At 68.7% G+C, this 109,809-nt stretch carries 114 protein-coding genes, 4 tRNA genes and 1 pseudogene (2 of these 119 cut by a window edge); 80 read left to right on the top strand and 39 right to left on the bottom strand.

Features of this window, described 5'->3' with window-relative positions:
- Both B9P64_RS01465 and B9P64_RS01460 read left to right on the top strand, forming a co-directional pair.
- On the top strand, window positions 1–903 hold the 3' portion of the coding sequence (locus B9P64_RS01465; RefSeq protein WP_085314487.1) for a mechanosensitive ion channel family protein. 435 nt of this gene lie to the left of the window's left edge; 903 of the gene's 1,338 nt are visible here — the last part of the coding sequence; its start codon lies beyond the left edge, outside the window; it ends in the stop codon at window positions 901–903.
- Window positions 904–995: 92 nt separating this feature from the next.
- The gene (locus B9P64_RS01460) at window positions 996–2,180 is read left to right on the top strand and encodes a DesA family fatty acid desaturase (protein ID WP_085314486.1); all 1,185 of its coding nucleotides are present in this window, start codon (window positions 996–998) and stop codon (window positions 2,178–2,180) included.
- Window positions 2,181–2,355: 175 nt separating this feature from the next.
- Here B9P64_RS01460 and B9P64_RS24875 read toward each other — a convergent pair whose 3' ends face one another.
- Window positions 2,356–2,811 carry a hypothetical protein gene (locus B9P64_RS24875; protein ID WP_176256681.1) on the bottom strand — a complete coding sequence of 152 codons (456 nt, stop codon included), beginning with the start codon at window positions 2,809–2,811 and terminating at the stop codon, window positions 2,356–2,358.
- Here B9P64_RS24875 and B9P64_RS01455 point away from each other — a divergent pair.
- Entirely contained in the window at window positions 2,780–5,212 is a 2,433-nt protein-coding gene (locus B9P64_RS01455; RefSeq protein WP_176256680.1) for a TonB-dependent receptor, read from the top strand. The genes B9P64_RS24875 and B9P64_RS01455 overlap by 32 nt on opposite strands.
- A gap of 99 nt (window positions 5,213–5,311) precedes the next feature.
- Here the strand turns inward: B9P64_RS01455 and rpmG are convergent, their stop codons facing one another.
- The 3 genes from rpmG to radC form a co-directional block, all read right to left on the bottom strand.
- Window positions 5,312–5,467 (bottom strand): 50S ribosomal protein L33, encoded by a 156-nt coding sequence (gene rpmG, locus B9P64_RS01450; protein ID WP_085314484.1) that lies wholly within the window; start codon window positions 5,465–5,467, stop codon window positions 5,312–5,314.
- Window positions 5,468–5,499: 32 nt separating this feature from the next.
- Window positions 5,500–5,733 carry a 50S ribosomal protein L28 gene (rpmB, locus tag B9P64_RS01445; RefSeq protein WP_085314483.1) on the bottom strand — a complete coding sequence of 78 codons (234 nt, stop codon included), beginning with the start codon at window positions 5,731–5,733 and terminating at the stop codon, window positions 5,500–5,502.
- A 175-nt stretch (window positions 5,734–5,908) separates the two neighbouring features.
- Window positions 5,909–6,586 (bottom strand): RadC family protein, encoded by a 678-nt coding sequence (radC, locus tag B9P64_RS01440; RefSeq protein ID WP_085314482.1) that lies wholly within the window; start codon window positions 6,584–6,586, stop codon window positions 5,909–5,911.
- Window positions 6,587–6,662: 76 nt separating this feature from the next.
- On the opposite strand from radC, the gene B9P64_RS27195 reads away from it, so the two are divergent.
- From B9P64_RS27195 to B9P64_RS01430, 3 genes are all read left to right on the top strand, one after another.
- On the top strand, window positions 6,663–7,118 hold the full coding sequence (locus B9P64_RS27195; protein ID WP_235839856.1) for an FKBP-type peptidyl-prolyl cis-trans isomerase: 456 nt from the start codon (window positions 6,663–6,665) through the stop codon (window positions 7,116–7,118).
- A 2-nt stretch (window positions 7,119–7,120) separates the two neighbouring features.
- A complete protein-coding gene (gene ispH, locus B9P64_RS01435) occupies window positions 7,121–8,071 on the top strand; it encodes a 4-hydroxy-3-methylbut-2-enyl diphosphate reductase (protein WP_235839855.1) in 951 nt (316 codons plus the stop codon).
- 29 nt (window positions 8,072–8,100) lie between these two features.
- A tRNA-Thr gene (locus tag B9P64_RS01430) sits at window positions 8,101–8,176 on the top strand.
- A gap of 96 nt (window positions 8,177–8,272) precedes the next feature.
- On the opposite strand, the gene B9P64_RS01425 is transcribed toward B9P64_RS01430, so the two are convergent.
- From B9P64_RS01425 to B9P64_RS01395, 7 genes are all read right to left on the bottom strand, one after another.
- Entirely contained in the window at window positions 8,273–8,737 is a 465-nt protein-coding gene (locus B9P64_RS01425; RefSeq protein WP_085314480.1) for a c-type cytochrome, read from the bottom strand.
- Window positions 8,737–9,192 (bottom strand): c-type cytochrome, encoded by a 456-nt coding sequence (locus tag B9P64_RS01420; protein ID WP_085314479.1) that lies wholly within the window; start codon window positions 9,190–9,192, stop codon window positions 8,737–8,739. The genes B9P64_RS01425 and B9P64_RS01420 overlap by 1 nt, the downstream gene beginning before the upstream one ends.
- A complete protein-coding gene (locus B9P64_RS01415; protein WP_085314579.1) occupies window positions 9,189–9,725 on the bottom strand; it encodes a methylamine dehydrogenase light chain in 537 nt (178 codons plus the stop codon). The genes B9P64_RS01420 and B9P64_RS01415 overlap by 4 nt, the downstream gene beginning before the upstream one ends.
- 8 nt (window positions 9,726–9,733) lie before the next feature.
- Window positions 9,734–10,339, bottom strand: a complete 606-nt coding sequence (gene mauD, locus B9P64_RS01410; RefSeq protein WP_085314478.1) for a methylamine dehydrogenase accessory protein MauD — start codon at window positions 10,337–10,339, stop codon at window positions 9,734–9,736.
- 15 nt (window positions 10,340–10,354) lie between these two features.
- Entirely contained in the window at window positions 10,355–10,906 is a 552-nt protein-coding gene (locus B9P64_RS01405; protein ID WP_085314477.1) for a MauE/DoxX family redox-associated membrane protein, read from the bottom strand.
- On the bottom strand, window positions 10,903–12,057 hold the full coding sequence (locus tag B9P64_RS01400) for an amine dehydrogenase large subunit (protein ID WP_085314476.1): 1,155 nt from the start codon (window positions 12,055–12,057) through the stop codon (window positions 10,903–10,905). Before B9P64_RS01400 ends, B9P64_RS01405 begins: the two co-directional genes overlap by 4 nt.
- Window positions 12,058–12,448: 391 nt before the next feature.
- Complete coding sequence (locus B9P64_RS01395) at window positions 12,449–13,480, bottom strand: helix-turn-helix domain-containing protein (protein WP_085314475.1); 1,032 nt, start codon at window positions 13,478–13,480, stop codon at window positions 12,449–12,451.
- A gap of 228 nt (window positions 13,481–13,708) precedes the next feature.
- Between B9P64_RS01395 and B9P64_RS01390 the strand changes: the two genes are divergently transcribed.
- Complete coding sequence (locus B9P64_RS01390) at window positions 13,709–14,011, top strand: antibiotic biosynthesis monooxygenase family protein (RefSeq protein WP_085314474.1); 303 nt, start codon at window positions 13,709–13,711, stop codon at window positions 14,009–14,011.
- Here B9P64_RS01390 and B9P64_RS01385 read toward each other — a convergent pair.
- Complete coding sequence (locus B9P64_RS01385) at window positions 13,966–14,952, bottom strand: NAD-dependent epimerase/dehydratase family protein (protein WP_085314473.1); 987 nt, start codon at window positions 14,950–14,952, stop codon at window positions 13,966–13,968. The genes B9P64_RS01390 and B9P64_RS01385 overlap by 46 nt on opposite strands.
- Before the next feature lie 12 nt (window positions 14,953–14,964).
- On the opposite strand from B9P64_RS01385, the gene B9P64_RS01380 reads away from it, so the two are divergent.
- On the top strand, window positions 14,965–16,014 hold the full coding sequence (locus B9P64_RS01380; protein ID WP_085314472.1) for a CDP-6-deoxy-delta-3,4-glucoseen reductase: 1,050 nt from the start codon (window positions 14,965–14,967) through the stop codon (window positions 16,012–16,014).
- 10 nt (window positions 16,015–16,024) lie between these two features.
- On the opposite strand, the gene B9P64_RS01375 is transcribed toward B9P64_RS01380, so the two are convergent.
- The 4 genes from B9P64_RS01375 to B9P64_RS01360 are packed head-to-tail and all read right to left on the bottom strand — an operon-like array spanning window position 16,025 to window position 19,623.
- A complete protein-coding gene (locus tag B9P64_RS01375) occupies window positions 16,025–16,762 on the bottom strand; it encodes an ABC transporter ATP-binding protein (protein WP_085314471.1) in 738 nt (245 codons plus the stop codon).
- Entirely contained in the window at window positions 16,759–17,529 is a 771-nt protein-coding gene (locus tag B9P64_RS01370; protein ID WP_085314470.1) for an ABC transporter ATP-binding protein, read from the bottom strand. The genes B9P64_RS01375 and B9P64_RS01370 overlap by 4 nt, the downstream gene beginning before the upstream one ends.
- On the bottom strand, window positions 17,526–18,683 hold the full coding sequence (locus B9P64_RS01365; protein ID WP_085314469.1) for an ABC transporter permease subunit: 1,158 nt from the start codon (window positions 18,681–18,683) through the stop codon (window positions 17,526–17,528). Before B9P64_RS01365 ends, B9P64_RS01370 begins: the two co-directional genes overlap by 4 nt.
- 10 nt (window positions 18,684–18,693) lie before the next feature.
- The gene (locus tag B9P64_RS01360; RefSeq protein WP_085314468.1) at window positions 18,694–19,623 is read right to left on the bottom strand and encodes a branched-chain amino acid ABC transporter permease; all 930 of its coding nucleotides are present in this window, start codon (window positions 19,621–19,623) and stop codon (window positions 18,694–18,696) included.
- Window positions 19,624–19,820: 197 nt separating this feature from the next.
- Here B9P64_RS01360 and B9P64_RS01355 point away from each other — a divergent pair, with 197 nt between their 5' ends.
- A complete protein-coding gene (locus B9P64_RS01355; RefSeq protein WP_085314578.1) occupies window positions 19,821–21,086 on the top strand; it encodes a D-amino acid dehydrogenase in 1,266 nt (421 codons plus the stop codon).
- An 84-nt stretch (window positions 21,087–21,170) separates the two neighbouring features.
- On the opposite strand, the gene B9P64_RS01350 is transcribed toward B9P64_RS01355, so the two are convergent.
- Entirely contained in the window at window positions 21,171–22,436 is a 1,266-nt protein-coding gene (locus B9P64_RS01350) for an EAL and HDOD domain-containing protein (RefSeq protein ID WP_139826080.1), read from the bottom strand.
- Window positions 22,437–22,636: 200 nt separating this feature from the next.
- On the opposite strand from B9P64_RS01350, the gene B9P64_RS01345 reads away from it, so the two are divergent.
- On the top strand, window positions 22,637–22,873 hold the full coding sequence (locus B9P64_RS01345; protein WP_085314466.1) for a hypothetical protein: 237 nt from the start codon (window positions 22,637–22,639) through the stop codon (window positions 22,871–22,873).
- A gap of 75 nt (window positions 22,874–22,948) precedes the next feature.
- Window positions 22,949–23,767: a prolipoprotein diacylglyceryl transferase gene (gene lgt, locus B9P64_RS01340; protein WP_085314465.1), complete on the top strand. Its 819-nt coding sequence runs from the start codon at window positions 22,949–22,951 to the stop codon at window positions 23,765–23,767.
- Between the two features lie 22 nt (window positions 23,768–23,789).
- Here lgt and fur read toward each other — a convergent pair whose 3' ends face one another.
- Window positions 23,790–24,218: a ferric iron uptake transcriptional regulator gene (gene fur, locus B9P64_RS01335; protein ID WP_085314464.1), complete on the bottom strand. Its 429-nt coding sequence runs from the start codon at window positions 24,216–24,218 to the stop codon at window positions 23,790–23,792.
- Window positions 24,219–24,319: 101 nt separating this feature from the next.
- Between fur and B9P64_RS01330 the strand changes: the two genes are divergently transcribed.
- The 21 genes from B9P64_RS01330 (at window position 24,320) to recX (ending at window position 38,614) form a co-directional block, all read left to right on the top strand.
- The gene (locus B9P64_RS01330) at window positions 24,320–24,754 is read left to right on the top strand and encodes an outer membrane protein assembly factor BamE (RefSeq protein WP_085314463.1); all 435 of its coding nucleotides are present in this window, start codon (window positions 24,320–24,322) and stop codon (window positions 24,752–24,754) included.
- Window positions 24,755–24,770: 16 nt separating this feature from the next.
- Window positions 24,771–25,583: a 4-hydroxy-tetrahydrodipicolinate reductase gene (dapB, locus tag B9P64_RS01325; RefSeq protein WP_085314462.1), complete on the top strand. Its 813-nt coding sequence runs from the start codon at window positions 24,771–24,773 to the stop codon at window positions 25,581–25,583.
- Window positions 25,584–25,593: 10 nt separating this feature from the next.
- A complete protein-coding gene (locus B9P64_RS01320) occupies window positions 25,594–26,262 on the top strand; it encodes a MotA/TolQ/ExbB proton channel family protein (protein ID WP_235839854.1) in 669 nt (222 codons plus the stop codon).
- Between the two features lie 4 nt (window positions 26,263–26,266).
- Window positions 26,267–26,698 carry an ExbD/TolR family protein gene (locus B9P64_RS01315; protein WP_085314460.1) on the top strand — a complete coding sequence of 144 codons (432 nt, stop codon included), beginning with the start codon at window positions 26,267–26,269 and terminating at the stop codon, window positions 26,696–26,698.
- Window positions 26,699–26,752: 54 nt separating this feature from the next.
- A tRNA-Ala gene (locus B9P64_RS01310) sits at window positions 26,753–26,828 on the top strand.
- A gap of 675 nt (window positions 26,829–27,503) precedes the next feature.
- Window positions 27,504–28,184, top strand: coding sequence for a hypothetical protein (locus B9P64_RS01305; RefSeq protein WP_139826079.1), 681 nt, complete (start codon window positions 27,504–27,506; stop codon window positions 28,182–28,184).
- Window positions 28,185–28,188: 4 nt separating this feature from the next.
- Window positions 28,189–28,749 carry a GTP-binding protein gene (locus B9P64_RS01300; protein ID WP_085314458.1) on the top strand — a complete coding sequence of 187 codons (561 nt, stop codon included), beginning with the start codon at window positions 28,189–28,191 and terminating at the stop codon, window positions 28,747–28,749.
- Window positions 28,746–30,104, top strand: a complete 1,359-nt coding sequence (locus B9P64_RS01295) for a phosphatase domain-containing putative toxin (RefSeq protein WP_085314457.1) — start codon at window positions 28,746–28,748, stop codon at window positions 30,102–30,104. Before B9P64_RS01300 ends, B9P64_RS01295 begins: the two co-directional genes overlap by 4 nt.
- A 42-nt stretch (window positions 30,105–30,146) precedes the next feature.
- Window positions 30,147–30,557, top strand: coding sequence for a hypothetical protein (locus B9P64_RS01290; protein ID WP_085314456.1), 411 nt, complete (start codon window positions 30,147–30,149; stop codon window positions 30,555–30,557).
- Between the two features lie 152 nt (window positions 30,558–30,709).
- Complete coding sequence (locus B9P64_RS01285) at window positions 30,710–31,036, top strand: roadblock/LC7 domain-containing protein (RefSeq protein ID WP_217808631.1); 327 nt, start codon at window positions 30,710–30,712, stop codon at window positions 31,034–31,036.
- Window positions 31,037–31,173: 137 nt separating this feature from the next.
- Window positions 31,174–31,350: a DUF1328 domain-containing protein gene (locus tag B9P64_RS01280; RefSeq protein WP_085314455.1), complete on the top strand. Its 177-nt coding sequence runs from the start codon at window positions 31,174–31,176 to the stop codon at window positions 31,348–31,350.
- 28 nt (window positions 31,351–31,378) lie between these two features.
- Window positions 31,379–31,867, top strand: a complete 489-nt coding sequence (locus tag B9P64_RS01275) for a pyridoxamine 5'-phosphate oxidase family protein (protein WP_085314454.1) — start codon at window positions 31,379–31,381, stop codon at window positions 31,865–31,867.
- Entirely contained in the window at window positions 31,867–32,733 is an 867-nt protein-coding gene (locus B9P64_RS01270) for a YihY/virulence factor BrkB family protein (RefSeq protein WP_085314453.1), read from the top strand. The genes B9P64_RS01275 and B9P64_RS01270 overlap by 1 nt, the downstream gene beginning before the upstream one ends.
- Before the next feature lie 78 nt (window positions 32,734–32,811).
- The gene (gene ribBA, locus B9P64_RS01265) at window positions 32,812–33,957 is read left to right on the top strand and encodes a bifunctional 3,4-dihydroxy-2-butanone-4-phosphate synthase/GTP cyclohydrolase II (protein ID WP_085314452.1); all 1,146 of its coding nucleotides are present in this window, start codon (window positions 32,812–32,814) and stop codon (window positions 33,955–33,957) included.
- Entirely contained in the window at window positions 33,954–34,460 is a 507-nt protein-coding gene (gene ribH, locus B9P64_RS01260) for a 6,7-dimethyl-8-ribityllumazine synthase (protein WP_085314451.1), read from the top strand. The genes ribBA and ribH overlap by 4 nt, the downstream gene beginning before the upstream one ends.
- Window positions 34,450–34,953: a transcription antitermination factor NusB gene (nusB, locus tag B9P64_RS01255; RefSeq protein WP_085314450.1), complete on the top strand. Its 504-nt coding sequence runs from the start codon at window positions 34,450–34,452 to the stop codon at window positions 34,951–34,953. The genes ribH and nusB overlap by 11 nt, the downstream gene beginning before the upstream one ends.
- A 26-nt stretch (window positions 34,954–34,979) precedes the next feature.
- Complete coding sequence (gene thiL / locus B9P64_RS01250) at window positions 34,980–35,945, top strand: thiamine-phosphate kinase (RefSeq protein ID WP_085314449.1); 966 nt, start codon at window positions 34,980–34,982, stop codon at window positions 35,943–35,945.
- A gap of 1 nt (window position 35,946) precedes the next feature.
- On the top strand, window positions 35,947–36,468 hold the full coding sequence (locus tag B9P64_RS01245; protein WP_235839853.1) for a phosphatidylglycerophosphatase A family protein: 522 nt from the start codon (window positions 35,947–35,949) through the stop codon (window positions 36,466–36,468).
- A 7-nt stretch (window positions 36,469–36,475) separates the two neighbouring features.
- Window positions 36,476–36,976, top strand: a complete 501-nt coding sequence (locus tag B9P64_RS01240) for a CinA family protein (RefSeq protein ID WP_085314447.1) — start codon at window positions 36,476–36,478, stop codon at window positions 36,974–36,976.
- 126 nt (window positions 36,977–37,102) lie between these two features.
- A complete protein-coding gene (recA, locus tag B9P64_RS01235; protein ID WP_085314446.1) occupies window positions 37,103–38,146 on the top strand; it encodes a recombinase RecA in 1,044 nt (347 codons plus the stop codon).
- Between the two features lie 3 nt (window positions 38,147–38,149).
- The gene (gene recX, locus B9P64_RS01230) at window positions 38,150–38,614 is read left to right on the top strand and encodes a recombination regulator RecX (protein ID WP_085314445.1); all 465 of its coding nucleotides are present in this window, start codon (window positions 38,150–38,152) and stop codon (window positions 38,612–38,614) included.
- Window positions 38,615–38,947: 333 nt separating this feature from the next.
- Here the strand turns inward: recX and B9P64_RS23435 are convergent, their stop codons facing one another.
- Complete coding sequence (locus tag B9P64_RS23435; protein WP_139826078.1) at window positions 38,948–39,163, bottom strand: hypothetical protein; 216 nt, start codon at window positions 39,161–39,163, stop codon at window positions 38,948–38,950.
- A gap of 53 nt (window positions 39,164–39,216) precedes the next feature.
- On the opposite strand from B9P64_RS23435, the gene sucC reads away from it, so the two are divergent.
- The 8 genes from sucC to B9P64_RS23430 all read left to right on the top strand — a co-directional run bounded on the left by sucC (window position 39,217) and on the right by B9P64_RS23430 (window position 47,238).
- Window positions 39,217–40,386, top strand: coding sequence for an ADP-forming succinate--CoA ligase subunit beta (sucC, locus tag B9P64_RS01225; RefSeq protein ID WP_085314444.1), 1,170 nt, complete (start codon window positions 39,217–39,219; stop codon window positions 40,384–40,386).
- Between the two features lie 14 nt (window positions 40,387–40,400).
- Entirely contained in the window at window positions 40,401–41,294 is an 894-nt protein-coding gene (sucD, locus tag B9P64_RS01220; RefSeq protein ID WP_085314443.1) for a succinate--CoA ligase subunit alpha, read from the top strand.
- A gap of 93 nt (window positions 41,295–41,387) precedes the next feature.
- Window positions 41,388–42,104, top strand: a complete 717-nt coding sequence (locus tag B9P64_RS01215; protein WP_085314442.1) for a TerC family protein — start codon at window positions 41,388–41,390, stop codon at window positions 42,102–42,104.
- A gap of 74 nt (window positions 42,105–42,178) precedes the next feature.
- The gene (locus B9P64_RS01210) at window positions 42,179–43,015 is read left to right on the top strand and encodes a Stp1/IreP family PP2C-type Ser/Thr phosphatase (protein WP_085314441.1); all 837 of its coding nucleotides are present in this window, start codon (window positions 42,179–42,181) and stop codon (window positions 43,013–43,015) included.
- 67 nt (window positions 43,016–43,082) lie between these two features.
- Window positions 43,083–43,817 carry an FHA domain-containing protein gene (locus tag B9P64_RS01205; protein ID WP_085314440.1) on the top strand — a complete coding sequence of 245 codons (735 nt, stop codon included), beginning with the start codon at window positions 43,083–43,085 and terminating at the stop codon, window positions 43,815–43,817.
- A 16-nt stretch (window positions 43,818–43,833) separates the two neighbouring features.
- Window positions 43,834–44,601: a 3',5'-cyclic-nucleotide phosphodiesterase gene (locus B9P64_RS01200; RefSeq protein ID WP_085314439.1), complete on the top strand. Its 768-nt coding sequence runs from the start codon at window positions 43,834–43,836 to the stop codon at window positions 44,599–44,601.
- A gap of 249 nt (window positions 44,602–44,850) precedes the next feature.
- On the top strand, window positions 44,851–45,285 hold the full coding sequence (locus B9P64_RS01195) for a pilin (protein WP_085314438.1): 435 nt from the start codon (window positions 44,851–44,853) through the stop codon (window positions 45,283–45,285).
- Between the two features lie 63 nt (window positions 45,286–45,348).
- Window positions 45,349–47,238, top strand: a complete 1,890-nt coding sequence (locus tag B9P64_RS23430) for a tetratricopeptide repeat protein (RefSeq protein WP_139826077.1) — start codon at window positions 45,349–45,351, stop codon at window positions 47,236–47,238.
- A 15-nt stretch (window positions 47,239–47,253) separates the two neighbouring features.
- On the opposite strand, the gene moaC is transcribed toward B9P64_RS23430, so the two are convergent.
- Entirely contained in the window at window positions 47,254–47,751 is a 498-nt protein-coding gene (gene moaC, locus B9P64_RS01190; protein WP_085314437.1) for a cyclic pyranopterin monophosphate synthase MoaC, read from the bottom strand.
- Window positions 47,752–47,836: 85 nt separating this feature from the next.
- Between moaC and B9P64_RS01185 the strand changes: the two genes are divergently transcribed.
- Both B9P64_RS01185 and B9P64_RS01180 read left to right on the top strand, forming a co-directional pair.
- Window positions 47,837–49,570 (top strand): M48 family metalloprotease, encoded by a 1,734-nt coding sequence (locus B9P64_RS01185; protein WP_085314436.1) that lies wholly within the window; start codon window positions 47,837–47,839, stop codon window positions 49,568–49,570.
- A gap of 189 nt (window positions 49,571–49,759) precedes the next feature.
- Window positions 49,760–50,989, top strand: coding sequence for a patatin-like phospholipase family protein (locus B9P64_RS01180; protein WP_085314435.1), 1,230 nt, complete (start codon window positions 49,760–49,762; stop codon window positions 50,987–50,989).
- Window positions 50,990–51,016: 27 nt separating this feature from the next.
- On the opposite strand, the gene B9P64_RS01175 is transcribed toward B9P64_RS01180, so the two are convergent.
- Complete coding sequence (locus B9P64_RS01175; RefSeq protein WP_139826075.1) at window positions 51,017–51,775, bottom strand: 16S rRNA (uracil(1498)-N(3))-methyltransferase; 759 nt, start codon at window positions 51,773–51,775, stop codon at window positions 51,017–51,019.
- 167 nt (window positions 51,776–51,942) lie between these two features.
- Between B9P64_RS01175 and B9P64_RS01170 the strand changes: the two genes are divergently transcribed.
- The 6 genes from B9P64_RS01170 (at window position 51,943) to B9P64_RS01145 (ending at window position 59,671) form a co-directional block, all read left to right on the top strand.
- Window positions 51,943–53,073 carry a M35 family metallo-endopeptidase gene (locus B9P64_RS01170; protein WP_085314434.1) on the top strand — a complete coding sequence of 377 codons (1,131 nt, stop codon included), beginning with the start codon at window positions 51,943–51,945 and terminating at the stop codon, window positions 53,071–53,073.
- Between the two features lie 10 nt (window positions 53,074–53,083).
- A complete protein-coding gene (locus B9P64_RS01165) occupies window positions 53,084–53,584 on the top strand; it encodes a hypothetical protein (RefSeq protein ID WP_139826074.1) in 501 nt (166 codons plus the stop codon).
- Between the two features lie 271 nt (window positions 53,585–53,855).
- The gene (gene tkt / locus B9P64_RS01160; RefSeq protein WP_085314432.1) at window positions 53,856–55,880 is read left to right on the top strand and encodes a transketolase; all 2,025 of its coding nucleotides are present in this window, start codon (window positions 53,856–53,858) and stop codon (window positions 55,878–55,880) included.
- A 124-nt stretch (window positions 55,881–56,004) separates the two neighbouring features.
- On the top strand, window positions 56,005–57,015 hold the full coding sequence (gap, locus tag B9P64_RS01155; protein WP_085314431.1) for a type I glyceraldehyde-3-phosphate dehydrogenase: 1,011 nt from the start codon (window positions 56,005–56,007) through the stop codon (window positions 57,013–57,015).
- 214 nt (window positions 57,016–57,229) lie between these two features.
- On the top strand, window positions 57,230–57,595 hold the full coding sequence (locus B9P64_RS23425; RefSeq protein ID WP_139826073.1) for a hypothetical protein: 366 nt from the start codon (window positions 57,230–57,232) through the stop codon (window positions 57,593–57,595).
- A 54-nt stretch (window positions 57,596–57,649) separates the two neighbouring features.
- Window positions 57,650–59,671, top strand: a complete 2,022-nt coding sequence (locus B9P64_RS01145; RefSeq protein ID WP_085314429.1) for a S8 family serine peptidase — start codon at window positions 57,650–57,652, stop codon at window positions 59,669–59,671.
- Between the two features lie 44 nt (window positions 59,672–59,715).
- Here B9P64_RS01145 and rrtA read toward each other — a convergent pair whose 3' ends face one another.
- The gene (gene rrtA / locus B9P64_RS01140) at window positions 59,716–60,387 is read right to left on the bottom strand and encodes a rhombosortase (RefSeq protein ID WP_085314428.1); all 672 of its coding nucleotides are present in this window, start codon (window positions 60,385–60,387) and stop codon (window positions 59,716–59,718) included.
- Between the two features lie 177 nt (window positions 60,388–60,564).
- Here rrtA and B9P64_RS01135 point away from each other — a divergent pair, with 177 nt between their 5' ends.
- The 7 genes from B9P64_RS01135 (at window position 60,565) to B9P64_RS01105 (ending at window position 67,829) form a co-directional block, all read left to right on the top strand.
- Window positions 60,565–61,746, top strand: a complete 1,182-nt coding sequence (locus tag B9P64_RS01135) for a phosphoglycerate kinase (RefSeq protein ID WP_085314427.1) — start codon at window positions 60,565–60,567, stop codon at window positions 61,744–61,746.
- Between the two features lie 206 nt (window positions 61,747–61,952).
- The gene (gene fba, locus B9P64_RS01130) at window positions 61,953–63,017 is read left to right on the top strand and encodes a class II fructose-bisphosphate aldolase (protein ID WP_085314426.1); all 1,065 of its coding nucleotides are present in this window, start codon (window positions 61,953–61,955) and stop codon (window positions 63,015–63,017) included.
- Between the two features lie 241 nt (window positions 63,018–63,258).
- A complete protein-coding gene (locus B9P64_RS01125; RefSeq protein ID WP_085314425.1) occupies window positions 63,259–64,155 on the top strand; it encodes a phosphoribosylaminoimidazolesuccinocarboxamide synthase in 897 nt (298 codons plus the stop codon).
- 54 nt (window positions 64,156–64,209) lie between these two features.
- On the top strand, window positions 64,210–64,989 hold the full coding sequence (gene tam, locus B9P64_RS01120) for a trans-aconitate 2-methyltransferase (RefSeq protein ID WP_085314424.1): 780 nt from the start codon (window positions 64,210–64,212) through the stop codon (window positions 64,987–64,989).
- Between the two features lie 8 nt (window positions 64,990–64,997).
- Entirely contained in the window at window positions 64,998–65,510 is a 513-nt protein-coding gene (purE, locus tag B9P64_RS01115) for a 5-(carboxyamino)imidazole ribonucleotide mutase (RefSeq protein ID WP_085314423.1), read from the top strand.
- 67 nt (window positions 65,511–65,577) lie between these two features.
- On the top strand, window positions 65,578–66,768 hold the full coding sequence (locus tag B9P64_RS01110) for a 5-(carboxyamino)imidazole ribonucleotide synthase (RefSeq protein WP_085314574.1): 1,191 nt from the start codon (window positions 65,578–65,580) through the stop codon (window positions 66,766–66,768).
- Between the two features lie 11 nt (window positions 66,769–66,779).
- Window positions 66,780–67,829: an L-threonylcarbamoyladenylate synthase gene (locus tag B9P64_RS01105; protein ID WP_176256679.1), complete on the top strand. Its 1,050-nt coding sequence runs from the start codon at window positions 66,780–66,782 to the stop codon at window positions 67,827–67,829.
- On the opposite strand, the gene B9P64_RS01100 is transcribed toward B9P64_RS01105, so the two are convergent.
- Together B9P64_RS01100 and B9P64_RS01095 are read right to left on the bottom strand one after the other, a co-directional pair.
- The gene (locus B9P64_RS01100; RefSeq protein ID WP_085314422.1) at window positions 67,816–68,076 is read right to left on the bottom strand and encodes a SemiSWEET transporter; all 261 of its coding nucleotides are present in this window, start codon (window positions 68,074–68,076) and stop codon (window positions 67,816–67,818) included. The genes B9P64_RS01105 and B9P64_RS01100 overlap by 14 nt on opposite strands.
- Before the next feature lie 3 nt (window positions 68,077–68,079).
- Window positions 68,080–68,514, bottom strand: coding sequence for a MarR family winged helix-turn-helix transcriptional regulator (locus B9P64_RS01095; RefSeq protein WP_085314421.1), 435 nt, complete (start codon window positions 68,512–68,514; stop codon window positions 68,080–68,082).
- Between the two features lie 144 nt (window positions 68,515–68,658).
- Here B9P64_RS01095 and msrA point away from each other — a divergent pair, with 144 nt between their 5' ends.
- Entirely contained in the window at window positions 68,659–69,204 is a 546-nt protein-coding gene (gene msrA, locus B9P64_RS01090) for a peptide-methionine (S)-S-oxide reductase MsrA (protein ID WP_085314420.1), read from the top strand.
- Window positions 69,205–69,222: 18 nt separating this feature from the next.
- On the opposite strand, the gene pdxH is transcribed toward msrA, so the two are convergent.
- Complete coding sequence (pdxH, locus tag B9P64_RS01085) at window positions 69,223–69,867, bottom strand: pyridoxamine 5'-phosphate oxidase (RefSeq protein WP_085314419.1); 645 nt, start codon at window positions 69,865–69,867, stop codon at window positions 69,223–69,225.
- Between the two features lie 262 nt (window positions 69,868–70,129).
- Here pdxH and B9P64_RS01075 point away from each other — a divergent pair, with 262 nt between their 5' ends.
- Genes B9P64_RS01075 through B9P64_RS01065 form a run of 3 tightly spaced genes read left to right on the top strand, consistent with a single transcriptional unit; the run spans window position 70,130 to window position 72,171 of the window.
- Window positions 70,130–70,729: a LemA family protein gene (locus tag B9P64_RS01075; RefSeq protein WP_085314417.1), complete on the top strand. Its 600-nt coding sequence runs from the start codon at window positions 70,130–70,132 to the stop codon at window positions 70,727–70,729.
- A gap of 10 nt (window positions 70,730–70,739) precedes the next feature.
- Window positions 70,740–71,669, top strand: a complete 930-nt coding sequence (locus tag B9P64_RS01070; RefSeq protein WP_085314416.1) for a TPM domain-containing protein — start codon at window positions 70,740–70,742, stop codon at window positions 71,667–71,669.
- Window position 71,670: 1 nt separating this feature from the next.
- A complete protein-coding gene (locus B9P64_RS01065; protein ID WP_085314415.1) occupies window positions 71,671–72,171 on the top strand; it encodes a TPM domain-containing protein in 501 nt (166 codons plus the stop codon).
- A 46-nt stretch (window positions 72,172–72,217) separates the two neighbouring features.
- Here B9P64_RS01065 and B9P64_RS01060 read toward each other — a convergent pair whose 3' ends face one another.
- Both B9P64_RS01060 and B9P64_RS01055 read right to left on the bottom strand, forming a co-directional pair.
- Window positions 72,218–74,287: a 3-hydroxybutyrate oligomer hydrolase family protein gene (locus B9P64_RS01060; protein WP_139826071.1), complete on the bottom strand. Its 2,070-nt coding sequence runs from the start codon at window positions 74,285–74,287 to the stop codon at window positions 72,218–72,220.
- A 187-nt stretch (window positions 74,288–74,474) separates the two neighbouring features.
- Window positions 74,475–75,308: a gamma-glutamylcyclotransferase gene (locus tag B9P64_RS01055; RefSeq protein ID WP_235839851.1), complete on the bottom strand. Its 834-nt coding sequence runs from the start codon at window positions 75,306–75,308 to the stop codon at window positions 74,475–74,477.
- Window positions 75,309–75,476: 168 nt separating this feature from the next.
- Between B9P64_RS01055 and B9P64_RS01050 the strand changes: the two genes are divergently transcribed.
- Window positions 75,477–76,277 carry a tRNA threonylcarbamoyladenosine dehydratase gene (locus B9P64_RS01050; RefSeq protein WP_235839850.1) on the top strand — a complete coding sequence of 267 codons (801 nt, stop codon included), beginning with the start codon at window positions 75,477–75,479 and terminating at the stop codon, window positions 76,275–76,277.
- Window positions 76,278–76,313: 36 nt separating this feature from the next.
- Here B9P64_RS01050 and B9P64_RS01045 read toward each other — a convergent pair whose 3' ends face one another.
- Complete coding sequence (locus B9P64_RS01045) at window positions 76,314–77,174, bottom strand: thioredoxin family protein (RefSeq protein ID WP_085314411.1); 861 nt, start codon at window positions 77,172–77,174, stop codon at window positions 76,314–76,316.
- A gap of 369 nt (window positions 77,175–77,543) precedes the next feature.
- Between B9P64_RS01045 and ppa the strand changes: the two genes are divergently transcribed.
- A complete protein-coding gene (gene ppa / locus B9P64_RS01040; protein WP_085314410.1) occupies window positions 77,544–78,071 on the top strand; it encodes an inorganic diphosphatase in 528 nt (175 codons plus the stop codon).
- A 51-nt stretch (window positions 78,072–78,122) separates the two neighbouring features.
- Here ppa and B9P64_RS01035 read toward each other — a convergent pair whose 3' ends face one another.
- The 3 genes from B9P64_RS01035 to B9P64_RS01025 form a co-directional block, all read right to left on the bottom strand.
- On the bottom strand, window positions 78,123–78,575 hold the full coding sequence (locus tag B9P64_RS01035; RefSeq protein ID WP_235839849.1) for a TssQ family T6SS-associated lipoprotein: 453 nt from the start codon (window positions 78,573–78,575) through the stop codon (window positions 78,123–78,125).
- A gap of 2 nt (window positions 78,576–78,577) precedes the next feature.
- Window positions 78,578–80,239: a serine/threonine-protein kinase gene (locus B9P64_RS01030; RefSeq protein ID WP_085314409.1), complete on the bottom strand. Its 1,662-nt coding sequence runs from the start codon at window positions 80,237–80,239 to the stop codon at window positions 78,578–78,580.
- Window positions 80,240–80,305: 66 nt separating this feature from the next.
- Window positions 80,306–81,496: a GNAT family N-acetyltransferase gene (locus tag B9P64_RS01025; protein ID WP_085314408.1), complete on the bottom strand. Its 1,191-nt coding sequence runs from the start codon at window positions 81,494–81,496 to the stop codon at window positions 80,306–80,308.
- Window positions 81,497–81,592: 96 nt separating this feature from the next.
- On the opposite strand from B9P64_RS01025, the gene B9P64_RS01020 reads away from it, so the two are divergent.
- Entirely contained in the window at window positions 81,593–82,864 is a 1,272-nt protein-coding gene (locus tag B9P64_RS01020; protein WP_085314407.1) for an NAD(+) synthetase, read from the top strand.
- A 102-nt stretch (window positions 82,865–82,966) separates the two neighbouring features.
- Complete coding sequence (locus B9P64_RS01015) at window positions 82,967–83,305, top strand: P-II family nitrogen regulator (RefSeq protein ID WP_085314406.1); 339 nt, start codon at window positions 82,967–82,969, stop codon at window positions 83,303–83,305.
- A 15-nt stretch (window positions 83,306–83,320) separates the two neighbouring features.
- Here the strand turns inward: B9P64_RS01015 and B9P64_RS01010 are convergent, their stop codons facing one another.
- Both B9P64_RS01010 and trxB read right to left on the bottom strand, forming a co-directional pair.
- A complete protein-coding gene (locus B9P64_RS01010) occupies window positions 83,321–83,968 on the bottom strand; it encodes a Smr/MutS family protein (protein WP_085314405.1) in 648 nt (215 codons plus the stop codon).
- Window positions 83,969–83,988: 20 nt separating this feature from the next.
- Entirely contained in the window at window positions 83,989–84,951 is a 963-nt protein-coding gene (gene trxB, locus B9P64_RS01005; protein ID WP_085314404.1) for a thioredoxin-disulfide reductase, read from the bottom strand.
- Window positions 84,952–85,125: 174 nt separating this feature from the next.
- Here trxB and B9P64_RS01000 point away from each other — a divergent pair, with 174 nt between their 5' ends.
- The 9 genes from B9P64_RS01000 (at window position 85,126) to B9P64_RS00960 (ending at window position 94,558) form a co-directional block, all read left to right on the top strand.
- Window positions 85,126–85,788: a Crp/Fnr family transcriptional regulator gene (locus B9P64_RS01000; RefSeq protein ID WP_085314403.1), complete on the top strand. Its 663-nt coding sequence runs from the start codon at window positions 85,126–85,128 to the stop codon at window positions 85,786–85,788.
- Between the two features lie 153 nt (window positions 85,789–85,941).
- The gene (locus B9P64_RS00995; protein WP_139826070.1) at window positions 85,942–88,410 is read left to right on the top strand and encodes a DNA translocase FtsK; all 2,469 of its coding nucleotides are present in this window, start codon (window positions 85,942–85,944) and stop codon (window positions 88,408–88,410) included.
- A gap of 47 nt (window positions 88,411–88,457) precedes the next feature.
- A complete protein-coding gene (gene lolA, locus B9P64_RS00990; RefSeq protein ID WP_085314573.1) occupies window positions 88,458–89,126 on the top strand; it encodes an outer membrane lipoprotein chaperone LolA in 669 nt (222 codons plus the stop codon).
- Window positions 89,127–89,190: 64 nt separating this feature from the next.
- Window positions 89,191–89,784, top strand: coding sequence for a hypothetical protein (locus B9P64_RS00985; RefSeq protein WP_085314401.1), 594 nt, complete (start codon window positions 89,191–89,193; stop codon window positions 89,782–89,784).
- Between the two features lie 14 nt (window positions 89,785–89,798).
- The gene (locus B9P64_RS00980; RefSeq protein WP_085314400.1) at window positions 89,799–90,443 is read left to right on the top strand and encodes an MBL fold metallo-hydrolase; all 645 of its coding nucleotides are present in this window, start codon (window positions 89,799–89,801) and stop codon (window positions 90,441–90,443) included.
- A 328-nt stretch (window positions 90,444–90,771) separates the two neighbouring features.
- On the top strand, window positions 90,772–92,232 hold the full coding sequence (locus B9P64_RS00975) for a replication-associated recombination protein A (RefSeq protein WP_084544817.1): 1,461 nt from the start codon (window positions 90,772–90,774) through the stop codon (window positions 92,230–92,232).
- Between the two features lie 105 nt (window positions 92,233–92,337).
- Window positions 92,338–93,024 carry a fumarylacetoacetate hydrolase family protein gene (locus B9P64_RS00970; protein WP_085314399.1) on the top strand — a complete coding sequence of 229 codons (687 nt, stop codon included), beginning with the start codon at window positions 92,338–92,340 and terminating at the stop codon, window positions 93,022–93,024.
- Between the two features lie 98 nt (window positions 93,025–93,122).
- On the top strand, window positions 93,123–94,418 hold the full coding sequence (serS, locus tag B9P64_RS00965) for a serine--tRNA ligase (protein ID WP_085314398.1): 1,296 nt from the start codon (window positions 93,123–93,125) through the stop codon (window positions 94,416–94,418).
- Between the two features lie 49 nt (window positions 94,419–94,467).
- Window positions 94,468–94,558, top strand: a tRNA-Ser gene (locus tag B9P64_RS00960).
- Window positions 94,559–94,769: 211 nt separating this feature from the next.
- Here B9P64_RS00960 and B9P64_RS00955 read toward each other — a convergent pair.
- Window positions 94,770–95,159: a hypothetical protein gene (locus tag B9P64_RS00955; protein ID WP_235839848.1), complete on the bottom strand. Its 390-nt coding sequence runs from the start codon at window positions 95,157–95,159 to the stop codon at window positions 94,770–94,772.
- A gap of 510 nt (window positions 95,160–95,669) precedes the next feature.
- Here B9P64_RS00955 and B9P64_RS00950 point away from each other — a divergent pair.
- From B9P64_RS00950 to B9P64_RS00920, 7 genes are all read left to right on the top strand, one after another.
- Window positions 95,670–97,430 (top strand): methanol/ethanol family PQQ-dependent dehydrogenase, encoded by a 1,761-nt coding sequence (locus B9P64_RS00950; RefSeq protein WP_456236551.1) that lies wholly within the window; start codon window positions 95,670–95,672, stop codon window positions 97,428–97,430.
- Between the two features lie 94 nt (window positions 97,431–97,524).
- Window positions 97,525–97,935 (top strand): c-type cytochrome, encoded by a 411-nt coding sequence (locus B9P64_RS00945; RefSeq protein WP_085314395.1) that lies wholly within the window; start codon window positions 97,525–97,527, stop codon window positions 97,933–97,935.
- Entirely contained in the window at window positions 97,932–98,840 is a 909-nt protein-coding gene (locus B9P64_RS00940) for a quinoprotein dehydrogenase-associated putative ABC transporter substrate-binding protein (RefSeq protein WP_085314394.1), read from the top strand. Before B9P64_RS00945 ends, B9P64_RS00940 begins: the two co-directional genes overlap by 4 nt.
- Window positions 98,840–99,517, top strand: coding sequence for a hypothetical protein (locus B9P64_RS00935; RefSeq protein WP_139826069.1), 678 nt, complete (start codon window positions 98,840–98,842; stop codon window positions 99,515–99,517). The genes B9P64_RS00940 and B9P64_RS00935 overlap by 1 nt, the downstream gene beginning before the upstream one ends.
- 79 nt (window positions 99,518–99,596) lie before the next feature.
- Window positions 99,597–100,460 carry a quinoprotein relay system zinc metallohydrolase 2 gene (locus tag B9P64_RS00930; RefSeq protein WP_235839847.1) on the top strand — a complete coding sequence of 288 codons (864 nt, stop codon included), beginning with the start codon at window positions 99,597–99,599 and terminating at the stop codon, window positions 100,458–100,460.
- A gap of 12 nt (window positions 100,461–100,472) precedes the next feature.
- Window positions 100,473–101,315: a quinoprotein dehydrogenase-associated SoxYZ-like carrier gene (locus tag B9P64_RS00925; RefSeq protein WP_085314391.1), complete on the top strand. Its 843-nt coding sequence runs from the start codon at window positions 100,473–100,475 to the stop codon at window positions 101,313–101,315.
- Entirely contained in the window at window positions 101,312–102,352 is a 1,041-nt protein-coding gene (locus B9P64_RS00920) for an MBL fold metallo-hydrolase (protein WP_176256678.1), read from the top strand. Before B9P64_RS00925 ends, B9P64_RS00920 begins: the two co-directional genes overlap by 4 nt.
- 66 nt (window positions 102,353–102,418) lie before the next feature.
- Here B9P64_RS00920 and B9P64_RS00915 read toward each other — a convergent pair.
- The 5 genes and pseudogenes from B9P64_RS00915 to B9P64_RS27180 all read right to left on the bottom strand — a co-directional run bounded on the left by B9P64_RS00915 (window position 102,419) and on the right by B9P64_RS27180 (window position 108,916).
- Window positions 102,419–102,495: transfer RNA gene (locus tag B9P64_RS00915), tRNA-Met, on the bottom strand.
- Between the two features lie 388 nt (window positions 102,496–102,883).
- Window positions 102,884–104,044: pseudogene (locus B9P64_RS27185) on the bottom strand (THUMP domain-containing class I SAM-dependent RNA methyltransferase); the annotation flags it as partial.
- A 1,438-nt stretch (window positions 104,045–105,482) separates the two neighbouring features.
- The gene (locus B9P64_RS00905; protein WP_085314390.1) at window positions 105,483–105,923 is read right to left on the bottom strand and encodes a CopD family protein; all 441 of its coding nucleotides are present in this window, start codon (window positions 105,921–105,923) and stop codon (window positions 105,483–105,485) included.
- 42 nt (window positions 105,924–105,965) lie between these two features.
- Window positions 105,966–107,552 (bottom strand): phospholipid carrier-dependent glycosyltransferase, encoded by a 1,587-nt coding sequence (locus B9P64_RS25960; protein WP_085314389.1) that lies wholly within the window; start codon window positions 107,550–107,552, stop codon window positions 105,966–105,968.
- 80 nt (window positions 107,553–107,632) lie between these two features.
- Window positions 107,633–108,916, bottom strand: coding sequence for a glutamate-5-semialdehyde dehydrogenase (locus B9P64_RS27180; RefSeq protein ID WP_085314388.1), 1,284 nt, complete (start codon window positions 108,914–108,916; stop codon window positions 107,633–107,635).
- Window positions 108,917–109,081: 165 nt separating this feature from the next.
- Between B9P64_RS27180 and B9P64_RS00890 the strand changes: the two genes are divergently transcribed.
- Window positions 109,082–109,809: the 5' portion of a bifunctional aminoglycoside phosphotransferase/ATP-binding protein gene (locus B9P64_RS00890; RefSeq protein ID WP_085314387.1), read on the top strand. Its footprint extends 778 nt past the window's final position; 728 of the gene's 1,506 nt are visible here — the first part of the coding sequence; its start codon is at window positions 109,082–109,084; its stop codon lies off the right edge, out of view.

Genomic DNA, 109,809 nt, shown 5'->3' with positions numbered 1-109,809 from the left:
ATCCTCGGCCTGCTGCCGCTGGTCACCGGCGCGCTCGATGGCGTGGTGCTGCCGCTCGGCAAGCACAGCCTGTCGCTGCTCGATCTGCTGAGTGGCCTCGCCACCATCGTCGTCACGCTGGTCGTCGCGCTCTGGATCGGCTCGCTGCTCGAAGCCCGGCTGATGAGCGCCGAGGCGCTCGACAGCTCGCTGCGGGTGGTGTCGGCGCGGCTGCTCAAGTCGCTGCTGGTGGTCGCGGCGGTGCTGATCGGCACCTCGGCGGTGGGCGTGGATCTGACCGCGCTGTCGGTGTTCGGCGGCGCGCTCGGCGTGGGGCTGGGCCTGGGCCTGCAGAAGATCGCGAGCAATTACGTCTCGGGCTTTGTCGTGCTGTTCGAGCGCAGCCTGCGGCTCGGCGATCTGGTCACGGTCGACCGGTACACCGGCGTGGTCAGCCACATCCGCACCCGCTACACCGTCATCCGCGCGCTCGACGGCACGGAATCGATCCTGCCCAATGAAATGCTGGTGGCAAATGCCGTCGTCAACCAGACCTATACCGATCCGAAGGTGCGGCTCGCCACGCGGGTGCAGGTCGCCTATGCCACCGACATCGAGCGCGCGCTCGCGGTGCTGGCGGCCTGTGCCGTGCATGCCCGCATCGCTACCGATCCAGCGCCGTCGGCGCTGCTCGTGTCCTTCGATGCCGACGGCATGACGCTCGAACTCGGCTTCTGGATCACCGATCCCGACAAGGGCCGGATGGGCGTCGTGTCCGACGTCAACCGCGCCATCCTCGCCGCCTTCCGCCGCGAAGGCATCGAGATTCCCTTCCCGCAGCGCGAGGTCCGGCTGCTGGGCGCGGCATCAGGCTCACCCGACATGCAACCGGCATCGCCCGGATTGCCGCGCGCGGAAGCTTGATTTCGTCCGGAACGCAATCGCGCTCCGGCGTCTAAAATGTGAAATCCGCGTGAAATGCGCGGGCCTTTTCTTTCCCCTGGAGGAAATCGATCTTGTTCGATTCCGTACTCGACTTCATCGCCAACGGCCTGCTCGACTGGTCCGGCTGGCAGATCACCGCCTTCACGCTGATCGCGACGCACATCACCATCGCCGGCGTCACCATCTATCTGCACCGCAGCCAGGCGCATCGCGCGCTCGACCTGCATCCCATCGTCAGCCATTTCTTCCGCTTCTGGCTCTGGATGACCACCGGCATGGTCACGCGCGAATGGGTCGCCATCCACCGCAAGCACCACGCGCGCTGCGAGACGCCCGAGGATCCGCATTCGCCGCAGACGCGCGGCATCGACACCGTGCTGCTCACCGGCGCCGAGCTGTATCGCGCCGAAGCCAAGAACCAGGAAACCATCGAGAAATTCAGTCACGGCACGCCGAACGACTGGATCGAGAACAACGTGTACCGCCGCTACAGCGCCGGTGGCGTGTCGATCATGCTCATCCTCGACGTGCTGATGTTCGGCGGCGCCGGCCTCACGGTCTGGGCGGTGCAGATGCTGTGGATTCCGATCACGGCGGCCGGGATCATCAACGGCATCGGCCACTACTGGGGCTACCGCAATTTCTCGGCGCCCGATGCGTCGACCAACATCTTCCCGATCGGGATCATCATCGGCGGCGAGGAGCTGCACAACAACCACCACACCTACGCGTCGAGCGCGCGGCTGTCGAACAAGTGGTACGAGTTCGACATCGGCTGGATGTACATCAAGCTGATGTCCTACGTCGGCCTCGCCACCATCCGCCGCGTCGCGCCCAAGCCCAAGTTCGTGGCGCCGCGCGCCCACATCGATCTCGAATCGCTGAATGCGGTGGTCAACAACCGCTATGAAGTGCTCGCCACCTATGCCAAGTCGCTGCGCGCGGCGCTGGCGCAGGAAAAGGACCGTCTGGCCGGCGTGCAGTCGGTCAACCTGTCCAAGCTCAAGCGCTGGGTGCAGATGGATGCCGCCAAGCTCGACGCCAGCGAGCGCGAAAAGCTCGGCGAGGCGCTGGCGCACAGCAAGTCGCTCGCGACGCTCTACGAGATGCGCCAGGAGCTGGCCAAGCTCTGGGAGCGCTCCAACCGCACGACCGAACAGCTGGTCGCCGACTTGCAGGCCTGGTGCGCCAAGGCTGAGGTTTCGGGCGTGAAGGCGCTCGAAGACTTCGCGGTCAAGCTGCGGACCTACGCCTGATCGTTCCCGTCCGCCGGGCCTTGCGGCCCGAATCAGAAAAGCCGGCTCGATGCCGGCTTTTTTATTGCCATTGACCGGATCGTCAATTGAGCAATGAATGTCTCCAATAGCGGGTTGATATTGTCGGCGGTCAGCAATTCATGACCCCGACAATGTTTCCGATATTTCCGGTTGATTAATGGTTTGGCATCTGTATTGCGATGGATGGTCTTTTCGATCGTCCATTGGCAAGAGGATGCAAGATGAAAAGTGAGTCAGGATTCAATTCCGCGGCGGCATATCGTCGATTGCTGCTGCGACGGCGACCGATAGCCGTACTGATATCGGCAGCCCTTGCTGCAATTGCAGCGGGTTCGCCGTCCGCAGCCAGTGCCGCCGACGATGCGGCGACCGTCGAGCAATTGCGCAATGAAAATGCGCGGCTGCGCTCCGAGATCGAAAGGCTGCGCGGCGGTGCTGGCAATGCGGCGGTGCCGGCGGCGGCTGCTGAAAATCCAGCGCCGGCACCGGTAGCCGAATCGGCCAGTCTCGCGCCGGTGGTAATCAATGCCCGGCCGCCGATCGAAAAGCTCAAGGAAGTGCCGAAGTCGATTTCGGTGGTGACGGGGGCCGAACTCGAAAAGACCGACACCACCGGTTTCCGCAACATCCTGTCCCGGATCGGCAACACGGCGGCCACCTACACCAATCCGCAGGCCGGCAGCCTGATGATTCGCGGCCTTGGCTGGGCCAGCGGCGCCGGCCCGCTCGATCCGAGCGTCGGCGTCAACGTGGATGGCGTGAGCTATGGCGTGAGCGGACTGGCGGCCTCGATTGCGTTTGCCGATCTCGACAGCGTCGAGGTCTTCCGCGGACCGCAGGGCACGCAGGGTGGCAAGGGTGGGTCGGTCGGCGAAATCGTGATCCGCACTCGCGAACCGAGTTTCCGGCCCGAAAGCAGCGTGTCGATCACCTATGGCCAACTCAATACGCTCAATTCGCGCGCGACGATCGGCGGAGGAATCGTCGAGGACTTGCTGGCCTGGCGTGGCACGGTATTGCGCGAGCAGGCCGATGGCCCCTATCGCAATGCCAACGATCCGAACTGGAGCTACAAGAACACCGACCGGACCTACGGCCGTGCGCAATTCCTGCTCACGCCGGGCAATGGCGTGAAAGCCCTGCTGTCGCTCGACTATTCGCCCAAGAGCAAGGAGTTCTCGGACAATTACGTCAATTTCAACCGGCCAACGCCGACTTATTACGATTCGCGTACCTCGAATGGCAGCCCGATCCGGGTCGATCAGGCCGGCGAGCCGATCGGCAAATTGTCGCGGCGCTGGTTTGCGCAGGAGGCAAGCTATGGCCCGAACGATTACACCGCCAATCAGATCAATCGTTTGAGCCAGAATCCGAACAATTACGGTTCGCGCGGCGTGAGCGCAAAGATCGACTGGTCGCTGGGCGAGCAGCGGCTGACCTCGATTTCAGCCTATCGCAGCTTTTATTTCGATTCGGGTGGCGGTCCGATTTCCGTGTTCGACATCGATCGTTCGCCGTCGACCGGGCATGTCGAATACCAGCAGTACAGCCAGGAATTGCGCCTGGCGTCGGCGGACGATGCGCAGCTCGGCTATCAGACCGGCCTGTATTTCTTCCGCGGTTCGATGCCGGAGCGCTGGACGACCGCGCGCTTCGGCTCCGATGCCGGCGCCTATTACGCAACGCCCGCGCAGTACACCCGGCTCGATGCCGACAGCGCCGGGCGCGGGCTCCTGCTCAATTCGCTCGACCGCCTGTTCACCAAGACCCGCGATTCGCTCGACAACCGCAGTTACGCCTGGTACGGCAACCTGCGCTGGCGCGCGAGCGATGCGCTCGGCTTTGCGGGTGGGCTGAGACTGACCCAGGAGTCGCGCAGCACCGAGTCGAGCCGCTTCATCGTCGATCAAGGCTATGGCGCCGGACTGAATCCGGTGGCGATCAACAACGTGGCGCTCGGCGGCTTCAACAGCGATGCGGCGACCGGCACGCTGGCAAGCGGCAACAGCGCGGCCCAGATCGCGCTTGCCGATTCGGTCGCGCAGAAATACTTCGGCGTGCAGACCTATGCCGGCCTCACCGGCGACCAGCAGCGGCAGGTGGCTGCCGCCAAGGCGATCCGGCGCGCGCGCATCGGCTCGGTCTACGGCTCGGTCGAGGCGCAGGGCTTTCGCCAGCTGTTGCCGACCGCGAATTTCAGCACCAGCTATCGCATCGACGACGACCTCACCACCTACGCGAGCTGGCAGCACGGCGAGAAGGCCGGCATCTCGCAGATCGTCGGCGCGACCGCGGGCGGCGGGACCTCGGTCCCGGTCAAGGCGGAACGCAGCAATGCCTTCGAGGTCGGCCTCAAGTCGTCGCTGCTCGAACACACGCTGGCGCTCAATGCCGGGCTCTATCTGCACAACGTGCGCGACTACATCCAGCCGCTCTATTTCTACGATGCAGCCCAGACCGCGGCCAACAACGACGGCCGGCTCGCCTATGCCTCCGGCCTCGGCAACGTGCCCAAGGTGCAGGCGCGCGGCCTCGAACTCGATGCGAGCTACGACGGCTTCAGCAACTTCGACATCCGGCTCGCGGGCGCCTACAACGACGCGCGCTACAAGGACTTCCGCTTCCTCGCCAAGCCGGCGGAACTCGGCGGCACCTCGACGCCCTATTACGACGCCACCGGCAAGACGCTGCCCGGCTCGGCCAAGCTCGCGTTCAACCTGTTCGTGGGCTATTCGCAGCTGCTGACCGGCGATGTGCGCGGTCATGCCGACCTCAACTACCGCTACACCACCAGCTACAACAACGATCCTTCGCTGTCGCGCTATGCGGTGGTCGGTGCCAACGGGCTGGTGGATCTGGCCCTGGGGCTCGGTCATCGCGACAAGTCGTTCGACGCGACGCTGCTGGTGCGCAACCTGCTCAACAGCGACACCGGCTTTTACAGCAACTGGAACACCTTCTATCCGAGCAATCCGCGCTGGGTCGGCATCAACCTGACGGCACGGCAATAAGGGCGGCAGCACGGGGCCGGCCATCGGTCGGCGCCCGTCTGCCACCGCAGAAACGACAAAGCCCGCTCGAGGCGGGCTTTGCTTGCGGAGCGACCAGGATCACTTGATCTTGGTTTCCTTGTAGATGACGTGCTTGCGAACGACGGGATCGAACTTCTTGATCGCCATCTTCTCGGGCATCGTCTTCTTGTTCTTGGTGGTCGTATAGAAATGACCGGTACCGGCGGTCGATTCCAGCTTGATCTTGTCGCGCATGGTGCGGGTTCCCTTTCAGCGAGCGGCGAGGCTCAGATTTCGCCCTTGGCGCGCAGTTCGGCGAGGACGACATCGATGCCGTTCTTGTCGATCGTGCGCAGCGCGTTGGTCGTCAGACGCAGGCGAACCCAGCGGTTTTCGCTCTCGACCCAGAACCGGCGGTATTGCAGGTTGGGCAGGAAGCGACGCTTCGTCTTGTTGTTGGCGTGGGAAACATTGTTTCCCACCATCGGCTTCTTGCCGGTTACTTGGCAAACGCGGGCCATGTGAGCACTCCCGGCGGGTATCGAACCGCAACCCCCACATGCCTGGAGGCCCCGGGATCGCCTGCGCAAGCGGCATAGCCAGCACGCAGAGAACCCACCTAATGATGGTGAATCGGAAAAGCCCGCGATTATATGCGGTGACGGCACGCTCAACAAGCCGCGCGCAAATCGACGGCTAGAGCCAGCCACGCTCGGCGAACGACAGCGCCTGATGGCCCGCGATGATGAAGTGATCGAGCGTGCGCACATCGACCAGCGCGAGCGCATCGCGCAGCGTGCGGGTGAGCGAATGGTCGGCGCCGCTCGGCTCGGGCGCGCCCGATGGATGGTTGTGCGCAAACACCACCGCCGACGCATTGCAGGCCAGCGCGCGCTTGACCACTTCGCGCGGATAGACGGCGGTCTGCGCCAGCGTGCCGCGAAACAGCTCCTCGGCCGAGATGAGCCGGTTCTGCGTGTCGAGGAACAGCGCCATGAACACTTCGTATTCGAGGCCGGAGAGCTTGAGCCGCAGCAGATCGCGCACGGCCTGCGGCGAGGTGAGCCCGGTCGTGGTCTGGCGCAACTCCGATTCGATGGTGCGCCGGGCCATTTCCAGCACCGCCTGGAGCTGGGCGTACTTGGCGTCGCCCATGCCGGGGATGGCCGAGAAGTCGGCGCGTGCGGCGTTGAACAGCCGGCCGAGCGAGCCGAAGCGCTGGATGCAGTCGCGCGCCAGATCGACGGCGCTCTTGCCGCGCACGCCGACGCGCAGGAACACGGCGAGCAATTCGGCGTCCGAAAGAGCGCCGGCGCCTTGCGCGAGCAGGCGTTCGCGCGGGCGTTCGGCTTCGGGCCAGTCGGTGATCGCCATGCGGGTGCCTTGGTCAAGGAAGAGGGCGCCCGGGGGCGATTGCTAAAATCTGAGCATTGGGCTTACAGGACCGGTTATGAAAAATGTCGTCTCGGACGGGGCTTACCTCACGCTGCACTACCGTCTTTCATGGGCGGAGGGCGAGCAGGCGGGGCAATCGATCGTGAGCACCTTCGAGCAATCGCCGGCCACGCTGCAACTGGGCGGTGGCCAGCTGTCGCCGGGGCTGGAGGCGCGGCTGATCGGGCTGGAAGAAGGCGCCGACGTGCGCATCGACCTCGCGCCCGAAGAAGCCTTCGGCCCGCGCAACCGCGATCTGGTGATGCCGATTTCCATCGCCACCTTCCGCGACAAGATCGATCCGGCCGGCAGCTTTGCGGTCGGCGACATGGTCCCGGTGCCGGGCCCGAACGGCGCGCGGGTGCAGGGCGTGCTGACCGCGCTCACCGACGAGGCGGCGACCATCGACTTCAACCATCCGCTCGCGGGCCGGGCGCTGGCCTTCGAAGTCAAGATCATCGGGGTGATGTGAGCATGATCGAGGAACTGGTCCTGGCCCAGCCGCGCGGCTTTTGCGCCGGCGTCGACCGCGCGATCGAGATCGTCGAGCGCGCGATCGAGCGCTTCGGCGCACCGATCTATGTGCGTCACGAGATCGTGCACAACCGCTACGTGGTCGAGGATTTGCGCGCGCGCGGCGCGGTGTTCATCGACGAGCTGGCCGAGGCGCCGGCCGGCGCGACGGTGGTGTTCTCGGCGCACGGCGTGTCGCGCGCGGTGCGCGACGAGGCCGCGTCGCTCGGCCTGCGCATCTTCGACGCCACCTGCCCGCTCGTGACCAAGGTGCATTACGAGGTGGCCCGGCTGCGCGAGGAAGGCCGCGAGATCGTGATGATCGGCCACGCCGGCCACCCCGAAGTGGAAGGCACGATGGGGCAGGTGGATGGCGGCATGTACCTGGTCGAGTCGGTCGAGGATGTGCGGTCGCTCGTCGTGCGCGATCCGGCGCAGCTCGCCTGCGTGACCCAGACCACGCTGTCGGTCGACGACACGACGCATGTGCTGGCGGCGCTGCGCGAGCGCTTTCCGGCCATCGTCACGCCGCGCAAGGCCGACATCTGCTACGCCACGCAGAACCGGCAGGACGCGGTCAAGTTCATGGCGCCGCAGGTCGATGTGGTGATCGTGGTCGGGAGCGCGACCAGCTCCAATTCCAACCGCCTGCGTGAGCTGGCCGAGAAGGGCGGGCTGCCGGCCTACATGGTCGACAACCCGGCCGATGTCGATCCGGCGTGGATCGTCGGCAAGCGCCGCGTGGGGCTCACGGCCGGCGCGTCGGCGCCCGAGGTGCTGGTCAAGCAGATCGTCGACCGCCTGCGCGAACTGGGCGCCGGCAAGATCCGCGAACTCGACGGCGTGCAGGAAAACGTCACCTTCCGCCTGCCGAGCGAGCTTGCCGAGGCCGACCCGCTGGCAAATTCGTGAACTGCTGCTAGAATCGCGGGCTCACTGATGCCGGTGTAGCTCAGTCGGTAGAGCAGCGCATTCGTAATGCGAAGGTCACCAGTTCGATTCCGGTCACCGGCACCACTCGATTCAAGGCAAAAGGCCCCGTTCACAAAACGGGGCCTTTTGCTTTTGCGGCTTCTGCGCATGCGTCTTGCAACCGGCGCACGGCCCCAGCGTCTAGGGCCAGGGATAGGGCGCCACTTCCACGCCCGCGGCGCGGTACTTCTCGACCAGCCCGCGCCGGAACGCCACCACATCGGCGACCGGCTCCGCCATGCGCTGCGACACCTCCGCCGCATCGAAGCGCGCGATGCCCGCCGGCGCCTTGGCCCAGCGCGCGGCAATGTAATTGAGCACTGCGGCAATCTCCTGCGCCGACAGGCTCGACGACACCACGCCCGGCACATGCAGCAGATAGGTCCGCCCCTGCGCGTCGCGGTAGAACGGATCGACCAGGCCGGGGAAGGGCGGGATGCCGCTTTCCGGCGCGCCATGGCCTTCGATGCCGTGGCAGCCGGCACAGCGCAGCAGATAGTTGGCGCCGGGCGACAGCTCGCCCGCGAGCGCGGCCGACGGCAGCAGCGCCGGCCCCGCCAGCCCCGCCAGCAGCGCCATCGCGACACGCAGCGACGACCGCTTCATCACTCCCCCTTGCGCAGCGCGCGCAGCCTGGCGTGGGTCAGCGGGCTCTTGCGCGCGGCCTCGATCGCTTCCGGCGTCACCGTCTGCGTCAGGCCGTTGAGCGTGCCGAGCACCCAGCTCGCGATCTCGGCCGCTTCGGCGGCGGCCAGTTGCGTCTGCGCCGGCATGACCAGCCCGCGATAGACCTGCCCGTTCGCCTCGATCGTCCCGCTCAGGCCCGCCGCCAGCACATTGGCGAGGTAATCCGGCGCGCGTTCGCCGAGCGCCTGCCAGTGCGCCGGATTGCGCAGCGGCGGCGCCAGCCCCTCGATGCCAACGCCGCCCGCACCATGGCAGGCCGCGCACACATTGGCGAAGGACTCCGCGCCACCGGCAAACGCGGCCGGCGCGCCCGCCAGCAGCGCGATGCCGGTACCGAGCGCCGCCAGCCCGCGCCGCCAGCCCTGCCGCCTCATTCCGCCATCCCCACCAGCACGGCGACCGTGCAGTGATAGCCCTTGTTGGCATTGGCCATGCACCAGTTGATGTCGTTGTGCAGGCCCATGCGATAGCCCGGGCGCTCGCGCTCGGAGGTGAGGCATTCGGTGCTGTGGGCCATCGGCTTGCCGCAGCAGTCGTTGTACGAGACGAGGTAATCCTTGCCGTCGTTGGGATTGCGGCAGGTGCCGACCCAGGACACCTTCGACGCCTCGCTGCCCGGCGGGCAGCTGGTGAGGCTGCCGCCGGCGCTGTTGCACAGCACGCCGTCGAGCGCGCAATAGCGCCAGTACGAACAGGCGTACTGGTCGTTCTTGTCGCCGCCGGTCGCGGCCCAGGCATTGCCGGGCGCGCGGTCGAAGGGCAGCACCGGCACCAGCGCCGTGCCCGCGAGCGCGAGGCCGGTCCTGGACAGCAGGCTGCGGCGGCCGACGCTGGTGGCGGTCTTGCGGGCGCGCTTTTCGGTCGCGCGGTCGATGACGGAAAGCAGGGAATCGATCAGCTTGTTCATGAAGCGGCTCACAACGATTGGGAATGGGCGAGTTGGCGACCGTTGAAATCCTGGACCGAGGCGAATCCGGTTTCGACGGCGTTGAACAGGCTTTCGAGCTGTTCGCGGGTATTGACGAGGCCCTTGGCGCGCACGACGCCGGTGCTGTCGATCAGCACGGCAAACGGCAGACGGGCCACCTTGTAAGTGACGCCCAATTGCTCCGACAGCACATAAGGCAGGCCGCTCAATTGCGCATCTGCGATGAATTGGCGGTGGCGCGATTCATCGCCATCGCTGGCCAGCGCGATGTCGAGCCATTGGCGCTCATCCTGCTGAATTGCCTTGATGGCCGGAATCAGCTTCTTGCAGACCGGGCAGCTCGGTGAAAGAAAGAACACCAGCCGGCTCTTTGCCGCTGCCGAGCCGATCTGCACCTGGCCGCCGGTAAGGCTGGGCAGATTGAACACCGGCGCCAATTCGCCGATCTTGGGGCCGCTGTCGTTCACCATTGCGCCCACCGGCGAAATGCGCTCGAAAAGAATGCCGATCTGCCGGGCCAGCGCGAAGATGATGAACATCATCGCGATCACCGCCAGTGCCAATACGGCCACGATGAAATAGAGAAGTGTCATGGGCAAGCGCCCCTTTCAATGCGGTAAATCGGTCGCGCCAGTGGGCGGCGCGAGCTTTTGCCAATTGGCGAGGGAATAGGCGGCCAGTTCATAGACCAGCCAGCACAGAAAGCCGCCGGCAATCGCCAGCGCGGTTTCGGTGGTGGAAAAGGCGCCGGGCGCGCGCTGCGCGAGCACGGCCCCGAGACCGGCGAGTGCCGCATTGCGCATGACCAGCCACCACGACACGGCCTGGCGGGCACCGCCGCAGCCGCAGTCGATGTGGCGCCGTCCGCGCGCGACATTCACGCCCATCGCGAGTCCGTAGCCGAGCAGCAGCGCCGCCGCCGCCGCCGCGCCGGCGGCCGACGTGCCGGGCACGACCAGCGCGCCAACCGTGAGCGCCTCGGCGCCCGCCGCCAGCGCCGCCGCCGGCCGCGCCAGCGCCACCGGCAGCACGCGGTAATCGGCCACGTAGCCGGCGAAGCGGTCGAACTCCAGCGTCTTGTGCCAGGCGGCGCGCGTGAACAGCAGCAGCAGAAAGACCGTGCCGGCCAGCGCCGCGAGATCGCCGAAGGCCGCGTTCACTTGGCGGCGCCGGCCGCATGGCCGAGCTGGATGTAGTCGCCGATCTTCTCCAGCTTGTGCGTGGGCTTGGCGGCGTAGCGCGCGCTCGGGTCGATCTCGTAGCGCGTCAGGTCGGCGGTTTCGCTCACGCCGATCAGCACCGGCGCCTTGTCGGCGCTGACGAAGATCGCCGACAGCTTCTCGACCGCCGAGCGGTATTGCACCGTCCGGCTCTTGAGGTCGAGCGCCCAGACCTCGCTGGCCGGGTCCTTGTGCGAGCCCTCGTGGCCCTCGGGATGCATGCCGACGAACAGCACGTTGTTGGCCGCGTTGTACGCGCTGATCTGGTAGCCGCCCGGGCGCCAGTCGCCGGGGATGCCGGCGGCAAAGTCGTATTTCTCCTTCACCTTGGGCTGGGCGCCGGAGTTGTCGATGCGGAACAGCTTGCCGGTGAAGGAGACGAACAGCAGCTCCTTGCCCGCGCGCTCGGCATGCATGAATACGGCGTCGGTATCGGTATCGAAGAACTTCTCGCTGCGCACCGGCGCCGCATGGCTGCCGTCGGCGCCGACGCGGAAGCTGGCGAGCGTGCCGTCGCCGCACAGGGTCGAAAAGCCGAGCCCCTCGGGCAGGGCATAGACGCCCCAGCAGCCGGGCGTCGGCACTTCGCCGATCTGCTTGCCGGCGGCCAGATCGACCACGCTCACCGAGCTGGCCGGCGTCGCGTTCTGGATCAGCGCGTATTTCTCGTCGGCCGAAAGCGCGAGCAGCGAGCTATAGGCCAGGCTTTGCGCCAATTTCTCCGAAATCGGAATCTCGCGGCGAATCGTCAGCGTCTTGACATCGTGCTCCTGCAATACCGCTTCGAGCGGGCCATGCACGATGCGCTTGGGAAAGATCGACACGGTCCAGACCGTGCCGCCATCTTTCGAGACGAGGAAATTGCCGATCAGGCCCAGGCTCATCAGACCCTTGTTGGTCAGATCCTCGGTCGAGAACACATTCACCCGGCTGGCACCGCTCCAGTTCTGATCGAGAACGAATGCATTCGGGCCGGGCTTGATTTCCTTTTCGACGGAAAGCGTTTCGGGAACGAATTCATCGGCGGCGAACAGCGCATTCGCGCACATCATGCCGATGGCCGCCGCAATCGCGGTCAGGACGGTTTTCATTGGGAATCTCCAGGCTTCGATGCTTTGCCCGGCGCGCGGCCGGACGAATTGGCGAATCTTTCGCGCTGGAAATGGTGCCGATGCCGGCAGGGGGAGTAAAGAATTCCGCGGGTTTTCGATTTGCACGCGCTTGGTGCGGAAAACCGGCAATTCTTCCGCCGAAAGGCCGATTCTTGATGGCCGATTGGCAAGCCGCACCGCGCGGGGGCCGGGCAATGCGCTCGGGCAGAAAACTCTTCCCCGCTGTGGTGCGAAACGGGTCGGCTTTTCGGGTGAGATCAGGCCGATTCTTGATAGTGGCTGGCACGCCCGGCGCTGGCCCGATGCGGGCGGCGCAAAGTGGCTCTTTCAACTTGCGCGAATGTGCTTTCGCGCAGTGCCAATCCTGCGGTCAGCCCAGCAGCAGCTGGTCGGCGAGCGCGCCGGCGGTGCGTGGATCGAGCGGCCGCAGCCGCGCATGGCCGGGCGTGCGCGCCGTCACCGACGGCAGCTCGCCGAACATCGCCTTGTAGTACTGCGAAAAGATGCCGAGGTGCCAGAAGCCCCAGGCATGCGCCGCCGTCGAGACCGCGACGCCGTCCTCGACCAGCATGCGGCGCACCTCATGCAGCCGCAGCTGGCGGATGTAGGCGACCGGGCTGATGTCGAGCACATGCACGAAGGCGTGGTGCAGACCGCGCCGGCTCATGCCGAGCTGCTCGCACAGGTCGGTGACGGTGGGTGCGCTGCCGCGCCGGTCGAGGATGAATTCGCGCGCGCGGTCGACGATGGCGCGATGCACATGCTGGCGGTCGCGCAGCAGGCGGTTGTCGTGCTGGGCCTCGCCGAGCGCGAGCACGCAGGCATCGAGCACGTCGTCGGCCAGCTGGCGCAGCGCGGCCGGGTGTTGCAGCAGCGCCGGCGTGCTGGCGCTGGCGCGGATGGCGCTGCCGAGCGTGCGGCGAAAGCGCGTGCCGGTCAGGCTCGTGAGGCCGCGCAGCGGCGCGTCGTCGAGCAGCGGCGCAATGTCGCGGCCGAGCACGATGCGCGCATGGCGCAGCAGCGCGTCGGTATCGAGGCTGGCGACGACGATGTCGGAGTCGTGCGGCGCGCGATAGCGGATGAATTCATTGGCCGGCAGCACCCAGAGGCTGTGCTCCTCCATCGGCCGGCCCTGCAGAAAGCCGCCGCGCCCCGACAGCGTCATGCCGACGGTGCAGCGGTCGTCCGGGCCCTGGCAGCGCTCGTCGGTGGCCTGGTTGAGCGTCTCGCGATAGACCTGCACCGGCCCGAGCTTCACCTCGATCAGCCGGCCGACGAACTGGCCGCAGGACAGCTGCATGTAGTCCTGGGTCCAACCCGGCAGACAGGCGGCCTGGAGCTGGGCGTCGGAGGTTTCGACGCTCAGGTATTGGCCGGGGGCGGTGGGCTGGGGCGGGAGCATTGGCGGGGCAACGGGAAAAGGACGAGCCGGCAATGGCGAGCGAAGCGCGCATCGCCCGATGGCGCGGACGCGATGTCGCGTCAGCCGGCGGTGACACGGCCGGTCAGCCTGCCACGCAAGCCATGTGCCGTTGCGCACGACGCCGCGCCGGCCGACGGCGAGCGTGCTGCTGGCCGATACTTGGCACTCCGCCGCCCACGCGCGGCACCTCAATGCACAGGACCCGCCATGTTCCTCGCCATGAACCGTTTCCGCATCGCGCCCGGCCGCGAGCAGGAATTCATCGACATCTGGAAGAAGCGCGAGAGCTATCTCGACGAAGTGCCCGGCTTCAAGGAGTTCCACCTGCTGCAAGGCGCGACCACCGCCGAGTTCACGCTGTTCGCGTCGCATTCGGTCTGGGAATCGCGCACCGCGTTCGAGAACTGGACCCAGTCCGAAGCCTTCCGCAAGGCGCATGCGGGCGCCGGCGCCTCGCGCGACATCTACCTCGGCCCGCCCAATCTGGAGCTGTTCGACGCGGTGATCTGAGCCGGATCGGCGCTGGCGCCCAGCGCCGTGTGCACCGTCGGCCAGCGGTGCCGAAAGCGCAGTTCGCGCACCAGCCGCAGCGGCTGCATGCGGCGCGACTCGTTCATGAACGACCACAGCATCGGGCTGACCGCGCGCCGCACCTCGTCGCGCGGCAGCCGGGGCGGCGGCGGCAAGCCAAAGCGTTCGGCCACCAGGTCGAACCAGTCGCCCATCTTCAGTTCGGTGAAATCGCAGGCGTTGTAGACGCGCGCAATCCGGCGCGTGCGCAGCGCGGCCACGCACATCGCGGCCAGATCGTCGGCATGCACATGGTTGCTGTAGCTGTCGTCCTCGGCGCGGATGGCCGGCGTGCCGGCGCGCAGCCGGGCCAGCGGCAGCTGCGCCGCGTCGTAGATGCCGGGCGCGCGCAGCACCGCCAGCCGCCAGGCGCCGGCGCGGGCCGCGCGCGCGAGCTGGCGTTCGGCATCGACGCGGCGGCGCGCGCGCGCATTGGCCGGGCGCGGCGGCCGCGCTTCGTCGATGCGCGCACCGCCGCAGTCGCCATACACGCCGGTGGTGCTCACGTACACGAACACCGGCCGGCGGCCATGGGCGCGATGCGGGCTTGCCGGCGCGGCAGCCGGATCGCTGGCTAGAATCCGCCGCCCGGCGCCCGCCGTCAGTGCCGCCACCAGCCGCCGCGTGCGCAGATCGCGTTCGCCCGAAGCTTGCGGCGGCGCCAGATGGATGACCGCGTCGAAGTGCATTCTTGCCAGCGGCGCCAGCGTGCGCGCGCGGTCCAGATTGCCGACCACGACCCGGCGCGCGCCGGCCGCACGCAAGGCCGCCCGGCGCGAAGCTTGCGACGTGAGCACCGTCAGTTCGGTGCGCCGGCGCAGCAGCGCCATCGCGCGCGCGCCCACGTTGCCCGCGCCCACGATCAACACCTTCTTTTTCATGCGAACACCTTTATGAGCTCCAATGTCGTGGTCCGGCCGAGCGGCCGCAGCTTTAGCGCCGATGCCGGCGAAACCCTGCTCGACGCCGGCCTGCGCCAGGGCGTGACCCTGCCTTACGGCTGCCGCGACGGCGCCTGCGGATCATGCAAGGCGCGCGTGCTGTGCGGCGAAGTGACCCTCGGCGCCTATCAGCCGCGCGCGCTCACCGATGCCGAAGCCAAGACCGGTCATGTGCTCATGTGCCGCGCCCACGCCCAAGGCGATGTCGAAATCGAATGCCGCGGCGTCGTGGCCGAAGGCGTGGTGCCGCCGCGCAAGCTGCCGACCCGCGTCGCCAGCATCACGCGCCCGAGCGCCGACGTGGTCGTGCTGCGGCTGCAACTGCCGGCCAACGAGCGGCCGCAGTACAACGCCGGCCAGTTCCTCGACTTCATCCTGCGCGACGGCACGCGGCGCAGCTATTCGATCGCCAACGCGCCGCATCTGGCCGAGCAGATCGAGCTGCACATCCGCCATGTGCCGGGCGGCAAGTTCACCGACACGCTGTTCGGCGCCGCCGAGCCGGCGCTGAAAGAGCGCGACATCCTGCGCATCGAGCTGCCGCTCGGCACTTTCTTTTTGCGCCAGTCGACCAAGCCGGCGCTGCTGCTGGCGACCGGCACCGGCTTCGGCCCGCTCAAGGCGATCATCGAGCACGCGATCCACACCAAGGACCCGCGCACGCTGCGCCTGTACTGGGGCGCGCGCACGCTCAAGGATTTGTATGCGCACGACACCGCGCTGGAGCTGGAACGTCAGGCCAAGGCGGCCGGGCTCGACTTCACCTATGTGCCGGTGCTGTCGCGCCCCGCGCCCGAGGACAACTGGACCGGCCGCACCGGCCATGTGCAGGACGTGGCGCTGGCCGACGAACCCGAGCTGATGATGTGGCACGCCTATGCCTGCGGCTCGCCGGCCATGGTCGACGAAGCGCGCCGCGTGCTGGTCGAGCAGGGCGAGCTGAACGAGGACAACTACTTCGCCGATGCCTTCACCACGGCGGCGGATTCGGCCGGCGCCTGAGCCGCAGCGGCTAGAGCTCCTCGCCCAGATAGGCCGCCCGCACCTTGGGATCGACCAGCAGCTGGGCGGCCGGCCCGCTCAGCGTGACCTCGCCCGAATCCATCACATAGCCACGGTCGGCAATCTGGAGCGCGAGGCGTGCGTTCTGCTCCACCAGCAGGATGGTCACGCCCTCGGCATGCACCGCGCGCACCACCTCGAACACCTTCTCGACCATGATCGGCGACAGCCCCATCGAGGGCTCGTCGAGCAGCAGCAGCTTGGGCTGGCTCATCAGCGCGCGCGCCATCGCCAGCATCTGCTGCTCGCCGCCCGACATGGTGCCGGCCAGCTGCCTGGCGCGTTCCTTCAGGCGCGGGAACAGGCCGAACATGCGGTCGATGTCGGCCTGCACCTGACCGTCGCTGCGCACATGCGCGCCCATCAACAGGTTCTCGGTGATGGTCATGCGCGCGAACACGCCGCGCCCTTCCGGCACCATCACCAGCCCGCCGCGCAGCAGCTCGAAGCTCTTGCGCCCGGCGATCGGCTGGCCGAAGTAGCCGATGCTGCCGCTCCACGGCACGCCGCCGGTGATGGCCTTGAGCGTGGTCGTCTTGCCCGCGCCGTTGGCGCCGATCAGCGACACCAGCTCGCCGGCGTTCACGTCGATATCGATGCCCTTGACCGCCTGGATGCCGCCATAGCCGACCTTCAATCCGCGCACCGCGAGCACGCTGCCCGGCGCTGTCTGTTCCACCGCGCTCATGCCTGCGCTCCCCCGAGATAAGCCTCGATCACCGCCGGATTGCGCTGCACCTCGGCCGGCGGCCCGACGGCAATCACCTTGCCGTAATCGAGCACGGTCACGCGGTCGCACAGGCCCATCACCAGCTTCACGTCGTGCTCGATGAGCAGGATGGTCCGGCCCTCGGCCTTGATGCGCACCAGCAGTTCGCGCAGCTGGAGCTTCTCGGTCGCGTTCATGCCGGCGGCCGGTTCGTCGAGCGCGAGCAGCTTGGGTTCGGTGGCGAGCGCCCGGGCAATCTCCAGCCGGCGCTGGTCGCCGTAGGACAGCGTGCGCGCCTGAAAACTCGCGTAGCGCGCGATGCCGACGAACTCCAGCAGCTCCTCGGCGCGCCGGCGGATGTCGGCTTCCTCGTTGCGCTCGAAGCGAGTCTTGAAGATGGCGCGCGCCAGCCCGCTCTTCGTGCGCACATGGCGGCCGACCATCACGTTCTCCAGCGCCGTCATGTCGGGGAACAGGCGGATGTTCTGGAAGGTGCGCGCGATGCCGGCCTCGGCCACCTTGTGCACGGCGGTCGGCGCATAGGGCTCGCCGCCGAGCACGAACTCGCCCGAGTCGGGCGTGTAAAGCCCGGTAATCACGTTGAAGAAAGTGGTCTTGCCGGCGCCATTGGGGCCGATGAGCCCGTAGATCTGGCCGCGCGTGATGTCGAGGCCCACGTCGCCCAGCGCCTGCAAGCCGCCAAAGCGCTTGTTGACGCCGCTCACATGAAGAATCAGCTCGCTCATTGCGCCGCTCCGCCGGTCTTGGCCGGCACCACGCCGTGTACCGGCGCCGGCCACAGCCCCTTGGGCCGCAGCAGCATGATCGCCACCATTGCCACGCCGTAGATCAGCATGCGCAGCACCTCGGCATCGACGATCACGCGGCCGAAGAGCGCGTCCTGCGCCGGCCCGGCCACATAGCGCAACGCCTCGGGGAAGACCGCCAGCAGCACTGCGCCGAACACCACGCCCGGGATGTGGCCCATGCCGCCGAGCACCACCATCGCCAGCACCACGATCGACTCCATCAGGCTGAACGACTCCGGCGAGATGAAGCCCTGGAAGGCCGCGAACATCGAGCCCGCCACGCCGCCGAAGCTCGCGCCCATCGCGAAGGCCAGCAGCTTGATGTTGCGGGTGTTGATGCCCATTGCCTTGGCCGCGATCTCGTCCTCGCGGATCGCCATCCAGGCCCGGCCGATGCGCGAATCCTGGAGCCGGTTGCAGGCCACGATGGTCAGCACCGTCAGCCCCAGGAACACGTAGTAATAGAAATAGGTGCCGACGTACTTGGTGCCAAAGATCTCGTGCCGCTTGCCCAGGCTGAAGTCGCCGAAGGCGATCGGGTCGATCAGGTTGATGCCCTGCGGCCCGTTGGTGAGGTTGAGCGGCGCGTTCAGGTTGAGCATGAAGATGCGCACGATCTCGCCGAAGCCGAGCGTGACGATGGCCAGGTAATCGCCGCGCAGCTTGAGCGTGGGCGCGCCCAGCATCACGCCGAAGAAGGCCGCCAGCCCGCCCGCGAGCGGAATCACGAACCACACCGGCACATGCATGCCGCCCGGCACCAGCGCCGCGATGGCTGGGAAGGTTTCGGTCAGATGCGGCGACGCGAGCAGCCCGTACATGTAGGCGCCGACCGCATAGAACGCGATGTAGCCGAGATCGAGCAGCCCGGCGAAGCCCACGACGATGTTCAAGCCCAGCGCCAGCATCACGTAGAGCAGCGCGAAGTCGAGGATGCGCACCCAGGCATTGCCGAAATGGCCCACGCCAAACGGCAGCAGTGCCAGCACCACGGCGGTGACCAGCGTGGCCGCGATGGCGCCGCCCGGGTTGTCGGCAAAGCGCGGGAACAGCGTCGGCTTGCGGTTGAGGGCTTGCGGAGTGGAAGTCATGGCGGCGTCCTCAGGCGCGGTCGGCGACGCGCTCGCCCATGATCCCGGACGGGCGCAGCGTGAGCACGATGATGAGCACCACGAAGGCGAAGATGTCCTGGTAGTTGCTGCCCAGCACGCCGCCCGTGAGGTCGCCGATATAGCCGGCGCCGAGCGCCTCGATCAGCCCGAGCAGCAGCCCGCCGACCATCGCGCCGTACAGGTTGCCGATGCCGCCCAGCACCGCCGCCGTGAACGCCTTGAGCCCCGGCAGAAAGCCCATGTAGAAGTGGGCGATGGAATAGTTGGCCGCGATCATCACGCCGGCCACGGCGGCCAGCGCCGCCCCGAGCGCGAAGGTGATGACGATGACCCGGTCGGGGTCGATGCCCATCAGCGCCGCGACGCGCGGGTTCTCGGCGGTGGCGCGCATCGCGCGGCCGAGCTTGGTCTTGTTGACCAGCAGTACCAGCCCGGTCATGAGCGCCAGCGACAGCGCCACGATCATCACCTGCACCGGCGTGATCGACGCGCCGCCGACGGCCATCGGCGCATTGGGCAGCAGCGCCGGAAACACCATGTAGTTGCGGCTCCAGATCAGCATTGCCAGCGTTTGCAGCGTGATCGACACGCCGATGGCGGTGATGAGCGGCGCCAAGCGCGGCGCGTTGCGCAGCGGCCGGTAGGCGATGCGCTCGATGGCGATGTTGACCAGCACGCAGACCACGATGGCCGCTGCCAGCGCGATCAGCAGCACCAGCGGGCCGGGCAGCCAGGGCGCCTGCTCCTGCAGCAGCTTGGCGGTGCTCAGCGCGGTCAGCGCGCCGACCATCAGCACATCGCCATGCGCGAAATTGATGAGCTGGAGAATCCCGTAAACCATCGTGTAGCCGAGCGCGATCAGCGCATACACGCTGCCGAGCACCAGCCCGTTGATGAGTTGCTGAAGCAAAGTCTCCATGCGTTTCCTTGAGGCGTTGGGCAGGGCGGGCCGACCGGTGCGCGCACGCAGGAACCATTCCATTGCCGGCGGGTTGAAAACCGGGCAATGCGCTGGCGCTTGCGAGGGCGGCGGATTCTATCCGCGCACAATCGCGGCCCCGGCGAGGTTGCGCGCTTGCGGCGCGGCCTGTGCGCCGGTTCATGACGGAGAGCAAATTGAGGGTGATCGTTCTCGGCGCCGGCATCGTCGGCGTCGCCAGCGCGTGGTTCCTGCGCGCGCGCGGCTGCGAGGTGACCGTGGTCGACCGCCAGGCCGGCGCGGCGCGCGAGACCAGCTTCGCCAACGGCGGGCAGATTTCGGTCTGCTATGCCGAGCCCTGGGCCAATCCGGCGGCGCCGCTCAAGATCGCCAGATGGATGGCGCGCGCCGATGCGCCGCTGCTGTTCCGCCCGCGCCTGGACTGGCGCCAGTGGGACTGGTGCCTGCGCTTCCTGCGCGAATGCACCGACGCGCGGCTGCGCGCCAATGTGCGCGACATCGTCACGCTGGCCAGCTATTCACGCGCCACGCTGCAAGCGCTGCGCACCGAGCTGGCCATCGATTACGACCATCTCGAGCGCGGCATCCTGCGTTTCTTCACCGACCGCGCGGTCATGGAAGCGGTCGCGCCCGGCGCGGCGCTGATGCGCGAATTCGGCGTCGAGCGGCGGGTGCTGGATGCGGCCGGCGCAGTCGCCATCGAGCCGGCGCTGGCGTCGATCGCGCACCGCATTGTCGGCGCCGACTACACCGCCGCCGACGAGTCGGGCGATGTGCATCGCTTCACCGCCGCGCTGGCCGAGCGGGCGCGCGCGGCGGGTGTGGACTTCGTCTTCGACCAGGAGGTGACGCGGCTGGTCGCGCGCGACGGGCGCATCGCGGCGGCCGAGCTGCTGGGCCGCGACGGGCGCCATTCAGCGCTCGGCGGCGATGCCTTCGTGGTGGCGCTTGCAAGCCAGTCGCCGGCGCTGCTGCGGCCGCTCGGCATCCACGCGCCGATCATCGCGGCCAAGGGCTATTCGGCGACGTTTCCGGTGGTCGATGCCGCCAGGGCGCCGCAGGTGAGCCTGATCGACGATGCGCACAAGCTGGTGTTCTCGCGCTTCGGCGATCGCTTGCGCGTGGCCGGCACGGTCGAGCTGGGCAGCGAGCAGCCGCGCGCGCTCGACGATGTGCGCTGCGAGACGCTGCGGCGCCGCAGCGCCGAGCTGTTTGCCGGCGCCTGCGACTGGTCGCAGCCGGCGTTCTGGACCGGGCTGCGGCCCGCCACGCCGTCGAACGTGCCGCTGATCGGCCGCAGCCGCGTGGCCAATCTGTGGCTCAACTGCGGCCACGGCACGCTCGGCTGGACGACGGGAGCGGGCTCGGGCGCGCTGCTCGCCGATCTGCTCACCGGGCGCGCGCCGGCCATCGATTTCCGGCCGCCGATGGGGCGGCGCTGAGGCGGCGGTCCGGCGCCGGCGCTTCGGCCCGAACGGCCCGAGCGGAGTGAACGGCCCGAACTGAGCCGCGCGCCGCCGTCAGGTTCACACGCCGAGCGTCTCGGTCCAGGCCAGCGCGCTCATGTGCGCCTCGCTGACCGAATACGGCTCCAGCTGGAGCGCCAGCGCCAGATCGCCGAGCCGGTTGAAATCGCCGCCCTCGCAGGCTTCGACGAGATGCAGGAAGGGGCCGTAGACGCCGGTGTGCTCCAGCAGCGCATCGGTCACCTCGGCCGGCAGCGCCAGCGTGGCCAGCACCTGCTGCATCGGCATGCCGAGCATCGCGTCCAGCGCCGAGAAGATGCCGACCACGAAGGCGTTGTCGCACTGGTCGCGCGGCAGCAGCTTGAGCGCCAGCAGCTCCATCAGCCGGCCGCGCGTGATGACGGTGCGCGCCAGCGCCGGCGGCACGCTGTTGGCACCCACGGTCGCAAACAGCACCGCGAGCCAGCGGAACAGCTTGGCGTAGCCAAGAATCATCACCGCATGGCGAAACGAGGTGACCTCGCACATCAGCCCGAAGCCCGAGCTGTTGATGTAGCGCAGCAGCTTGAACGACAGCGCCGGGTCGCGCTTGAGCACCGCCTCGATGGCGCTGGCGTCGGCCTCGCGCCGGGTCAGGTCCATGAGTTGCAGCACATTGCCGTGCGCCGGGCTGATGCTCCTGGTGCCCAGGGTGCGCGGGCGCTGGAAGTAATAGCCCTGGAACAGATGGAAGCCGAGATCGCGGTAGCGCTCGAACACCTCGCGCGTCTCGACCCGCTCGGCGACCAGCCGCAGCTTGTTGTTGAGCGCCGCCAGCCCGAGCAGCCGCTGGGCGTCGCGCGGCGGCAGCTCGCGCACATCGATCTTGAGATGGCCGAGCAGCGGCAGCCAGGCGCGGAAGGCGTCGTCGAGCATCCAGCCGCCGCCGGCCAGGCGAAAGCCGCGTTCGCGCAGCGCCGCCAGCTGCTCGCCGATCTCGGCAATGCGGCCGGCCGGCGCGCGGTCGGCGATCTCGATCACGATGCGCTCGGGATGGATCAGTTCCAGGTGCTCGCCGTCGAGCGCATCGAGCGAGGCGTTGACGAAGGCGTCCTTGTCGCCGAACAGCGTGTCGGCACCGAAATTGGACAGCGCATGGAACAGCAGCACGCTGTCGCTCTCGCGCGTGTGGCGGGCCGGCGCATGGTCGGTCTCGGCATCGGCGCGCGACAGCAGCTCGTAGCCGACGATCTTCTCGTCGCGGTCGAGAATGGGCTGGCGCGCGATGAAGGTGTGCGACGCCCCGTCGTCGGGTGCGCCCGTAGTGAGTGCTTCTCGCGATCCCATCGGCAGGGTTCTCCGTGGCCATCGCATCCCGGCGCGCGGGCGGCGCCCGTGGCAGACGCGGCGGCATCCTGCCGATGGTCGGTGCAGTGGCACGGCGCCGATCGGCGGAAATGGCGGGCGTTTTGCGGTGCGCGCCCGGTCGTGCGGCCGCCGTCGGCGCTCGTGTATGTTCCGGCGCGTCTCTTGCGCGCGGGGCCGCCATGTACTGGATCTACGTAATCTGCTTTGGCCTGTCGATCGCCAAATGGGCCGATGTCGACTGGCTGCGCAACCTGTCGTGGTGGTGGCTCACGCTGCCGCTCATCGCTTCCATCGCCTGGTTCGAGGTGCTGGAGCGCGAATTCGGCTTCGACAAGCAGCGCGAGCTGCAGGACGCCGAATACGAGCGTTCGCGCCGCGAGCGCATCGAGCGCGGCGTCGGCCGGCGCCGGCGCTGAGCCGTCACAGCCCCTCCGCTACACTCGGCCGCCTGCTCAGCTCCCGCCTGGCCGACTCCGCGCCGGCCCGCTTCTATGCTCGTTCATCCGCAGTTCGATCCCGTCGCCATCCACATTCCGCTCGGTTTTGCCGAGCTGGCGGTGCGCTGGTACGGGCTGATGTATCTCGTTGCCTTCGGGCTGTTCGTGGGCCTGGCGCGGCTGCAATTGCGCCGGCCGCACATCGCCGCCCAGGGCTGGTCGGTGCGCGACATCGACGACATGCTGTTCTGGGGCCTGCTCGGCGTGATCGGCGGCGGCCGGCTCGGCTATGTGCTGTTCTACAAGCCCGAGTACTACTTCGAGCATCTCGACGAGATCGTGCAGGTCTGGCACGGCGGCATGAGCTTTCACGGCGGTTTTCTGGGCGTGCTGGTGGCGATGGCCGCCTTCGGCGCCGCGCGCGGCCGGCCGTTCTTCCAGCTGATGGATTTCATCGCGCCCTGCGTGCCGGCCGGTCTGGCCGCCGGGCGGCTCGGCAATTTCATCAACGGCGAGCTCTGGGGCCGCCCGACCGATGTGCCCTGGGCGATGGTGTTTCCGCAGGTCGACAATCTGCCGCGCCATCCGTCGCAGCTGTATCAGTTCGCGGGTGAGGGACTGGCGCTGTTTGCGCTGATGTGGCTGTTCAGCCGGCGGCCGCATGCCACGGGCGCCGTCTCGGCGGTGTTCCTGATGGGCTATGGCGTGTTCCGCTTCCTGGCGGAATTCGGCCGTGAACCCGACAACTTCCTCGGGCTGCTGGCCTTCGGCCTGAGCATGGGCCAGCTGCTGAGCCTGCCGATGATCGCCGCCGGCGCCTGGCTGGCCTGGGCGGCGTCGCGGCGGATGCTGCCGCGCGCGCTGGCGGGCTGAGCCGCTGCGCAGTCGGCGCGCTTCAGCGCCGGCGATGCTCGCAGTCGGGCTTGGTGCAGTGGCCGTACAGCGCCAGCGCATGCGCCTGGAGCACGAAGTGCCGGTCGGCCGCGATGCGCTGCTGGCGCGCCTCGATCTCGGGGTCGTAGAACTCCTCGACCCGACCGCACTCAAGGCAGACCAGATGGTCGTGATGCGAGCCTTCGTTCAGCTCGAACACGGCCTTGCCCTGCTCGAAATGGTTGCGTGCCAGCACGCCGGCCTGCTCGAACTGAGTGAGCACGCGGTAGACCGTGGCCAGGCCGATGTCGATGTCTTCCGACAGCAGCAGCTTGTACACGTCGTCCGCGCTCAGATGCCGCTGATCGGTCTTCTGGAACAGCTCCAGGATCTTGAGGCGCGGCAGCGTGGCCTTGAGGCCGACGGACTTGAGATCGGTCGTGTTGGTCATCGTGTGGGGGCTGAGGGCTCGGGACGGGCGCCACCTCGGCGAGCCGTTCGTCGCCGCTATGATAGTGAGTTTGAGCCGCCCCCTGCGGCGCACGGAGTTTCATGGTTGCGAGTCATTTCGGTGGCCGGGCGCGGGCGCGCCGGGCGAGGGTGGTGCGGCTGGCGAGCCTGGCGCTCGCGGCGGCGCTGGTCGGGCTGTCGGGCTGCGGGCTCATCACGCCCTATCGCTTCGAGTTGCAGCAGGGCAATTTCGTGAGCAGCGAGATGGTCGAGCAGCTGCGCGCCGCGCAGGCGAGCCGGCCCGAGGGCGTCACGCGCGACCAGGTGCGGCTGATTCTCGGCTCGCCGATGATCCGGCCGCTGTTCCGCCAGGATCAGTGGGAATACGTGTTCTACAACCGCAAGAGCAGCGGCGAGATCGTCGAACGCAAGCTCACGGTGTTCTTCAAGGACGACCGCATGCAGCGCTGGGAAGGCGACCTGATGCCGTCCGAGCGCCCCGCGCCCGAACCCGTGGCCGCCGCGCCGCAAAGCTGATTTCCGGAATTTCAAGATGCTCAAGATCGCCATCACCGGCGCGGGCGGCCGCATGGGCCGCATGCTGGTCGAAGCCACCGCCGCCGATCCGCAGGCGCAACTCGTCGCCGCGTTTGACCGCGCGGGCGGCAGCAACATCGGCCGCGATGCCGGCGAGCCGCTCGGCATCGCAACCGGCGTGAACGTGCAGGGCGTGGCGCCCGCCGATCTGGCCGGCGTGCTCGACGGCGTCGACTGCCTCATCGACTTCACCCGGCCCGAAGCCACGCTCGCCCATCTCGACGCCTGCGTGGCGCGCGGCGTCAAGCTCGTCATCGGCACGACCGGCTTCGATGCCGACGGCAAGGCGGCCATCGCGCGCGCCGGCGCCAGCATCGGCGTGGTGTTTGCGCCCAACATGAGCGTGGGCGTCAACGCCACCTTCAAGCTGCTGGAAGTGGCCGCAAAAATTCTTGCGAGCGGCTACGACATCGAGATCATCGAGGCGCATCACCGGCACAAGGTCGATGCGCCGTCAGGCACGGCGCTGCGCATGGGCGAGGTCGTGGCCAGGGCGCTCGGCCGCGATCTCGACGCGGTGGCGGTCTATGGCCGCGAAGGTGTGACCGGCGAGCGCAAGCCCGAGACCATCGGCTTCGCCACCATCCGCGGCGGCGATGTGGTCGGCGATCACACCGTGCTGTTCGCCGGCATCGGCGAGCGCATCGAGATCACGCACAAGTCGTCGAGCCGCATGACCTATGCCACCGGCAGCCTGCGCGCCGCGCACTTCCTGGCCGATCGCGCCGCCGGCGTGTTCGACATGCAGGACGTGCTCGGTCTGCGCTGAGGCGGCTGCCGTGGACGCCGGACTCGCGCATTTCTGGGCCGAAGCCGATGCGGTCACGCGCGGCGCGGCGCTGGTGCTGCTGACGTTTTCGCTGCTGAGCTGGGCGGCGATCCTCCGTCGGCTGGCAGCAGCGCGGCGGCGCGGACCGGCGGTGTCGGCGCTGACGCAGTACTGGGGCGCGGCATCCGCCGACGAGGCGCTGCCGCTGCTCGCGGGCATCGATCGCAGCGGACATTTCCTCGCGCTCGGCCAGGCGGCGGCGCGGGCGCAGGCGGCCTTGGCCGACGAGCCCGCCGCGCTGCCCGCCGGCGCGATCGACGCCGTCATCTCGCGCGAGCTGCGCGCCGCGCTCGCCGACTGCGGCGCCCGGCTCGACGCCGGCATGACGCTGCTCGCCAGCGTCGGCAGCACGGCGCCGTTCGTGGGCCTGTTCGGCACGGTCTGGGGCGTGTATCGCGCGCTCTCCGGGCTGTCGGCCGGCGGCGCGCTCACCATCGATCGCATTGCAGGCCCGGTCGGCGAAGCGCTGGTGATGACGGCATTCGGCCTCGCGGTCGCGATTCCGGCCGTGCTCGCCTACAACGCATTCGCGCGCATCAACCGCGGCCTGCTCGAAGGACTCGACGGCTTTGCCGCCGACCTGCGTCTGCGTGCGCTGAGCCGCGCGTCGGCCGACTGACGCCATGGCGTTCGACGGCTTCTCGCCGCGCCGCGAGCCGCGCGCGCCCATCGCCGACATCAACACCACGCCGCTGGTCGACGTGATGCTGGTGCTGCTGGTGGTGTTCATCGTGGCGGCGCCCCTGCTCGGCGCCGCCATCCGGCTCGATCTGCCCAGCGCCGGCGGCACGCAGGCCGTCGCTGCCGGCACCCGCGTCACCGTCGCCATCGAAGCGGATGGTGCCGCCCACTGGGACGCCGATCCGCTTCCGATCGACGACGAGGAGCTGGCGCGCCGGCTCAAGTCGGCGGCGGCTGCGCGGCCGTCGCCGCAATTGCTCATCAATGCCGATCGCGCAGTCCGCTACGAGCGGGTCGCGATCGTGCTTGGCATGGCGCGTGCCGCCGGACTGGAGCAGGTCGGCTTCGTCGCATTGCCGGATGGTGTTCGGTGACGCGCTTTTGCACTTGCGCCGACTGAAACTGTTGCTATAATCGCGGTCTTGCGTGGGGAAGTAGCTCAGCTGGGAGAGCGTCGCGTTCGCAATGCGAAGGTCGGGAGTTCGATCCTCCTCTTCTCCACCACCCAATTCCGTGCCCCCTGGCTCAGATTCGAAATGAATCCTGACCAGGGGGCATTTCATTTTTCGACGCACAATTCGCGCGCCTTGCCGGTGGCAAGGGATTTCTCGCGGTTTCCTGCGAAGTCAGGGGTTGCATTTGAAGGTGATCGATCCGGATTGTCGATTCCTTTGACACTGCGCTATCGCCTAGTCTTGTATTGACTGCATTTGTTACTGTGAATTGATTCATTAATGCGATGACGCTTGTTGCGCATTTGCGTCGCACCAATTTCGCATTTGAAAAATTGCGTGACGCTGCCGCAAGTTGCCGCGCCTGACTGCATGCTGATCCGCCGTTCATCGAGGGCAATTGATCGCATGGCAGATCACCATATGGCGCAAAAAAGGAATGCTGATTGGGTATGGGCAATTTATCCGAGCAGGCGCCCCGCATTCCTTCCTAGGTCAATTGCCCGGTGTGCGAGTTTCTATATCGCACCTATTTGATCAACCAGGAATTCGTGATTTTGTTCACTGAATTATGAATGGTGGCCTCGGGCAAACCCTCAAGTGCAGAGTACCGTGTATGGCAGAAAGCTGAATTGCGAACTGTTACTTCACTGTCCTGCGGCATTGTTTTTGATTCCCGCATCGGGCTCTTTGCCTCAGTGAAACTAGTCCGAACCGGGGAAACCAGATGCGCCGTGCCGACTCGAATACCGCCAACTCCACGCATTCGGCTGGAGCGGGTGCGCATTTCATGCCGGACGCGCACATCGTCGGGTTGGTCGAGTCCATCGTGGCGCGCGGCGAAAACGGCAATATCCATCTCGAGGGCTGTGGCGATCTCACGCTGTTTCCCGCCCAGGGCGATTGCGTGATCTCACTGCTGGACGGCGATATTCACCGTTTCCTTTCGGCGACACGCAGCGATTACGAAATTGCCCCGGCCCATGCGGAGGTCGCCCAGGACATTCGTCGGCTGCGCATCGATGAGCTGCTTTGGATGGCCGGGTATTCCGCGAGCCAGGGTCGGATGATTGCCGGCGGCTCGCTGCTCGATGTGGTGCGGGTGCAGCGCTGGCCCAATTTCTCGCGCCTGCCGCATGGCCTCGATGCCATGCGGATGGTGGCGCTGCTGACTCGCCATCCCACTTCCATCGCGCTGGCGGCGCGGATCCTGGGCATCCGCATCGAGGAGGGCTGCCGCGTGTATGCGGCGGCCACCTGCGCCGGTCTGGTGGAGGTGATGAACCGGCGCAGCGTCGCGGTCGGTTCGGCTGCCGTCGCGCTTGAACCGGCGCTGCGGGTCGCGCCGCCGACCGGCCGGCGCTCCAATCTGCTGGGGCAGCTACTTTCGAGAATCATGGGCCTCTGACCGGATGCAGCCGAAGATCATCTTTGCCGGGCCGGTAGGCGCCGGCAAGACGACGGCAATCGCTGCCGTCAGCGACATCACCGTCGTCAGCACCGAGGCCCGGGCGACCGACGAGGTGGCGCGCATCAAGGACAGCACCACGGTGGCGATGGACTACGGCGTGCTGCGTCTTGAAAGCGGTACCGAGGTGCATCTCTACGGCACGCCCGGCCAGGAGCGGTTCCGGTTCATGTGGGAGATCCTGACGCTCGGCGGACTGGGGTTGGTGCTGTTGCTCGACGACAGCCGGCCCGATCCGCTCGCCGACCTCGACCTGTATGTCGGCGCCTTTCGTTCCTTCATCGATTCGACCGGCCAGGCGTTGGTGGTGGGCGTGACGCGGCTCACGCGCCGGCCGGGCGCGACGCTCGACCGCTACCGGCACCGGCTCGATGCGCTCGGCCTCTGCGTGCCGGTGTTCGAGGTGGACGGCCGGGCGCGCGAGGATGTGCGCTGCCTGCTCATGGCGCTCATGACCCTGCTCGATGAAAGGGTGCGCCGCGGCGCGCCGGTGCGGCTCCAATGAACCCGGCGACCGCCGAAAGTCCGGCACCGCTGCTCGAACTGGCCGGTTTCGGCGTGGCGTTCCGCGAACGGACCATCCTCAGCAGCATCGACCTGCGCATTGCCGATCGCGAATGCGTGGTGCTGCTCGGCCCGGCCGGCACCGGCAAGTCGACCTTGCTGCGTACCGTGGCCGGCCACAATTCGGCCAATCCGTCGATGCGCACCTGGGGCGAGGCGCGCTACCAGGGCCGGCCGCTCGATGCCGGCGAACGCCCGCTGCTGGTCGCGCAGAGCGCCCGGCTGATGCTGTCGAGCGTGCTCGAAAACCTAGTCAGCGGCCTGCCCGAGCGCGCCCAGCTCACTCCGCCGCAGCAGCGCGAGGTGGCGGTGCGGCTGCTCGAAGCCGCCGATCTGCACGATCTGGTCGACCGGCTCGATCTCCAGGTGGCCGATCTGCCGCTCGGCATCCAGCGCCATCTCGCGGTGGCGCGCGCCGCCGTCAGCGGGCCGCGCCTGCTGTTCGTCGACGAGCCGACCGCCGGCCTGCCGCCCGCCGACGCGGCCCGGCTGCTGGCCTATCTGGGGGCGCTCGCGCATCAGCGTTCGCTGCTGGTGGTGCTGCACAACCAGCTCGAATGCCGCCAGCTCGGCGGGCGCGCGGTGCTCATCGCCGGCGGCAGCGTGCGCGAAACCCAGCCGATTCCGCGCTTCTTCGATGCGCCCGGCAGCGGACTGGCGCGCGACTTCGTGCGCAGCGGCAGCTGCGACGCGCCGTCGCCCGATGCCCGGCCCGAAGACCTCGCGCCCGACGCCTTGCCGCCGATTCCGCCGCCGCCCGCCGCCCAGCGCTACGTCAGCGACGCCTTCGGTCCGCGCGGCTTTCTGTGGCTGCGACCGGGCCAGCTCGCCGGCACGCCGCGCCCGGGCGTGTTCTTCGACACGCAGATCGATCTCGAAGCGCTGCGTCGCGTCGGCGTGACCCTGCTGATCAACCTCACCGAGCAGCCCGGCGACCCTGCGCTGCTGGCCGAGCACGGCATTGCCGAGCAGAACTTTCCGGTGCGCGACATGCGCGCGCCCGATCTCGAACTGGCCACCGCCATCTGCCGCGCCATCGACGCGGCGCTGGCGCGCGGCCAGGTGGTGGCCGCGCACTGCCACGCCGGCCTCGGCCGCACCGGCACCCTGCTCGCCGCCTGGCTCATCTGGCACGGCCAGGACGCGCTCGGCGCGCTCGACGCGGTGCGCCGCATCGAGCAGCGCTGGGTGCAATCCCGCGAGCAGGCCGATTTTCTCGGCACCTTCGCCGATCACCTCGCGCGACGGGCCGTCTTTCCGGGGCGACCGGACGCCAAGAAGCCGTCCGCCCCATGACCCAGTCCGGCGCGCTGCCGGTCATTCCTCAGGAACCAAAACATGAGCACCAAACTCGACACCGAACTGCAAAAGGCCATCAGCTCACTGCCGGAGTGCGTGGCCGCTGGCTACATCGACCTGAGCAGCGGCATGCTGCTGGCCATGCGCACGGTCGACTCGCATCCGCGCGAAGTGCTCGACCTGCTTGCCGCCGCCACGGCCGACCTGTTCCAGGGCCCCAACGTCACCATGATCGAAAACCTGTTCAAGAAGGCCCGTGGCGTGCGCGACGACGGCCAGCACTACTTTCAGGAAATCATCGTCAACAGCGACAACCTGCTGCACGTCTTCATTCGCGGCAAGAAGGCGCCCGAGCATGTGGTCGGCTTCGTCTGCCGCAAGAGCGCCAATCTCGGCATGGCTCTCACCAAGGCACGCGTCGCGCTGCCCGGGATCGAAGCCGCGCTCTGATGGTCCGCCGGGCGGCGCCGGTCGCGGCGCCGCCCGCCAACCTCCAAGTTGCAAAGCAATCGCAAACCATGCCCCCGTTCTCCTATGGCACCGAAATCGAGTCCGGCAATCACGATCACCGTGCCGCGCTGCTCTCTCCCATCCTGCGGGCCATGAACCAGACGCAGCGGCTCGATGCCTCGGCCGTGATTTCGGGCGACGGTTTCGTGATCGCGACCGAACTCGGGCCCGACATCGAGCCCAATCGCTTTGCCGCGATGGCCGCCTCGCTGCTCGCGCTGGCCGACCGCGCCTCGCGCGAAGTCGATCGCGGCGCACTGCGCCAGGTGCTGGTGGAGGGCGAGCGCGGCACGATGCTGCTGGTGCGTGCCGGTCCGCAGGCGGTGCTGGCGGTGGCCGCGCCGCCCAATGTCAACCTCGGCATGATCTTTCTGGAGACGCGCCGTACCGCGCTCAAGATCGAGGCCATCCTCAACTGATCGCCGCATGCGGCGCGGGCCGACGCCCGCAGCCGCAGCCGTCCTACATGCCGTGCCCATGCCGGCGCCGATGCTTGCGCTTCAGGTGCCGGACGCTTTCCGTCCGGTCCGATCACGTCAAGACTGCGGAGGCGGCAATGCTCAAGTGGGCTCTCATCTTTGCGGCGATTTCCCTCGTCGCCGGCCTGTTCGGCTTTACCGGCATCGCGGCCGGCAGCGCCGCGCTGGCCAAGATCCTGTTCTTCGTGGCGGTCGCGCTGTTCGCGGTCTTCCTCGTGCTCGGCCTCACCGTCGCCAAGCGCATCGAGCGCTGAGCGGCGCCATCCCGAACCGGAGAATTCCATGACCGACAACGACAGCCATCAGCAGCTCTGGAACCGCATTTCCGGCGAGCGCTTCGTCATGTTCAACACCGTCGATACCGACGGCCGCCTGTCGAGCCGGCCGATGACGCTGGTGCAGAAGGACTTCGACGGCAGTCTGTGGTTCTTCACCAGCCTGCGCGCGCCACTGGTGGCGGCGGTCGAGCTCAATCCGTCGGTCGGCGTGACTATCGGCGACCGCAGCCACGATCTGTATGTGTCGATGCGCGGCCAGGCGCGCGTGAGCCGCGACCGTCTGCAGATGGAAATCCTCTGGCAGCCGGCGGTGCAGCCGTGGTTTCCGGACGGCATCGACGATCCCGACATCGCGCTGCTCGAAGTGGTGCTGGAGGACGCCGAGTACTGGGATGTGAAGGAAAGCAAGCTCACCCAGCTGGTCAAGCTGGCGGGCGCGGTGGTGCAGCATCAGCGCGCCCAGCTCGGCGAACACGGCCATCTGCGGCTCTGATGGCGCTGCCGCGCCCGCTGCGCCTGGCCTGGCAGGCCGCCCTGCGCTGGGTCGACGACCAGTGCAGCAGCCGGGGCGCGGCGCTGGCCTATTACGCGGCGTTCTCGCTCGCGCCGATCCTGGTCATCGCTGTATCGGTATCGGGGCTGGTGTTCGGCCGCGAGGCGGTGGAGGGCAGGGTGCTGGCCCAGCTGCAAGGGCTGATCGGCCATGACGGCGCCAGCCTGGTGCAGCGGATGATCGAGCAGAGCTATCTGTCGGGCGGCGGCGTGGTGGCGGCCGCCATCGGCCTGGGCGCGATGCTGATCGGCGCGACCAGCCTGTTCGCCGAACTCGACAATGCCTTTGCGGCCATCTTTGGCGCGCGGCGTAGCTATCGCAATGCCGCGCTGGCGCTGGTGATGGGCCGGCTGCGCGGGCTGGCCATCGTCATCGGCGTGGGCTTCCTGCTCATCGTCTCGCTGGTGGCCAGCGCCGCCGTCGTGGCCGCGAGCGAAATCCTCACGCGCTGGACCGGGACTTATCTGGGCATCGCCGCGCTGCTCCAGGCGGCGTTGTCGCTGGCCTTTCTCACCGCGCTGTTCGGGCTGATGTTCAAGCTGCTGATCCCGGTGCGGCTGCACCGGCGCACGCTGCTCGGCGGCGCGGTCCTGACCGCGCTGCTGTTCGAGCTGGGCAAGTTCGGCGTCGGGCTGTATCTGGGGCGCACCGCCTTCGGCTCGACTTTCGGCACCGCCGGCTCGCTCGCGGTGCTGCTGTTCTGGGTCTATTACGTGGCGTTGGTGGTGCTGTACGGCGCCGAGGTCATGCTTCAGCTGCATGCCTCCGACGATCGGCCGCCGGCCGCATCGGCCGCTTCGGCCTGAGCGGACCGCCTACAATGCGGCTTTGGACCGCGCCCTTGCCGGCGCGGTCTTGTCGTCTTTGCCCAGGGTGGTTTCCCGATGCTTTCCAGTGTGAGCGATGCGCCGGTTCCGGCGCCCGCAACGATTTCCCCCGTGCCCGAGATCGTGGCCGAGCTGCGTGCCGGCCGCATGGTCGTGGTCGTCGACGACGAGGACCGCGAGAACGAGGGCGACCTGCTCATGGCCGCCGAATTCGTGACTCCCGAGGCGGTCAACTTCATGGCGCGCTTCGGCCGCGGCCTCATCTGCCTGACGCTGACCGGCGCGCGCTGCGACCAGCTCGGCCTGCCGCCGATGGCGCGCAACAACGGCACCGTCTACGGCACCGCCTTCACCGTCTCGATCGAGGCGGCCGAGGGCGTGACCACCGGCATCTCCGCCGCCGACCGCGCGCGCACCGTGCAGGCTGCGGTGGCGCGCAAGGCCAAGGCCAGCGACCTCGTGCAGCCGGGCCACATCTTTCCGCTGCGGGCCCAGGACGGCGGCGTGCTGATGCGCGCCGGCCATACCGAAGCCGGCTGCGATCTGGCCGCGCTGGCGGGTTGCGAACCGGCCGCCGTCATCTGCGAAATCCTCAAGGACGACGGCACGATGGCGCGGCTGCCCGACCTGATCGGCTTTGCGCGGGAGCACGGACTCAAGATCGGCACCATCGCCGACCTGATCCAGTACCGCGCGCAGAACGAGTCGCTGATCCAGCGCATGGGTGAGCGCGTCGCCAGCACGCCCTGGGGCGAGTTCCGCGCCGTGGCCTATCGCGACCGGCCGAGCGGCCAGGCGCATCTGGCGCTGGTCAAGGGCGAGATCGCGCCCGAGGTCGAGACCGTGGTGCGGGTGCATGAGCCGCTGTCGGTGCTCGACTGGCTCGATACCGACGCCACCACCCACAGCTGGCCGCTGCCGCGCGCGCTCGAAGCCATCGGTCGCGCCGAATCGGGCGTGGCGGTGCTGCTCAACATCGGCGAGGGCGCCGAGCGCTTCTTCGGCAATTTCGATGCGCTCAAGGCGCTCGATGGCGGCGCCAAGGCCACCCCGCCCAAGGTCGATCTGCGCACCTACGGTGTCGGCGCACAAATCCTGCGCGACCTCGGCGTGGGCCGCATGAAACTGCTGTCGCGGCCGCGCAAGATGCCGTCGATGGGGGGATACGAATTGAAGATTTCAGGTTACGAGGAGGAGCGATGAGCCAGGATTCCGTGCAGGACGCGGCCGATGCCGAGCTGCTTGAAGGCAAGGGACTGCGCATCGGCGTGGTGCAGGCGCGGTTCAATGCGCACATCTGCAATGCGATGGCCGAGGCCTGCCTCGACGAACTGGCCAAGCTCGGCGTGGCCGACGAGGACGTGACCGTGGTGTCGGTGCCGGGCGCGCTCGAACTGCCGCTGGTGCTGCAAAAGCTCGCGCACACCGAGTCCTACGACGCGCTGGTGGCGATCGGCTGCGTGATCCGCGGCGAGACCTACCACTTCGAGATCGTGTCGAACGAAAGCTCGCGCGGTGTGTCGGAGGTCGCGCTGCGCTACGACATCCCCGTCGCCAACGCAGTCCTCACCTGCGAAAACGAAGAGCAGGCCCAGGTGCGCGCCCGCCCCAAGGGCGCGGATGCGGCCCGCGTGGCAGTTGAAATGGCCAACCTCGCAGTCGAGATCGACGCGCTCCAGGAACCGGAAGAAGACGATGACCAATGATTCCCGCACGCCGGGCGCGCAGCAGCCGCCCGCCCGCGAGGGTCGCCCGGCTGGCGGCCCGCCCAAAAGCGCGCGCCGCCGTGCCCGCGAGTTCGCGCTCCAGGGCGTGTACCAGTGGCTGCTGTCCGGCGAACTGCCGGGCGCGATCCAGGTGCATGTGGCCGAGCAGCAGGGCTTCGACAAGGCCGATGCCGAGTTCTTTTCGATGCTGCTGCACGGCGCCATCAACGATGCCGTGACGCTGCGTACCTACTTCGCGCCGCATCTCGACCGCCCGGTCGCCGAGCTGTCGCCGGTCGAGCATGCGGTGCTGCTGATCGGCAGCCGCGAGCTGGCCGCGCATTCCGAGGTGCCGTATCGCGTGGTCATCAACGAGGCGGTCGAGCTGGCCAAGTCCTTCGGCGGCACCGACGGCTTCAAGTTTGTCAACGGCGTGCTCGACAAGGTGGCGGCCGGCCTGCGCCCCACCGAATTCAAGCCGCGCGGCAGCTGATCGCAGGCGCGGACGGCGGCGCCGGCATGGGCGAATTCGAGCTGATCGAGCGCTTGTTCAAGGCGCCCGCCGCCGGTCTGGCGGCGCGCCGGCCGGGCGTGCTGCTCGGCATCGGCGACGACTGCGCGCTGCTCGATGCCGGCCCGCTCGCCATCTCGACCGACATGCTGGTCGAGGGCCGGCACTTCTTCCGCGACGCTGACCCGGCTGCGCTCGGGCACAAGGCGCTCGCGGTCAATCTCAGCGATCTGGCGGCGATGGGTGCCGAGCCGCTCGGCTTCACGCTGGCGCTGGCGCTGCCCGCCGAGCGCGCGCGCGACCTGCCGTGGTGCGAGGCGCTGGCCGCCGGCATGCTGGCGCTGGCGGCCGAGCACGATTGCGCGCTGATTGGCGGCGACACCACGGCCGGGCCGCTCACGCTGTCGATCACGGTTTTCGGCCGCGTCGATCCTGCCCGGGCCTTGCGGCGCGACGGCGCCCGTGACGGCGACGACATTTGGATTTCAGGCGTGCTCGGCGATGCGGCATTCGCGCTCGAACGGCGCTACGCCGGCCGGCCCGCCAGCGCCGCCGCCGACCTGCGGCTCGACCGTCCGACGCCGCGCGTCGCGCTGGGCCGCGCGCTGGCAGGCGTTGCCAGCGCCGCCATCGACCTCTCCGACGGCCTCGCTGGCGACCTCGCGCATGTGCTCGCGGCCAGCCGGCTCGGCGCCCGCGTCGATCTCGACCGTCTCCCGCTGTCCGCCGAGCTGCTTGCCTTGTCGCCCGGGCAGCGCCATCGCCTCGCGCTGGCCGGTGGCGACGATTACGAGCTGTGCTTCACCGCCGCGCCCGCGCAGCGCGAGGCGGTGCTCGCCGCCAGCCGCGCCAGTGCCACGCCGGTCGCGCGCATCGGTGCCGTCAGCGCCACGCCCGGCCTGGTCTGGCTCGACGCCGGCCAGCCGGTCGAACTCGCGCTGCGCGGCTTCGACCATTTCGCGCCGGCGCTCTGACATGCCGGCCGCGCGTCCCGCCGCCGACTGGCGCTTCATGCTCGCGAGCGTCTGGCATGTGATCGCCTTCGGCTTCGGCAGCGGTCTTGCACGGCGTGCGCCCGGCACCTGGGGCAGCCTGTTCGGCTGGCTGTCCTTCGTCGTCATCGACCGCGCGCTGCCGGTGTTTGCCGACGGCGTCTGGTTTGCGTGGACGCTTGCCGGCGGCTTTGCGCTCGGCGTCGTCGCCTGCGGCATCACCGGCAAGCGGCTCGGCGTCAGCGACCACGGCGCCATGGTCTGGGACGAGATCCTCGCGGTCTGGCTGGTGCTGGCGCTGCTGCCGGCGCGCTTCTGGTGGCAGGCGGCGGGCGTGGCGCTGTTCCGGCTGTTCGACATCTGGAAGCCGGGCCCGATCCGCGCGCTCGACCGCCGCATCAAGGGCGGCACGCTGGTCAACGGCTTCGGCGTGATGGTCGACGATCTGCTCGCGGCCGGCTTCGCGCTGGTCGTGCTCGCGCTGCTGCGCCGCTTTCTCGGATGAATCGCCCATGACCGTGCCCGCCAGCCTCGTCCAGTCCGCCGCCGATGCGCTGCGCCAACGCGGCTGGCACATCGCCACCGCAGAAAGCTGCACCGGCGGGATGATCGCCGCCCATCTCACCGATCTGGCCGGCTCGTCCGACTGGTTCGAGCGCGGCTTTGTCACCTATTCCAACGCCGCCAAGACCGAGCTGCTCGGCGTGCCGGCCGAGGTCATCGCCACGCACGGCGCCGTCTCCGAGCCGACCGCGCTCGCGATGGTGGCTGGCGCGCTCGAGCGCTCGCTCGCGCAGATCGCGGTCGCGGTCACCGGCGTTGCCGGCCCGGGCGGCGGCAGCGCCGACAAGCCGGTCGGCACGGTGTGGTTCGGTTTCGCGGTGCGCGGGCAGGCGCCGTTTGCCGTGCGCCAGCAATTTGACGGCGACCGGGCATCGGTGCGCGCCGCCACCGTGGCCTACGCGCTCGGCCGCGTCGTCGATCTGACCGAGCCCCCGGGCGTTCTTGTCTGAGCGTTACTTACTGTTGATTCATACAGTGCCTGGCGGCATACTTGTCGCCACGTTCCGCGCGGTACGGTGTTCTGTCAGCAACCGCGCGGGTGTCGAAACTTTCACCCAGCAGGTTCCATCATCGCCATGAACACCCCCAACCCCGCCAACGCCGCCGACAAGGCCAAAGCCCTCGCCGCCGCCCTCGCCCAGATCGAAAAACAGTTCGGCAAGGGCTCGGTCATGAAGATGGCCGACGGCGAAGTCGTCGAGGACATCCAGGTCGTCTCCACCGGCTCGCTCAGCCTCGACATCGCGCTCGGCGTCGGCGGTCTGCCGCGCGGCCGCGTCGTCGAAATCTACGGCCCGGAATCCTCGGGCAAGACCACGCTCACGCTCCAGGTCATCGCCGAGATGCAGAAGATCGGCGGCACCGCCGCCTTCATCGACGCTGAACACGCGCTCGACGCGCAGTACGCGCAAAAGCTCGGCGTCGACCTCACGCAACTGCTCATCTCCCAGCCCGATACCGGCGAGCAGGCACTCGAAATCGCCGATGCGCTGGTGCGCTCCGGCTCGGTCGATCTCATCGTCATCGACTCGGTCGCGGCGCTCACGCCCAAGGCCGAAATCGAAGGCGAAATGGGCGATTCGCTGCCCGGTCTGCAAGCCCGGCTCATGAGCCAGGCGCTGCGCAAGCTCACCGGCACCATCAAGCGCACCAACTGCCTGGTCATCTTCATCAACCAGATCCGCATGAAGATCGGCGTGATGTTCGGCAACCCCGAAACCACCACCGGCGGCAATGCGCTCAAGTTCTACGCCTCGGTGCGGCTCGACATCCGCCGCGTCGGCAGCATCAAGAAGGCCGAGGAAGTCATCGGCAACGAAACCAAGGTCAAGGTCGTCAAGAACAAGGTCGCGCCGCCGTTCCGCCAGGCCGACTTCGACATCCTTTACGGCGAAGGCATCTCGCGCGAAGGCGAGGTGCTCGATCTTGGCGCTGCCAACGGCATCGTCGAGAAGTCGGGCGCCTGGTACAGCTACGGCAGCGAGCGCATCGGCCAGGGCAAGGACAATGCGCGCGAATATCTGCGCAGCCATCCCGAAATCGCGTTCGAGATCGAGAACCGCATCCGCGAAAAGCTTGGCGTCGCCCGGCGCGAAGCGGCTGTCGACAGCGCCGAGTAATCGATGGTCGGGGGCGGACGCGCTGGCGCTCCCAGCCTCAAGGCGAGGGCGCTGCGGGCGCTCTCGATGCGCGAGCACAGCCGGGCCGAACTGGCCCGCAAGCTCGCGCCCCATGCCGAATCCGAAGAGCAGCTCACCGCGCTGCTCGATGCGCTGGAGGCCGAGCGCTGGCTGTCCAACGATCGTTTCGCGCAATCGCTCGTGCATCGGCGCGCCGAGCGCTTTGGCAGTGCGCGCATCAAGGCTGAACTCAAATCGCACGGATTGGCCGCCGAGGTCGTCGAGCAGGTGATCCAGGCCTGCGAAGACACGGAGTTCGCGCGTGCGCGGGAAGTCTGGCTGCGTCGCTTCGGCCTGCCCGCCACCGATGCAAAGGAGCGCGCAAAGCAGGCGCGCTTTCTCGCCGGACGAGGTTTTTCGTCAGTGGTCATTCACCGGCTTGTTTCCGGATTGGACGAAACCGGCTAGTGCGTTTTATTGCGCTGCGACATTGTGGTTTTTACCAGTCGCTGACTGCATTGCCACACGCTCAAGCTGGGCTTTTGCGCTGCGCCAAAGGCCGATTTTCATCGTGCTATTCTCCGCCGCGTGCTTGGCACAGAGCAGCATTGCAAGCCGTGTGGCGCGATGCTCCCGCAGTCGTTCGAAGCGAACCTCAGCGCAACAGTTCAAATTGGCATGTCCATGCCTTCTCCAGTTTCTCGTCGCGCCTTCATATCCAATGACGGCCAAATCAGCGCCCTGATCGGGTGCAGTTTCTTTTCCGCTCCGGAATCGAATCCGATTTGCATGCGATCCGCATCATTCAAAGCCGTCGCTTTCTGCGACGCAGCATCCCAATTCAAGCTCGCAAGTTCTGAGCGTTCCATTGCCGATATGCGCATGCGTGTCGCTGGCGTCAGGTTTGCCGAAATTCATCGACGCGCCGTCGGCGCTCGCTTGACCCAACAACAAACGATTGCCGATGTTCCCCGTCCGCTCGCGGTCGGCGGGATTCGGCAGTCGCTTGTCCGCCATGGCTCGGCGGCTTGCCGACGCCGTCGATCATCAGCAGCCTGCAAGGGGAACACATGAAGATTCATGAGTATCAGGGGAAGGAGATTCTCCGCAAGTACGGGGTCACGGTGCCGCGCGGCATTCCGGCCTTCACGGTTGAAGAGGCCATCAAGGCAGCGGAAACGCTGGGCGGCCCGGTCTGGGTCGTGAAGGCGCAGATTCATGCGGGCGGCCGCGGCAAGGGCGGCGGCGTCAAGGTTGCCAAGTCGCTCGACCAGGTGCGCCAGTACGCCACCGACATCCTCGGCATGCAGCTCATCACGCATCAGACCAGCGCCGAAGGCCAGAAGGTCAATCGCCTGCTGATCGAAGAAGGCGCGGACATCAAGAAGGAGCTCTACGTTGCCTTCGTGACCGACCGCGTCAGCCAGAAGGTCGTCGCCATGGCGTCGAGCGAAGGCGGCATGGACATCGAGGAAGTCGCGGCGCACACGCCCGAGCTGCTGCACAAGCTGGTCGTCGAACCGTCGACCGGCCTGACCGATGCGCAAGCCGACGAACTGGCCACCAAGATCGGCGTGCCCGCCGAGCTGCTGGACCAGGCCCGCACCAACCTCAAGGGTCTGTATCAGGCCTTCTGGGATACCGATTGCGCGCTGGCCGAAATCAATCCGCTGGTGCTGACCGGCGACGGCAAGGTGATCGCGCTCGACGCCAAGATCAACTTCGATCCGAATGCGCTGTTCCGTCATCCCGAGATCGTCGCGCTGCGCGACCTCGATGAAGAAGATCCGGCCGAAATCGAAGCCAGCAAGTTCGACCTCGCCTACATCCAGCTCGACGGCAACATCGGCTGCCTGGTGAACGGCGCCGGTCTGGCGATGGCCACGATGGACACCATCAAGCTCTACAACGGCGAGCCGGCCAACTTCCTCGACGTGGGCGGTGGCGCCACGACCGAGAAGGTGACCGAGGCCTTCAAGATCATGCTCAAGAACCCCAAGGTCGAGGCCATTCTGGTCAACATCTTCGGCGGGATCATGCGCTGCGACGTGATCGCCGAAGGCGTCATCACGGCTGCCAAGGCCGTCGGCCTCAAGGTGCCGCTCGTCGTGCGCATGAAGGGCACGAACGAGGAACTGGGCAAGAAGCTCCTGGCGGACTCGGGTCTTCCGATCATCGCCGCCGACACGATGGCGCAGGCGGCCGAGAAGGTTGTTGCTGCCGCCGCAGCTGCCAAGTAAAGCGAGGAAGAACCATGTCGATCCTGATCAACAAAGACACCAAGGTCATCACCCAGGGCATCACGGGGAAGACCGGCCAGTTCCACACCCGCGGCTGCCGTGACTACGCGAACGGCAAGGCCGCGTTCGTGGCGGGCGTCAACCCCAAGAAGGCCGGCGAAGACTTCGAAGGCATTCCCATCTTCGCGAACGTGACCGAAGCCGCGAAGGCGACCGGCGCGACCGTGTCGGTCATCTACGTGCCGCCGGCGGGTGCGGCTGCCGCCATCCTCGAAGCCGTCGAAGCCGATCTCGACCTCGTGATCGCGATCACCGAAGGCATCCCGGTGCGCGACATGGCCATCGTGCGCGACACGATGCGTCGCAAGGAAGCGGCCGGCGGCAAGAAGACGCTGCTGCTGGGCCCGAACTGCCCGGGTCTCATCACGCCGGAAGAAATCAAGATCGGCATCATGCCGGGCCACATCCACCGCAAGGGCCGCATCGGCATCGTGTCGCGCTCGGGCACGCTGACCTATGAAGCCGTCGCGCAAGTGACCGAACTGGGCCTCGGCCAGTCGAGCGCCGTGGGCATCGGTGGCGATCCGATCAACGGCCTCAAGCACATCGACGTGCTCCAGCTGTTCAACGACGATCCCGACACCGACGCCGTCATCATGATCGGCGAGATCGGCGGCCCCGACGAAGCCAACGCCGCACGCTGGGCGAAGGACAACTTCAAGAAGCCGATCGTCGGCTTCATCGCCGGCGTCACGGCGCCGGCCGGCAAGCGCATGGGCCATGCCGGCGCGCTGATTTCCGGTGGTGACGACACGGCGCAAGCCAAGCTCGACATCATGGAAGCCTCCGGCATCAAGACCACCAAGAACCCGTCGGAACTCGGCAAGCTCCTCAAGAGCGTGCTTTAAGCTCCGGACCGGGGCGGCCTGGCGCCTGGTGCGCCGGCTGCGACTGTCGACGCCCGCTTTTCAAAGCGGGCGTTTTTGTTTTTGGGGAAGTCATTGTTCGAATCGATTCCGGCCCTGGCCGACATCCACTGGGCGGCGGTACTGCAAATCGTCGTCATCGACATCCTGCTCGGCGGCGACAACGCCGTGGTCATCGCCCTGGCCTGCCGCAATCTCACGCCGCATCACCGCTGGCAGGGCATCTTGTGGGGTTCGGTTGGCGCCATCGTGCTGCGCGTGGCGCTGGTGGCCGGCGCCGTCAGCCTGCTCGATCTGCCCGGGCTCAAGCTGGTGGGCGCGCTGCTGCTGCTCTACATCGGCGTCAAGCTCACGCTGCCGGAAGAGGGCGATCACGACGTGGACGGCGCCAAGCATGTGCTGGGCGCGATCCGCACCATCATCCTGGCCGATCTGGTGATGAGCATCGACAACGTCATCGCGATCGCCGGCGCGGCCGAGCAGGCCGGCGCCGAGCATCGGCTGCAATACGTGATCTTCGGCCTGCTGGTTTCGATCCCGTTCATTGTGTTCGGCAGCCAGGTCATCCTCAAGCTGATCGACCGCTTCCCGGTGATCGTCTGGGCCGGGGCAGGGCTGCTCGGCTTCATCGCCGGTCGCCTGCTGCTCGACGATCCGCTGGCGCACGGCGTCATCGGCCATCCGACGCCGGCACTCGATTACGGCGCGGGTGCGGCCGCCGCCGTCGCGGTGATGCTGCTGGGCCGCATCATCGGCGCGCGAATGGCGGCCGCCCCTCCCGGGCAGGCCTGAAAGTCGCTAGGCTGCTGTCGTTACACTAGCCGCCCGGCTTCATCGTCGTCCCACGCCAGCGCAAGCCCCCGGCCATGCCTGATTCGCTCAAGCTCGAATTCGTCTCCGTCACCGATCCGGGGATGGTGCGCCAGCAAAACGAGGATTCGGTCGCCATCGTTCCCGATGTTGGCTTGGCCGTGCTGGCCGACGGCATGGGCGGCTACAACGCCGGCGAGGTGGCCAGCACGCTCACCACGCATCTGCTGGCGCGCGATCTGGCCGAGGATCTGGCTGCGGTCTATTCGGCGCGCGACAGCTTCGATCTGACCGCGCTGCACGGCCTGCTGCGCGACCACATCACCGACGTGAACCGCGCCGTCTACGACGCTGCGCAGTCGCAGGAAGACCTGAGCGGCATGGGCACGACGCTGGTCATGGCGCTGTTCCACGGCGACTGCGCGACGGTGGCCCATGTCGGCGATTCGCGCGCCTACCGCTACCGGCGCGGCAAGCTCGAGCAGGTCACGCGCGACCATTCGTTGCTGCAGGAGCAGATCGATGCCGGCCTGCTCACCGAGCACGAGGCGCGTTTTTCGTTGCACAAGAATCTGGTGACGCGCGCGGTCGGCGTTGATCCGGTGGTCGAGCCCGACATCGTCGAGGTCGATACCGAGCCGGACGACATCTTCCTGCTGTGCTCCGACGGCCTGACCGACATGGTCGAGGATGTCGGCATTGCGGCCCTCATCGCCGCCTATTCCGAGGCCGACGCACGGCTCGACGAGCTGGCCACGGGGCTGGTGCGCACGGCCAACGACCACGGCGGGCGCGACAACGTCTCTGTCATACTCGCCCGCGTCGATGCGGGCGGCGAACGGCCGCGCAGGCTGTTTTCGCGAATGACCGACTGGCTCAAGTCGCAGGGTTGAGCCACTGCCAAACGGTCCTCGTCCACGCAAAAAACCGCCCCTAGATCCGACAACGGCACACAAGAAAATGGCGAAGCTGATACTCAGCATGGACGGTCTGGCGCTCAAGGAGGTGGTGCTCGACAAGGAGCGGACCACCATCGGGCGCAAGCCGCACAACGATCTGGTGATCGACAACCTCGCCGTCTCGGGCGAGCACGCGGTCATCGTCACGATCCTCAACGATTCCTTCCTTGAAGACCTCGGTTCCACCAACGGCACCTTCGTCAACGGTCAGCAGATCAAGAAGCATTTCCTGCAGAACGGCGACACGATCGAACTCGGCCGCTACAAGCTCAAGTACCACGCCGACCAGATCGAGCCGCTCGTTGCCGATTCGGTGCGCGCGCTGACCGGTGCGAACGGCCTGCTCTCGCGCACGGCGGCTCTCGCCCCGCTGCCGCCCGGCATGACCGCGCCCGGCGCACAGCGCCTGCCGGTGCAGAGCCTGGCCGCCGACGTCACCGCCGTCGTGCGCATCCTCAGCGGGCCCAACACCGGGCGTGAGCTGTTCATCCGCAAGGCGCTGACCACGCTCGGCCGGCCCGGCGTGCAGGTGGCGGTCATCACGCGGCGGCCGCAGGGCTACTTCATCACCCATGTGGAAGGCACGCAGTTCCCGCTGGTCAACGGCCGCTCGCTCGGCGCCGAAGCCTTCCCGCTCAACGATCACGACGTGATCGAGCTGTCCGGCACGCGCATGGAATTCGTGCTGCGCAGCGCCGTGAGCGCGCCGGCCGACGGCGTTGCCACTCTTCATTGACGCGCGAGGCGAGGCGATGCAACTGCGCGTCCTCGGCTGTTCGGGCGGCATCGGCAATGGCGGACAGACCACGTCCTTCCTCGTCGACGACGACATCCTCATCGACGCCGGCACCGGCGTCGGCCAGCTCGATGCCGCGCAGCTCGCGCGCATCGACCACATCTTTCTTACCCATGCGCATCTCGATCATGTCTGCGGCCTGGCGCTGATGATCGACAGCGTGTTCGGCCTGCGCGACCGGCCGCTGCGCGTGCATGCGCTGCCCGACACGCTGGACGTGCTGCGTCGTCATCTGTTCAACGATCTGCTCTGGCCCGATTTCACGCGGCTGCCGACTGCCGCCGCGCCCTGCATGGCGCTGGTCGAGCTGGCGGTCGGCGACGGCTTCGAACTGGCCGGGCGCCGCATCGTCGCGCTGCCGGCGGCGCATCAGGTGGCGGCGGTCGGCTATCGCGTCGACGCACCGAGCGGCCGCAGCTTCGTCTTTACCGGCGACACCGCGCCCTGTGCCGAGCGCTGGGACGCGATCAACCGCATTCCCGATCTGGCGCTGCTGGTCATCGAAACCGCCTTCTGCAACCGCGAAGCCGAACTGGCCGAGCGTTCGCGCCACCTCTGCCCGGCCAGCCTGGCGCGCGACATTGCCGCGCTCAAGGGTCGGCCCGCCGTGCGCATCACCCATCTCAAGCCGGCCGATGCCGAGCTGACGATGCGCGAAGTGCGCGCCGCCATTCCCCAGCTCGACCCGCAGCCGCTGGCCGACGGCGACGTCTTCCTGATCTGAATCGCCGTTCATGCCGGCAGCCTTGACAGAGCGCGCCCGACTGACAGGATTTGTCACTCTGACTGCCGCAATTCGTCACTTCCTGGGGGCGGTTTTGTGGACTGCCAAAACGGTTGTGAAGAACTGCACGGCTTTCCCGGTGCAATTCAAGAAAAGCCCGGTGGCATGGCGGTTGCCTTGAAAGGCTATCGCCACTCGAAATGGTGGCGAAGCAGTTCCCAACCTATTCCCCCACTTGGAGAAATTCGCATGCGCAAGGTCCAGCAAGGTTTCACCCTTATCGAACTGATGATCGTGGTTGCGATCATCGGCATTCTGGCCGCCATCGCCATCCCGGCCTACAGCGATTACACGGTCCGCGCTCGGGTGTCGGAAGGCCTGTCGCTGGCGTCAAGCGCCAAGGCCATCGTTTCGGAAAATGCCGCCAACGGTGCTTCGAACCTTACGCTCGGCTGGACCCAGCCCGGTTCCACGAACAATGTTCAATCGGTGTCGGTGGATCCCAGCTCGGGCGTCATTTCGGTTGTCATGACCGCCAAGGCCAAGAGTGTCGCTTTCTCGCTCACGCCGGTTGACGGTTCGGGCACTGCGCTCAGCGCGGGTTCCACCGCCGAAGGCGCGATCAAGTGGACGTGCTCCACCACGACCGATGTCAAGTACGTTCCTGCCGAATGCCGTCAATAAGGTAATTCTGCCTTGGTTGTAGAAAGCCCCGCCTCGTGCGGGGCTTTTTCATGAGCAAATACAATGATCAGTACGAAAGTCAATACGGTTAGCTATCGAATTTGCCTGTTGCTGCCGGTGCTGCTGGCGATATTGGCCTATTTGCCGGTTTTTGAAAATGGATACGTCTGGGACGACGATTCATTGTTTGTGCAGCAAACTGCGCTGCGTAGCGGCCAGTTTTCTTGGGCGACGATTGCCCAGCCCATTCTGCCAGGTACTACCTATTTTCGTCCGTTGGTGCTGTTGAGTTATTTCGTAGAATTTACGGTATTTGGGGTCGATCCAGGCATTTCCCACGGCATTAATTTGCTGCTGCACATCGCCAACATATTGCTGGTGGGCATGCTGACCAAACTTGTCCTGAATGAGCGTGCGACCCCCGTTCGCGGGTTGGTGGTTTGCAGTTTCTATGCGATCAATCCGGTTCTGGTCGAACCAGTAGCCTGGGCTGCTGGTCGGTTCGACCTGATGGTCACCACCTTCTTTCTTGCAGCGCTGTGTGCAGCCTTGATCAAAACTGGCGTCATTCGATACTTGCTGGTGGTCATATTCTTTCTTGCAGCAGCCTTTTCCAAGGAAATGGCGGTCACGTTTCCCGTCGTGGCACTTCTGCTGCTGACGGCACGCAGTGCGGTGGCAGATGGCGCGGCAGGCGTGTTCTCGGAGTTGGGTAAAAGACACACGATGACGGTCATGGTCAGCGTCGTGCTGGCGGGGAGTATTTACCTGTCGCTGCGATGGGCAACTTTTCATCAAATGAGTCATATCGATGCCGAAACGCTGGGGCTGTTTCCCCAATGGTGGCAACGATTGGCTCTGGTCGGAATGACGCTGCTCCTTTATGTAAAACTGTCGGTCTGGCCATTTTCCGGTCTCAACCCCTTGCATCCAGGCAATTATTCGGCGTGGGGGGCAAATGAATTTGGGCTGGGCATTGCAATCGCGGTGCTGGCCGCCGGATTGCTGCTGTGGATTGCAATGCGCCGTCAAAAAGCTGCAGTGTTGCTGATCGGTGCCTGGCTTGTCGCTTTGATGCCGGTGCTCAACATCATTCCTTTGACGATTGGTGGAAATCTCGGGCATGAACGTTTCTTGTGCTTGCCGTTGGTGTTTTTCCTTTTGGCTTTTTTTTCGATTTCCGGCATTCCCAATCTGTCAAACACTGCGCGCAGCAATCTTCCAGTGCTGCAGGCTGCATTGGTTTTATTTGTGCTGGCATTTGGTGTCTTGAATACGAATCTGAATGCCAGGCTCTGGAACAATGCCATGACATTGTGGACTTGGGCATATGAAAAGAATCCCGATTTCATGCCGGCGCGCTTGAGTCTCGTTTCGGCGCAATTGATGTATCACCGAACGGATGAGGCGCGGGCCCTGATCGACAAAGGTGAACTGGGACCTTACGGCGATATATATCGCGGCGGACTGGAATATCAGGCGGGAAATTATTCCGAAGCGGCGCTACTTCTGGACAAAGCGGCGCATGGAATATCATGGCCACATGATTCGATCATTGCAGCCGGTAAGAGTGTTAGGGATTACCAGATTGAGAATGCAACCGGCTTTGGTAAGGCTTGGCTTGCCCGGTTTGCATTCACTGCACGAGCCGACACTTATATCGGTTTGCATCGTTATCCCGAGGCGGTATCGAACAGCGAAATTGCATTGTTCTATGCGCCAGACTATCCACCGGCGCTGCTGAGCCGGGCTATTGCGCTTTATGGCAGCGATCGTCTGGAGGAGGCCCGAGAGGCACTTGCGACCTGGAAGCGTGCTGATGCCGGCAATGTCAATGCCATGCTGACCACGATTCGGGAGAAGACGATTCCCCAGTTGTGCGCCGACAAGGCTTCGGCGCCGGTTCGGCTATGTGCCACGGCCGCGGCGAGCGGCGCATCGGTCATCGATTGAGCGCGCCGAGATGATTCATCGGCTCGCGGCGTAATCGCCGCTCTTCCCCCCGCGCTTGCTCACCAGCCGCACTGCGCCGATTTCCATCCCGCGCTCGACCGCCTTGCACATGTCGTAGACGGTGGCGAGCCCGATCTGGACCGCGACGATGGCTTCCATCTCCACGCCGGTCTGGCCGACGCATTGGGTCGTCACCTCGCAGTGCACGGCGCCACGGCCGTCGCCGATGTCGTCGATCAGCTCGAATTCGGCCGCCACGCGGGTGAGTGCAATCGGGTGGCAGAGCGGGATCAGATCGCTGGTGCGCTTGGCGGCCATGATCGCGGCGATGCGCGCGATGCCGATCACATCGCCCTTCTTGGCATTGCCGGCGCGGATCAGCGCGAGCGTGGCCGGCTGCATGCAGATGCGCCCCTCGGCGACGGCCACGCGCTCGGTGCCGGCCTTGGCGCCCACGTCGACCATGTGGGCCTGGCCGTCGGCGTCGAAATGGGTGAGTGCGGGTTCTGACATGCGGTGACTCGGCTTGAAAGCGGCGCAAAACCCGGCCGCGAGGGGGCTTCGTATGATAGGTGCCCCGCCTGCGTACCGATTGCCGATGCCACCGACCCTGCCCCGCCTTTCCGCCCCGCGCCGCGCGCTGGCTGCGCTGCTTGCCACTGCACTTGCGCTCGGGCCGGCCGGCATCGGCGAACTGGCCGGTGCGGCCGGCGCGGCGCAGGCCCAGGTCCGGCTGCCCGATCTCGGCGATGCCGATACCGAGGCGCTGCCGCCGTCGCAGGAACGCAAGCTCGGCGAGCGGGTGATGGCGCAGGCCTGGGCCGCGCGCGACATCTATGACGACTACGAGATCGCCGACTACCTCGGCGTCGTCGGCCTCAAGCTCGCGCGCGCCAGCGATGACCTCGGCAATGCCGGCGCGCTGCTCAATCTCAAGCCCGAGGACTTCCGCTTCTTCGCGGTGCAGGACGGCAGCATCAACGCCTTCGCGCTGCCGGGCGGCTTCATCGGCGTGAACACCGGGCTGCTGACCGCGGCGCAAAGCGAGAGCGAGCTGGCCTCGGTGCTCGGCCATGAGATCGGCCATGTCACGCAGCGTCACATCGCGCGCCAGATGGGCGGCCAGCGTGGCGTGGGCGTGGCGATGATCGCGAGCCTGCTGGTGGCGGTGCTGGCGGCGGCGTCGCGCAGCAACTCGTCGGGCGATCTGGCGCAGGCGGCGATCATGGCCGGGCAGGGCGGGGCGATCGCCTCGCAGCTGGCATTCAGCCGCGATGCCGAGCGCGAGGCCGACCGCGTGGGCTTCCAGACGCTGGCCGCCGCCGGCTTCGATCCGACCGGCATGGTCGATTTCTTCGGCCGGCTGCAACGCGCGTCGCGGCTCTACGACGCCGGCAACTACGCCTTTTTGCGCACCCATCCGCTGACGCTGGAGCGCATTACCGACATCGAAGGCCGGGTGCGCACGGTGCCGCCGCTGGCCGCGCCCTATGTCGACAGCGCCGAGTTCTGGCTGGCGCGCGCCCGCGCCCGCGTGGCCGAGGACACGACGATTGCCGGCAATCGCGTGGCGGGCGAGTTCTTCACCGCCGAGGCGCAGCGGCTGTCGGCGCCCGGCGCGGCGGCCGCGACCGGGCCGGTGTGGTCGGCCGCGCATCCGGCCAACACGGCCAATGCGTCGAGCGCGGCCAGCGGCGCCGGCCCGGCCGCCACGCCTGCGTTGCCGCTGCCCACTGCCTCGGCCGCCGCGCGCGCCGCGCCCTGGTACGGCCTGGCGCTGACCCGGCTGGCCGCCAACGATGGCGACGGCGCTGCCGCCGCACTCGCCGAGGCGCGCAAGCGCCTGCCCGCGCATCCGTGGTTCGACCGGCTGGAGGCGCGCGTGCTGCTGGCACAGCACAAGCCCGATGTCGCCATCGCCTTTGCCGATGCGGCCCGGCGCCGCTGGCCGCAGTCCGATCCGCTGCGCGACGACTTCGGCCAGCTGCTGCTCGACGCCGGTCGCCCCCAGGCTGCCGCCGACTATCTGCGCGAGCAGACCGCGCTGCGCCGCTCCGACGCGCGGCTGCATGAGCAGCTGGCGCGCGCCTGGTCGGCGCTCGGCGACGGCGCGCGCGAGCATCAGTCGCTGGGCGAGTACTACGCCCAGCGCGGCATCCTCACCGGCGCGGTCCAGCAGCTGGAACTGGCCCAGCGCGCCACGCGCGGCGGCGGCGCGAGCAATGCCGATCTGGTGCTGGCGTCGGAAATCGACGCCCGGCTGCGCGGCCTGCGCGAGCAGCTGCGCGACGAGCTGAAGGAAACCGGCCGCTCGCCGCGCGACGGCGGCTGAGGCGGACGCGGCGGCGCTGGCGTTGCGAAGCCGCGCCGCGCCAACCCGTGCGCCACTCTCGCGCTCGCCGCCGCGGTGCGCCGAACACCCGGCGCAATCCGGCGCTGCTCGCGCGCTTGCCGGCGCGCGCGGCGGCCGACCATCGACGCAAGCTCGCCCATCCCGGGTGGAGCGCGTCCGTCGTCGCCAATGAGCCTGCTTCAGCCAGATCCCGTCCGTAGTGCAAGCCGCGCCGTCGCCAGCGCACCGGCGCCGGTGCGCGGACTGGTGCTGTCGGGCGGCGGCGCGCGCGCGGCCTATCAGGTCGGCGTGCTGCTCGCGCTGCGCGAGCTGCTGCGCGACCGGCCCGACGCCAGCCGGCGCCTGCCGTTCGACGTCATCGCTGGCACCTCGGCCGGCGCCATCAACGCCACCGCGCTGGCCTGCCGTGCCGACGACTTCGACGCCGGGCTCGACCTGGTCGCCGGCGTCTGGCGCGAGATTCACGCCGACCGCGTCTATCGCACCGACGCCGCCGGCGTGGCGCGCGCCGGCGCGCACTGGCTGGCGATGTTCGTCATCGGCTGGGCGCTGCGGCGGCGTCGCTTCCAGCGCCCGCGCTCGCTGCTCGACAACACGCCGCTCACCGGCCTGCTCGACAGCCTGATGGACTTCCCGCGCCTCGCTCGCAACATCGACAGCGGCCGGCTGCGCGCGCTGGCCGTGGCCGCATCCGACTACGGCAGCGGCGAGCACTTCACCTTCTTCCAGAGCGCGGCGGCCATCGAGCCGTGGTCGCGCACGCAGCGACAGGCGCGCGCGCAGACGATCGGCAATGCGCATCTGCTGGCGTCGAGCGCGATTCCGTTCATCTTTCCGGCCGCGCCGCTGCCGGTCGATGGCGAGCAATCGTGGTTCGGCGACGGCTCGATCCGCCAGCACGCGCCGATCTCGCCGGCGATCCATCTGGGCGCCGACCGGGTGTTCGTGGTGGGCGCGGCGGCGCCGGGCACGCGCGGCTTCGTCAGCGCGGCCACGGCGGCGCGCAGCGGCCAGTACCCGACGCTTGCGCAGGTGGCCGGCCATGCGCTCGGCTCGATCTTTCTCGACAGCCTGGCGATGGATGTGGAGCGGCTGGAGCGCATCAACCGCACGCTCGCGCTGCTCGGGCCCGGCCAGCTCGCCGACGCGCCGCTGCGGCCGGTGAAGGTGCTGGTCGTGGCGCCGTCCCAGCCCATCGATCCGATTGCCGCGCGCCATGTGCGCAGCCTGCCGCGCCCGGTGCGCGCGCTGCTCGCCAGCGTCGGCGCCACCGAGGCGCGCGGCGCGGCGCTGGCCAGCTATCTGCTGTTCGAGCCCGGCTTTGTCGGCGAGCTGATGCAGCTCGGCCATGACGACTGCCTGCGCCGGCGCGACGACGTGCTGGCCTTCTTCGACTGAGTCCGGGCGCGAATCAGCGCCCGCCGCTCACTGCCCCCACACCGCCTGGATGGTGGCGATGGCCGCCAGCCCGGCGGTCTCGGTGCGCAGCACGCGCGGCCCGAGCGAGATCGGATGGAAGCCGTTCTGCAAGGCAAACGCTTCCTCCGCATCGGTGAAGCCGCCTTCCGGTCCGATCAGCAGCGTGACCGTCTGGCCTTCGAGCGGCGCGCCGTGGCTCAGCAGCGCCTCGTTGAGCGGCCGGCGCGCACGCGGCGACGCGATCAGCTTGAAATGCGCATGGTGCGAGGCGATGAAATCGCGCACGCCGCGAATCGGCTGCAAGCCCGGCAGCGTGTTGCGCGTGCTCTGCTCGCAGGCCGAGCGGATCACGCCCAGCCAGTGCGCATGGCGCCGCTCGGCCCGGTCGCCGACCAGTTTGATGATGCCGCGCTCGGCCTGCACCGGCACGAAGTTGGCCATGCCCAGCTCGACCGCCTTCTCGATGATCCAGTCGATCTTGTCGCCCGGGCACAGCGCCTGCGCCAGCGTGATGGCATAGGGCAACTCGGCCTCGCGCGCCACATGCTCGCGCACATGGGCGATCACCGAGTCGCGGCCCACATCGCGCAGCACGGCGTGGAACTCGCCGCCGTGGCCGTTGAACAGGCAGACCCGCGCGCTCGGCCCGAGTCGCCGCACCTGGATGTGGCGTACCACCTCGGGCGGCAGCGCGATCGCGGTGTTTTCGATGAGCGTGGCGTCAACGAAGAAGCGGGGCAGGGAGGAGCTGGCGACGGCGTTCATGGGCATTCCGGTAGGGAGCCGGATTCTTGCACAGCGATCCGCGGCCTCGACCGCCGATGCAGGTCGCGATTGGGACAAGCACGGCACTGTGCGAAGTTTCGGCTTCCCGGGCAGTCCGGCATGGCGCCGGCTTGCCGGTTTCCTCAACGCATCACCGAGACACCAACATGAACAAGCAACTCCGGGCATGGAAGAAATGGGCCGGTGCCGGCCTGCTGGCACTCGCGGCGGGCGCCGCGCAGGCGGCATCGAGCGTCGGGCTCGATGTGCAGCTGCTGCCGACCGGCACGCTGTTCAATGGCCAGCAGGACATCGCGGTGAAAGTCACCGTCACCAACCGCAACGCCGTACCGGTGCGGGTGCTGAAGTGGGCGCTGCCCGGCGGCCGCGACGGCTCGGCCTTCCGCGTGACGCGCGACGGCACGCTGCTGCCTTATCAGGGCGCGGTCTACAAGCGCCCCGCGCCCACCGCCGACGACTACCTCACGCTTGCGCCGGGCGCCAGCTACAGCGCCGATGTCGAGCTGTCGGGCCTGTTCGACATGACCGATGGCGGCCACTACAGCATCGAGTTCGACAGCTTTTCGGGCCAGCTGGTCGCGCCGGCCAGCGCCGCCAAGACGCCGGCCGCCATCGCCGCCGATCTGGCTGCGGCCCAGCCCGGCGCGCTCGAATCGACGCCGGCCCATGTGTGGGTCGAATACGGCAGCGGCCCGAGCCTGAGCGCCGCGCTCGCCGCCGAGCCGATCCCCGAGACCGCCGCCCAGGCCAAGGCCGGCGCCGGCGGCGTGAGCTATACCGGCGCCTGCACCAATGCGCAGAAGTCCGCGATCGCGACCGCGCTCAACAGCGCCGCCACCTATGCCTCGCGTGCCAACCGCTATCTGGCCGGCATGACCGCCAGCACCCAGCGCTACGCCAAGTGGTTCGGCACCTACAGCGACACCGCGCGCGGCCAGGTCAAGCTGCACTACGCCAAGATGGTCAACGCCTTCAACGGCAAGCCGCTGGTCTACGACTGCTCCTGCACCGACAACTACTACGCCTACGTCTATCCGAACCAGCCGTACAAGGTCTATGTCTGCCCGGTGTTCTGGGATGCGCCCAACACCGGCACCGATTCCAAGGCCGGCACGCTCATCCACGAGATGTCGCACTTCACCGTGATCGGCGCCACCGACGACTATGTGTACGGCCAGTCGGGCGCGGCGGCGCTGGCGATTTCCAATCCGGCGCGGGCGCGGCGCAATGCCGACAACCATGAATATTTCGCCGAGAACACCCCGGCGCTGCCCTGAGGACAGCGTGATGCGCCGCAATATCCGGCGCGCCTTGGCGGCGCTGCTGCTGCCCGCCGCAGCGGCGGCGCAGGCCGACGTGGCGCCGCCGTCGCTGCGCTGCCAGCTCGACCTGACGCCGCCGACGGTGACGGTGAGCCTCACCAACACCGGCACGCGCGCGCTCTGGTTCCTGGCCTGGAACACGCCGTTTGAGCGCTCGGGTCCGTGGTTTGGCCGCTGGCTCGAATTGCGCCGCAACGGCCGGCCGCTGGCCTTCGGCGGGCCGATGGTCAAGCGCGGCGAGCCGGCCCGTGCCGATTACCTCGAACTGGCCGCCGGCGCATCGCTGCACGCCTCGGCCGATCTGGCGCAGGTGTTCGCCATCGGCGCGCGCGGCGACTACGAGTTGCGCCCGGCACTGCGCCTGCTCGACTGGGGCGAGGCGCCGCTGCCCTGGCCGCGCAGCCGGGCCGATCTGGCCGGCGCGACCGAGCTTGCGTGCAATGCAGCAAGCTTTCGGGTGCCATGAACCGGAGCGGGCCGGTCAACTTCTGTCTGCTAACATTTTCGGCGAAGTAGCGCGCGGGACAGGGCGGCAAGGACGGGCTGGCGGGCCGGCAAGCGGCAGGCATCAACGTCCACCGACACTGTTTTCGCGCAACTCCGGCACGCAATTCGCAGCTCAAACTATCCCTCCGGCCGGGGTCGCCATTCACGGCGGCGCAACTGTCGCCGCCTTCGCTCCGGCCCGTCGGCCTCGCGGCCCACGGCCGTTCCAGCCCGTCTTCAAGTCAGCTCTCATGACCGCCAACGACATCTCCAGCACCGCCGTTTCCGCTTCCACTTCTGCCGGCGACACGCTGCTGGCCAATGCCATCCGGGTGCTGTCCTTCGATGCCGTGGAAGCCGCCAAGTCGGGCCATCCGGGCATGCCGATGGGCATGGCGGAAATCGGCGTCGCGCTGTGGACGCGCCATTACCGTCACAACCCGGCCAATCCGGCCTGGGCCAATCGCGACCGTTTCGTGGTGAGCAACGGCCACGGCTCGATGCTGCATTACTCGCTGCTGCACCTGGCCGGCTACGACCTGTCGATCGACGAGCTGCGCAACTTCCGCAAGCTGCACTCCAAGACGCCGGGCCATCCCGAGGTCGGCATCACCCCGGGCGTGGAAACCACCACCGGCCCGCTCGGCCAGGGCATCGCCAACGGCGTCGGCATGGCGCTGGCCGAATGGCTGCTCGCCAGCGAGTTCAACAAGCCGGGCCTGCCCATCGTCGACCACCGCACCTATGTGTTCCTGGGCGACGGCTGCCTGATGGAAGGCGTGAGCCATGAAGCCTGCTCGCTGGCCGGCACGCTGCGGCTCAACAAGCTGGTCGCGCTCTATGACGACAACAACATCTCCATCGACGGCAAGGTCGAGGGCTGGTTCACCGAAGACATCCCGAAGCGTTTCGAGGCCTATGGCTGGAACGTGATCGCGGCGGTCGACGGCCACAGCGTCGAGGCGGTGAGTGCCGCCATCGAGGCCGCCAAGACCAGCGACCGCCCCACGCTGATCTGCTGCAAGACGGTCATCGGCAAGGGCTCGCCCAACCGCGCCGGCACCGCCAAGGCCCACGGCGAAGCGCTCGGCGATGCGGAAATCAAGCTCACGCGCGAGGCGCTGGGCTGGAGCTACCCGCCGTTCGAGATTCCGGCCGAGGTCTATGCCGGCTTCGACGCCCGCGCGCGCGGCGCCGAGCAGGACGCCGCCTGGAGCGCGCTGTTCGCCAGCTACGAGGCGCAATTCCCGGCCGAGGCGGCCGAGTTCAAGCGCCGCATCGCCAGGCAGCTGCCGGCCAACTGGGCCGAAACCGTGGCCGCCTATGTCGCCGCCTGCGAGGACAAGAAGGAAACCATCGCCACCCGCAAGGCGTCGCAGAACGCGATCGAGGCCTATGCCAAGGTGCTGCCCGAATTTCTCGGCGGCAGCGCCGACCTGACCGGCAGCAACCTCACCAACTGGAGCACTAGCAAGCCGGTGCGCGCCGGTCAGCCGGGCCAGCACATCAACTACGGCGTGCGCGAATTCGGCATGAGCGCGGTCATGAACGGCATTGCGCTGCATGGCGGCTATCTGCCGTTCGGTGCCACCTTCCTGACCTTCAGCGACTACTCGCGCAATGCCATCCGCATGGCGGCGCTGATGAAGCAGCGCAGCATCTTCGTGTTCACGCACGATTCCATCGGTCTCGGCGAGGACGGCCCCACGCACCAGTCGATCGAGCATGTGTCGTCGCTGCGGCTGATTCCGGGCCTCGATGTCTGGCGTCCGGCCGACACGACCGAATCGGCGCTGGCCTGGGCGGTGGCGGTCGAGCAGGCCGAGCGGCCGAGCGCGCTGTTGTTCTCGCGCCAGAACCTGCCCTTCCTGAGCAAGCCGGCAGGCGCGATCGAGGGAATTCGTCGCGGTGGCTATGTGCTGAGCGATGCGCCCGACGCCAAGGCTGTCATCCTCGCCACCGGCTCGGAAGTCGGCCTCGCGCTCGAAGCGCAGAAGCTGCTGGCCGCCGACGGCATCGCGACGCGGGTGGTCTCGATTCCGTCGACCAGCGTGTTCGATCGCCAGCCGGCCGATTACAAGGCCGGCGTGCTCGGCTTCGGTCTGCCGCGCGTGGCGGTGGAAGCCGGCGTGACCGACTTCTGGTGGAAGTACCGCGTCGACGCGGTGGTGGGCATCGACAGCTTTGGCGAGTCGGCACCGGCCGGCGTGCTGTTCAAGCATTTCGGCCTTACGGCCGAGCGCGTTGCCGCCAGCGTCAAGACCGTGATTGCCTGATTCCGGGGATGACCGCCGACCGGGCGCGCGCCGCAAGCCGCGCAGCGCCAGGCCGGCAGGGCTGAAAACGCATAACGATTACGCAGTGCCATCCATCCAACTTTCCCAGAAGGGGACTTGAACCATGACCATCAAGGTTGCCATCAACGGCTACGGCCGCATCGGCCGCAACGTCCTGCGCGCCCATTACGAAGGCGGCAAGAAGCACGACATCGAGATCGTCGCGATCAACGATCTGGGCGACCCCAAGACCAACGCCCACCTGACCAAGTACGACACCGCGCACGGCCCCTTCCCCGGCACCGTGTCGGTCGAGGGCGAGTACCTCGTCGTCAACGGCGACAAGATCAAGGTGCTGGCCAACCGCAATCCGGCCGAGCTGCCCTGGGGCGAGCTGGGCGTGGACGTGGTGCTCGAATGCACGGGCTTCTTCACCACCAAGGAAAAGGCCTCGGCCCACATCAAGGGCGGCGCCAAGAAGGTCATCATCTCGGCCCCGGGCGGCAAGGATGTCGACGCGACCGTGGTGTTCGGCGTCAACCATGAAGTGCTGAAGGCGACCGACACGGTCATCTCCAACGCTTCGTGCACGACCAACTGCCTGGCCCCGCTGGTGCAGCCGCTGCACGAAAAGATCGGTCTGGTGACCGGCCTGATGACCACCATCCACGCCTACACCAACGACCAGGTGCTGACCGACGTCTATCACGAGGACCTGCGCCGCGCCCGCTCGGCCACGCACTCGATGATCCCGACCAAGACCGGCGCCGCCGCCGCCGTCGGCCTCGTGCTGCCGGAACTCAACGGCAAGCTCGACGGTTTCGCGATCCGCGTTCCGACCATCAACGTGTCGATCGTCGACCTGTCCTTCATCGCCGCGCGCGAAACCACCGTCGACGAAGTCAACGCCATCCTCAAGGAAGCGTCGGAAGGCAAACTCAAGGGCATCCTGGGCTACAACACCGCGCCGCTGGTGAGCGTCGACTTCAACCACAACCCGGCGTCGAGCACCTTCGATGCGACCCTCACCAAGGTCTCGGGCAATCTGGTCAAGGTGACCAGCTGGTACGACAACGAATGGGGCTTCAGCAACCGCATGCTCGACACCACCGTCGCGCTCGTGTCGGCCAAGTAAGTCGTCGGCGCAGCTGGCCGGCCGCGTGCCGGCCGCCTCGGCAAGAAAAGACCGGTCCGCGTGTCATGCGCGGGCCGGTTTTGCTTTTTGCGGGCGCCGCGGCCCTGCCGTTCGTCCCATGATGTGAACCGACCATCCCGCAACCGGGCCGCGCGGACGCCGACCGGCTGTTACCGCCGCCTGCCGTCCCGTGTCGTCGGCTACCTTCGACCCCATGCTTTCACGCTTCTTACCGTTGCTGGCGCTCACGCTGGCACTTTCCACAGGTTGCGCCCGGCCGGTCGGCGCCGATACTCCGCCCGCCGGCGCACCGGCGGTTGCGCTTGAAACCGGCCAGCAATCCCTGCGAATCATCATTCGTTTGCATGAGGCGACCGAGCCGTCCCCCGCGCTGCTGGCGCGGCTGGGCTCGGTCTGCGCGGCCCGCCTGGTGCACGAGCGTGCGATGTCGGGCGGTGCCCATGTGCTGTCGCTTGCCGTCGCGCAGGGCGATCCGCGCGCTGCGCTGGCCTGCATCGCGCGCCAGCCCGAGGTGGATTACGCCGAGGCCGATGCGCGTGCCCGACCGCAGGCGCGCTGACCGGGACATGGCCGCCGCCGTGCGCCGCATTCCCATCTTTCCGGAGTTGTGCAGATGAAGTTCCGAATCGCGTCGGCAATTGCGCTCAGCGCGGCCGCAGTCCTGCCCTCGATGGCGCAGACGCCGGTCGTCGGTGCCAGCCAGTTGCGTTTCTGGGCCCGCGCCACCGGCGCCGGCAGCGATGAAGTCACCCGCTTCATCGTCCGCTACAAGGACGAGACCGGCACCAGCCAGCGCGCCGGCATCGCATCGGCGAAGCTGAGCCGGCTGCGCTCGGTGACCGGCGACGATCTGACCTATGTGCGGCCGATGTCGGGTCTGGCGCATGTGTTTGCGCTGCCGCGCGTGATGAGCGCGAGCGACGCCCGCGCGCTGGCGCAGCAGATCGTGGCGAGCGACAGCAGCGTGCTGTATGCCGAGCCCGACGAGCGCCGCTATCCGATGGCGACCACGCGCGCCGCACCGCTGGCCGCGCTCGACAGTGTGCCGACCACCGCGCAATGGAATCTGCTGGCGCCGTCGGGCACGCAGACCGGCGGCATGAATGCGGTCGGCGCCTGGCGCGTCACCCAGGGCGACGGCGTGACGGTGGCCATCGTCGATACCGGCTTCGTCGATCACTCCGACCTGTCGGGCAACATGATCGGCGGCGCGGCGGCCAGCGCCGGCTACGACTTCATCACCTACGACTACGACTGCACGACCAAGGCCACGTCCTATCCCGGCAGCTTCCTGTCGGCCGGCGATGGCGACGGCCCCGACGCCAATCCGACCGACATGGGCGATTACGTCACCAGCGCGATGAACGCGAGCGGCGGCCTGAAGGGATGCAGCGTCAGCAACAGTTCCTGGCACGGCACGCATGTGGGCGGCACGGTCGGCGCGCTCAACGACGGCAGCGGCACGCTCGGCGTGGCCTTCAAGGCCAAGCTGCTGGCGGCGCGGGTGCTGGGCAAGGGCGGCGGCTGGGTCAGCGACATTGCCGACGGCATCGTCTGGGCCTCGGGCGGCAGCGTGAGTGGCGTGCCCACCAACAGCAATCCGGCGCGGGTGGTGAATCTGAGCCTCGGCTATCAGTCGTCGACCGGCTGCACCACCACCGAACAGAACGCGATCGACACCGCGCGCGCCAACGGCGCCGTGGTGGTGGTGGCGGCCGGCAACATCAGCGGCAGCGACACCTCCATCGATGTGCCGGCGAACTGCTCGGGCACGGTGGCCGTGGTGGCGCACAGCTATGAGGGCGACCTCGCGCTCTACTCGCGCTACGGCAGCGGCGCCAGCATCAGCGCGCCGGGCGGCGCGAGCGATGCCGGCTGCCGCAGCTATTCGGGCTCGGCCTGCGTCTCGGCGTCGCTTGGCGACGCGGCGCTCATCAACTCCACCAGCAACAGCGGCAGCACGGTCGCCGACGCCAGCAGCTATCGCGTCGAGGCCGGCACCAGCATGGCCGCCGCGCATGTGAGCGGCACGGCGGCGCTGCTGATCTCGCTGATGCCGTCGCTCAAGCCGGATGGCGTGAGCAATCTCATCAAGACCACCGCGCGCAGCTTTGCGAGCGGCACCTTCTGCGCCGACAAGCTCGAGCAGGTGAGCGGCGGCGTCTGCGGCGCCGGCCTGCTCGATGCGGGCGCGGCGGTGGCGCGGTTGCAGACGCTGATCCCGACCGTGACCGCGACGTCGTCCGGCACGGCGGCGGGCGGCACGGTCACGCTCACGGCCAGCGCCAGCACCAGCGCCGATACCAGCCGCAGCTACACCTACAGCTGGACCCAGACCGCCGGCAGCGGCGTGACGCTCAGCTCGACCAGCGGCAAGAGCGTGACCTTTACCGCGCCGGCCGAGGGCACGACGCTGGCCTTCACGGTGACGGCGACCGACAGCGACGGCATTGCGGCCACCAGTGCCGCCACCTCGCTGACGACGACGGCGGCCAGCAGCAGTGGCGGCACGAGCACCGGCAGCAGCGGCAGCAGTTCGGGCGGCGGTGGCGGCGCGACCGGCCTGCTCGGGCTGCTGCTGCTGCTGGCGGCCGGTGCCGGCCTGCGCCGCAACCGGGTGGCGCAGCCGCGCTGAGGCTGCGGCGGCAGAGCGGGCGGCGGCCGGTGAGCCGCTGCGCCTCAACCCACCATGTAGCGCGGCCGGCGCGACTTGCGCGGTCGCGCCAGCCAGCCGATGGCCAGCCCGGCGAGCGCACCGGTCGCATGCGCGATCGGCTCGACCGGCCCGCCGATCCAGCTCGGCGCAGGGCTGCGCAGCGCCATGTCGACGCCGACCTTGAGCGCGAGCCCGCCCAGCAGCACCCAGCCAAAGCCCGGTCCGTGCAGCCAGTGCTCGAACACATGGGCGGTCGGCGCGGTGATCGCCGTGCGCCGCAGCGCCGGATCGGGCAGCCGCAGCAGGATTACCGCATTGGCCGCGAACAGGCCGTGCAGCGCGCCCGACAGTCCGCTGTACCAGCCCACGCGCGGCGCCAGCGCCAGCATCAGCACGCAGGCCAGAAAGCCGCAGGCCGCCAGCACGCTGAGCTGGCGCCACGGCCGCACCACGCGCGCAAACATCATCAGCACCAGCGCCAGCCCGGCCAGATTCAGCGCCAGATGCAGCCAGCCCAGATGCACCCAGCTGGCGGTCAGCAATTCCCACCAGGCGCCGTGCAGCACCTCGTTGCGGGTGTAGCGCAGCCCCGGTCCGGCGCTCTGCGCCATCGCGCAGACGGCGGCGGCGATGACCAGGCAGGCAGCGCAGGCGCGGCGCAGGGCCGCGGTGGTGGTATCGGGATGGGGATGCATGAAGGGCGGTGAAAGCGCTGCCGCCGGGCGGTCGGCGGGCAATGATAGAGCGGCATTACGTCAGCGGCCGGTCGATAGCCCGCCGCTATAATCCACATATCTTCCGGGCCGCTTTCTGCGGCCGCCGCGCGCCGTCCGGCCGCGCCGACCGTCTTCCAACCCTTCCTGAGTCTCATCATGAACTTCAAGAAATTGACGGAGCTGGACTTGCGCGGCAAGCGCGTGTTCATCCGAGCCGACCTCAACGTGCCCCAGGCCGATGACGGCTCCATCACCGACGACACCCGCATTCGCGCCTCGGTTCCGGGCATCAAATTCGCCGCCGACGCCGGTGCCGCCGTGATGGTCACCTCCCACCTCGGCCGCCCGACCGAAGGCGAGCCCAAGCCCGAGGATTCGCTCGCGCCGGTGGCCGACCGCCTCGCCGAACTGCTCGGCAAGCCGGTACGCCTGATCGAGAACTGGGTCGATGGCGGCTTCGAAGTTGCCTCGGGCGAAGTCGTGCTGCTGCAGAACTGCCGCCTCAACAAGGGCGAAAAGAAGAACGCCGACGAGCTGGCGCAAAAGCTCGCCGCGCTCTGCGACATCTATGCCAACGACGCCTTCGGCACCGCGCACCGCGCCGAAGCCACGACCCACGGCATCGCCAAGTACGCGCCGGTCGCCTGCGCCGGCCCGCTGCTGGCCGCCGAGCTCGATGCGCTGGGCCGTGCGCTCGGCGCGCCCAAGGCGCCGCTGGTGGCCATCGTCGCCGGCTCCAAGGTCTCGACCAAGCTGACCATCCTCAAGTCGCTGTCCGAGAAGGTCGATCAGCTCATCGTCGGCGGCGGCATCGCCAACACCTTCCTGCTGGCCGAGGGCAAGCCGATCGGCAAGTCGCTGGCCGAGAAGGATCTGGTCGGCGAGGCCAAGGCCATCATCGATGCGATGAAGGCGCGCGGCGCCGCCGTGCCGCTGCCCATCGACGTGACCACCGCCACCGAGTTCTCGCCGACCGCCGCCGCCGTGGTCAAGTCGGTCGACGACGTGGCCGAGGGCGACCTGATTCTCGACATCGGCCCGCAGACCGCCGCCACGCTCGGCGCGCTGCTCAAGCAGGCCGGCACCATCGTCTGGAACGGCCCGGTCGGCGTGTTCGAGTTCGACCAGTTCGGCGGCGGCACCAAGGCGCTGGCCGAAGCCATCGCGGCGTCGGAAGGCTTTTCGATCGCGGGTGGCGGCGACACGCTGGCCGCCATCTCCAAGTACGGCATCGAAGCCCAGGTCGGCTACATCTCGACCGGCGGCGGCGCCTTCCTTGAATTCCTCGAAGGCCGCGTGCTGCCGGCCGTCGAGATCCTCGAACAGCGCGCCGCCTGATGGCGCGCTGGCGCCGACCGGATCGCGCAAGCCTGCTCGGCTGCCGCCCGGTCGGCGCATCGACCCGCGAGCAAGCGCTGCCTGCAAGGGGCGGCGTCGCGGGGCTCATGGCGGGTCACCCAATTCCAAATCCAGAACAATCGCCGCGCGCCACTCTGGCGCCGGGACCCAGCTTTTCTCTCTAGAACTGCAATCGGAGGTAAGTCATGCCCCTCGTTTCGATGCGTCAACTGCTCGATCACGCGGCCGAAAACGGCTACGGGATTCCCGCTTTCAACGTCAACAACCTGGAACAGGTCACGGCGATCATGGAAGCGGCCAAGGAAACCGGCGCGCCGGTCATCATGCAAGCCTCGGCGGGTGCCCGTAAGTACGCCGGCGAGCACTTCCTGCGTCACCTGATCGAAGCCGCGGTCGAGTCCTATCCGGACATCCCCATCGTCATGCACCAGGATCACGGCCAGTCGCCGGCGATCTGCCAGGGCGCCATCAACAACGGCTTCAGCTCGGTGATGATGGACGGCTCGCTGCATGAAGACGGCAAGACGCCGTCGTCGTTCGACTACAACGTGGAAGTCACGCGCAAGGTCGTCGAGATGGCCCACGCCGTCGGCGTGACCGTCGAAGGCGAACTCGGCTGCCTCGGCTCGCTCGAAACCGGCCAGGCCGGTGAAGAAGACGGCATCGGCGCCGAAGGCGTGCTCGACCACGCCTCGCTGCTGACCGATCCGGAAGAAGCCGCGCAATTCGTCAAGGCCACCGGCCTCGACGCGCTGGCCATCGCCATCGGCACCAGCCACGGCGCCTACAAGTTCACGCGCAAGCCCACCGGCGACATCCTCGCGATCAGCCGCGTGAAGGAAATCCACGCCCGCATTCCCAACACCCATCTGGTGATGCACGGCTCGTCGAGCGTGCCGCAGGAGCTGCTGGCCGAAGTCCGCCAGTTCGGCGGCGACATGAAGGAAACCTACGGCGTGCCGGTCGAGGAAATCCAGCAGGCGATCAAGTTCGGCGTCCGCAAGATCAACATCGACACCGACATCCGTCTGGCCATGACCGGCGCGATCCGCCGCTTCTTCATCGAGAACCCGAGCAAGTTCGACCCGCGCGAATACCTCAAGCCGGCGCGCGAAGCCGCCAAGAAGGTCTGCGTGCAGCGCTACCGCGAGTTCGGCTGCGAAGGTCAGGCCAGCAAGATCAAGGCGATCACGCTGGTCGACGTTGCCGCCGCCTACGCCAGCGGCAAGCTGGCCCAGCAGGTGCTGTGATTGCGCGGGCGGGCAGTGCTCGCTGACTGCCGCGTGGCGGCACCGTCCGCCATCCGGCATCGACGCCGCTGCACGGCTCGCCGCTTGCAATAAACTCGCGCCTTTCGCGGCGCGGCCGGGTCAGAAATGACCGGGTCATGTCGCGAGGTGCAGCCGGCACCCACGCCGCGTCCCGTCCGGGCGCGGCGTTTCGCTTTTCTGGCGGCGCGATTGCCGCATTTCCACGAAACAGGACATCCCGATGAGCACGCTGTATCAATCGTCGATCGCTTCGCTGCCGTTGCTTGGGCGCGGCAAGGTGCGCGAGAACTACGCGGTCGGCGACGACAAGATCCTGATGGTGACGAGCGACCGGCTCAGCGCCTTCGACGTGATCATGTCCGAGCCCATTCCCGAGAAGGGCCGCGTGCTGACCGCGATGGCGCTGTTCTGGTTCGACAAGCTGAAGGACATCGTGCCCAACCATCTCACCGGCATCGCGCCGGAAAGCGTGGTGGCCACCGATGAAGCCGAGCAGGTGCGCGGCCGCGCGATGGTCGTCAAGAAGCTCAAGCCCATTCCCATCGAGGCGGTGGTGCGCGGCTATCTGGCCGGCAGCGGCTGGAAGGAATACCAGCACAACGGCGAGGTCTGCGGCGTGGCGCTGCCGGCCGGCCTGCAACAGGCCAGCAAGCTGCCCGAGCCGATCTTCACGCCGGCCACCAAGGCCGAAATGGGCGATCACGACGAGAACATCAGCTTCGCGCGTGCAGCGGAAATCATCGGCGCCGAGCTGGCCGCCGAAGTGCGCCGCGTGAGCATTGCGCTCTACACGGCGGCGAGCGAGTTCGCGGCGACCAAGGGCATCATCATTGCCGACACCAAGTTCGAGTTCGGCCTGGACGAGGCCGGCACGCTGACGCTGATGGACGAGGTGCTCACGGCCGATTCGTCGCGCTTCTGGCCGGCCGAGAGCTATGCCGTCGGCATCAGCCCGCCGAGCTACGACAAGCAGTTCGTGCGCGACTACCTCGAAACCATCACCAGCTGGGGCAAGACCGCGCCGGCGCCGGCGCTGCCGCCCGAAGTGACCGCCAAGACCAGCGAGAAGTACCGCGAGGCGCTGGTGCGCCTGACCGGCGCCGACCTGCCGGCGTGAGCGCGATGCCCGGCATGCGGCGTCAGCGCCGGGCCTGAATCCAAGGAGCCGCCGATGACACGCAGCGACTGGAACGCCAGCCTCTACCTCAAGTTCGAGGATGAGCGCAGCCGGCCCGCGCGCGACCTGCTCGCGCAAGTGCGGCATGCCGCGCCCCGGCAGGTGATCGACCTTGGTTGCGGCCCGGGCAACTCGACCGAGCTGCTCGCGGCGCGCTGGCCCGACGCCGAGGTGAGCGGCCTCGACAGCTCGCCCAACATGCTGGCCGAGGCGCGCAAGCGTCTGCCGGGCCGCCGCTTCGAGCTGGCCGATCTGGCGACGTGGCAGCCCGACCGCGCCTATGACGTGATCTTCGCCAACGCGGTATTCCAGTGGCTGCCCGAGCACCCGGCGATCCTGCGCCGGCTGTTCGAGGCGCTCGCGCCCGGCGGCACGCTGGCGGTGCAGATGCCCGACAACCTCGCCGAGCCCTCGCACCGGCTGATGCAGCAGGTCGCGGCCGACGGCCCCTGGGCCCGGCAGCTCGCCGGCGTCGCGCGCGATCCGCTGCCGCCGGTGCTCGACTACTACAACCGGCTGGCGCCCGGCGCCGCCCGCGTCGACCTCTGGCACTGCCACTACAATCACGCCCTTTTTGGCGCCGAGGCCGTCGTGGAATGGGTGTCCGGCACCGGATTGCGGCCCTTCATCGATCCGCTCGACGCCACGGCGCGCGCCGACTTTCTCGCGCGCTACACCGCCGCCATCGCGGCGGCCTACCCGCTGGCGGAAGACGGCAGACTGCTGCTGCGGTTTCCGCGTTTATTCATCGTGGCCGAGCGCGGCCCAGCCTGAGGATTGCGATGAGCAAGACCGTCGTCACCACCCCCGTCATCGGCATCGTCATGGGCAGTTCCAGCGACTGGGACGTGATGCGCCATGCGGCTGAAATGCTCGAACGCTTCGGCGTGCCCTTCGAGGCGCGCGTGGTTTCGGCCCACCGCATGCCCGACGAGATGTTCGCCTATGCCGAAGCGGCGGTCGGGCGCGGCCTCAAGGCCATCATCGCGGGCGCCGGCGGCGCGGCCCACCTGCCGGGCATGCTGGCCGCCAAGACCACGGTGCCGATCCTCGGCGTGCCGGTGCCGTCCAAATACCTGCGCGGCGAGGATTCGCTGCTGTCCATCGTGCAGATGCCCAAGGGCATTCCGGTCGCCACCTTTGCCATCGGCGAGGCCGGCGCCGGCAATGCGGCGCTGTTCGCGGTGGCGCTGCTGGCCTCGGCCGGCGATGCCGCGCTGGCCGAGCAGCTGCTCGCCTTCCGCGCCGAGCAGAGCGCCGCCGCGCGCGGCATGACGCTGCCGCCGGCCAACTGAACCGCGCTCCGCACCGGCTGACCCGCCCGCCTTCGTCCGATCCGCTTTCGACTGCACCGCCATGGCCCTGACCGCCGTTCCCTCCTCGCAACTGCCGCTGCCCATCCTGCCCGGCGCCTGGCTCGGCATGCTCGGCGGCGGCCAGCTCGGCCGCATGTTCTGCTTTGCCGCGCAGGCGCTCGGCTATCGCGTGCTGGTGCTCGATCCCGATGCGCACAGCCCGGCCGGCGCGGTCGCCGACCGCCATCTGCGCGCCGCCTACGACGACGCCGCCGCGCTCGACGAGATGGCGCGCATCTGCCGCGCCGTCACCACCGAATTCGAGAACGTGCCGGCGCCGACGCTGGCCCGGCTGGCGCGCGACTGCATCGTGGCGCCGGGCGCCCAGGCGGTCGCCATCGCCCAGGACCGCATTGCCGAGAAGCGCTTCATCGGCGCCAGCGGCCAGGCGGTGGCGCCGCATGCGGTCATCGAATCGGCTGCCGATCTCGACGCCGCCGATCTGGCCGCGCTGCTGCCCGGCGTGCTCAAGGTCAGCCGGCTGGGCTATGACGGCAAGGGCCAGGTGCGGGTGAACACGGCGGCTCAGGTGCGCACCGCCTTCGCCGAACTGGGCGGCGTGCCCTGCGTGCTTGAACGCTTCCTCGACCTGGATTTCGAGATTTCGGTGGTCTGCGCGCGCGGCCATGACGGCCGGATCGCCAGCTTCCCGGTCGTGGAGAACGTGCATCGCGCCGGCATCCTGGCCGTGACCACCGCGCCCAGCCCGCGCGCCGATGCGGCGCTGGTGGGCGCCGCGCGCGAAGCGGCCTTTGCCATCGCGCGCAAGCTCGACTACGTCGGCGTGCTGTGCGTCGAGTTCTTCGTGCTGCGCGACGGCGCGCTGGTGGTCAACGAGATGGCGCCACGGCCGCACAACTCGGGCCACTACAGCATCGAGGCCTGCGTCGCGAGCCAGTTCGAGCAGCAGGTGCGGGCGCTGGCCGGCCTGCCGCTGTCGGGCGGCCATCAGCACAGTCCGGCGGTCATGCTCAATCTGCTCGGCGACATCTGGTTCGACGATGCCGGCCAGCTGCGCGCGCCGCGCTGGACCGAGGTGCTCGCGATCGAGGGCGCCAAGCTGCATCTCTACGGCAAGACCGACCCGCGCCGTGGCCGCAAGATGGGTCATGTCACCTGCGTCGGCCCGACGCCCGAGGCGGCGCACAACGCCGCCGTGCGCGTCGCCGAGGTGCTCGGCCTGCCGCGCCCGGCCTGAGGCGCAGCGCCGTGGCCCGCCTGCTTCCCGCCGACGCTGCCGGCATTGCGCTCGGCATCGACACGCTCGCGGCCGGCGCGCTGGTGGCCTTCGCGACCGAGACCGTCTACGGCCTCGGCGCCGACGCCACCCGGCCCGAGGCGGTGCGCCGCATCTTCGCGGCCAAGGGCCGGCCGGCCGACCATCCGGTCATCGTCCATGTGCTCTGCGCCGACGACCTCGACGCCTGGGCGGCTGAAGTGCCGCCGCTGGCGCGCGCGCTCGCCGAGGCGTTCTGGCCCGGCCCGCTCACGCTGGTGCTCAAGCGCGCCGCCGGCGTGTGCGACGAGGTGACCGGCGGCCAGGACACGGTCGGCCTGCGCGCTCCGGCGCATGCCGATGCGCGCGCGCTGATCGCCGGGCTGGCCGAGCGCGCCGACGCTGACGCCGAGGCGCGCGCCGCCGGCGCCACTGCGCTGCCCGGCGCCCAGCCGCCCGCGCGCCGCCGCAGCGGCATTGCCGCGCCGTCGGCCAACCGCTTCGGCCGCATCAGCCCGAGCCTCGCCAGCCATGTCGCGGCCGATTTCGCCGAGAGCGATCTGCTGGTGCTCGACAGCGGCGCCTGCGCGGTCGGCATCGAATCGACCATCGTCGACCTGTCGCGCGGTGCGCCGGTGGTGCTGCGGCCGGGTGCGATCACGCCGGCGCAGATTGCCGAGGTCGCGGCGCGGATCGACGGCCGGGCGGTCTCAAGTTCGGCGGCCGCGCCGCGCGTCTCGGGCTCGCTCGCTTCGCATTACGCGCCGCGCAAGCCGCTGCTGCTGCTCGATGCCGCGGCCATCGCCGCGCTCGATGCGCCCGCCGACTGGGCCGTGCTGGCTTTCACCCCGGCGGCCCGGGACTGGGCCTGGCACACGCAAGCCCCGCGCGATCCGGCCGCCTATGCCCACGGCCTCTACGCCTGGCTGCACGCGATGGACGGCTCGCCGGCCCGGCGCCTCGCGATCGAAGCGCCGCCGGCCGATCCGGCCTGGACCGCCGTCGCCGACCGCCTCGGCCGCGCCGCCTTCAGCCAAACCTGAGCTTCATCGCCAGGATGAACAACGCCAGCCCCAGCGTGACCGCATTGGCGATCGCCACCGGCCAGGAGCCGATCAGCAGCCCGTAGACCAGCCACAGCGCCACCCCGGTCGTGAAGATCGAATACATCCCGAGCGACACGCCATCGGCACGCCGCGTGCGCCAGGTGAGCAGCGCCTGCGGAATGAAGGCACCGGTGGTGCAGAAGGCGGCGGCGAAGCCGAGGATTTCAAGTTGAATCGCGCTCATGGGTCATTCGCCGTCGATCATGCGGCGCAGCATTTTTTTGAGAAGTTCGATGTCGTCGTCCGAGAACTGGCGCAGCGCGGCCGCCTCGGCCATGCGGGCCCGGCGCAGCAGGTCGCGCACCAGTTCCTTGCCGGCATCGGTGGTGAAGATGGTGGTCTGGCGCTTGTCGATCTCGCCGGTCTTGCGCTCGACGAGGCCCTGAAGCGACATCCGATCGATGATCTTTGTCACCGTCGGTTGCTTGGCCATGACGATTTCGGCAAGTTGCCCGATCGTCAGGCCATCGCCGTCGGACAGCGTTGCAAGTACTCGCCATTCGGTGGGGGCGAGTTTCTGCTTCTCGACTTCCTTGAGGAATTCAGACGAAATTGCATGGCTCGCGCGGGTCAGCAGGGATGAGAGAAAGTCATCGACGAAGCGAGTGCGTTTGCGGCTCATGTCGGCTCCAGGGAATCGCCAGTTCTTGTTTAATTTCGTATGGCGATATACCGAGGCTCCATCATATATGAAAATTCATCCAAGACGGATGGCGCCGGACGAAGTTCAAAAACCAACCCATCCCCGGTCAGGGAGGAGACAAGAATGAATGACGGTCAGGTCAGGGAAGAAATCGCCACCTTCGGCGGCGGCTGTTTCTGGTGCATCGATGCGGTATTCGTCGAGGCGGAAGGCGTGCTCGGCGTCGAGTCGGGCTATAGCGGCGGCGATGTCGATCATCCGAGCTATGCCGACGTGTGCAGCGGCCGCACCGGCCATGCCGAGGTCATCCGCGTGCGCTTCGATCCGGCGCGCATCGGCTATCGCGATCTGCTCGAAATCTTCTTCACCATTCACGACCCCACGACGCTCAATCGCCAGGGCAACGACGTGGGCACGCAATACCGCTCGGTAATCTATTTCCACGATGCGGCGCAGCGCGAAACGGCGGCGGCGGTCATCGCCGAGCTGGCCACGCAACTGCGCCGGCCGATCGTCACCGAGCTGTCGCCGGCGGTGCGCTTCTGGCCCGCCGAGGACTATCACCAGGGCTATTTCGCGGCCAACGGGCAGGAGCCTTACTGCCAGTTCGTGGTGGCGCCCAAGGTCATGAAGTTTCGCGACAAGTTCGCCGCGCTGCGGCGGCGCTGAACGCCGAACCGGCCGGTTTCAGGGCGCGAGCCGCTCGATGCGCCAGCCGTCGGCCGCGCGCACATAGCGCAGACGGTCGTGCAGCCGCGACGGCCGGCCCTGCCAGAACTCCATCACGTCCGGCACCAGCCGGTAGCCGCCCCAATGCTCGGGCCGCTGCGGATCGTCGCCGAGCCGGGCGCGGTATTCGGCCTCGCGCCGCTCCAGCCAGGCGCGATCCGGGATCACTTGGCTTTGCGGGCTGGCCCAGGCGCCGAGCCGCGAATTGACCGGCCGCGACAGGTAATAGGCATCGGATTCGGCCGGCGTGAGCTTGCTCACCACGCCTTCGATGCGTACCTGCCGCTCCAGCTGCACCCAGTGGAATTGCAGCGCGGCAAACGGATTGGCCGCGAGCTCGCGGCCCTTGGCCGACTCGTAGTTGGTGAAGAAGCTGAAGCCCTGCCGGTCGAGCCCCTTGACCAGCACCACGCGCGCCTTGGGCCGGCCGTCGAGGCCGAGGGTGGCGAGCGTCATCGCATTGGGCTCGGGGATTTCGGCGCGCTGCGCTTCCTGGAACCACTGGGCGAATTGCGCCAGCGGATCGGCATGCACGGCGGCTTCGTCGAGCGCGGCGCGGGCGTAGTCGGTGCGGATGTCGGCGAGGCTGAGTGGCGTGTTCATGGCGCGGCTTTCGAAGGGGCGCGGCGCGCGGCATGCGCGCCGGCGGGACCGGTCGGTCGATTGTAGGTTTGGCCCCGCAGCCCCATTTGACGCCCGACAAGCCCGCCGGTGCGGTCGCGGCGCGACGATGGCGGCGCGGCGGCGTCGCGCCCGGCGCGCTGGCGGTGTCGCGCGGTAAGCGTGCTGGCATCGGCGCCGGCCGGCGGCAAGATGCGCAGGCTCATTGGCCGGTGGCAGCCGGCAGTTCATCAGGGGGGAATGCATGGTTTCGCGTCTTTGGCTCGTGCTTGCGCTGTTCACGGCCGTGCTGCTCGGCGGCTGCGGCTACAACGACATCCAGCGCCAGGATCAGGCGGTGAAGGCGGCCTGGGCCGAGGTGCTCAACCAGTACCAGCGCCGCGCCGATCTCATCCCCAACATCGTCGCCACGGTGAAGGGCGAGGCCAATTTCGAGCAGGAAACGCTGACCCAGATCGCCGATGCGCGCGCCTCGGTGGGGCGCATGAACGTGTCGCCCGAGACGCTCAACGATCCGGCCGCGTTCGACCGGTTCCAGAAGGCGCAGGGCCAGCTCGGCGGCGCGCTGTCGCGGCTGCTGGCGGTGAGCGAGAACTATCCCAACCTCAAGGCGAATGCCGCATTCCAGGATTTGCGCGCCCAGCTGGAAGGCGCCGAGAACCGCATCGCCATCGCGCGCAAGCGCTACATCGACACGGTGGCGCAATACAACACCACGCTCGCGCTGCTGCAGAACAAGCTCGGCGCGATGCTGGCCGGCGCCAAGGAAAAGCCGCAGTTCACGGTCGCCGACGAGGCGGCGGTGAGCAAGCCGCCGACGGTCGATTTCGGCGGCCGCAAGTAGGGCGCGCGGCATGAGCGGGCGAGGCGGATGCGCGGCGGCGCTGCGGCCGGGCGCGATCTGGCGCGTGCTGCTGCTGGCATGGCTGCTCGGCTGGCTGCCGGCAGCGCTGGCGCAGGACGTGATCGCGCTGCCGCCGCTGGCGCGCGTGACCGACACGACCGGCACGCTCACGCCCGAGCAGCGCGCCGCGCTCGACGCCAAGCTTGCCGCGTTTGAACTCGCGCACGGCAGCCAGATTGCGGTGGTGATGCTGCCGACGACCCAGCCCGAGCCGATCGAGATGTTCGGCAACCGGCTCGGCGAGGCCTGGAAGATCGGTCGCGCCAAGGAGGGCGACGGGCTGCTGCTGATCGTGGCGCGCGACGACAAGCGGGTGCGCATCGAGGTGGCGCGCGCGCTCGAAGGCGCGGTGCCCGATGCGGCGGCGGCGCGCGTCATCCGCGAGCAGCTCGGGCCGGCGTTCTCCAAGGGCGATTACTACGGCGGCATCGACCGCGCGCTCGATGCGCTGTTTGCGCGCATCGAGGCCGAGGGGCTGGCGCCGGGCGAGGGCAAGGCAGCGCGTCGCGGCGCCGATGCGCCCGATCTGCCGGGCGTGCTCGGCACGCTGTTCGTGCTGGCCATCGTGCTGGGGTCGGTGCTGCGCGCGATCTTCGGTCGCGCGGGCGCGCTGCTGGCTGGCGGCGCGGCCGGCGCGGTGGGCTGGATGCTCGGGCTGCCGCTGGTGCTGGCGGCGCTTGCCGGGCTGGTTGCGGCCATCGTGCTGATGGCGTTTGGCGGCGGAGGCGGGCGCGGCGGGCCGGGCGGCGGGCTGCCGATCATCGTCGGCGGTGGCGGTTTTGGCGGCGGACGCGGCGGTTTTGGCGGCGGCGGTGGCGGCTTCAGCTCCGGTGGCGGCGGCGATTTTTCGGGCGGCGGCGCGTCCGGCTCGTGGAACTGAGATGACGACATTCCGACGATTGCTGCGCCATCTGCTCTGGCCGGCGTGGCGGGTGCGGCGCCAGTTCGACGCCGCCACGCTCGATGCCATCGGCGCGGCCATCGCGGCCGGCGAGCGGCGCCATGACGGCGAGGTCCGCTTCGCAGCCGAAGGCGGGCTCGCGCTGCACGAGTTGCTGCGCGGCGTCACGTCGCACGACCGCGCGGTCGAGGCCTTCGCGCGGCTGGGCGTGTGGGATACCGAGCGCAACACCGGCGTGCTGATCTACGTCGGCATGGCCGACCGCACGGTGGAAATCCTGGCCGACCGGGGCGTGGCCAGGGCGGTCGGCGCGGCGCGCTGGGCCGCCATCTGCGAGGCGATGCGCGCCCGCTTTGCCGACGGCGACTGGCGCGGCGGCGCCGAAGCCGGCATCGCGGCGGTCCACGAGGCGCTTGCCGCCGTGGCGCCGCCGCAAGCCGACAATCCCAACGAGTTGCCCGACCGGCCGGTGCTGCTCTGACCGGCGTCGGGCCGGCAAAGCCGGGCGCCGGCCCGGCACGCGGGCCTCAGTTCGGCACGTTGAGCTGATTGTTGGCAAAGCCGATCGCATCGCCGGCCGGCACCGACAGCGAGATCGCCGGCAGATTGGCCGTCGTCAGCGCCGGCGCCGCGCCATCCACGCCACCGCGCGGCGTGGTGCGCACCACCTGCGACGCCGGCAGCGCGCCGCCCGACTTGAGCCGCGCCCACATCAGGTTGAGCGCCTGGAGGTTGTAGTAGTGCACCGGCACGAAGCGCGTGTCGAAGCCCGCCAGCCCGAGAAAGCCGTCGAAATGCTGGCCATTGGTCACCTCGATATAGCTCAGCTTGCTGGCCGCGCCTTCCACCGCCTTGTTGGCCGCCAGATAGGCGCGCGACGCGTGATTGACCGGCACCAGCGCATCCGAGCGCCCCTGCACGATCAGCGCCGGCTTGCCGCGCAGATTGCCGGTCAGGCGGATCTCGCCGACGCCGGTCTTCACGCGCTGGGCCAGCGCCGAATTGCCAAGCCAGAGCTGGCGCAGGCAGTCGGCGCCGGTGAAGGCAAAGTCGCCATTGGCCAGGTAGTAGCGCACCGGCCCGCCGGTGGCGCTGTTGTAGACGAGGTTGATCGTCGACGTCGGCGGCACGCCGTTGCCGGCCGCGAACACGGTGGACATCGGCGACAGGGCGGCCGCAGCCGGCTTGCCGTTGCCGTCCACCGTCGCAAAGCTGAAGTTGCAGACGTTCTCGCTGACCGAGGCGCGGCTGTAGGCGTTGGCGTAAGTGACGGCCACCGCCGCCGTCGCGCTCAGCCCGAAATGCGAGGCGTGGACCAGATCGCTCTCGGCTTCCCAGCCGGCTGCGTGCAAGGCCGCCAGCGCCGACGTGGCCTGATCGGCAAACGTGGCGCCGCTGATGTAGCCGGCCGTCGCCAGCGCCGCGCAGCGCGCCTGGGCGCTGGCCTGCGTCACCGACGCCTGGAACGGTGAGCCGGCCGCCGCCGCGGCCCAGGCCGCGCAGGGCTGGAGCAGGTTGGCGACGGTCACATAGTCGTAGAGCGGCCGGCCGGCGCTGGCCACCGGCGTGCCGCCGCGCGCCACCGTCACGCCGGCCGGCAGGTTCACGTAGACCTGCGGCTCGCCGACCACCACGCCGTCGATGAGGCCCTTGCTGTCCTGCTCGGCCGCCGCCAGCGCCGCGCCACCGCCGTTGGAGACCGACGAGGCGATCACCAGCGTGTTGCCGGCGGTGAAGGTGGCGCGCGCCTTGTTGCTGCTGTCGCGCTCGCCGAGCTGCTCGTTGAGCTGGTAGAGCGCGAACTCGATCGCGCGCAGCGTCGACTGGCCCCAGTCCTTCTCCGGGTTCTGCTGCGAGTGGGCGTGCTTGTAGGCGTAGCGGTTGGGCCAGGTGGTGTTGAAGGCCGTGCGGTCGGCGTCGCTCAGGTCGGCGGTGAACAGGCTGTCCTTGCCGGCGGTGCTGGCGTTGGCCGTGATGCCGTTGATGAGCGTGACCGTGTTGCTGCCCAGCTCATGCGCGCCGTTGCCGCTGCCCTTGTCGGTATAGGCCACGGCGCAGCCGCGCTTGAGGCCCCATTCGCCGACCGCCGACACCGCGCCGTACACGCCGCGCGAGCCCGACGAGGTGGCGGTGACGATGCACGGGTTGGCCTTGTCGAAGCTGGCCGGGATTTGCACCATCAGCGTCACGTTCTGCTTGCCGCTGCCGTCGTCGGCATAGGCCAGCGACTCGGTGCCGGCGATCTTGCCGGCGCCCAGGGTGTCGGCGCCGTTCAGGTCGATGTTCGGGCCCCAGAGCCGGCCATAGCCGCCGTTGACGGTCATGTCCACCAGCGCGCGGTAGTTCGCGTAGATGACGTTCTTGCGCAGCTCGGCGGCGGTCGGCGCGGCCACATTGGCATAGCCGGGCGCGGCGCCGGCCAGTCCGTCCTTGCCCAGGCCGGCGGTGAGCAGGTCATCGGTGTTGCCGTCGTAGCTGGTGCTGGTCACGCTGCCGAGCCAGCTCGGCTTGCTGTTGAGCGCCGGATCGTCGTTGTTGTCCCAGCAGGCGCCGAGCGCGAGCGGCGCGGCGAGTGCGAGCCAAAGGCTTGTCTTCATGTGATGCGTCTCCCTGGATGGGCCGGGCTGCGGCAGGCGGGGGAGCATCTGCGCTGGATGCGGTGCAGCAGGCCCGGCGCGCATGAGCTTCGGCGCAGCGGGCCTGCGCGACCAATCGGGGAATGACCTCGGCTGAAACAGCCGTCGCGCCTGCGGGAAAGGTGCTTGACGCGGCGGGCGGGGCGCCTCAGCCGAGCAGCGCCGCGACCCGTTCCAGGCCGTTGTCGACAATGCCGTGATTGCGCAGCGCGGTGACCGTGTGCAGCACATAGTCGCGGCTGCTGCCGCACTGGCCGTGGGCGCGGCGCAGCACCTCGGCGACCTGGGCGTCGCTCAGATGGCCGGCATAGCAGGGCAGCTCGCGGTTGATGCCGAAGCCGAGCGCCGGCACCGGGCCGCGCTCGGTGCGCGAGCGCAGAAAGGTCGGCACATACGAGCCGCGCTTCATCTCGCGCCGCCACAGGCGCAGGAAGGCGTCGCGCACATCGGGCGCCGGAATGCGGTAGACCACGCCGTCGCAGCTGCCGCCGGCATCGAGCCCGAGCACCAGTCCGGGCTGGGAGCAGGTGCCGCGCGTCAGCGTGCTCCACAGGCAGAGCCGGCGATGCAGGCCGTGCACGCGGGCGCGCCGCGCTTCAACATGGGCGAATTCGGGCTTCCAGATGAGCGAGCCGTAGGCGAAGACCCAGACATCGCTGCGGCCGTCCCAGCCGGCGAGGCTGGCGTCGATGCTGGCGAGCAGCTCGGCTTCGGTCCACAGCGGGCTGCGCGCGATGAGCGCGCCGATGGCGGCGAGGTCGGGCGAGATCGGCGCTGCGGGTCGCGCGCCGGGCGGCGCGGGCGGCTCGGTCTGGCGGGCGGCGGGGCCGAGCGGCATGGGAAAGGGTTCGCTGCCGTCGTGCGCCGGGCAGCCGCCAAAGTCGGGTGGCGAGCTGGCGCGACCCGGCGTGACGGGGGCGCTGGCGGGTCGGTCGAACTGGGCGACGTCGGAGGAAACGTCGTAATCGAGTCGGTCTGACATGGCGAGGTGGGCGCGCTGGGGCCGGGCGGCTGACGGATTCTAGGCTTCGCCCGGCGCGCATCGGCGCTTGGAATGCACCGATCAACGGGGGCTCAAGGCGGCTTTTGTGACAATGCCGGCCCGACACGCACCGCTTCCGGATTGGCCATGACCCAACAGAACACCGCCTTGCCACCGCTCCAAGCAGGGATCGCGCCGCCTAGCGCGGATGAGCTGCGCGCGCGCCGTGTCGCGGCCATCGCGCGGCTGTACGGCGCGGCCACGGCGGCGCGGCTGGCCGGCATGAAGGTGGCGGTGATCGGCATCGGCGGCGTGGGCTCGTGGGCCGCCGAGGCGCTGGCGCGCTCGGGCGTGGGCGCGTTGCGGCTGGTCGATCTGGACCACATCGCCGACTCCAACATCAACCGGCAGGTGCATGCGCTGGAGGCCGAGGTGGGCCGTGCCAAGGTCGAGGCGATGGCGGCGCGCATCGCGGCGATGGGCACCGGCTGCGCGGTGGAAACCGTGGACGACTTCCTCACGCCCGACAACGCGGCGGCGCTGGTGGCCGGCTGCGATGTGGTGCTCGACTGCATCGACGACATCAAGGCCAAGACGGCGCTGGCGGCGCTGGCGCGGCGCGAGCGGCTGGCGCTGATCGTCTGCGGCGCGGCCGGCGGCAAGCGCGATGCGACCAAGGTGCGCATCGAGGATCTGGCCCGGGTGCGCAACGATCCGCTGCTGGCGCGGCTGCGCACGAAGCTGCGCCATGAGCACGGCTTTCCGCCCGGCAGTGCGAAGAAGGTGACGCCGTTCGGCCTGGCGGCGGTGTTCGTCGACGAGCCGCCGGCCACCGCGCCCGAGGTCTGCGCGCCGGGCGCGGCGCTGGCCTGCGCCGGCTACGGCTCGGCCATGCATGTGACGGCGGCGGTCGGGCTGGCGGCGGCGGGCTGGCTCATCGAGCTGGCCGCGCAGCAGGCGGCCGGCTGAAGCGGTGCGCCGCCCGAGCGGGTGGGCGCGGGCGCCTCAGCGCAGGATCGACGACGACAGCGCGCGCCGGAACCGGCTCACCAGCGGCGCATTGTCGGCCGCCAGATCGAACACCTGGATCATGGTGCGGCGACCATAGTCCTCGTCGAAGGCGCGGTCGGTCTGCACGATTTGCAGCAGCTGCTCCAGCGCCGGCTCCCAGGCCTGATGCGCGATGTACAGCTGGGCCAGCTCCTTGCGCGCTTCCAGATCGGCGCCGTTGGCGGCGATGCGCGCCTCCAGCTCGGGCGCGGCCGGCAGTGCCGTCTGCTGCTTGAGCGCTTCCAGATGAGTGCGCAGCGCCTCGACATGCGGCGCGAATTCGGGATCGGAGGTGGTGCGCGGCGACAGCGTGGCCAGATGGCCCTCGGCGCCGTTGGCATCGCCGCGGTCGAGCAGCAGCGACACCAGATCGAGCCGCGCCATGTCGTTGGCCGGATCGAGCGCGATGGCGGTGCGCAGCGCCTCGACCGCGCCGTCCACGTCGCCCTGTTCGAGCAGATCGCGCGCCTTGGCATGCTCGGCGTCGCTCGGATTGGGCACCAGTCGCTCGATGAATTCACGCAGCTCGCCTTCGCTCAGCGCGCCCATGAACTGGTCGACCGGCCGGCCGCCGACAAACGCCACCACGTAGGGAATCGAGCGGATGCGGAAGGCCTGCGACAGCTCGGGGTTCTCGTCCGAATCGACCTTCACCAGCTTGAAGCGGCCGGCGTACTCGGCTTCGAGCCGCTCCAGCATCGGCCCGAGCGTCTTGCAGGGGCCGCACCACGGCGCCCAGAAGTCGACCAGCACCGGCACCTGGAGCGAGGCTTCGACGACGTCTTGCTGGAAGGTGGCGATGTTCGTGGTGCTCATGGCGAAATCCGATGCTGAGAGGTAGGACGGCGTAGGTTTGGGCGTGGCGCGCAGGCTTCAATGACGGCGAATGCGCGGCATTGCCGCTCACCTGTCGTGCATTTGCGGGCAAAGTTCACGTAAGGGCGTGCGGCGATTATCCCGCACGCCGGCAGGCTGGCCGGCCTGCCGGGCAGCGCCGGGTGCATTCTGCAATGCAAAATGCGCTGGCTATAATCCGCGCGCCGCGCAAGGTCAGGCCGGCATTCGGCGCCCACGGGCGGCAAGGCTGCGTACCGCGCTCCGCCTGTTCCTGTCCGGGCACGACAGGCGAACGGCAGCCGAATCCCAGAATTCGCCCATTCACCACTACCACCGCAAAGCGATCACATGAGTCTCGACAACATCCCCGCCGGCAAGGACGTGCCGAACGATTTCAACGTCGTCATCGAAATCCCGATGAACGCCGATCCGATCAAGTACGAGGTGGACAAGGACTCGGGCGCGCTGTTCGTCGACCGCTTCATGATGACCGCCATGCACTACCCGGCGAACTACGGCTACATCCCCAAGACGCTGGCCGGCGACGGCGATCCGGTCGATGTGCTGGTGCACACGCCGTTCCCGCTGCTGCCGGGCGTGGTGGTGCGCTGCCGTGCCGTGGGCATGCTGCGCATGGAAGACGAAGGCGGCGTCGATGCCAAGCTGCTGGCCGTGCCGGTCGACAAGATCTGCCCGCTGTTCACCCACTGGCAGTCGGTGAAGGACGTGCCGGAAATCCGCCTCAAGCAGATCCAGCACTTCTTCGAGCACTACAAGGATCTGGAAGTGGGCAAGTGGGTCAAGGTGCTGGGCTGGGCCGACAAGGAAGACGCCCACCTCGAAATCCTCGAAGGCATCAAGAACTATCAGGCGTGATGGCGTGCCGCCCCCGCGCGGGCGGCACGGGTCAGGCAAGGCGGCGAATCCTCAGGGGTTCGCCGTTTTTTTTGGCGCCGGCGGTGCGATGGGCATCTCGATGCCGGCGCTGGCCGGGGCCGGCCGCACGCGTCGGTAGACCGGGCCCCAGGCCGGATGGCCTTCCTCGGCGCGGCTGAGCGCGAATTGCGGATCGGCGGCGATGGCGGCGCGGAAGGCCAGCTCGCAGGCGCTTTCGCGGCCCGAGGTGCAGTAGATGAAGGCGAGGTATTTCTGCGCCGTGGCCTTGTCGCGCGCGGCGCGCAGATCGAGCACCAGGGCGCGTTCGAGTTCGCGCTCGGCGGCCGGATAGTCGCCGTCGTCGTATAGCCGCATGCCGCCGAGCAGGGCCTGTTCGGCCGGCCGGGCCAGCATGTCGGTGACCGACGGCGGTGCCGGCGCGAAGGCGCAGCCGGCGAGCAGGGCGGCGAGGGCGAGCGCCGGAGCGTGAGAACGGAATTGCAAGATCAGAACTTGTGCCGGATGCGGGTGCTGCCGTTGGACTGGATGTCGGCCGTGGTGAAGTAGGTCGGGAAGTCGCCGTTGCGGATTTCGATGCTGTAGCTGCCCGGCGCCAGCTTGATCGACGACAGCGGCGGCGTGAGTCCGCGCGACTGCCCGTTGATGATGACTTCGCCCCAGGGGCTGACTGCCAGATCGAGTGTGCCGGCGACGACCGCCGGTGCGGCGGGGCTGGCCGGGCTTGCCGCCGGGCGGGCGGCCTGCGGCGCCAGCCGAGCGTTGCGCGCGGCATTGCCGGTGCCGGCAGGCGCGGCCGGCGCTGGCGCGGACGACGGCGCGCCGACCGCTGGCGGCCCGACGAGGGTGCTGCCGGCCGGCGGCGCGGGATCGGGCATGAGCGGCGCCGGGCTGCGGGCGCGTGGCGGCTGCAGCGCGCCTGTGGCCGGGCGGCCGGAAGCGGTTGCCGGCATCGCCGGCTCGCCGGCCGGAGCCTCGGGCGTGGCGGCTTGCGGTTCGGTCGGTGCCGGATCGGCCGGTGCGGCGTCGGTGGCGGGCGTGCCAGCGGCGGCCGGGTCGGCAGCCGGCGTGGCGGCTGGCGCGACGACCGTCGGCGCGGGCGTCACGGCGCGGGCCACGGCCGTGGCCGGCCGTGCGGCTGGCGCTTCCTGCCGGCCCAGCTGCCAGAACACGCCGCCCGCGACCAGCCCGGTCAGCAGCAGCGCCAGCAACCCGCGGCTGCGGCGCGGCGCGGCCGCCACGGCCGCCGGCAGCGCCATGCCGGCACGCGTGACCAGCCGCTGCACATCCATGCGTTCGAGCTGGCGGCGCAGATCGTCGGCCAGCGCGCGCGCATCGGCATAGCGCTGCTCGGGCAGCTTGGCCAGTGCGCGCGCCACGATGGCCGAAATCTCGATCGGCACGTCGGGATTGAGCGTCTGCGGCGGCGTGACCGGCGCGTTGACGATGTTCTGCGTCAGCTCGTCGAGCGTGCGGCCGCTGAACGGCAGCTTGCCGGTGAGCACCTCGTACATCACCACGCCGAGCGAGAACAGGTCGGAGCGGCCGTCGAGCGGCTGGCCCTGGATCAGCTCGGGCGACATGTAGTTGGGCGTGCCGACCAGCGTGCCCTGCTGGCGCGCGGCCGGCGGCTGGCCCAGCGTGGCCGCCTGCGCGATGCCGAAATCGAGCACCTTGGGCCCCGACTTGGCGGTGAGGAAGATGTTGGCCGGCTTGATGTCGCGGTGAACGATGCCGTGGCGATGCGCATAGTCGAGCGCATCGGCCACGCGCACGAACAGCTCGACGAACTCGCGCATCGGCATGCGCCCGGCGCGCGCCAGCCGCTGCTTGAGCTCCTGGCCGTCGAGGCATTCCATCGCGATGTAGGGCACGCCGCCGACGCGCCCGGCGTCATACACGGTGACGATGTTGGGATGGTTGAGCCGGGCGACCGCGCGGGCTTCGTTGAGGAAGCTGTCCTCGAAGGCGCGCGCCTCGGACGGTGCGAGATGCACGCTGAGCGTCTTGATCGCCACGCTGCGGTGCAGCACGGAGTCGTGCGCGAGGTATACCGTTCCCATCGAGCCGACCCCCAGGGTCCGCTCGATCCGGAAGCGTCCGATCGTCGGGACGCCGGGCAGGGGGATCGCGCCGGTCGCAGCATTCATGCGGCGGATTATAGGCGGGCAATACCCCTGCAATTCACTCGATCAGGCGAGGTTTCGCCTGCCGGTTCAAGGGCTTGCGTCAGCCGCCGGGCGGTCGATTGCTGGGTTCTGACGAAAGGGAGTGTGCGCTTCCAGTTCGTCGATATAGCGCTCGATGCCCTGGCTTTCGCGCTGGAGATAGTGCTCGACCGCATCGGCGAACTTGGGCGCGCCGATCCAGTGCGCACTGCGCATCTCGGCCGGCAGAAAGCCGCGCGCGAGCTTGTGCTCGCCCTGCGCGCCGCCCTCGAAATGCCGGATGCCGCGGTCGATGCAGAACTCGATCGCCTGGTAGTAGCAGGCCTCGAAATGCAGGCAGGCGATGTGTTCGAGCGCGCCCCAGTAGCGGCCGTAGAGCGAATCGGCGTCGAACAGGTTGAGCGCGGCCGCGACCGGCCGGCCGTCGCGGCTGCCGATCACCAGCAGTACCTGCTCGCCCATCGACGCGCCCAGGCGCTGGAAGAAGTCGAGATTGAGATAGGGCCGCGAGTGGTGTTCGAGATAGGTGTTGCTGTAGCAGCGGTGGAAGAAGGCCCAGTGCTCGGGCGTGATGTCGGCGCCGGTCAGCTTCTGGAAGGTGACGCCGGCCGCCGCCACTTGGCGCCGCTCGGCGCGGATTTTCTTGCGCTTGGGCTGGGCCAGGCTGGCCAGGTAGTCGTCGAAGCCGCTCCAGCCCGGGTTGTGCCAGTGGAATTGCACATTGCGCCGCAGCATCAGGCCGGCCGATTCGAGCAGGGCGCTTTCGTCGGCATCGGTGAACAGCACATGCAGCGACGACAGTCCGCTGGCGACCGCATGCTTTAGCAGCGCGGTGGCCAGCGCGGCGCGCGCCTCGGCATCGACCGCCAGCAGCTTGGGCGCGCCGACCGGCGTGAACGGCACCGCGACCAGCAGCTTGGGGTAGTAGCGCAGGCCGTTGCGTTCATAAGCCTCGGCCCAGGCCCAGTCGAACACGTACTCGCCCCAGGAGTGGTACTTGCGGTAGAGCGGGGCGGCGGCGATCAGCTCGCCGGCGCGCCACAGCGTGAGATAGCCCGGCTCCCAGCCGCTGGCGCGAGTGGCGCAGCCGCTGGCGTGAAAGGCGTCGAGATATTCGTGGCGCAAGGCCGGGTGCAGCCGGCCGGTGGCGACGCGGACCAGGGCGTTCCAGCGCTCGGCGCCGATGGCCGCGAGGTCGCTTACCAGCCGCGTACCATCGCCGGCTTCCGTCTCTGTCATCGCTGCGCTCATGGCGATCGTTTCCTTCCCTGCCGGCCGCAGCCGGCGTTTTCGCGTGATGTGGCGTTTGTTCGGTCTGTCGCGCGGCGGTGCCGCATGACGCTGAGAATCGCGCTGGCGCAGATTGGTTGCATTCCGGGCGACGCCGAGGGCAATGCGGCGCGCGCGGTCGCGGCCTGCGGCGCGGCGGCCGCGCAGGGCGCCGATCTGGTGCTGACGCCGTTGCTGGCGCTGCACGGTTTGTGCCCGACCGCGCTGGCGGGGCTGGCGGCCTGGCCGCAGCTCGCGGTGGTGCTCGGCCAGACGCCGGCCAGCGCCGAGGTGCTGGTGGGTGGCCGGCCGGTGGCGCGGCTGGCGGCCGGTGCGCCGCGCTGCATCGAGCTGGCCGGGCAGCGCATGGCCATCGTCTTCGACCAGGACTTCGCTGCGCTGGCAGCCGGCATCGATGCCGCGTCGGCCACCGAATCGGCGGTCGCGGTGCTGGCGCCGGCGCTCGCCGAGGCCGAACTGCTGCTGCTGCCGGCCGCCTGGCCGGCGCGGTTCGACGATTTCGACGAGCGCGAAACCGTCCCGGCCGAGGTGGCGCGCCGGCTGCGGCTGCCGCTGCTCTGCGTCAATCCGGTCGGCGGCGACGATGCGACGCGCTTCGACGGCAGCTCGTTCGCGTTCGACGCCTTCGGCACCGAGCAGGCCCGGCTGGCGCTGGCCCAGCCGGCGCTGGCGCTGCTCGAACTCGACCGTGCCGGCCGCGCCGACCAGCATCAGCTGGCGCTGCGGCGCGGCCCGATCGAGCCGCGGCTGCCGCCCGAGGCGCGCTGGCTGCGGCTGCTGCTCGCGGCCATCGCCGAGCGCGTGCCGGACCGGGCGCAGATAGCGGATGACGGCGGCATCGGCGCGGCGCTGCTGGGCTGGCTCTGCCGGCGTGCGCTCGGGGCGGATCGCGTCGTAGCGGCGGACGATGGCGTCGCGCGGCGGCTGCTGCCGCTCGACCGCAGCGCCCGGATCTGCGGTCCGGCGGCGGCCGTCGATCTCGAAGCCTGGGCACCGCTGCGCGACATGTACCGCAGCGAGATCGTGCGGCTGGCGCTGTGGCTGGCCGACGACGGTGCCAACCTCGATCGCGCGCTCGCCCGGGCCGGCCGCGGCGGCCTGCGCGACCGCGCCGGCCAGCCCTTGCCGGCGGCCGACATCGTCGACGAGATCCTGCAACTCGCGCTCGACGACGGTCTGGCCGAGCGCCGCATCCTGGCGCGCGGCTTCGATCCGGCCGACACCGCGCGGCTGCTGCAAGCCGTGCGCGACTTCATCGCCGACCCGCCGCGCACGCCCGTCGGGCCGCGCTGGCGCCCCGAGCGCGAGCCGCAATGAAAGCTTGCTGACACGGCATACTCGCGCCACCCAGCGAAATAACAGGCGGACTGCCCCTCACCGCCGATGCCCGCCCAAGATCATTCCCTCCGGAGAACTCACATGAAGAAGATCATCGCGATCATCAAGCCGTTCAAGCTCGAAGAAGTGCGCGAAGCACTCGCAGCTGTCGGCGTCACCGGCCTCACCGTCACCGATGTCAAGGGCTTTGGCCGGCAAAAGGGCCACACGGAGCTGTATCGCGGCGCGGAATATCTGGTGGATTTCCTGCCCAAGGTGCGCGTCGAAGTGATCGTCACCGCCGACAAGGTCGACTCGATCATCGAGGCGGTCATCGCCTCGGCCCGCACCGGCAAGATCGGCGACGGCAAGATCTTTGTGCAGAGCGTGCAGCAGGTCGTGCGCATCCGCACTGGCGAGACCAACGAAGCTGCCATCTGAGATCGGTATCGGCTGCTAGCGCGTCGCCCGCAGCAGCACGATCAGGGCGCCGGCGCCACCGTCGGGCGCCCGGGCCTGGCAGAAGGCGATTACCTCCTCGCGCTGCACCAGCCAGCGCTTGACCTTGCCCTTGAGCACGGGCTGACGGCCTTTCGAGCCGAGCCCCTTGCCATGCACCACGCGCACGCAGCGCAGCCCGGTGCGCAAGGCATGACGCAGAAAATCCCCCAGCAGCTCGCGCGCCTCCTCGGTGCGCGCGCCATGCAGATCGAGTTCGCCCTGGATCACCCAGTGGCCGCCGCGCAGCTTGCGCACCACCTCCGGCCCGAGCGTCGGCCGATGCCAGCCCAGCTCGGCATCCGAATCGAGCAGCGTCGCCGGATCGAATTCATCGGACAGGCTTTGCGCCAGCGCGGCGCGCTCGTCGGCCTCGCGCTGGCGCGGCAGCGGCTCGGGCGCCGGCCGCGGATGCTCGACGGTCGGCGGCCGCAGCAGCGGCGTCACCGCGCCGACGGCGCGCTCGAATTCACGCGCCAGGGCATCGCGCCGCGCCGCTTCCTCGCGCGCGCGGCGCTCGGCCTCGGCACGGGCGCGCTGCTCGGCTTCGAGCGCCTTGCGCAGCGCGCCGAGCTCGGCCAGCGACTGGATGCGATGCCGGCTCATGCCGCGCGGTCACGTCCCGGTCAGTGACCGGCGTCGAGCGCTTCGAGATAGCGCTGGGCGTCGAGCGCGGCCATGCAGCCGGTGCCGGCCGAGGTGATCGCCTGCCGATAGACATGGTCCTGCACATCGCCGGCGGCAAACACGCCGGGTGCCGAGGTGGCCGTCGCCATGCCCTGCTGACCGCCGCGCGTCGAGATATAGCCGGCGTTCATTTCGAGCTGGCCTTCGAACAGATCGGTATTGGGCTTGTGGCCGATGGCAATGAAAACGCCCATCAGCGCGATGTCCTCGGTGCTGCCGTCGAGCGTGCTGCGAATGCGCACGCCAGTCACGCCGCTGTCGTCGCCGAGCACTTCGTCGAGCGTGCTGTGCAACTTGAGGACAATTTTGCCCTCGCGCACTTTCTCCATCAGCGTGTCGACCATGATCGGCTCGGCGCGGAATTTGTCACGTCGGTGAATCAGCGTCACCTTGCTCGCAATATTCGACAAGTACAGCGCTTCCTCGACTGCGGTGTTGCCGCCGCCTACCACGCAAACCTCGCGCTGCCGATAAAAGAAACCGTCGCAGGTCGCGCAGGCCGAAACGCCGCGACCGTGAAATGCGGTTTCCGAGGGCAGGCCGAGATATTGGGCACTCGCTCCGGTGGCGATAATCAGCGCGTCGGCCGTGTATTCGCCGCTATCGCCAATCAGGCGGATCGGCTTTTCATGCAGCTTGGCGGTGTGGATATGATCGAAAACAATATCCGTATTGAAACGCTGGGCGTGTTCAAGAAAGCGCTGCATCAGTTCCGGCCCCTGCACGCCGTTCGGATCAGCGGGCCAGTTGTCCACTTCGGTCGTCGTCATGAGCTGTCCGCCCTGAGCGATACCGGTGACGAGCACGGGTTTGAGATTGGCGCGCGCCGCATATACGGCGGCGGTGTAGCCGGCAGGTCCGGAGCCAAGAATCAATACTCGGCAATGCTTTTGATTAGCCATGTTGTTCCCATGCAATGCGGGGAGAAAGTCTTATCTCCGCACTTGGTTGTGCCCTAGACCGCGTTTGAAGCACACGGCCGAAAACGTCGAGCATTCAATGGACATTTGCAAAACCTTTGATTATAAAAGGCCGCAGATAGCCCTTTCCGCATTCAAGTATTTTCTCAGGTCCCAATGTCCACCAACGTCGAGATGCTGCGCCGAGTGCCGCTGTTTTACGGCCTCGATGACGTTCAGCTTGAACTGCTCACCCGTACGCTGGTCCGCAAGGCTTTCCCCAAGAACCGGGTCATCGTCACCGAGGGGCAGCCAGCGGACAACATGTTCATCATCATCGCCGGTCGGGCGAAGGTGCAGATCGCCGACCAGGATGGCAAGGAGGTCATCCTTGCCGTGCTCGGGCCGGGCGAGTTCTTTGGCGAGATGAGCCTGATCGACAACAATCCGTCGTCGGCGTCGGTCATCACCATCGAGCAGTCGCACTTCATCGTCGTGAGCAAGGACGATTTCCGGCGCCATCTTGCGGGCAATCCCGAGGTGGCGATGAACATCATGCGCGGGCTCGTGCGTCGCCTGCGCGTTGCCGACAAGAAGATCGAGACGCTTGCGTTGCTCGATGTGTATGGCCGGGTCGCCCGTGTGCTGCTCGATTTCTCCGAGCTGATCGACGGCAAGCGCGTCGTGCGCCACAAGCTGCCGGCGCGCCAGGAGATCGCCAAGATGATCGGCGCATCGCGCGAGATGGTTTCCCGCGTGATGAAGGATCTGGAGACCGACGGCTATTTCGTTGAACGCGACGACGGCACCATCGTCATCAACGAGCAAGAGCCCGCCTGATCCGGGCAAGGCCGCCTGGGGCTGCGACCTATAATCGGTTGCATGCCTTCTGCCTCACCCTCCTCGTCGCGCCGCCGTGCCGACACCGCCCGCCGCGGCGATGAAGCCTTCATCCCGCAGCGCCCGGCTGCAGGCCGGGGCGAGCCGGCGCACATGCTCGAACTGCTTGCCGAGGCCCGCTGGATCGTCTTCGCGGTGCTGGCGGTCTATCTCCTCACCATCCTCATCACCTTCCATCCCGGCGACCCGGGCTGGAGCCAGGACACCGGCAATCCCGTGCTGAACAAGGGCGGCCGCTTCGGCGCCTGGCTGGCCGATCTGCTGCTCTATCTGTTTGGCGTGTCGGTCGCCTGGTGGGGGCTGCTGTGCGCGCGCCATGTGCTGCTCGGCTTGCGCCGGCTGCGCGCGCGGCTGCGCGGCGAGACGCCCGAGCCGCAGGCCGATCGGCGCCAGCTGGCGATTTCGGCGGCGGCGTTTGCGCTGCTGCTGGGCGCGAGCGCCGGCTACGAGGCGCTGCGCTGGTACGACGCGAACTGGCATCTGCCCTATACGGGCGTAGGCCCGTCAGGCGCGGGCGGTCTGCTTGGGGGCGCGATTGCCGGCCATGCGCGCAGCTGGTTCGGCGAGTTCGGTGCGCATCTGGCGCTGGTCACCGCGCTGTTTCTCGGCTTCTCGTTCTACTTCCATGTGAGCTGGCTGAGCGTGGCCGAGCGCATCGGCGCGGCGGTGGAGCGCGGTGTCGAGCGCGTCCGGCTCTGGTTCGAGGCCTATCGCGATCAGCGCGCCGGCGCGGCAGCAGCCCAGCTGCGCGAGGAGACGGTCGCGGTCGAGCGCGCGCATTTCGACGAGATGAAGGAAGCGCATCCGCGGGTCGTCGAGCCGATGTTCATCGAGCCGGTGTTCGTCGATCCGCCCGAGCTGGCACCGGCGCAGCGCGACACGCCGCTGTTCATCGATCTGCCCGACGATCCGGTGCCGCCGACCGCCTGCGCGCCCGAGCCGCCAGCGCCACGCGCCGCGCCGGCACCGGCCCGACCGACAGCCGCAGCCACCACCCTGGCAGCCGCCGCACCGGCCAGCGCCACCCGACCCGATCCGGCGCCGTTCACCCCCAGCCAGTCCGACTCCGCGATGCCCTCGGTCGAGCTGCTCGATCCGCCGTCGGTGGCGCAGGAATTCGTCAGCACCGACACGCTCGAATTCACCTCGCGTCTCATCGAGAAGAAGCTGAAGGACTTCGGCGTGGAAGCGACCGTGGTCGCCGCCTTTCCGGGCCCGGTCATCACGCGCTACGAGATCGAGCCGGCGACCGGCGTGAAGGGCTCGCAGATCGTCAATCTGGCCAAGGATCTGGCGCGTGCGCTCACGCTCACCAGCATCCGCGTGGTCGAGACGATTCCGGGCAAGAACACCATGGGCCTGGAGCTGCCGAATCCCAAGCGCCAGACCGTGCGGCTCAGCGAAATCCTCGGCTCGGCCATCTACAACGACGCGCCGTCGCGGCTGACGATGGCGCTCGGCAAGGACATCGCCGGCAAGCCGATGGTGGCCGATCTGGCCAAGATGCCCCACCTGCTGGTGGCCGGCACCACGGGTTCGGGCAAGTCGGTCGGCATCAACGCGATGATCCTGTCGCTGGTCTACAAGGCCACGCCCGAAGAAGTGCGGCTCATCCTCATCGACCCGAAGATGCTCGAAATGAGCATGTACGAAGGCATCCCGCATCTGCTGGCGCCGGTGGTCACCGACATGAAGCAGGCCGGCCATGCGCTCAACTGGTGCGTGGCCGAGATGGAGCGGCGCTACCGGCTGATGAGCAAGGTCGGCGTGCGCAATCTGGCCGGCTTCAACAACAAGATCGCCGAGGCGGCCAAGCGCGAGGAGAAGATTCCCAATCCGCTCACGCTCACGCCCGACGCGCCCGAGCCGCTGGAGCGGCTGCCGGTCATCGTCATCGTCATCGACGAGCTGGCCGACCTGATGATGGTGGTCGGCAAGAAGGTCGAGGAGCTGATCGCGCGCATCGCGCAGAAGGCGCGCGCCGCCGGCATCCACCTGATCCTGGCCACGCAGCGGCCGAGCGTCGACGTGATTACCGGCCTCATCAAGGCCAATGTGCCGACGCGCATTTCCTTCCAGGTCAGCAGCAAGATCGACTCGCGCACCATCCTCGACCAGCAGGGCGCCGAGGCGCTGCTGGGCATGGGCGACATGCTCTACATGGCCTCCGGCACCGGCCTGCCCACGCGGGTCCACGGCGCCTTCGTCAGCGACGAGGAAGTGCATCGCGTGGTGACCCAGCTGAAGAAGGCCGGCCCGCCCGATTACGTCGAGGGCATCCTCGAAGGCGGCGTGGAAAGCGATTACGCGGTCGATCTGGGCGCCGGCAGCGGCGTCGGCTCGGGCGCGGAAGGCGGCGAGGACGTGGCGCTCTACGACCAGGCCGTGGCCGTCGTGCTCAAGAACCGCAAGGCCTCGATCTCGCTGGTGCAGCGCAATCTGCGCATCGGTTACAACCGCGCCGCCCGGCTGCTCGAACAGATGGAACAGTCCGGCCTGGTTTCCGCGATGCAGACCAACGGCAACCGCGAAATCCTCGTGCCCATGTCGGGCAACGAGTGATGCGCGTCCGGCGGCAGGCGCGGCTGCCGCGCGACTTCTCCTCTCCCATGACCACACTTTTTCTGCGCCGTGCCCAGCACGGCATCGGCCCGCTTGCGCTGCGACGCGCGCTGGCCGCCGGCTGCGTGGCGCTCGCCACGCTGTGCGCAAGCCCGGCCCAGGCCGGCGCGCTCGACCAGCTCAAGGCGTTTACCGCCGGCACGAAAACCGCGCGCGGCGACTTCGTGCAGCGCATCGAGCGCGGCGGCGCGGCGGCGCGCAGCCAGTCGGGCACGTTTGCGTTCGCGCGGCCGGGCAAGTTCCGCTGGAGCTATGCCAAGCCCTTCGAGCAGCTGCTGGTGGCCGACGGCCAGAAGCTCTGGATCTACGACAAGGATCTCGACCAGGTGACGGTGCGCAAGCTGGGCAGCGCGCTCGGCGATTCGCCGGCCGCCATCCTGTTTGGCAGCAACGATCTGGAACGAAACTTCACGCTGAAGGAAACCGGCGAGCACGACGGTCTCGACTGGCTCGATGCCACGCCGAAGCTGAAGGATTCGAGCTTCGAGCGCGTCAGCATCGGCTTTCGCGACGGTCTGCCCCAGGTAATGGAATTGCGTGACGCTTTCGGACAAGTGTCGCGGCTCAGCTTCGGCAAGATCGAGCGCAATCCGGCCTTGCCCGCCGAGACCTTCATCTTCACGCCGCCCAAGGGGGCGGAAGTGCTCGAACAATGAACTGGCGCCGCCTGAAGGCGGTGCGGAGAGAGTCGTCATGCCGGGAGTGCCTGGAATCGGTCGGATGAATCTTGCGGCGCGACTGCGCGCGCGGGCGCGGTTGGCGCCGGGGACGGCCGGCCGCTGCGCCTGCGCCGGCGCGCTGCTGGCGCTGGCGGCCTGCGCGACCGCGCCCGAACGGCCGTTCACCGTGACCGACGGCCGGACCGAAAGCCGCTTTGGCGATGCGCGCAACACCGCGCGCGGCGCCGAGCTGCTGATGGCCGACGACGCCTTCACGCCGCCGCTGCCCGACCGACTGGTGGCGGCGCTGGAAGAAGCCTTCGGCAAGACGCTCACCGGCCATGCGCTGCGCATCGAGCGCGCCGACGCGACCATGTTCGTGGAGGACGCCCATGTGCAGATGGCGCGCAGCAGCTTCGTCGACCGGTTGCGCCGCTTCAGCTTCAGCGGCAACGAAGTGCCGGTGTTCCGCGATGTGCATCCCGGCGCCGCCCACAGCGTGACCGTGCGCTTTGCCGCCTCGATCGACGGCCGCCGCTTTGCCGGCGAGGCGCTCGCCAGCTGGCGCGGCGACAACGGCGACGTGGAGCTGGCCAATGCCGTGCGCGCCGCCCTCACCAACACCATCAACGATGCGCGCGCCAAGCTGCGCTGACGCCTGAAGCCGCCATGAACTGCTCGATCATTTCCGTCACCGCCTTCCAGCAGAACTGCTCGCTCATCTGGGACGACACCACCAAGCTCGGCGCGCTGGTCGATGCCGGCGGCGAGGCCGACCGGCTGCTCGACATCGCCAGGCAGAAGGGCATCACCATCGAGAAGCTGCTGGTCACGCACGGCCATCTCGACCATTGCGGCGCGGTCGCCGAGCTGGCCGACAAGCTCGGCGTGCCGGTCGAAGGCCCGCATCGCGGCGACGATTTCTGGATCGACGGACTGGCCGACTCGGCAAAGAAGTGGGGCTTTCCGCCGTCGCGCAGCTTTGTGCCGACGCGCTGGTTGGAGGACGGCGACACGGTCACGGTCGGCAGCATCGAGCTCGACGTGGTCCATTGCCCGGGCCACACGCCGGGCCATGTGGTGTTCCTGTTCAAGCCGGGCAAGCTGGCCTGGGTCGGCGATGTGCTGTTCAAGGGCTCGATCGGCCGCACCGACTTTCCGCGCGGCAATCACGACGACCTGATCCACTCCATCCGCGCCAAGCTGTTCCCGCTCGGCGACGACATCCGCTTCGTGCCGGGTCACGGGCCGATGTCCACGTTTGGCGCCGAGCGTGCCGACAACCCCTTCGTGGCCGACGAGAACTTCGGCTGACGCGCGCATGGCCACGCGCAAGACTCCGCCGCCGGCGGCCGGGCGGCCGGCCGGTCCGAAGGAGGCGTCGGCGCTGACGGCGCCAGGTCGCTGCCCGACACGCGCATGGCGCCGATCGCCGGACGCCGCGCCTCGGTCCGATGCGAGAATCGCCCGCATGGCTGCACGCAAAACCCCGCCCCCGGCCGCCGGCGATTCGCTGTTCGGCGATCTCGATCTTCCCGTTCCCGACCCGCGCGACCCTCTCGCGCCTGACGCAGGCTCCGGTCCGTCCGACCGCGCGACCGCCTCCGGCCGCGATTCGGCGCCGGACGCATCGCGCGCCGGGATGCGCGCTGATGCCGGCGAGGCGCGCCCCGGCCGCGATGCCGCCGCCCGCCACCTGTCGCAATCCGCCCCGCTTGCCGAGCGCCTGCGCCCGCACACCATCGCCGACGTGATCGGCCAGCGTCATCTGCTCGGCGAGGGCAAGCCGCTCGCGGTCGCCTTCGCCTCGGGCCGGCCGCATTCGATGATCCTCTGGGGCCCGCCCGGCGTCGGCAAGACCACGCTCGCGCGGCTCATGGCCGACGCCTTCGGCTGTGCCTACATCGCGCTGTCGGCGGTGCTCGCGGGCGTGAAGGACATCCGCGAGGCGGTCGCCACGGCCCAGGCCACGCGCGACGCCACCGGCCGCCAGACGCTGCTGTTCATCGACGAGATCCACCGCTTCAACAAGAGCCAGCAGGACGCGCTGCTGCCGCATGTGGAGAGCGGGCTGTTCGTGTTCGTGGGCGCGACCACCGAGAACCCGAGCTTCGAGGTGAACTCGGCGCTGCTGTCGCGCGCGGCGGTCTACGTACTGGCCTCGCTCGACGAGCCGGCGCTCGGCGAGATGATCGACCGCGCCATCGCCGCGCCCGAGGCGCCCGAGCTGCACGGCATCGTCTTCGAGCCGAAGGCGCGCGAGCTGCTGCTGCGCTCCAGCGACGGCGACGGCCGCAAGCTGCTCAACAACCTGGAGATCGTCGCGCGGGCGATTCCGGCGCCGCGCGCGGCGACAGCCGGGCAGGGCAGTGGCGCCGAACCGGCCGCCGATGCCGGCGCCGTCGCCGAGCGCGCCGCCGAAGAGCCACCCGCCCGCCTCATCGACGAAGCCGTCCTCGCCCGCGCCCTGAGCGAGAACCTGCGCCGCTTCGACAAGGGCGGCGAAGCCTTCTACGACTCGATCAGCGCGCTGCACAAGAGCGTGCGCGGCAGCCAGCCCGACGCCTCGCTCTACTGGTTCTGCCGCATGCTCGACGGCGGCGTGGACCCGCGCTACCTCGCGCGTCGGCTGATCCGCATGGCCAACGAGGACATCGGCCTCGCCGACCCGCGCGCGATCGAGGTCACGCTCGCCGCCGCCGACACCTACGAGCGGCTCGGCTCGCCCGAGGGCGAGCTGGCGCTGGCCCAGGCGCTCGTCTATCTCGCGGTCGCGCCCAAGTCGAACGCGGTCTACACCGCCTACAAGGCCGCGATGCGCTTCGTGAAGGAGGACGGCTCGCGCCCGGTGCCGCTGCACCTGCGCAACGCGCCGACCAAGCTTATGAAGAACCTCGGCTACGGCCACGACTACCGCTACGCCCACGACGAGCCCAACGCCTACGCCGCCGGCGAAACCTACTTCCCGGACGGCATGCGCGAGCCGAGCTTCTACACGCCCACGCCGCGCGGCCTGGAAGCGCGCATCGCCGAGCGGCTCGCCTACTGGCGCGGCCTCGACGACGAGGCGCGCGGCAACGAGCCGTCGTCACGCGGCGACTAGCCGTGCTCGACGTGCGCGGTGCCGCGAGGCGCCCCGCCGGGCCGCGCGCCTTGCCCCCGATCTTCGCGGCCTGCGCCGCCCGTCCGACCTGACAGGAACCTCGCCATGAACACCGTCATCGCGGCACCCGCCGCCGTCCTCGTTCCCGTGTCCGGCAGCAGCGCCGGCTTTCCGGTCCGGCGCATCTACTGCATCGGCCGCAACTACGCCGACCATGCGCGCGAGATGGGCGCCGACCCCGAGCGCGAGCCGCCGTTCTATTTCATGAAGCCGGCCGACGCGATCCGCCCGAGCGGCGCGCGGCTGGCGTTTCCGGGCCAGACCGCGCGGCTCGATCACGAGATCGAGCTGGTCGCGGCCATCGGCAGCGGCGGCGCCGACATTTCGCCCGCGGATGCGCTCGCGCATGTGTGGGGCTATGCGGTCGGCCTCGACATGACGCGGCGCGACTTGCAGGCGGCGGCCAAGAGCAAGGGCCATCCCTGGGAGCCGGCCAAGGGCTTCGACGCGTCGGCGCCGATCTCGGCGCTGCTGCCGGCGAGCGACATTGGCCATCCGCGCGCCGGGCGCATCTGGCTCACGGTCAACGGCGAGCCGCGCCAGAACGGCGACCTCGCCGACATGACCTGGTCGCTCGCCGAGGTGATCGCGCATCTGTCACGGCTCAACCGGCTGGAGCCGGGCGATCTGATCTTCACCGGCACGCCGGCCGGCGTGGGGCCGGTCAAGCCCGGCGATCTGATCGAGGGCGGCGTGGAAGGCGTGGGCACGGTGAGCGCGGTCTACGGCTGAAGACGCGTCAGCGCAGGCGGGCGGGCCGTGAGCCGCGCGGCCGGCGGCGCGCCATCCCTCGCGGCTTAGAATGGCCGCCCCCTGAAAGGCCCAACGTCATGCTCGACATCGCCCTCCTCCGCAAAGATCCCCAGGCGGTCGCCGCGCGCCTCGCGCTCGGCGGCCGCTACCAGCTCGACATCGAGGGCTTCCAGTCGCTCGAAGCCGAGCGCAAGCAGGTCCAGACCCGCACCGAAGAACTCCAGGCCCGGCGCAATGCGCTGTCCAAGCTCGTCGGCATGAAGCGCGGCAAGGGCGAGGACGCCTCGGCCGAGCTGGCCGAAAGCGCCGCCATCCCCGACGAGCTGAAAGCGCTCGAAACGAAGCTCGGCGACGTGCAGGCGCGCCTCAACGCGCTGCTGATGACCGTGCCCAATCTGCCGCACGACAGCGTCCCCGACGGCAAGAGCGACGCCGACAATGTCGAGCTGCGCCGCTGGGGCACGCCGCGCGTGTTCGACTTCGAGGTGAAGGACCATGTCGACGTTGGCGCGAAGCTCGGCCTCGACTTCGACACCGCCGCCAAGCTCTCCGGCGCGCGCTTCGCCTTCCTCAAGGGCCCGGTCGCGCGGCTGCATCGCGCGCTCGCGCAATTCATGCTCGACGTGCAGACCCAGGAACACGGCTACACCGAGTGCTGGACGCCCTACATCGTCAACACCGCCACCTTGCTTGGTACCGGCCAGCTGCCCAAGTTCAAGGAAGACATGTTCTGGGTGACCAAGGGCGGCGCCGAGCAGGCCGAGGATCTCTACCTCGTCAGCACGTCGGAAATCACGCTGACCAACACCGTGCGCGACAGTATCGTGCCGGCCGATCAGCTGCCGATCCGCCTCACCGCCCATACGCCGTGCTTCCGCAGCGAAGCCGGCAGCTATGGCCGCGACACGCGCGGCATGATCCGCCAGCACCAGTTCGACAAGGTCGAGATGGTGCAGATCGTCGATCCCGCCACCTCGTATGAAGCGCACGAGCAGATGACCGGCCATGCCGAAGCCATCCTGCAGAAGCTCGGTCTGCCCTACCGCGTGATGCTGCTGTGCGCCGGCGACATGGGCTTCGGCGCGGCGCGCACCCACGATCTGGAGGTGTGGGTGCCGGCGCAGGGGACGTATCGCGAGATCAGCTCGGTTTCCAACTGCGAGGCCTTCCAGGCGCGCCGCATGCAGGCGCGTTTCCGCAACGCCCAGGGCAAGCCCGAATACGTGCACACGCTCAACGGTTCGGGCCTGGCCGTGGGGCGTGCGCTGGTGGCGGTGCTCGAGAACTATCAGAACGCCGACGGCAGCCTCACCGTGCCCGAAGTGTTGCGTCCTTACCTCGGCGGTACCGAGTGCTTTTCGCCGAACCTCTGATATAGTCGCGGGCTTCGCGCACGACCACGCGTGAAGAAGCAGCAAAGCCGGAGAGGTGGCAGAGTGGTCGAATGCGCCGGACTCGAAATCCGGTGTACGGTTATTCCGTACCGTGGGTTCGAATCCCACCCTCTCCGCCAGTATTCGAAAAAAGCCCCTGGAAACAGGGGCTTTTTTGTTTTCCGGGTCCGCCGCATTTGCAGTTTCGCCGACTGCGAGGTCGCCGCAATGGCGGCCCAGCCTTCAGTCCGTCCATCGCGTGCGGGCTGCGGGCAAATCCTTCAATCAGCCGCCAACGCACTTCACGCCCGTGCTCGCCCAACTCTGCCGGTTGCGCGCCCGTCCCCTGTCTCAGCGCCGCTTTAACCCGCATTCCGAATACGCCTTCGCCTCCAGCGTGCGATAGGAGCGCGCGGTCTGCCGGGCGTCGTCGGTGTCGCGGAAGATGCCGCCGCCTTCGCCGCCGAGCGTCGCGTACTTGGCGAAGGTCGAGGCCTGCACATAGTCGTCATAGCCGAGCACGTCGGCGATCTTGTCGATCGCGCATGAGCATTTGTACAGGCTCACGAATTCGCCGCCCTGGCCGTTGACGCACTCCTGGACGTATTCCACGCGCGCTGTCGTCGGATAGCTGTGGCGCGGCTGGGCCGGCTCGTCGGCGCGCGCGCTGCCGGCAAAGCTTGCAAGCGCTGTCGCCGCCAGCAGCCTGGCGACGGTCCCGGAACGGATTGCTGAGGTCAACATGGTCTCCTTGGTTGTTATGCCGCTTGCCGACGCAAATGCCGGTCCAGCCCGGCGCTGCATCGTGCCGCCCGACGCCAATGACAGATTGCGCGAGTCCCCCGGATCGACGCGGCTCAAACTGTCACAGCGGCCGGCGATGCCGCACTGCACACCTGCACGCAGGGCGCCGCGGCCTCGCAGCATGCGACCGGTCGACGGGGACGCGAAGCCCGCCTTTCCCTAGGGAAGCAGGCCTGACGGCAGGCCGATTCAGGGTTTTTCCGCCGGATCACTGGCACAGAAAGTGATTCATGCAAGGCGAGTTGATGCCCTTCTCCGAAGGCTGGCGCCGTTGATGGCGACGCAGGCCGGAGGTGCTTCCAGCCCCCGTCAGAGGGGCGGCGCACCAGGGTGCCGGTTCCGATCGGTACTCATTCCATCGCAACAAGCGGGACAAGAAAAATCCTGGAGGAGACACACATGACCATCCGTTACGCGGTAGCGGGCGCGACGACGCTCGCACTCTCGATGCTGTCGCTCTCGGCGCATGCCGACGCACAACTCGACAGCGCCATCAAGAACCCGGCCAACTGGGCAGCCCAGGCCGGCGACTACGCCAACCAGCGCTACAGCGATCTCAAGCAGATCAATGCATCGAACGTCGGCAAGTTGCAGGCGTCGTGGACGCTGTCCACCGGCGTGCTGCGCGGTCACGAAGGCTCGCCGCTGGTGGTGGGCGACACGATGTACATCCACTCGCCGTTCCCCAACAAGGTCATCGCGGTCAGCCTCAAGGACCAGACCTTCAAGTGGAAGTACGAGCCGAAGCAGGATGCCGCCGTCGTTCCGGTCATGTGTTGCGACACGGTCAATCGCGGCCTCGCCTATGGTGACGGCAAGATCTTCCTGCAGCAGGCCGACACCACGCTGGTCGCGCTCGACGCGGTCACGGGCAAGGTCGTGTGGTCGGTGAAGAACGGCGATCCGAAGGTCGGCGAGACCAATACCAACGCGCCCCACGTCTTCAAGGACAAGGTCATCACCGGCATCTCGGGCGGTGAGTTCGGCGTGCGTGGCCGCGTGACGGCCTACGACATCAAGACCGGCAAGGAAGTCTGGAAGGGCTACAGCGTCGGCCCCGACGCCGAGATGCTGATCGACCCGGCCAAGACCGTGACCTGGACCGACGGCAAGCTCGCGCCGGTCGGCAAGGACAGCTCGATCAAGACCTGGCAGGGCGACCAGTGGAAGATCGGCGGCGGCACGACCTGGGGCTGGTACAGCTACGACCCCAAGACCAACCTGATGTACTACGGCTCGGGCAACCCCAGCACCTGGAACCCCAAGCAGCGCCCCGGCGACAACAAGTGGTCGATGTCGATCTGGGCCCGCGATGTGGATACCGGCAAGGTCAAGTGGGTCTACCAGATGACCCCGCATGACGAGTGGGACTTCGACGGCATCAACGAAATGATCCTGGCCGACGTCAACGTCAAGGGTCAGAAGGTGCCGGCGCTGGTCCACTTCGACCGCAACGGCTTCGGCTACACGCTCAACCGCGAAACCGGCGAGCTGCTGGTCGCCGAGAAGTACGACCCGGCGGTCAACTGGGCCACGCATGTCGACATGAAGACCGGTCGGCCGCAGGTGGTGGCCAAGTACTCGACCGAGCAGAACGGCGAAGACGTGAACAGCAAGGGCATCTGCCCGGCTGCCCTCGGTTCCAAGGATCAGCAACCGGCTACCTTCGATCGCAAGAGCGGCCTGTTCCTGGTGCCGACCAACCACGTCTGCATGGACTACGAACCGTTCCGCGTCGAGTACACCGCCGGCCAGCCGTATGTGGGCGCCACGCTGTCGATGTTCCCGGCGCCCAACAGTCATGGCGGCATGGGCAACTTCATCGCCTGGGATGCCGGCACCGGCAAGATCGCCTGGAGCAAGCCGGAGAAGTTCTCGGTCTGGTCGGGCGCGCTCGCGACGGCTGGCGACGTGGTGTTCTACGGAACGCTCGAGGGCTACCTCAAGGCCGTGAGCCCGAAGGACGGCAAGGAGCTGTGGAAGTTCAAGGTTCCGTCCGGGATCATCGGCAACGTGTTCACCTACGAGTACTCGGGCAAGCAGTACGTCGGCGTGTATTCGGGCATTGGCGGCTGGGCCGGCATCGGCATGGCGGCGGGTCTGGAGAACGCGCAGGACGGTCTGGGCGCCGTGGGCGGCTACAAGGACCTGGCCAAGTACACCGACCTTGGCGGCGCGCTGTTCGTGTTTGCGCTGCCGAGCAACTGATCGCAAACCCGCGAACCCTCGGGCATGCCGCCCGGGGGCTCCGGAGCCGCGGAGGTTGCGGCTCCGGAGGTTTTCACACCACAGGAGTCATCCGATGAAACCGCTGTACAAGCTGCTCGCCGCCTCCGCGTTCGCCGTCCTTGCGACTGCGTCGGTCAGCGCGCAGGACGCCGGTGCCGACGCGCCCTACAAGGTGGTCGAGGGCAACAAGGTCGATGCCGACACCCTCAAGGGCTGGAAGACCTGGCGCGCACTGGCCTGCGAGCGCTGCCACGGCGCCCAGCAGGAAGGGCTGGTCGGGCCGTCGCTGGTCGAGTCGCTCAAGCGCCTGACCAAGACCGAGTTCCAGACCACGGTGATGAACGGTCGCATCGAGAAGGGCATGCCCAACTTCAGCGGCAGCCAGCAGATGGTCGACAACTGGCAGAACCTGTACGCCTATCTCAAGGGGCGTTCCGACGGCAAGATCCAGCCGGGCAACCTCAAGCCGATGGATCCGCAATGAACCCGCGCCGCTGCGCGACGAACGCGCGCTACCGCGCCGGCGCTGCCGGCCGACGGATTGCGGCGCTGTTCGGAATGCTGGCGCTCGCCGTGCCCGCGCTGGCGCAGGAAGCGCCCGTGGACGACAAGCTGCTGCGGGTCTGCGCCGATCCGCACAATCTGCCGCAGTCGGACGACCGTGGCGGCGGCTATGAGAACCGCATCGCCGAGGCGATGGCCAAGGATCTCGGCCGCGAACTGACCTACACCTATTTCCCGCAGCGCATGGGCTTCGTGCGCCAGACGCTGCGGGCCAAGGATGCGACCACGCAGCGCTTCAAGTGCGACCTGATCGTGGGCGTGCCCAAGGGTTATGAGCTGACCGCCACGACCCAGCCGTATCTGCATTCGACCTATGCGCTGCTCTACACGCGGCGCGGCGCGCTCGCCAACGTGAGCAGCGCCGAAGAAGTGCTGGCGCTGCCGCCGGCCCAGCGCGCCAGGCTGCGCTTTGGCTATTTCGCGCCGTCGCCGGCCGTCGACTGGCTGCTGCGCAACGGTCTGTTCGAGCAGTCGATCGCGCATGCCGCGCTCAACGGCGATCCGGAGGAAAGCCCGGGCAAGATCATGGCGCGCGAGCTGGAGTCGGGCCGCATCGACGTGGCCGTGCTCTGGGGGCCGGTCGCGGGCTTTCTCGCGCGCGAACACGGCGGCGACTGGGCCACGCTGGCGCTCAAGTCGGACGATCCGTCGATCAAGTTCGACTACGAGATCTCGATGGGCGTGCGCTTCGGCGAGCCGCAATGGAAAAGCACGGTCGACGGCTGGATCGCCGCCAACCGCGACCGCATCGACGCCATCCTCGCCAGCTATCGCGTGCCGCTGGTGGATGAGCGCGGCCTGCCGCGCGGCGCGGCCAGCAACTGATGCGTGCCGCGCGGCGGGGCTGCCTCGCGGCGGCCGGGGCGATGGCGCTGCTGGCGGCGCTGCCGGCGCGCGCGGTCGAGGCCGGCGACGTCGGCAGCGACATCAGTCCGGCCGAGACGCTGCTGTTCCTCGACGACCACATGGCCGGCTTCGCGGCCGGTCGCCGCATCGATTACCGCATCGAGCATCGCGGCGCGACGCCGCCAGCCGAGGATGAGCGCTTCACGCTGACGGCGTCCGGCACGGCGGCGCGACGCAGCCTGGTGCTCACCGACCGGCGCGGCGACTTCGCGCTGCCGGGCGGCGCGGGCGCGACGCCCAATCCGATGATCCTGTTCTTCCTCGACCGCGAAGTGGCCGCGATGGAGCGCGCCACCGGTGGTCAGCGCCGGCACTTCAACCGGCTGATCCGCACGGCGCTGGCGCGCGGGCCCGAGATCGGTGCCGGCACGCTCGACATCGACGGCAAGCCGCTGGCGACGCGCGAGATCGTCATCGAGCCCTACCGCGACGATGCGCAGCGCGCGCGCTATCCCGAGCTGGCGCGCAAGCGCTTGCGCTTCGTGCTGGCCGATGCGCTGCCGGGCCGCGTGGTCGAGTTGCACTCGGAACTTCCGGCGACCGATGGCGGCAGCGGCGCGGTCGACGATGTGCTGCGGTTTGCCGGAGCGCGCTGACGGCGCTGGCCGGGCAATGCGGCGGGCGCGCCGCGCGGCGTGGCTGGTTCTGCTGACGCTTTGCGCTGCGCAGGCACAGGTGGGCGCGGCCTTCGAGTTGCGCGAACTGGCGCCGGGCGTGTTCATGCACAGCGGCCGGCAGGAAGAAACCTCGCGCGACAACCTGGGCGACATCGCCAATCTGGCCTTGGTGGTCGGCACGCGTTGCGCGGCGGTCATCGACAGCGGTGGCTCGGCGGCGGTCGGGCGCGCCTTCGTCGCGGCGGTGCGGCGCACGACGCCGCTGCCGGTCTGCGTGCTGGTCAACACCCATGCCCATCCCGACCATGTGCTGGGCAATGCGGCCTTCGTCGAGGCCTGGCCGGGCTTGCGCATCGTCGGGCATGCGCGCTTGCCGGCGGCGCTGGCGGCGCGCGGGCCGGCCTATCTGCATGCGCTGCAACGCGATCTTGGCGCGCTTGCCGACGGCAGCCGCATCGTCGCGCCGACCGAGACCGTCGAGCGTGAAACCGTCGTCGATCTGGGTGGCCGCAGGCTCGCGCTGCGCGCCTGGGCCACGGCCCACACCGACTGCGACCTGACGGTTCACGACGACGCGAGCGGCACGCTGTTCACCGGCGATCTGCTGTTCGTCGAACGCATTCCGGCGCTCGACGGCAGCCTGCCGGGCTGGCTTGCCGCGCTGGCCGAACTGCGCGCGCTCAAGCCACGCCATGTGCTGCCCGGTCACGGTCCGGCCGATCCCGGCTGGCCAGCGGAACTCGACAAAGAGGCGGATTATCTGAATCTTCTGGCGCGCGAGGTGGATGCGGCCATCGCTGCCGGTCGCGGCCTGGGCGAGACGCTCGACGCGTCTGCGCCGCCATCGCGCTGGAAGCTCGCCGAGCACTATCACCGGCGCAACATCACGGCGGCCTTTGCCGAGCTGGAATGGGCGCGCTGACCGGAGGCGGAGATGAAGCCTGAAGCTGCAAATCACGCGACGCGCCGGCGCCTGCTCGGCACGACGCTGCTGGGGCTGACGCTGCCGGCATTCGCCATCGAGGCCGGCGATCCGTCGCCGGTATGGGAGAAGCTGCGCGCCGGGCTGTTCAAGGGCCGCAGCATTGCCGTCGACGACGGCAGCCTGCTCAGGCTCGACGCGCCGGTACGCGCCGACGATGCGGCCGTGGTGCCGATCGGCGTCGAGGCGCGGTTTGCGCAATCGCCGGAACGCGCGGTGCGGCGCCTGACGCTCATCGTCGACAACAATCCGGCGCCGGTGGTCGGCACGTTCGACTTCGGGCCGGCGAGCGGGCTGGCGGCCATCGAGACGCGGGTGCGGGTCGAGGAATACAGCCATGTGCGCGCCATCGCCGAGCTGGCCGACGGCTCGCTGGTGATGACCACGCGCTTCGTCAAGGCGTCGGGCGGCTGCTCGGCGCCGGCCGCGAAAGACCGCGAACGCGTGCTCGCCAATGTGGGCCGCATCCTGCTGCGGGTGCAGCCGCCGCTGCGGCTCGGCGCGCCCAACACGGCGCAGCTGATGATCGGCCACCCCAACGACTCGGGCATGGCGATGGACCAGATCACGCGCACCTATGCCACGCCCTGGTTCGTGCGCGAGCTGGCCATCGACTTTGCCGGCCAGCCGGTGCTGCGCGCCGACATCGGCATCGGCGTGAGCGAGAACCCGAATTTCAGATTCCGCTTTCAGCCCGAGAGCGACGGGCTGCTGACGGCGCGCGCTGTCGACACGCGCGACACGGTGTTCGACACCCGGCTTGCGATCCGCAACGGCCAGGTGGAGTCGGCGTGAAGCGGCTCGGCGTCTGCGCGCTGGCGGCCTTGCTCGCGGGCTGCGCCGGCGTGGGTGTCGGCATCGGCGGCGGGCAATGGGGTGTGTCGACCGGCACGCGCTTGTGCCCGGCCGACGGGCGCTTCGGCTTTGGCGCGACCGAGCCTTGCCCCTTCGACACGCCCGAGCCGCGGCTGACCGAGTTGCGCGCCGAAGCGCTCGCCGACGGCGTCTGGGTGCTGCGCGGCAGCGGCGACGAGGCGGCGCCGCGCAATCGCGGCTGGGTCGCCAACATCGGCGTGATCGTGGGGCCCGAAGGCGTGGTGCTGGTCGATACCGGCACGTCCGGGCATCAGATCGAGGCGGCGCTGGCGGCGGTGGCCCGGCTCACGTCGCAGCCGGTGGTGCTGGCGGTCGTCACGCATCAGGCGCCGGAGTTCGTGTTCGGCGCGGCCATCCTGCGCGAGCGCGGCATTCCGCTGCTGGCCCATGCGCGCGCGGCGGCCTTCATCGAGGAGCGCTGCGAGATCTGCCTCGGCAAGCTGCGCGACACGCTCGGCGCGGCCGAGATGCGCGACAGCGTGGTGACGGTGCCCGAGCGCACGATCGATCGCGACACGGTCATCGCGGTCGGCGGGCGCGAGATCGAGCTGATCGACGTGTCGCAGGCGCGCGGCACCGGCGACATCGTCGTGCGCGATCGCGCGAGCGGCGTGCTGTTCGCGTCGGGGCTGGCATCGGCCGGGCGGCTGCCCGAATTGCGCATCGGCGACCTCGACGGCTGGCAGGCGGCGCTGGCGCGGCTTGCGGCGCTGAAGCCGGCCATCGTGGTGCCGGGCTTTGGCGCGCCGGGCGGCGCGGAGGTGCTGACGGACACCGGCCGCTATCTCGCCGGGCTCGACGCCGCGGTGCGCGATGCGCTGGCGCGCGACGTGGGCCTCGTGCATGCGATGAACGGGCTGCGCGTGGCGGGCTTCGAGCGCTGGGCCGGGCAATCGACCATCGCGCCGCAGAACGTGCAGAAACGCTGGCTGGCGCTGGAAGCCGCCGGGCAGTGAGCCGCCGAATCGGCCACGCCAAAAGAAAAACCCCGACCGGTGAGGATCGGGGTTTTCTGGAATTCGTGGTGGTGAAAGAGGGACTCGAACCCTCGACCTCGGCATTATGAGTGCCGCGCTCTAACCGGCTGAGCTACTTCACCATCATTTCCGCAAGGTCACGCGGAAAGCGCGCGATTATCGTGGACGAATCTGACGCTGTCAAACCTTGTCGCCGGCTTCGGGGCCGGCGGGTGTGGGGTCGGACACAACATCGGCGTCGGCGTCGGCACCGGCGGGCGGCAGGCCCGCGTCGGCATCGACGTCGGCCGGCGATTGCGGCGGATCGGCGGGCAGGCTGGTGGCCACCACGTCGCTGGCGTCATCGGCGCTGCTGCTGTCGATGTCGGTCGCGTGCGGGGCGCTCGGCTCGGGCGTCGGTTCGGCGGCGGTCGATTCGGCTTCCGGCTCGATAAAGGCCAGATCGGCTTCCTCGTCGTAGACCACGCGGTTGCGCAGCGCCTTGGCTTCCTCGCGGTCGAATTCCTCGCCCGATTCGGCGCGGATCTCGAACACATGGAGCTTGCAGGCGAGCGCGCCGTTGAACAGCGCGAGGCTGCGCGCCGGCTTGAGCCGCAGCTTGCCGGCGAGGTTGGGATCGCTCGACAGGATGGCGACGCGCCAGCCGACGAAGCGCTCCTTGAGCGCGCGGCCGAAGTCCTCGAAGAAGGCGCGGTCGTCGTCGTTGACCTCGTCGGTCTGGCGGCCGCGCACATGGATGCGCTCGCCGTAGGGCGGGTTGCAGATGAGCAGGCCGGGTTCGGGCGTGGGCGGCTCGACCAGGCGGGCGTCGATCTGGCGCCATTCGATGTCGACGCCGGCGCGTTCGGCATTGGACTTGGCGGCGGGCAGGGCGGCGATGGAGATGTCGCTGCCGTAGATGCGCGCTTCGGTTTCGTCGTTGATGCGCGCGCGGGCTTCGGCCAGCAGCGCGTCCCAGACCGTGCCGTCGAAGCCGGCAAGGTGGCGGAAGGCGAACTCGCGTTCCAGCCCCGGCGCGCGGCCGAAGGCGATGTGGGCGGCCTCGATGGGGATGGTGCCGCTGCCGCAGAACGGATCGATCAGCGGTTCGGCCGGCGTCCAGCCCGACAGCGCGAGCAGGCCGGCGGCGAGGTTCTCGCGCAGCGGCGCGGCCACCTTCTCAAGCCGCCAGCCGCGCTTGAACAGCGCTTCGCCGCTGGTGTCGAGATAGAAGATGGCGTTCGACTCGTCGCAGAACACGCTGATGCGCACGTCGGGCGTGGCGGTGTCGATGCTGGGGCGGCGGCCGGTCTCGTTGCGGAAGCGGTCGCAGATCGCGTCCTTGATCTTCAGCGTGGTGAATTCGAGGCTGCGCAGCGGCGAACGCTGGGCGACGAGTTCGACCTTGATGGTGACATCGGGGCTGAACCAGCCGGCCCAGTCGATGCCGCCGGCGATGCGGTTGAGGTCATGCTCGTCGCGGTAAGTGCCGGTCTCGATGGCGCGCAGCACGCGGCTGGCGATGCGCGATTCGAGGTTGACGCGCATGCCCAGGCGATGGTCGCCGGTGAATTGCACGCCGCCCGGCACGATGCGGATTTCGCCGGCTTCGAGCTTGTGGAGTTCGTCGCGCAGCACGGGTTCGAGGCCGCGCGGGCAGGGCGAGAACCAGCGCGCGATGCCGGTGGCCAAGTCGCCGGTGGCTGCGGGCGGGCGCGCCGGAGCGGGCCGTTCGCCGCGGTTGTCGCGGTCGAAGCGCGGACGGTCGTCGCGCGACTGATAGGGCCGGTCGTCGCGCGGGCGGAACGGCGGGCGCTCGCCACGATCCTGGTAGGCCGGACGGTCGCCGCGTTCGCGGAACGGGCGGTCGCCGGCGGGGCGCTCGCTGCGGTCCTGGAACGGCCGGTCTTCACGCGGGCGGAACGGCGCGCGTTCGCCGCGATCCGGGTAGGCCGGGCGGTCGCCGCGTTCGCGGAACGGGCGGTCGCCGGCGGGGCGGTCGCCACGGTCCTGGAACGGCCGGTCTTCACGCGGGCGGAACGGCGCGCGCTCGCCACGATCCTGGTAGGCCGGACGGTCGTCGCGTTCGCGGAACGGGCGGTCGCCGGCAGGGCGCTCGCTGCGGTCCTGGAACGGCCGGTCTTCGCGCGGGCGGAACGGCGGACGCTCGCCGCGCTCCTGATAGGCCGGGCGGTCGCCACGCGGCTGATAGGGCGGACGGTCGCCCGCCGGGCGGTCGTCGCGTTCGCGGAATGGACGGTCGCCGCGATCCTGGAACGGCCGGTCTTCACGCGGGCGGAACGGCGGGCGCTCGCCACGATCCTGGTAGGTCGGGCGGTCGTCGCGTTCGCGGAACGGGCGGTCGCCGGCAGGGCGGTCGCCGCGGTCCTGGAACGGCCGGTCTTCGCGCGGGCGGAACGGCGGGCGCTCGCCGCGCTCCTGATAGGCCGGGCGGTCGCCGCGCGGCTGATAGGGCGGACGGTCGCCGGCAGGCCGGTCGCCGCGTTCGTGGAACGGGCGGTCGCCGCGGTCCTGGAACGGCCGGTCCTCGCGCGGGCGGAACGGCGGACGCTCGCCGCGATCCTGATAAGCCGGGCGGTCGCCGCGCGGCTGATAGGGCGGACGGTCGCCGGCAGGCCGGTCGCTGCGTTCATGGAACGGGCGGTCGCCGGCCGGGCGCTCGCTGCGCTCCTGATAGGGCCGGTCCTCGCGCGGACGGAAGGGCGGGCGCTCGCCGCGATCCTGGTAGGCCGGGCGGTCGCCGCGCGGCTGATACGGCGGACGGTCGTCCGTCGGGCGGTCGGTGTTGCGGCCCTGATAGGGCGCGCGGTCGTCGCGCTGGCCACGGTCGTCGCGGCGCGGATAGCGGTCGTCGCCACGCGGGGGCGGACGGTCGTTGCGCGCATAGCGGTCGTCCGGGCGGCGTTCGCCGTCGGGCCGGCGCTCGGCGGCCGGCGGACGCGGCGGTTCGCTTTCGCGGGCGCGCTCGATCACCTTGCGCGCGCGCGGGCCGCTGCGGGTGCCGGTGTCCCAGGTGTTGTCGTCGCGCGGAGGCACGCGCAGTTGGGGGCGCGACGGCTTGTCGTCGTCGCGCGAATCGTTGTCTTGGTCGGCCATGGCAGGCTCGCTTTCAGAACGGCTTGAAGATCACGAGCGCAACTGCACCGATGAGGATGGGCAGCGCGGGGATTTCGTTCAGCCAGCGGTAGAACACATGACCATGGCGGTTGCGGCCATGGCGGAAATCGATCATCAGCTTGCCGAGGTACACATGCACGGCAAGCAGGATCAGGACGAGGCTGGCCTTGGCATGCAGCCAGCCGTTGCCGGGCACCTTCCACATCGGATAGCCCAGCCACATCACGAGCCCGAGGGCCACGGCGATCACCGCAGCCGGGGTCATGATGCCCCAGTAGAGCTTGCGCTCCTGGGTTTGCAGCCGCTCGATGCCGACCGGGTCGGACGCGAGCGAGTGATAGACGAACAGCCGCGGCAAATAAAACAGCCCCGCGTACCAGCTGACCACGAAGACGATGTGGAAAGTCTTGATCCAGAGATAGGCAGGGGTCATGGCGGGCAACCGGCGGCGAAAACCGGCCAGTGTAGCCCGCCGTCAGTGGCCGCGATGCCGGAACAGCGAGTAATGCCGGTAACTGCCGAGCAGTTGGATGCGGTCGCCGAAGCGTTCGGCGAACTCGGGCGGGATGCTGGCGTGATCGTCGTCGACATGGCCGATGGCGAAATACACCGTGCGATCGGCATCGACCAGCGCCAGCGCCTCGTCGAGCGACACCGCGCGCGCCGTGGCCCGCGAATAGAACTTGGCCGAATGCGGCAGCGCCGCGCGCACGAACAGCAGCTCGCCGGGCGCGTCGGCTTCGGCGCTGCGCCAGTCGGCGACCAGCCGCGCCACCGAGCGGCCATCGGCGTAACTCGGCGCCCAGCTCCAGAAGCCGATGGCGAAGATCAGCGGCAGCACGGCAGCCGCACGGCGCAGTGCCGGCGCCCAGCGGTCGGCGCCGGCCAGCCAGGGCGCGAGCAGCAGCGCGAGCGCCGGCAGCGCCGGCAGCGAATAGGTCCAGATGAGGTTGCCCGACATCGTGAAGAAGCCCTGGGCGCAGAAGGCCGCGAGCAGCAGATAGACCAGCTCGTCGCGCGACCAGGGCGCGCTGCCGTGGCGGCTGACGCCGGTGGCGCGGCCTTGCCGGCTCGCAGCCGTGGGTGCCGGCGCGGCGGCGCGGCGGCGCGCGATGCCGCGCCAGAGCGCCACCAGCACCAGCGCGCCGGCTGCGACGGTCCACGGTGCGGCGCCGGCCAGCCAGTCGATCCAGATCTGGCCGTGCGGCTCGGTGTGGGCATTGCCGTAGCGGTCGCCGGCCCAGCCGGGCTCGGTGAAGCGCTTGTAGTGCTCGCCGATGAAGAAGTATTCCCAGTAGCCCGGCGTGCGGATCTCGGCCGCGATGTACCAGGGCGCGCAGATGGCGCCGGCCAGCAGCGTGCCGCGCAGCCACGGCAAGCCGCGCCACAGCGTCAGCCAGCGGTTGTGCAGCAGCGTCCAGGCAAAGATCGGCAGGCCGGCATAGACCAGCGCCACCGGCCCCTTGGCCAGCATGCCGAGCCCCGCCGCCACGAAGAAGCCCCAGCGCCAGACCGGCGCCGCCGGCCGGTCGCTGGCGCCGCGCGCCACCACGGCAAAGCGGAAGGCGGCGATCAGCCAGGTGGTGCAGAAGACCAGCGACGCCTCGGTCATGACCGCGCCGGCGCTGACAAAGGCGAGCGGCATCGTCGCCAGGATGAAGACGGCGGCGAGGCCCGTGGCGCGGCGCAGCGCAGTGTCGGCGCGCGCGGCGGCGTGGCGGCCGGCGGCGTCGTAGGCTGACGGCTGGCCCGGCACGAGGCCGGCGCGCGGCCGGTAGCCGGGCGCCGGCACCAGCTCGCGGCCCCAGGCAAACACGATGGCGCAGGTCGCCGCGAAGAACAGCAGCGACGGCAGCCGCACCGCGAATTCATTGACGCCAAACACCGCCATCGACGCGGCGCCGGCCCAGGCATAGAGCGGCGGCTTGGCCCAGAACGGCACGCCCGGATCGTTCTGCGGCGTGATCCAGTCGCCGCTCGCCAGCATCAGCCGGGCGACCTCGCCGTAGCGCGCCTCGGTGGTGTCGTAGAGCACATAGGCGCCGAGCGTGAACAGCCGCACCAGCCCGACCGCCAGAATCAGCCCGAGCAGCCAGCGCCCGGCCTGGCGCGCGGCGGCGTCGGCCGGTACTGCCGGCGCGCTCAGCTGCGCACCTGACCGCTGCCGAGCACCACGTACTTGAGCGAGGTGAGCCCGTCGAGCCCGACCGGCCCGCGCGCATGCAGCTTGTTGGTGCTGATGCCGATTTCCGCGCCGAGCCCGTACTCGAAGCCGTCGGCAAAGCGCGTGCTGGCGTTGACCATCACCGACGCCGAATCCACCTCGCGCAGGAAGCGCATCGCCTTCGAGTAGTTCTCGGTGACGATGGCCTCGGTGTGCTGCGAGCTGTAGGTGTTGATGTGGTCCATCGCCGCATCGACGCTGTCGACCAGCCTGATCGACAGGATCGGCGCGAGATATTCGGTGCGCCAGTCGGCTTCGGTGGCATCGACCAGACCGCTGAAGCCGGCTGCCTCCAGCACCGCGCGGGTGTCGGCGCAGACGCGCAGCTCGACGCCCTTGTCCTGGTAGATGCGGCACAGCGGCGGCAGCACGGCCGGCGCGACGGCGGCGTTGACCAGCAGCGTCTCCATCGTGTTGCAGGGTGCGTAGCGCTGGGTCTTGGCGTTGTCGGCGATGCGGATGGCCTTGTCGAGATCGGCCTCGTCGTCGATGTAGACATGGCAGATGCCGTCGAGATGCTTGATGACCGGCACCGTGGCCTCGCGCGCGATGCGCTCGATCAGGCTCTTGCCGCCGCGCGGCACGATCACGTCGATGTACTCGGGCAGGGTAATCATCGCGCCCACGGCGGCGCGGTCGGTGGTCTCGATCACCTGCACGCCGTCGGCCGGCAGACCGGCGGCTTCGAGCCCGTCGCGCACCAGCTTTGCCAGCGCGGTGTTGCAGCGGATGGCTTCGGAGCCGCCGCGCAGCACGGTGGCGTTGCCGCTCTTGATGCACAGGCCGGCGGCATCGACGGTCACGTTGGGCCGGGCCTCGTAAATGATGCCGATCACGCCGAGCGGCACGCGCATCTGGCCGACCTGGATGCCGCTCGGGCGAAAGCGCAGGTTGGTGATCTCGCCGATCGGGTCGGCCAGCGCGGCGATCTGCTCCAGCCCTTCGGCCATGGTGTCGATGGCCTTGTCGCCGAGGGCCAGCCGCTCGACCAGCGCCGGCGCGAGGCCGGCGGCGCGGGCGGCGGCCACATCCTCGTCGTTGGCGGTCTTGAGCGCGGCGCGCTGGGCGCGGATCGCGGCTGCGATGTGCAGCAGCGCGGCATTCTTGCGCGCGGTATCGGCCCGGGCCATGAGGCGGCTGGCGGCGCGCGCGGCGGCGCCGATCTGGCGCAGGGTGGTGGTGATGTCGGTCTTGCTGTCCATCGTCGTCTGCCGGTGGCACGGAAACCTGCGATGTTAGTCGAGTCGCGGCGCGGCTCGCGCCAATGCTCCCGGGGTTGAGATGACCGCTTCCGCCATGTCCGATCTGCCTGCCCATGTCGCCGCGCTCGCGGCGCAACTGGCGCGCCGCCACGGCCGCCGCCGCGACTGGTCGCCACCCACATCTCGTGGCTGCTGCTCGACGGCGAGTGCGCCTGGAAGATCAAGCGGCCGCTGCTCCTGCCCTTTCTCGACGCCAGCACGCCGGCGCGGCGGCGCCAGCTGTGCGCCGAGGAGCTGCGGCTCAACCGGCGGCTCGCGCCCGGGCTCTACCTCGACATGCAGCCGCTCTGCGATGCCGCCGGCGCGGTGGTGGACTGGGCGGTACGCATGCGCCAGTTCCCCGCCGGCGCGCTGGCGAGCGAGCTGCTCGCCGCCGGCCGGCTCGATGCGGCGGCGATCGATTCGCTGGCGCAGACGCTGGCCGACTTCCATCGCGCGGCGCCGGTGCTGGCGGCCGCCGCGCCCGCCGCCGATGCCGGCGCCACCGCGCTCGCCGTGCTCGACCAGCTCGCCGCGCTGGCGCCGGTCGATGCCCGCCTCGCGCCGCTGCGCGCCTGGACCGTTGCCGACGCCGCACGCCTGGCGCCGTTCTGGGCCGCCCGCCATGCCGCCGGCCAGCTGCGCGAATGCCACGGCGATCTGCATCTGGCCAATCTGGTCGCGCTCGACGGCCGGCTCACCGCCTTCGACTGCATCGAGTTCGACCCGGCGCTGCGCTGGATCGATCCGCAGGCCGATCTCGCCTTCCCGGTCATGGACCTGATCGCGCATGGCCGCGCCGATCTCGGCTTCCGGTTGCTCGATGGCTGGTTGCAGGCGAGCGGCGACTTCGC

The organism is Derxia lacustris (assembly GCF_002105195.1).
GTDB lineage: Bacteria > Pseudomonadota > Gammaproteobacteria > Burkholderiales > Burkholderiaceae_E > Derxia > Derxia lacustris.
The sequence above is the reverse complement of the archived record's forward strand: the minus strand, read 5'-3'. Positions and strand labels throughout refer to the sequence as shown.

Excerpts from the sequence above, each read along its gene's own strand:
- B9P64_RS01025 (WP_085314408.1), bottom strand. The coding sequence starts at position 81,496 with ATGACAGAGACGGAAGCCGGCGATGGTACGCGGCTGGTAAGCGACCTC.
- B9P64_RS01195 (WP_085314438.1), top strand. The coding sequence starts at position 44,851 with ATGCGCAAGGTCCAGCAAGGTTTCACCCTTATCGAACTGATGATCGTG.
- sucC (WP_085314444.1), top strand. The coding sequence starts at position 39,217 with ATGAAGATTCATGAGTATCAGGGGAAGGAGATTCTCCGCAAGTACGGG.
- B9P64_RS01280 (WP_085314455.1), top strand. The coding sequence starts at position 31,174 with ATGCTCAAGTGGGCTCTCATCTTTGCGGCGATTTCCCTCGTCGCCGGC.
- lgt (WP_085314465.1), top strand. The coding sequence starts at position 22,949 with ATGCTCGTTCATCCGCAGTTCGATCCCGTCGCCATCCACATTCCGCTC.
- B9P64_RS00945 (WP_085314395.1), top strand. The coding sequence starts at position 97,525 with ATGAAACCGCTGTACAAGCTGCTCGCCGCCTCCGCGTTCGCCGTCCTT.
- B9P64_RS01125 (WP_085314425.1), top strand. The coding sequence starts at position 63,259 with ATGAGCACGCTGTATCAATCGTCGATCGCTTCGCTGCCGTTGCTTGGG.
- ribBA (WP_085314452.1), top strand. The coding sequence starts at position 32,812 with ATGCTTTCCAGTGTGAGCGATGCGCCGGTTCCGGCGCCCGCAACGATT.
- B9P64_RS01385 (WP_085314473.1), bottom strand. The coding sequence starts at position 14,952 with ATGAAAAAGAAGGTGTTGATCGTGGGCGCGGGCAACGTGGGCGCGCGC.
- B9P64_RS01305 (WP_139826079.1), top strand. The coding sequence starts at position 27,504 with ATGCGCCGTGCCGACTCGAATACCGCCAACTCCACGCATTCGGCTGGA.
- B9P64_RS01375 (WP_085314471.1), bottom strand. The coding sequence starts at position 16,762 with ATGAGCGCGGTGGAACAGACAGCGCCGGGCAGCGTGCTCGCGGTGCGC.
- trxB (WP_085314404.1), bottom strand. The coding sequence starts at position 84,951 with ATGGCTAATCAAAAGCATTGCCGAGTATTGATTCTTGGCTCCGGACCT.
- B9P64_RS27180 (WP_085314388.1), bottom strand. The coding sequence starts at position 108,916 with ATGGACAGCAAGACCGACATCACCACCACCCTGCGCCAGATCGGCGCC.
- B9P64_RS00940 (WP_085314394.1), top strand. The coding sequence starts at position 97,932 with ATGAACCCGCGCCGCTGCGCGACGAACGCGCGCTACCGCGCCGGCGCT.
- B9P64_RS01275 (WP_085314454.1), top strand. The coding sequence starts at position 31,379 with ATGACCGACAACGACAGCCATCAGCAGCTCTGGAACCGCATTTCCGGC.
- B9P64_RS01390 (WP_085314474.1), top strand. The coding sequence starts at position 13,709 with ATGTTCCTCGCCATGAACCGTTTCCGCATCGCGCCCGGCCGCGAGCAG.
- B9P64_RS01240 (WP_085314447.1), top strand. The coding sequence starts at position 36,476 with ATGACCGTGCCCGCCAGCCTCGTCCAGTCCGCCGCCGATGCGCTGCGC.
- B9P64_RS01400 (WP_085314476.1), bottom strand. The coding sequence starts at position 12,057 with ATGAAAACCGTCCTGACCGCGATTGCGGCGGCCATCGGCATGATGTGC.
- B9P64_RS01415 (WP_085314579.1), bottom strand. The coding sequence starts at position 9,725 with ATGAACAAGCTGATCGATTCCCTGCTTTCCGTCATCGACCGCGCGACC.
- B9P64_RS01185 (WP_085314436.1), top strand. The coding sequence starts at position 47,837 with ATGCCACCGACCCTGCCCCGCCTTTCCGCCCCGCGCCGCGCGCTGGCT.
- B9P64_RS01100 (WP_085314422.1), bottom strand. The coding sequence starts at position 68,076 with ATGAGCGCGATTCAACTTGAAATCCTCGGCTTCGCCGCCGCCTTCTGC.
- fur (WP_085314464.1), bottom strand. The coding sequence starts at position 24,218 with ATGACCAACACGACCGATCTCAAGTCCGTCGGCCTCAAGGCCACGCTG.
- B9P64_RS01365 (WP_085314469.1), bottom strand. The coding sequence starts at position 18,683 with ATGACTTCCACTCCGCAAGCCCTCAACCGCAAGCCGACGCTGTTCCCG.
- B9P64_RS01350 (WP_139826080.1), bottom strand. The coding sequence starts at position 22,436 with ATGGGATCGCGAGAAGCACTCACTACGGGCGCACCCGACGACGGGGCG.
- B9P64_RS01070 (WP_085314416.1), top strand. The coding sequence starts at position 70,740 with ATGAGCGGGCGAGGCGGATGCGCGGCGGCGCTGCGGCCGGGCGCGATC.
- B9P64_RS01030 (WP_085314409.1), bottom strand. The coding sequence starts at position 80,239 with ATGAATGCTGCGACCGGCGCGATCCCCCTGCCCGGCGTCCCGACGATC.
- B9P64_RS01045 (WP_085314411.1), bottom strand. The coding sequence starts at position 77,174 with ATGAGCACCACGAACATCGCCACCTTCCAGCAAGACGTCGTCGAAGCC.
- dapB (WP_085314462.1), top strand. The coding sequence starts at position 24,771 with ATGCTCAAGATCGCCATCACCGGCGCGGGCGGCCGCATGGGCCGCATG.
- B9P64_RS01020 (WP_085314407.1), top strand. The coding sequence starts at position 81,593 with ATGACGCTGAGAATCGCGCTGGCGCAGATTGGTTGCATTCCGGGCGAC.
- B9P64_RS01055 (WP_235839851.1), bottom strand. The coding sequence starts at position 75,308 with ATGTCAGACCGACTCGATTACGACGTTTCCTCCGACGTCGCCCAGTTC.
- B9P64_RS01380 (WP_085314472.1), top strand. The coding sequence starts at position 14,965 with ATGAGCTCCAATGTCGTGGTCCGGCCGAGCGGCCGCAGCTTTAGCGCC.
- B9P64_RS00925 (WP_085314391.1), top strand. The coding sequence starts at position 100,473 with ATGAAGCCTGAAGCTGCAAATCACGCGACGCGCCGGCGCCTGCTCGGC.
- B9P64_RS01345 (WP_085314466.1), top strand. The coding sequence starts at position 22,637 with ATGTACTGGATCTACGTAATCTGCTTTGGCCTGTCGATCGCCAAATGG.
- B9P64_RS01395 (WP_085314475.1), bottom strand. The coding sequence starts at position 13,480 with ATGCTCCCGCCCCAGCCCACCGCCCCCGGCCAATACCTGAGCGTCGAA.
- B9P64_RS01245 (WP_235839853.1), top strand. The coding sequence starts at position 35,947 with ATGCCGGCCGCGCGTCCCGCCGCCGACTGGCGCTTCATGCTCGCGAGC.
- radC (WP_085314482.1), bottom strand. The coding sequence starts at position 6,586 with ATGGCGATCACCGACTGGCCCGAAGCCGAACGCCCGCGCGAACGCCTG.
- B9P64_RS01270 (WP_085314453.1), top strand. The coding sequence starts at position 31,867 with ATGGCGCTGCCGCGCCCGCTGCGCCTGGCCTGGCAGGCCGCCCTGCGC.
- B9P64_RS01370 (WP_085314470.1), bottom strand. The coding sequence starts at position 17,529 with ATGAGCGAGCTGATTCTTCATGTGAGCGGCGTCAACAAGCGCTTTGGC.
- B9P64_RS00985 (WP_085314401.1), top strand. The coding sequence starts at position 89,191 with ATGAATCTTGCGGCGCGACTGCGCGCGCGGGCGCGGTTGGCGCCGGGG.
- B9P64_RS01425 (WP_085314480.1), bottom strand. The coding sequence starts at position 8,737 with ATGAAGCGGTCGTCGCTGCGTGTCGCGATGGCGCTGCTGGCGGGGCTG.
- sucD (WP_085314443.1), top strand. The coding sequence starts at position 40,401 with ATGTCGATCCTGATCAACAAAGACACCAAGGTCATCACCCAGGGCATC.
- serS (WP_085314398.1), top strand. The coding sequence starts at position 93,123 with ATGCTCGACATCGCCCTCCTCCGCAAAGATCCCCAGGCGGTCGCCGCG.
- B9P64_RS01360 (WP_085314468.1), bottom strand. The coding sequence starts at position 19,623 with ATGGAGACTTTGCTTCAGCAACTCATCAACGGGCTGGTGCTCGGCAGC.
- ppa (WP_085314410.1), top strand. The coding sequence starts at position 77,544 with ATGAGTCTCGACAACATCCCCGCCGGCAAGGACGTGCCGAACGATTTC.
- B9P64_RS00975 (WP_084544817.1), top strand. The coding sequence starts at position 90,772 with ATGCGCGCTGATGCCGGCGAGGCGCGCCCCGGCCGCGATGCCGCCGCC.
- B9P64_RS00970 (WP_085314399.1), top strand. The coding sequence starts at position 92,338 with ATGAACACCGTCATCGCGGCACCCGCCGCCGTCCTCGTTCCCGTGTCC.
- tkt (WP_085314432.1), top strand. The coding sequence starts at position 53,856 with ATGACCGCCAACGACATCTCCAGCACCGCCGTTTCCGCTTCCACTTCT.
- B9P64_RS00980 (WP_085314400.1), top strand. The coding sequence starts at position 89,799 with ATGAACTGCTCGATCATTTCCGTCACCGCCTTCCAGCAGAACTGCTCG.
- gap (WP_085314431.1), top strand. The coding sequence starts at position 56,005 with ATGACCATCAAGGTTGCCATCAACGGCTACGGCCGCATCGGCCGCAAC.
- tam (WP_085314424.1), top strand. The coding sequence starts at position 64,210 with ATGACACGCAGCGACTGGAACGCCAGCCTCTACCTCAAGTTCGAGGAT.
- B9P64_RS01285 (WP_217808631.1), top strand. The coding sequence starts at position 30,710 with ATGAACCAGACGCAGCGGCTCGATGCCTCGGCCGTGATTTCGGGCGAC.
- B9P64_RS01075 (WP_085314417.1), top strand. The coding sequence starts at position 70,130 with ATGGTTTCGCGTCTTTGGCTCGTGCTTGCGCTGTTCACGGCCGTGCTG.
- B9P64_RS01135 (WP_085314427.1), top strand. The coding sequence starts at position 60,565 with ATGAACTTCAAGAAATTGACGGAGCTGGACTTGCGCGGCAAGCGCGTG.
- B9P64_RS01000 (WP_085314403.1), top strand. The coding sequence starts at position 85,126 with ATGTCCACCAACGTCGAGATGCTGCGCCGAGTGCCGCTGTTTTACGGC.
- msrA (WP_085314420.1), top strand. The coding sequence starts at position 68,659 with ATGAATGACGGTCAGGTCAGGGAAGAAATCGCCACCTTCGGCGGCGGC.
- B9P64_RS01065 (WP_085314415.1), top strand. The coding sequence starts at position 71,671 with ATGACGACATTCCGACGATTGCTGCGCCATCTGCTCTGGCCGGCGTGG.
- B9P64_RS01015 (WP_085314406.1), top strand. The coding sequence starts at position 82,967 with ATGAAGAAGATCATCGCGATCATCAAGCCGTTCAAGCTCGAAGAAGTG.
- B9P64_RS27195 (WP_235839856.1), top strand. The coding sequence starts at position 6,663 with ATGAAAAATGTCGTCTCGGACGGGGCTTACCTCACGCTGCACTACCGT.
- B9P64_RS01315 (WP_085314460.1), top strand. The coding sequence starts at position 26,267 with ATGGCGTTCGACGGCTTCTCGCCGCGCCGCGAGCCGCGCGCGCCCATC.
- fba (WP_085314426.1), top strand. The coding sequence starts at position 61,953 with ATGCCCCTCGTTTCGATGCGTCAACTGCTCGATCACGCGGCCGAAAAC.
- B9P64_RS01010 (WP_085314405.1), bottom strand. The coding sequence starts at position 83,968 with ATGAGCCGGCATCGCATCCAGTCGCTGGCCGAGCTCGGCGCGCTGCGC.
- B9P64_RS01420 (WP_085314479.1), bottom strand. The coding sequence starts at position 9,192 with ATGAGGCGGCAGGGCTGGCGGCGCGGGCTGGCGGCGCTCGGTACCGGC.
- recX (WP_085314445.1), top strand. The coding sequence starts at position 38,150 with ATGGTCGGGGGCGGACGCGCTGGCGCTCCCAGCCTCAAGGCGAGGGCG.
- moaC (WP_085314437.1), bottom strand. The coding sequence starts at position 47,751 with ATGTCAGAACCCGCACTCACCCATTTCGACGCCGACGGCCAGGCCCAC.
- B9P64_RS01210 (WP_085314441.1), top strand. The coding sequence starts at position 42,179 with ATGCCTGATTCGCTCAAGCTCGAATTCGTCTCCGTCACCGATCCGGGG.
- B9P64_RS01145 (WP_085314429.1), top strand. The coding sequence starts at position 57,650 with ATGAAGTTCCGAATCGCGTCGGCAATTGCGCTCAGCGCGGCCGCAGTC.
- B9P64_RS00950 (WP_456236551.1), top strand. The coding sequence starts at position 95,670 with ATGCTGTCGCTCTCGGCGCATGCCGACGCACAACTCGACAGCGCCATC.
- nusB (WP_085314450.1), top strand. The coding sequence starts at position 34,450 with ATGACCAATGATTCCCGCACGCCGGGCGCGCAGCAGCCGCCCGCCCGC.
- B9P64_RS01290 (WP_085314456.1), top strand. The coding sequence starts at position 30,147 with ATGAGCACCAAACTCGACACCGAACTGCAAAAGGCCATCAGCTCACTG.
- rpmB (WP_085314483.1), bottom strand. The coding sequence starts at position 5,733 with ATGGCCCGCGTTTGCCAAGTAACCGGCAAGAAGCCGATGGTGGGAAAC.
- B9P64_RS01205 (WP_085314440.1), top strand. The coding sequence starts at position 43,083 with ATGGCGAAGCTGATACTCAGCATGGACGGTCTGGCGCTCAAGGAGGTG.
- ispH (WP_235839855.1), top strand. The coding sequence starts at position 7,121 with ATGATCGAGGAACTGGTCCTGGCCCAGCCGCGCGGCTTTTGCGCCGGC.
- B9P64_RS01170 (WP_085314434.1), top strand. The coding sequence starts at position 51,943 with ATGAACAAGCAACTCCGGGCATGGAAGAAATGGGCCGGTGCCGGCCTG.
- B9P64_RS01095 (WP_085314421.1), bottom strand. The coding sequence starts at position 68,514 with ATGAGCCGCAAACGCACTCGCTTCGTCGATGACTTTCTCTCATCCCTG.
- ribH (WP_085314451.1), top strand. The coding sequence starts at position 33,954 with ATGAGCCAGGATTCCGTGCAGGACGCGGCCGATGCCGAGCTGCTTGAA.
- B9P64_RS00905 (WP_085314390.1), bottom strand. The coding sequence starts at position 105,923 with ATGACCCCTGCCTATCTCTGGATCAAGACTTTCCACATCGTCTTCGTG.
- B9P64_RS23425 (WP_139826073.1), top strand. The coding sequence starts at position 57,230 with ATGCTTTCACGCTTCTTACCGTTGCTGGCGCTCACGCTGGCACTTTCC.
- lolA (WP_085314573.1), top strand. The coding sequence starts at position 88,458 with ATGACCACACTTTTTCTGCGCCGTGCCCAGCACGGCATCGGCCCGCTT.
- thiL (WP_085314449.1), top strand. The coding sequence starts at position 34,980 with ATGGGCGAATTCGAGCTGATCGAGCGCTTGTTCAAGGCGCCCGCCGCC.
- B9P64_RS00995 (WP_139826070.1), top strand. The coding sequence starts at position 85,942 with ATGCTCGAACTGCTTGCCGAGGCCCGCTGGATCGTCTTCGCGGTGCTG.
- B9P64_RS01300 (WP_085314458.1), top strand. The coding sequence starts at position 28,189 with ATGCAGCCGAAGATCATCTTTGCCGGGCCGGTAGGCGCCGGCAAGACG.
- rpmG (WP_085314484.1), bottom strand. The coding sequence starts at position 5,467 with ATGCGCGACAAGATCAAGCTGGAATCGACCGCCGGTACCGGTCATTTC.
- mauD (WP_085314478.1), bottom strand. The coding sequence starts at position 10,339 with ATGACACTTCTCTATTTCATCGTGGCCGTATTGGCACTGGCGGTGATC.
- B9P64_RS01295 (WP_085314457.1), top strand. The coding sequence starts at position 28,746 with ATGAACCCGGCGACCGCCGAAAGTCCGGCACCGCTGCTCGAACTGGCC.
- B9P64_RS01180 (WP_085314435.1), top strand. The coding sequence starts at position 49,760 with ATGAGCCTGCTTCAGCCAGATCCCGTCCGTAGTGCAAGCCGCGCCGTC.
- recA (WP_085314446.1), top strand. The coding sequence starts at position 37,103 with ATGAACACCCCCAACCCCGCCAACGCCGCCGACAAGGCCAAAGCCCTC.
- pdxH (WP_085314419.1), bottom strand. The coding sequence starts at position 69,867 with ATGAACACGCCACTCAGCCTCGCCGACATCCGCACCGACTACGCCCGC.
- rrtA (WP_085314428.1), bottom strand. The coding sequence starts at position 60,387 with ATGCATCCCCATCCCGATACCACCACCGCGGCCCTGCGCCGCGCCTGC.
- B9P64_RS01175 (WP_139826075.1), bottom strand. The coding sequence starts at position 51,775 with ATGAACGCCGTCGCCAGCTCCTCCCTGCCCCGCTTCTTCGTTGACGCC.
- B9P64_RS23430 (WP_139826077.1), top strand. The coding sequence starts at position 45,349 with ATGATCAGTACGAAAGTCAATACGGTTAGCTATCGAATTTGCCTGTTG.
- purE (WP_085314423.1), top strand. The coding sequence starts at position 64,998 with ATGAGCAAGACCGTCGTCACCACCCCCGTCATCGGCATCGTCATGGGC.
- B9P64_RS01165 (WP_139826074.1), top strand. The coding sequence starts at position 53,084 with ATGCGCCGCAATATCCGGCGCGCCTTGGCGGCGCTGCTGCTGCCCGCC.
- B9P64_RS00935 (WP_139826069.1), top strand. The coding sequence starts at position 98,840 with ATGCGTGCCGCGCGGCGGGGCTGCCTCGCGGCGGCCGGGGCGATGGCG.
- B9P64_RS01200 (WP_085314439.1), top strand. The coding sequence starts at position 43,834 with ATGCAACTGCGCGTCCTCGGCTGTTCGGGCGGCATCGGCAATGGCGGA.
- B9P64_RS23435 (WP_139826078.1), bottom strand. The coding sequence starts at position 39,163 with ATGGCGGACAAGCGACTGCCGAATCCCGCCGACCGCGAGCGGACGGGG.
- B9P64_RS01060 (WP_139826071.1), bottom strand. The coding sequence starts at position 74,287 with ATGAAGACAAGCCTTTGGCTCGCACTCGCCGCGCCGCTCGCGCTCGGC.
- B9P64_RS01330 (WP_085314463.1), top strand. The coding sequence starts at position 24,320 with ATGGTTGCGAGTCATTTCGGTGGCCGGGCGCGGGCGCGCCGGGCGAGG.